Source organism: Vibrio sp. 10N.247.311.49 (assembly GCF_041467655.1).
GTDB lineage: Bacteria > Pseudomonadota > Gammaproteobacteria > Enterobacterales > Vibrionaceae > Vibrio > Vibrio crassostreae_C.
In genome coordinates, this window is the sequence record NZ_JBFSVA010000003.1 from 1 (window position 1) to 115,343 (window position 115,343).

Annotated in this window: 95 protein-coding genes and 3 pseudogenes (1 of these 98 running past the window's edge); 42 read left to right on the forward strand and 56 right to left on the reverse strand. The window is 45.7% G+C overall.

Annotation, left to right across the window (positions count from 1 at the left end; all coding sequences use genetic code 11):
* Window positions 1–88: 88 nt before the first annotated feature.
* The 3 genes from AB6E54_RS04365 to AB6E54_RS04375 all read right to left on the reverse strand — a co-directional run bounded on the left by AB6E54_RS04365 (window position 89) and on the right by AB6E54_RS04375 (window position 3,877).
* A complete protein-coding gene (locus AB6E54_RS04365; protein WP_065584843.1) occupies window positions 89–433 on the reverse strand; it encodes a multidrug efflux SMR transporter in 345 nt (114 codons plus the stop codon).
* A 370-nt stretch (window positions 434–803) separates the two neighbouring features.
* Window positions 804–1,712 carry an IS5 family transposase gene (locus AB6E54_RS04370; RefSeq protein WP_372106770.1) on the reverse strand — a complete coding sequence of 303 codons (909 nt, stop codon included), beginning with the start codon at window positions 1,710–1,712 and terminating at the stop codon, window positions 804–806.
* Between the two features lie 29 nt (window positions 1,713–1,741).
* Window positions 1,742–3,877, reverse strand: coding sequence for a metallophosphoesterase (locus AB6E54_RS04375; protein WP_372106768.1), 2,136 nt, complete (start codon window positions 3,875–3,877; stop codon window positions 1,742–1,744).
* Window positions 3,878–4,387: 510 nt separating this feature from the next.
* Here AB6E54_RS04375 and AB6E54_RS04380 point away from each other — a divergent pair.
* Together AB6E54_RS04380 and fghA are read left to right on the forward strand one after the other, a co-directional pair.
* A complete protein-coding gene (locus AB6E54_RS04380; RefSeq protein WP_102575971.1) occupies window positions 4,388–5,536 on the forward strand; it encodes an S-(hydroxymethyl)glutathione dehydrogenase/class III alcohol dehydrogenase in 1,149 nt (382 codons plus the stop codon).
* Window positions 5,537–5,690: 154 nt separating this feature from the next.
* Entirely contained in the window at window positions 5,691–6,530 is an 840-nt protein-coding gene (gene fghA / locus AB6E54_RS04385) for an S-formylglutathione hydrolase (RefSeq protein ID WP_017061633.1), read from the forward strand.
* 77 nt (window positions 6,531–6,607) lie between these two features.
* Here fghA and AB6E54_RS04390 read toward each other — a convergent pair whose 3' ends face one another.
* Window positions 6,608–7,576 carry an aminotransferase class I/II-fold pyridoxal phosphate-dependent enzyme gene (locus AB6E54_RS04390; RefSeq protein ID WP_372168760.1) on the reverse strand — a complete coding sequence of 323 codons (969 nt, stop codon included), beginning with the start codon at window positions 7,574–7,576 and terminating at the stop codon, window positions 6,608–6,610.
* Between the two features lie 420 nt (window positions 7,577–7,996).
* Here AB6E54_RS04390 and AB6E54_RS04395 point away from each other — a divergent pair, with 420 nt between their 5' ends.
* Window positions 7,997–8,398 (forward strand): hypothetical protein, encoded by a 402-nt coding sequence (locus tag AB6E54_RS04395; protein WP_017061631.1) that lies wholly within the window; start codon window positions 7,997–7,999, stop codon window positions 8,396–8,398.
* A gap of 224 nt (window positions 8,399–8,622) precedes the next feature.
* Window positions 8,623–9,360 (forward strand): NUDIX domain-containing protein, encoded by a 738-nt coding sequence (locus AB6E54_RS04400; RefSeq protein ID WP_372106767.1) that lies wholly within the window; start codon window positions 8,623–8,625, stop codon window positions 9,358–9,360.
* Between the two features lie 124 nt (window positions 9,361–9,484).
* Here the strand turns inward: AB6E54_RS04400 and AB6E54_RS04405 are convergent, their stop codons facing one another.
* The gene (locus AB6E54_RS04405) at window positions 9,485–11,005 is read right to left on the reverse strand and encodes an aldehyde dehydrogenase family protein (RefSeq protein WP_137002175.1); all 1,521 of its coding nucleotides are present in this window, start codon (window positions 11,003–11,005) and stop codon (window positions 9,485–9,487) included.
* Window positions 11,006–11,332: 327 nt separating this feature from the next.
* Between AB6E54_RS04405 and AB6E54_RS04410 the strand changes: the two genes are divergently transcribed.
* Entirely contained in the window at window positions 11,333–13,123 is a 1,791-nt protein-coding gene (locus AB6E54_RS04410; protein ID WP_104216023.1) for a sigma-54-dependent Fis family transcriptional regulator, read from the forward strand.
* Between the two features lie 15 nt (window positions 13,124–13,138).
* Here the strand turns inward: AB6E54_RS04410 and AB6E54_RS04415 are convergent, their stop codons facing one another.
* The gene (locus AB6E54_RS04415; RefSeq protein WP_372106766.1) at window positions 13,139–13,990 is read right to left on the reverse strand and encodes a LysR family transcriptional regulator; all 852 of its coding nucleotides are present in this window, start codon (window positions 13,988–13,990) and stop codon (window positions 13,139–13,141) included.
* Window positions 13,991–14,088: 98 nt separating this feature from the next.
* On the opposite strand from AB6E54_RS04415, the gene AB6E54_RS04420 reads away from it, so the two are divergent.
* Both AB6E54_RS04420 and AB6E54_RS04425 read left to right on the forward strand, forming a co-directional pair.
* Complete coding sequence (locus AB6E54_RS04420; protein ID WP_372106765.1) at window positions 14,089–14,736, forward strand: glutathione S-transferase family protein; 648 nt, start codon at window positions 14,089–14,091, stop codon at window positions 14,734–14,736.
* Between the two features lie 143 nt (window positions 14,737–14,879).
* Window positions 14,880–16,322 (forward strand): annotated as a pseudogene (locus AB6E54_RS04425) (N-acylglucosamine 2-epimerase).
* A 124-nt stretch (window positions 16,323–16,446) separates the two neighbouring features.
* On the opposite strand, the gene AB6E54_RS04430 reads toward AB6E54_RS04425, so the two are convergent.
* The 3 genes from AB6E54_RS04430 to AB6E54_RS04440 form a co-directional block, all read right to left on the reverse strand.
* The gene (locus AB6E54_RS04430) at window positions 16,447–17,892 is read right to left on the reverse strand and encodes a sucrose-6-phosphate hydrolase (protein WP_017076935.1); all 1,446 of its coding nucleotides are present in this window, start codon (window positions 17,890–17,892) and stop codon (window positions 16,447–16,449) included.
* Complete coding sequence (locus AB6E54_RS04435; RefSeq protein WP_017076936.1) at window positions 17,889–18,848, reverse strand: aminoimidazole riboside kinase; 960 nt, start codon at window positions 18,846–18,848, stop codon at window positions 17,889–17,891. Before AB6E54_RS04435 ends, AB6E54_RS04430 begins: the two co-directional genes overlap by 4 nt.
* A gap of 163 nt (window positions 18,849–19,011) precedes the next feature.
* Window positions 19,012–20,451, reverse strand: coding sequence for a sucrose-specific PTS transporter subunit IIBC (locus tag AB6E54_RS04440; RefSeq protein ID WP_372106763.1), 1,440 nt, complete (start codon window positions 20,449–20,451; stop codon window positions 19,012–19,014).
* 234 nt (window positions 20,452–20,685) lie between these two features.
* On the opposite strand from AB6E54_RS04440, the gene AB6E54_RS04445 reads away from it, so the two are divergent.
* Window positions 20,686–21,672 carry a LacI family DNA-binding transcriptional regulator gene (locus tag AB6E54_RS04445; RefSeq protein ID WP_017067468.1) on the forward strand — a complete coding sequence of 329 codons (987 nt, stop codon included), beginning with the start codon at window positions 20,686–20,688 and terminating at the stop codon, window positions 21,670–21,672.
* A gap of 134 nt (window positions 21,673–21,806) precedes the next feature.
* Here the strand turns inward: AB6E54_RS04445 and AB6E54_RS04450 are convergent, their stop codons facing one another.
* The 6 genes from AB6E54_RS04450 to AB6E54_RS04475 form a co-directional block, all read right to left on the reverse strand.
* Complete coding sequence (locus AB6E54_RS04450; protein ID WP_102320859.1) at window positions 21,807–23,180, reverse strand: carbohydrate porin; 1,374 nt, start codon at window positions 23,178–23,180, stop codon at window positions 21,807–21,809.
* Window positions 23,181–23,731: 551 nt separating this feature from the next.
* On the reverse strand, window positions 23,732–24,646 hold the full coding sequence (locus AB6E54_RS04455; protein WP_372057755.1) for an alpha/beta hydrolase fold domain-containing protein: 915 nt from the start codon (window positions 24,644–24,646) through the stop codon (window positions 23,732–23,734).
* Between the two features lie 14 nt (window positions 24,647–24,660).
* The gene (locus AB6E54_RS04460) at window positions 24,661–26,541 is read right to left on the reverse strand and encodes a TonB-dependent receptor domain-containing protein (RefSeq protein WP_372106806.1); all 1,881 of its coding nucleotides are present in this window, start codon (window positions 26,539–26,541) and stop codon (window positions 24,661–24,663) included.
* 298 nt (window positions 26,542–26,839) lie between these two features.
* Window positions 26,840–27,778 carry a LysR family transcriptional regulator gene (locus AB6E54_RS04465; protein WP_372106761.1) on the reverse strand — a complete coding sequence of 313 codons (939 nt, stop codon included), beginning with the start codon at window positions 27,776–27,778 and terminating at the stop codon, window positions 26,840–26,842.
* Window positions 27,779–27,946: 168 nt separating this feature from the next.
* Window positions 27,947–28,354, reverse strand: coding sequence for a hypothetical protein (locus AB6E54_RS04470; RefSeq protein ID WP_017054885.1), 408 nt, complete (start codon window positions 28,352–28,354; stop codon window positions 27,947–27,949).
* 139 nt (window positions 28,355–28,493) lie between these two features.
* A complete protein-coding gene (locus AB6E54_RS04475; protein WP_017061619.1) occupies window positions 28,494–29,825 on the reverse strand; it encodes a ferric reductase-like transmembrane domain-containing protein in 1,332 nt (443 codons plus the stop codon).
* Between the two features lie 233 nt (window positions 29,826–30,058).
* On the opposite strand from AB6E54_RS04475, the gene AB6E54_RS04480 reads away from it, so the two are divergent.
* From AB6E54_RS04480 to AB6E54_RS04500, 5 genes are all read left to right on the forward strand, one after another.
* The gene (locus AB6E54_RS04480) at window positions 30,059–30,748 is read left to right on the forward strand and encodes a flavin reductase family protein (protein WP_372106760.1); all 690 of its coding nucleotides are present in this window, start codon (window positions 30,059–30,061) and stop codon (window positions 30,746–30,748) included.
* 120 nt (window positions 30,749–30,868) lie between these two features.
* Window positions 30,869–31,660 (forward strand): CLCA_X family protein, encoded by a 792-nt coding sequence (locus AB6E54_RS04485; RefSeq protein ID WP_032546884.1) that lies wholly within the window; start codon window positions 30,869–30,871, stop codon window positions 31,658–31,660.
* A gap of 186 nt (window positions 31,661–31,846) precedes the next feature.
* Window positions 31,847–32,104: a type II toxin-antitoxin system Phd/YefM family antitoxin gene (locus AB6E54_RS04490; protein ID WP_017061616.1), complete on the forward strand. Its 258-nt coding sequence runs from the start codon at window positions 31,847–31,849 to the stop codon at window positions 32,102–32,104.
* Window positions 32,094–32,360 carry a Txe/YoeB family addiction module toxin gene (locus AB6E54_RS04495; RefSeq protein WP_017069754.1) on the forward strand — a complete coding sequence of 89 codons (267 nt, stop codon included), beginning with the start codon at window positions 32,094–32,096 and terminating at the stop codon, window positions 32,358–32,360. Before AB6E54_RS04490 ends, AB6E54_RS04495 begins: the two co-directional genes overlap by 11 nt.
* A gap of 31 nt (window positions 32,361–32,391) precedes the next feature.
* Window positions 32,392–32,715: a DUF4144 domain-containing protein gene (locus tag AB6E54_RS04500; protein WP_372106758.1), complete on the forward strand. Its 324-nt coding sequence runs from the start codon at window positions 32,392–32,394 to the stop codon at window positions 32,713–32,715.
* 102 nt (window positions 32,716–32,817) lie between these two features.
* On the opposite strand, the gene AB6E54_RS04505 is transcribed toward AB6E54_RS04500, so the two are convergent.
* Window positions 32,818–34,146: an anaerobic C4-dicarboxylate transporter gene (locus AB6E54_RS04505; RefSeq protein ID WP_010432780.1), complete on the reverse strand. Its 1,329-nt coding sequence runs from the start codon at window positions 34,144–34,146 to the stop codon at window positions 32,818–32,820.
* A 411-nt stretch (window positions 34,147–34,557) separates the two neighbouring features.
* Between AB6E54_RS04505 and AB6E54_RS04510 the strand changes: the two genes are divergently transcribed.
* From AB6E54_RS04510 to AB6E54_RS04550, 9 genes are all read left to right on the forward strand, one after another.
* Entirely contained in the window at window positions 34,558–35,217 is a 660-nt protein-coding gene (locus AB6E54_RS04510) for an HAD family phosphatase (protein WP_010432777.1), read from the forward strand.
* Window positions 35,218–35,380: 163 nt separating this feature from the next.
* Window positions 35,381–36,007 (forward strand): HD domain-containing protein, encoded by a 627-nt coding sequence (locus AB6E54_RS04515; protein ID WP_372057753.1) that lies wholly within the window; start codon window positions 35,381–35,383, stop codon window positions 36,005–36,007.
* 63 nt (window positions 36,008–36,070) lie between these two features.
* Window positions 36,071–36,757, forward strand: a complete 687-nt coding sequence (locus AB6E54_RS04520) for a DNA-3-methyladenine glycosylase I (protein ID WP_016766965.1) — start codon at window positions 36,071–36,073, stop codon at window positions 36,755–36,757.
* Window positions 36,758–37,031: 274 nt separating this feature from the next.
* Window positions 37,032–37,766, forward strand: coding sequence for a GntR family transcriptional regulator (locus tag AB6E54_RS04525; RefSeq protein WP_372057752.1), 735 nt, complete (start codon window positions 37,032–37,034; stop codon window positions 37,764–37,766).
* Window positions 37,767–38,217: 451 nt separating this feature from the next.
* Window positions 38,218–39,663: a xanthine dehydrogenase small subunit gene (xdhA, locus tag AB6E54_RS04530; RefSeq protein ID WP_050632513.1), complete on the forward strand. Its 1,446-nt coding sequence runs from the start codon at window positions 38,218–38,220 to the stop codon at window positions 39,661–39,663.
* The gene (gene xdhB, locus AB6E54_RS04535) at window positions 39,656–42,061 is read left to right on the forward strand and encodes a xanthine dehydrogenase molybdopterin binding subunit (protein ID WP_372106756.1); all 2,406 of its coding nucleotides are present in this window, start codon (window positions 39,656–39,658) and stop codon (window positions 42,059–42,061) included. The genes xdhA and xdhB overlap by 8 nt, the downstream gene beginning before the upstream one ends.
* 67 nt (window positions 42,062–42,128) lie before the next feature.
* Window positions 42,129–43,010, forward strand: coding sequence for a xanthine dehydrogenase accessory protein XdhC (gene xdhC / locus AB6E54_RS04540; protein ID WP_102428171.1), 882 nt, complete (start codon window positions 42,129–42,131; stop codon window positions 43,008–43,010).
* A 59-nt stretch (window positions 43,011–43,069) separates the two neighbouring features.
* On the forward strand, window positions 43,070–44,404 hold the full coding sequence (gene guaD / locus AB6E54_RS04545; RefSeq protein WP_372106754.1) for a guanine deaminase: 1,335 nt from the start codon (window positions 43,070–43,072) through the stop codon (window positions 44,402–44,404).
* A 251-nt stretch (window positions 44,405–44,655) separates the two neighbouring features.
* Window positions 44,656–45,537, forward strand: coding sequence for an AEC family transporter (locus tag AB6E54_RS04550; RefSeq protein WP_004732869.1), 882 nt, complete (start codon window positions 44,656–44,658; stop codon window positions 45,535–45,537).
* Here the strand turns inward: AB6E54_RS04550 and AB6E54_RS04555 are convergent.
* Window positions 45,534–46,058, reverse strand: a complete 525-nt coding sequence (locus tag AB6E54_RS04555) for a hypothetical protein (protein WP_102428168.1) — start codon at window positions 46,056–46,058, stop codon at window positions 45,534–45,536. The two genes, AB6E54_RS04550 and AB6E54_RS04555, sit on opposite strands and share 4 nt — an antisense overlap.
* 438 nt (window positions 46,059–46,496) lie before the next feature.
* Here AB6E54_RS04555 and AB6E54_RS04560 point away from each other — a divergent pair, with 438 nt between their 5' ends.
* Window positions 46,497–46,775, forward strand: a complete 279-nt coding sequence (locus tag AB6E54_RS04560) for a hypothetical protein (protein WP_102351827.1) — start codon at window positions 46,497–46,499, stop codon at window positions 46,773–46,775.
* 109 nt (window positions 46,776–46,884) lie between these two features.
* Here the strand turns inward: AB6E54_RS04560 and AB6E54_RS04565 are convergent.
* From AB6E54_RS04565 to puuE, 8 genes and pseudogenes are all read right to left on the reverse strand, one after another.
* A pseudogene (locus tag AB6E54_RS04565) lies at window positions 46,885–47,067 on the reverse strand (GrpB family protein); the annotation flags it as partial.
* 16 nt (window positions 47,068–47,083) lie between these two features.
* The gene (locus tag AB6E54_RS04570) at window positions 47,084–47,323 is read right to left on the reverse strand and encodes a hypothetical protein (protein WP_371705475.1); all 240 of its coding nucleotides are present in this window, start codon (window positions 47,321–47,323) and stop codon (window positions 47,084–47,086) included.
* A 142-nt stretch (window positions 47,324–47,465) separates the two neighbouring features.
* Window positions 47,466–48,239, reverse strand: a complete 774-nt coding sequence (locus tag AB6E54_RS04575) for a TIR domain-containing protein (protein ID WP_017061600.1) — start codon at window positions 48,237–48,239, stop codon at window positions 47,466–47,468.
* Window positions 48,240–48,503: 264 nt separating this feature from the next.
* Entirely contained in the window at window positions 48,504–49,820 is a 1,317-nt protein-coding gene (locus AB6E54_RS04580) for a urate hydroxylase PuuD (protein WP_280532594.1), read from the reverse strand.
* Window positions 49,821–49,834: 14 nt separating this feature from the next.
* On the reverse strand, window positions 49,835–50,395 hold the full coding sequence (locus AB6E54_RS04585; protein ID WP_004732859.1) for an ureidoglycolate lyase: 561 nt from the start codon (window positions 50,393–50,395) through the stop codon (window positions 49,835–49,837).
* A 14-nt stretch (window positions 50,396–50,409) separates the two neighbouring features.
* A complete protein-coding gene (alc, locus tag AB6E54_RS04590; RefSeq protein ID WP_017083065.1) occupies window positions 50,410–51,396 on the reverse strand; it encodes an allantoicase in 987 nt (328 codons plus the stop codon).
* 123 nt (window positions 51,397–51,519) lie between these two features.
* Window positions 51,520–52,035, reverse strand: coding sequence for a 2-oxo-4-hydroxy-4-carboxy-5-ureidoimidazoline decarboxylase (gene uraD / locus AB6E54_RS04595; protein WP_102448143.1), 516 nt, complete (start codon window positions 52,033–52,035; stop codon window positions 51,520–51,522).
* Window positions 52,036–52,057: 22 nt separating this feature from the next.
* Entirely contained in the window at window positions 52,058–52,996 is a 939-nt protein-coding gene (puuE, locus tag AB6E54_RS04600; protein WP_102448142.1) for an allantoinase PuuE, read from the reverse strand.
* 425 nt (window positions 52,997–53,421) lie between these two features.
* Between puuE and uraH the strand changes: the two genes are divergently transcribed.
* The 4 genes from uraH to AB6E54_RS04620 all read left to right on the forward strand — a co-directional run bounded on the left by uraH (window position 53,422) and on the right by AB6E54_RS04620 (window position 58,555).
* Window positions 53,422–53,775, forward strand: coding sequence for a hydroxyisourate hydrolase (uraH, locus tag AB6E54_RS04605; RefSeq protein WP_372106751.1), 354 nt, complete (start codon window positions 53,422–53,424; stop codon window positions 53,773–53,775).
* A 247-nt stretch (window positions 53,776–54,022) separates the two neighbouring features.
* Entirely contained in the window at window positions 54,023–55,366 is a 1,344-nt protein-coding gene (locus AB6E54_RS04610) for an NCS2 family permease (RefSeq protein ID WP_371966575.1), read from the forward strand.
* 217 nt (window positions 55,367–55,583) lie between these two features.
* Window positions 55,584–57,035, forward strand: a complete 1,452-nt coding sequence (locus AB6E54_RS04615; RefSeq protein WP_372106749.1) for a nucleobase:cation symporter-2 family protein — start codon at window positions 55,584–55,586, stop codon at window positions 57,033–57,035.
* Window positions 57,036–57,193: 158 nt separating this feature from the next.
* The gene (locus tag AB6E54_RS04620; protein WP_372106748.1) at window positions 57,194–58,555 is read left to right on the forward strand and encodes an 8-oxoguanine deaminase; all 1,362 of its coding nucleotides are present in this window, start codon (window positions 57,194–57,196) and stop codon (window positions 58,553–58,555) included.
* Window positions 58,556–58,641: 86 nt separating this feature from the next.
* On the opposite strand, the gene AB6E54_RS04625 is transcribed toward AB6E54_RS04620, so the two are convergent.
* The 6 genes from AB6E54_RS04625 to gcl form a co-directional block, all read right to left on the reverse strand.
* Complete coding sequence (locus AB6E54_RS04625; protein ID WP_136982323.1) at window positions 58,642–60,078, reverse strand: amidohydrolase; 1,437 nt, start codon at window positions 60,076–60,078, stop codon at window positions 58,642–58,644.
* A gap of 239 nt (window positions 60,079–60,317) precedes the next feature.
* Window positions 60,318–60,926 (reverse strand): TetR/AcrR family transcriptional regulator, encoded by a 609-nt coding sequence (locus AB6E54_RS04630; protein ID WP_102332259.1) that lies wholly within the window; start codon window positions 60,924–60,926, stop codon window positions 60,318–60,320.
* A 163-nt stretch (window positions 60,927–61,089) separates the two neighbouring features.
* Entirely contained in the window at window positions 61,090–62,400 is a 1,311-nt protein-coding gene (locus AB6E54_RS04635) for a glycerate kinase (RefSeq protein WP_372106746.1), read from the reverse strand.
* 242 nt (window positions 62,401–62,642) lie between these two features.
* Window positions 62,643–63,539: a 2-hydroxy-3-oxopropionate reductase gene (locus AB6E54_RS04640; RefSeq protein ID WP_017105663.1), complete on the reverse strand. Its 897-nt coding sequence runs from the start codon at window positions 63,537–63,539 to the stop codon at window positions 62,643–62,645.
* A 37-nt stretch (window positions 63,540–63,576) separates the two neighbouring features.
* Window positions 63,577–64,353: a hydroxypyruvate isomerase gene (hyi, locus tag AB6E54_RS04645; RefSeq protein WP_017065018.1), complete on the reverse strand. Its 777-nt coding sequence runs from the start codon at window positions 64,351–64,353 to the stop codon at window positions 63,577–63,579.
* A 153-nt stretch (window positions 64,354–64,506) separates the two neighbouring features.
* Window positions 64,507–66,279, reverse strand: a complete 1,773-nt coding sequence (gene gcl, locus AB6E54_RS04650) for a glyoxylate carboligase (protein ID WP_372057740.1) — start codon at window positions 66,277–66,279, stop codon at window positions 64,507–64,509.
* Window positions 66,280–66,592: 313 nt separating this feature from the next.
* Between gcl and aceB the strand changes: the two genes are divergently transcribed.
* Window positions 66,593–68,218 (forward strand): malate synthase A, encoded by a 1,626-nt coding sequence (aceB, locus tag AB6E54_RS04655; protein WP_017067102.1) that lies wholly within the window; start codon window positions 66,593–66,595, stop codon window positions 68,216–68,218.
* Between the two features lie 101 nt (window positions 68,219–68,319).
* On the forward strand, window positions 68,320–68,760 hold the full coding sequence (locus AB6E54_RS04660) for a heme-binding protein (RefSeq protein ID WP_008220964.1): 441 nt from the start codon (window positions 68,320–68,322) through the stop codon (window positions 68,758–68,760).
* Window positions 68,761–68,859: 99 nt separating this feature from the next.
* On the opposite strand, the gene AB6E54_RS04665 is transcribed toward AB6E54_RS04660, so the two are convergent.
* The gene (locus AB6E54_RS04665; protein ID WP_136982344.1) at window positions 68,860–69,342 is read right to left on the reverse strand and encodes a MarR family winged helix-turn-helix transcriptional regulator; all 483 of its coding nucleotides are present in this window, start codon (window positions 69,340–69,342) and stop codon (window positions 68,860–68,862) included.
* A 123-nt stretch (window positions 69,343–69,465) separates the two neighbouring features.
* Here AB6E54_RS04665 and AB6E54_RS04670 point away from each other — a divergent pair, with 123 nt between their 5' ends.
* Window positions 69,466–70,359, forward strand: a complete 894-nt coding sequence (locus AB6E54_RS04670) for a DMT family transporter (protein ID WP_017065021.1) — start codon at window positions 69,466–69,468, stop codon at window positions 70,357–70,359.
* Between the two features lie 331 nt (window positions 70,360–70,690).
* Complete coding sequence (locus tag AB6E54_RS04675; RefSeq protein ID WP_372057738.1) at window positions 70,691–71,605, forward strand: DMT family transporter; 915 nt, start codon at window positions 70,691–70,693, stop codon at window positions 71,603–71,605.
* A 108-nt stretch (window positions 71,606–71,713) separates the two neighbouring features.
* Here the strand turns inward: AB6E54_RS04675 and AB6E54_RS04680 are convergent, their stop codons facing one another.
* From AB6E54_RS04680 to AB6E54_RS04690, 3 genes are read right to left on the reverse strand one after another with little or no spacing between them, the layout of a single operon-like run.
* Window positions 71,714–72,895 carry an MFS transporter gene (locus tag AB6E54_RS04680; protein WP_065584807.1) on the reverse strand — a complete coding sequence of 394 codons (1,182 nt, stop codon included), beginning with the start codon at window positions 72,893–72,895 and terminating at the stop codon, window positions 71,714–71,716.
* Window positions 72,885–74,033, reverse strand: coding sequence for a phosphotransferase (locus AB6E54_RS04685; protein ID WP_372106745.1), 1,149 nt, complete (start codon window positions 74,031–74,033; stop codon window positions 72,885–72,887). Before AB6E54_RS04685 ends, AB6E54_RS04680 begins: the two co-directional genes overlap by 11 nt.
* 11 nt (window positions 74,034–74,044) lie before the next feature.
* Window positions 74,045–74,329 (reverse strand): GNAT family N-acetyltransferase, encoded by a 285-nt coding sequence (locus AB6E54_RS04690; protein ID WP_004732803.1) that lies wholly within the window; start codon window positions 74,327–74,329, stop codon window positions 74,045–74,047.
* A gap of 274 nt (window positions 74,330–74,603) precedes the next feature.
* Between AB6E54_RS04690 and AB6E54_RS04695 the strand changes: the two genes are divergently transcribed.
* Window positions 74,604–75,350 carry a flagellar brake protein gene (locus tag AB6E54_RS04695; RefSeq protein ID WP_017067648.1) on the forward strand — a complete coding sequence of 249 codons (747 nt, stop codon included), beginning with the start codon at window positions 74,604–74,606 and terminating at the stop codon, window positions 75,348–75,350.
* Between the two features lie 163 nt (window positions 75,351–75,513).
* Here the strand turns inward: AB6E54_RS04695 and AB6E54_RS04700 are convergent, their stop codons facing one another.
* Window positions 75,514–77,874, reverse strand: a complete 2,361-nt coding sequence (locus AB6E54_RS04700; RefSeq protein ID WP_137001363.1) for a Lon protease family protein — start codon at window positions 77,872–77,874, stop codon at window positions 75,514–75,516.
* A gap of 240 nt (window positions 77,875–78,114) precedes the next feature.
* Here AB6E54_RS04700 and AB6E54_RS04705 point away from each other — a divergent pair.
* Window positions 78,115–78,613: pseudogene (locus AB6E54_RS04705) on the forward strand (hypothetical protein).
* A gap of 12 nt (window positions 78,614–78,625) precedes the next feature.
* Window positions 78,626–80,254, forward strand: coding sequence for an ABC transporter ATP-binding protein (locus AB6E54_RS04710; RefSeq protein ID WP_372057737.1), 1,629 nt, complete (start codon window positions 78,626–78,628; stop codon window positions 80,252–80,254).
* A gap of 601 nt (window positions 80,255–80,855) precedes the next feature.
* On the opposite strand, the gene AB6E54_RS04715 is transcribed toward AB6E54_RS04710, so the two are convergent.
* From AB6E54_RS04715 to AB6E54_RS04735, 5 genes are all read right to left on the reverse strand, one after another.
* The gene (locus AB6E54_RS04715) at window positions 80,856–82,277 is read right to left on the reverse strand and encodes a glycoside hydrolase family 1 protein (RefSeq protein WP_102332271.1); all 1,422 of its coding nucleotides are present in this window, start codon (window positions 82,275–82,277) and stop codon (window positions 80,856–80,858) included.
* 57 nt (window positions 82,278–82,334) lie between these two features.
* A complete protein-coding gene (locus AB6E54_RS04720) occupies window positions 82,335–83,738 on the reverse strand; it encodes a glycoside hydrolase family 1 protein (RefSeq protein WP_102332272.1) in 1,404 nt (467 codons plus the stop codon).
* Window positions 83,739–83,769: 31 nt separating this feature from the next.
* Window positions 83,770–84,075 (reverse strand): PTS lactose/cellobiose transporter subunit IIA, encoded by a 306-nt coding sequence (locus AB6E54_RS04725; RefSeq protein WP_102332273.1) that lies wholly within the window; start codon window positions 84,073–84,075, stop codon window positions 83,770–83,772.
* Window positions 84,076–84,140: 65 nt separating this feature from the next.
* The gene (locus tag AB6E54_RS04730; protein ID WP_102332274.1) at window positions 84,141–85,463 is read right to left on the reverse strand and encodes a PTS sugar transporter subunit IIC; all 1,323 of its coding nucleotides are present in this window, start codon (window positions 85,461–85,463) and stop codon (window positions 84,141–84,143) included.
* Between the two features lie 13 nt (window positions 85,464–85,476).
* The gene (locus tag AB6E54_RS04735; RefSeq protein ID WP_102332275.1) at window positions 85,477–85,785 is read right to left on the reverse strand and encodes a PTS sugar transporter subunit IIB; all 309 of its coding nucleotides are present in this window, start codon (window positions 85,783–85,785) and stop codon (window positions 85,477–85,479) included.
* A 312-nt stretch (window positions 85,786–86,097) separates the two neighbouring features.
* Here AB6E54_RS04735 and AB6E54_RS04740 point away from each other — a divergent pair, with 312 nt between their 5' ends.
* Window positions 86,098–87,120, forward strand: coding sequence for a LacI family DNA-binding transcriptional regulator (locus AB6E54_RS04740; protein ID WP_102332276.1), 1,023 nt, complete (start codon window positions 86,098–86,100; stop codon window positions 87,118–87,120).
* Between the two features lie 274 nt (window positions 87,121–87,394).
* On the opposite strand, the gene AB6E54_RS04745 is transcribed toward AB6E54_RS04740, so the two are convergent.
* From AB6E54_RS04745 to AB6E54_RS04755, 3 genes are all read right to left on the reverse strand, one after another.
* The gene (locus tag AB6E54_RS04745) at window positions 87,395–87,814 is read right to left on the reverse strand and encodes a substrate-binding domain-containing protein (protein WP_102332277.1); all 420 of its coding nucleotides are present in this window, start codon (window positions 87,812–87,814) and stop codon (window positions 87,395–87,397) included.
* 373 nt (window positions 87,815–88,187) lie between these two features.
* Window positions 88,188–90,248, reverse strand: a complete 2,061-nt coding sequence (locus AB6E54_RS04750; protein ID WP_372100699.1) for a prolyl oligopeptidase family protein — start codon at window positions 90,246–90,248, stop codon at window positions 88,188–88,190.
* An 11-nt stretch (window positions 90,249–90,259) separates the two neighbouring features.
* Window positions 90,260–91,177 (reverse strand): LysR family transcriptional regulator, encoded by a 918-nt coding sequence (locus AB6E54_RS04755; RefSeq protein ID WP_009846145.1) that lies wholly within the window; start codon window positions 91,175–91,177, stop codon window positions 90,260–90,262.
* A 234-nt stretch (window positions 91,178–91,411) separates the two neighbouring features.
* Between AB6E54_RS04755 and AB6E54_RS04760 the strand changes: the two genes are divergently transcribed.
* The 3 genes from AB6E54_RS04760 (at window position 91,412) to AB6E54_RS04770 (ending at window position 97,453) form a co-directional block, all read left to right on the forward strand.
* Window positions 91,412–93,106: an L-lactate permease gene (locus AB6E54_RS04760; RefSeq protein WP_065583580.1), complete on the forward strand. Its 1,695-nt coding sequence runs from the start codon at window positions 91,412–91,414 to the stop codon at window positions 93,104–93,106.
* A 201-nt stretch (window positions 93,107–93,307) separates the two neighbouring features.
* On the forward strand, window positions 93,308–94,447 hold the full coding sequence (lldD, locus tag AB6E54_RS04765) for an FMN-dependent L-lactate dehydrogenase LldD (RefSeq protein ID WP_229647885.1): 1,140 nt from the start codon (window positions 93,308–93,310) through the stop codon (window positions 94,445–94,447).
* Window positions 94,448–94,597: 150 nt separating this feature from the next.
* Entirely contained in the window at window positions 94,598–97,453 is a 2,856-nt protein-coding gene (locus AB6E54_RS04770; RefSeq protein WP_372106743.1) for an FAD-binding and (Fe-S)-binding domain-containing protein, read from the forward strand.
* 121 nt (window positions 97,454–97,574) lie between these two features.
* On the opposite strand, the gene AB6E54_RS04775 is transcribed toward AB6E54_RS04770, so the two are convergent.
* From AB6E54_RS04775 to AB6E54_RS04805, 7 genes are all read right to left on the reverse strand, one after another.
* Complete coding sequence (locus AB6E54_RS04775; RefSeq protein WP_017061558.1) at window positions 97,575–97,817, reverse strand: hypothetical protein; 243 nt, start codon at window positions 97,815–97,817, stop codon at window positions 97,575–97,577.
* A 152-nt stretch (window positions 97,818–97,969) separates the two neighbouring features.
* Window positions 97,970–99,706, reverse strand: a complete 1,737-nt coding sequence (locus AB6E54_RS04780) for an ABC transporter permease subunit (protein ID WP_372106741.1) — start codon at window positions 99,704–99,706, stop codon at window positions 97,970–97,972.
* Window positions 99,707–99,710: 4 nt separating this feature from the next.
* Entirely contained in the window at window positions 99,711–101,222 is a 1,512-nt protein-coding gene (locus AB6E54_RS04785) for an ABC transporter substrate-binding protein (RefSeq protein ID WP_102454070.1), read from the reverse strand.
* Between the two features lie 82 nt (window positions 101,223–101,304).
* Window positions 101,305–102,156, reverse strand: coding sequence for an ABC transporter ATP-binding protein (locus AB6E54_RS04790; protein ID WP_372106738.1), 852 nt, complete (start codon window positions 102,154–102,156; stop codon window positions 101,305–101,307).
* Window positions 102,153–102,911, reverse strand: coding sequence for an ATP-binding cassette domain-containing protein (locus tag AB6E54_RS04795; RefSeq protein WP_102533981.1), 759 nt, complete (start codon window positions 102,909–102,911; stop codon window positions 102,153–102,155). The genes AB6E54_RS04790 and AB6E54_RS04795 overlap by 4 nt, the downstream gene beginning before the upstream one ends.
* A gap of 201 nt (window positions 102,912–103,112) precedes the next feature.
* The gene (locus AB6E54_RS04800) at window positions 103,113–104,447 is read right to left on the reverse strand and encodes an MATE family efflux transporter (protein ID WP_372106736.1); all 1,335 of its coding nucleotides are present in this window, start codon (window positions 104,445–104,447) and stop codon (window positions 103,113–103,115) included.
* Between the two features lie 162 nt (window positions 104,448–104,609).
* Window positions 104,610–105,479, reverse strand: coding sequence for a GyrI-like domain-containing protein (locus AB6E54_RS04805; RefSeq protein ID WP_137002080.1), 870 nt, complete (start codon window positions 105,477–105,479; stop codon window positions 104,610–104,612).
* A 115-nt stretch (window positions 105,480–105,594) separates the two neighbouring features.
* Between AB6E54_RS04805 and AB6E54_RS04810 the strand changes: the two genes are divergently transcribed.
* The 4 genes from AB6E54_RS04810 (at window position 105,595) to AB6E54_RS04825 (ending at window position 109,127) form a co-directional block, all read left to right on the forward strand.
* Window positions 105,595–106,743 carry a PLP-dependent aminotransferase family protein gene (locus tag AB6E54_RS04810; protein ID WP_372106733.1) on the forward strand — a complete coding sequence of 383 codons (1,149 nt, stop codon included), beginning with the start codon at window positions 105,595–105,597 and terminating at the stop codon, window positions 106,741–106,743.
* 314 nt (window positions 106,744–107,057) lie between these two features.
* Window positions 107,058–108,047, forward strand: a complete 990-nt coding sequence (locus AB6E54_RS04815; protein WP_372106731.1) for a rhodanese-related sulfurtransferase — start codon at window positions 107,058–107,060, stop codon at window positions 108,045–108,047.
* A gap of 201 nt (window positions 108,048–108,248) precedes the next feature.
* Window positions 108,249–108,506 carry a YdcH family protein gene (locus AB6E54_RS04820; RefSeq protein WP_009846137.1) on the forward strand — a complete coding sequence of 86 codons (258 nt, stop codon included), beginning with the start codon at window positions 108,249–108,251 and terminating at the stop codon, window positions 108,504–108,506.
* A 96-nt stretch (window positions 108,507–108,602) separates the two neighbouring features.
* Window positions 108,603–109,127: a GNAT family N-acetyltransferase gene (locus tag AB6E54_RS04825; RefSeq protein ID WP_372106729.1), complete on the forward strand. Its 525-nt coding sequence runs from the start codon at window positions 108,603–108,605 to the stop codon at window positions 109,125–109,127.
* Here the strand turns inward: AB6E54_RS04825 and manA are convergent.
* The 5 genes from manA to uhpT form a co-directional block, all read right to left on the reverse strand.
* On the reverse strand, window positions 109,124–110,329 hold the full coding sequence (gene manA / locus AB6E54_RS04830; protein WP_102428140.1) for a mannose-6-phosphate isomerase, class I: 1,206 nt from the start codon (window positions 110,327–110,329) through the stop codon (window positions 109,124–109,126). The genes AB6E54_RS04825 and manA overlap by 4 nt on opposite strands.
* A gap of 295 nt (window positions 110,330–110,624) precedes the next feature.
* On the reverse strand, window positions 110,625–111,965 hold the full coding sequence (locus AB6E54_RS04835; protein WP_136977837.1) for an MFS transporter: 1,341 nt from the start codon (window positions 111,963–111,965) through the stop codon (window positions 110,625–110,627).
* A gap of 8 nt (window positions 111,966–111,973) precedes the next feature.
* Complete coding sequence (gene uhpB / locus AB6E54_RS04840; protein WP_372100715.1) at window positions 111,974–113,470, reverse strand: signal transduction histidine-protein kinase/phosphatase UhpB; 1,497 nt, start codon at window positions 113,468–113,470, stop codon at window positions 111,974–111,976.
* The gene (gene uhpA, locus AB6E54_RS04845; RefSeq protein WP_372106727.1) at window positions 113,470–114,078 is read right to left on the reverse strand and encodes a transcriptional regulator UhpA; all 609 of its coding nucleotides are present in this window, start codon (window positions 114,076–114,078) and stop codon (window positions 113,470–113,472) included. Before uhpA ends, uhpB begins: the two co-directional genes overlap by 1 nt.
* Window positions 114,079–114,225: 147 nt before the next feature.
* A protein-coding gene (uhpT, locus tag AB6E54_RS04850) for a hexose-6-phosphate:phosphate antiporter (RefSeq protein WP_102398465.1) crosses the window boundary here: on the reverse strand, window positions 114,226–115,343 show its 3' portion. 277 nt of this gene lie beyond the right edge of the window; 1,118 of the gene's 1,395 nt are visible here — the last part of the coding sequence; the start codon falls outside the window, past its right edge; it ends in the stop codon at window positions 114,226–114,228.

Genomic DNA, 115,343 nt, shown 5'->3' on the forward strand with positions numbered 1-115,343 from the left:
CAGATTAGTTCTATTAGGCCAAAAACCACTCGACTGTGAATGCAGACTTTTTGGCTAAACCAATTTAGGGGCAAAAGCGAGTTAGCCCCTAATGACTCACCGACGTCGAAAACAAGTTAATAATCACGACGCCCACCAAAATCAAAGCGATACCGATGATCGCAAAGATATCGAGTTTTTGCCCGTAGACCAGCCAAGACAGCGCTGCGACTAGCACTATCCCTGCCCCACACCAAACCGCATATGCCACACCTAAAGACATAGTTTGAACCGTGAGAGACAACAGATAGAAAGCAAAGCCATAACCGACTAGCACTGCGGCAGTCGCGGGCAAAGAAGTAAATTGCTGCGTTTTAGGCAATAGAGAAGTCGCGACAACTTCAAATACAATGGCAAGTGACAGCATCACAGGAGGCGAGAGAGATAAAAGCATGTTTAAGTCCACAACAATAAAATACGGCGCTCAGAATATTGTAGTTTTATTTCCGATTCATGCGATTTTCAGCAAGTAATTATTATGATGCACCTTAAAAATTCTTAGGTGTAATTCTCGATTAAACCTACGCTTAGACAAAAAAAGAGCCCACTAATTCGTGGCTAGCAGACCCTTCATCAATCTAATCATCTAATCATCTAATCATCTAATCGGCAAAAGCGCTTAATTTGCAGACGTTGAGCCTCTTAGGATATCGCGCTTCACTTCACCTTTAAGATCGGTCAGGGTTTGCTGGTCGATATCAATCAAGAAGGGCGTTGTTCATCAAATCAGCTTGAAGATCAACGACACCATATGTAGCTAGCCGTTAGCTTCTAACGGGCATAGCTAGTCCTATGACTTTGTTAATCGCTTTGACATTCGCCATGATTTCGCCCACTTGAGCGTTGTAACATCTCAAGCTCAATTTATCGCTTGTTAGTCCTTTATATCGGGACATAGCAGTCTCAGATATTGAACGATAGTGATAACCAGACTCTGTTTTCCATTCCGATATTGTTCCATCTCTCAGAGCTATTACCGCTTTGTTTCTGGGATGACCGTCTTCCCAAAGAGCTGCATTCTTTCGAGGCGGTATTAACGGAGTACAGCCTTTATTTTTCAGAGTCTCGTGGCAATTTTTTGTGTCATATGCTCCATCGGCGGATACGGCAGCGACCTTTCTACGTAGTGGGTTGAGTAACGTCGGTAACACTTCACTATCGCCTACATTTACAAGACTGACTTCCGCACTAATCGCTTCGTGAGTATCCACATCCACAGCTAAGTGCAGTTTGCGCCATGTCCTACGTTTTTCTGTACCATGCTTTTTCACTTTCCACTCCCCCTCACCAAAGACTTTGAGGCCAGTAGAATCAATGGCTATATGGCGAATAGCCCCTCTCGATTTATTGCGATATTTGACCTGAACTGTCTTCGAGCGTTTACTGATACAGGTGTAGTCAGGGGACGTTAGTGGAACATCTAATAGCTCAAAGATAGAGTCGATAAAGCCTTGAAGAGCACGTAAAGGAAGAGAGAAGATGCCCTTAATCATCAAGGCGGTTTCAATCGCTGTATCAGAGTACTGAAAGCCTCTCCCACGCTTACCATGATGAGTTTTGCATCGCCATGCATCTACGGCTGAATCATCTATCCAGAATGTAACCGAACCACGTTTACAAAGAGCCTTATTGTACTCCGTCCAGTTAGTTATCTTCTTGTTTGCTTTACCCATATCACCACCATTCCAATCGTTTCAAATGATCAGATCACAGGACTTGGAAAAGGTTCAACTAATTTAGGCAACAACGCCATCAAGAAGTGGTCACTTGCTTGGCCTGTTGCGAATTTTTCAAGAATCACGAACAAGCTACCGAAACGAGAGCGGAATACCTCTCCCACTGTATATTGGCCAAGATCACCTAGCTCTGAATCCACTGTGCCATCAAACTCGGCAAGCTCGCGGCTTAGCAGTTCGTATTGGCGTAGTTGTGTTTCACCGATATCACGGAACGCCAGTTCGTCTGCATTACGTAGTCGGTAGAAATCGGTTGCTAGTAGCTCACCACTCCACTCTGCAAAGTCAGCTAAGCTTAACCCCTCAGTAGTTGCCAAAACCTCAGCTTCTACTTTGGCTGCCTGCCAATCTTTCTGGAACTGTTCCTCATCAACGACACCATTTGCAGTGCAGCCTTCAACTGGATAACCCAACTTGTCAGCTAATTGACAAACCGTGAACTGCGTTTCTAGTTGAGACATGATCATCATCTCTTCACCGTTCATGTGCATGATCATTTCACGCATTTCGATTGGCCAATCACTAGGAAGGAAACGCAAGCGCGTTAATTCACGGATATGCCAGTCGGTGAGTTCATAGTAACTCTTTGAATCAAGAATATTGATATCCCATATCTTAGCTTCTTCTTCCTCATTACTTGCGTTTGCTGTTAAGTACTCATGCTCTTCTTCGTAGTGACTAAATAGTTCGTTGTAACGTTCAACTTGATCGATAACCACAGTTTCAACTTCGATTTGGTTATCAGGGCGAATGTTCAGCAGCTTGTAAGCTGGGATGTAACCCGCTAACGATGGCGCTTGGATATTAAAGAGCGTGTGCTGAACACCATCGATATTGAAGCTTTTCTTACCAGTATCGTTAAAGTGCATATGACCGCCAACGTGGATATTCAATCCTGTTGCAGCAAGTGTACGACTAGTATTGTCATCTGGTTCACGAGCCAGTTGATGGCTTCCTTCACCAAACAGATCTTCAATCTCTTCAGAGGCACCGTTGTAGAAATCTGTCATTGGGAAGTGCGAGAAGGAAACAAGCGTCTTATTCTGCTCTTTGGCTGCTTTTACTACATCAGAGATCCAATCGATCACATGTTCTTTGTGAGTCAGCATCATGTTGTAGCCAGCGCTGCTTGATCCATCAAACGTGTTTCCGTCTACAGAGCTATCAGACGAATTTTCTTTAGGGCGATAAACATTCGCGTCAATGGCCAACAGCCACAAGCCTTTGACTGGCTCGACTAAGTAACTGGTATCCGGCACTTCAGAACAACTTGAGTAGCCATTCTCTTTATAACTACCACCTGTTCCTTCATAACAGATCTCGTACATGCGCTTATCAAAAGCTGCTTCTTCTTTCGCTAATTCATAGCTGTAGTTGGTACGAGCTTGCGCACTGCTATAAGGGGTTTCAAAGTAGAGATAATCTTGCTGAGGGTAGAAGCCGTGAGTACCAAGGATACTCATGATCTCTTCATAGCCCCACTCACGCACTTCTTCAGTACAGATGGTTGCTAGGTTATCGCCGTCACCGGGAATGGTTGTCCACTCATCTTCATAGCCAACACACTCTTCCTTACCCCGACTATAAATACGTTGGTTCTTACCCCCTTCTCCCAAAAAGTCCGACTTACCCGCAGGTATAGTAAATGGCCTCACTGGATCGTGGTTGCCAGGCGCTGCAAAAAACTCAAGGCCGTACGTGTCACGATAGTGGTCAAAAATGCTCACTAATCCACGCATATGTACTGGCTGACCGTCGTCACTGAAGTCCCCCGGCAGTGCTACGTACTTCACTCCGCGCTCAACCACATCATCAAGCGCTGCGATCATCGCGAAATAGTTTTCGTTGAATAGACGGGTAGAGTTCATCTGAGACTCCATCGTTCTGATCGTTGCATTCTTACCACTGATTGCATTCGGCAACCCTGCGAACGAGCCATCCTGAAAATCACCGTAAACATCATGGAAATGGATATCAGGCATGAACGCCACTTGCACTGCGCTATCCATATTGCCGCTGTCATCACTTGGCGAACTTGAATTGCAACCGACCAAAGCTGTTGCTATCAAGCCTGACAGTACGGTCAATGTACTCTTTTTCATTTTCTCTTCCCAAAAAGTTAGAACTCAAAATTTGGCGAGGAGATTAGGTGAGAAAAATGACACTATTGTTTCTGATATCTTACAAAACGTCGCATACAGAGTGCTTATGCGACATTGCTTCAATCCTTAAAATTCAATTAGTTAGTAATGATCATGAGTATTGATGACTCTATCGTACGAATCAGTTATTAATATATAAGCCGCCATAAGACAACCCCTCAAACATCAATGACAACTATGCATTCCGACTATTTGAATAAGTAGCCCTTCATCAAAAACCGGCTCGATCCGAATAAAGTAATCACAGGGAAAACAGATCAGCTCTCCATACTTATTATTACAAATAAGTAATAATCATTTTCTATTTAAGGGGATTATCAAAACATGCACTCACACCTATACTAGCTCCAACAAAACGAGAGAGCGGAAACAATTAAGCTCAACTACGCTTAACGGGTTGAATTTAATTGCACAGTTATCCGCTGTACTGACATATATAGGAAACATCCAATGACAATCGAAATTAAACTTGGTCAAACGCATATCAAATCAAAAGCAATGGTTGCATGGGCAGCTGGCGAGCCACTAAAAATGGAAGAAGTTGATGTACAACTTCCTAAAGCTGGTGAGGTTCTAGTTCGCATCGTTGCTACTGGTGTTTGTCACACTGACGCATTCACATTATCAGGTGACGATCCAGAAGGTATCTTCCCTTCAATTCTTGGTCACGAAGGTGGTGGTATCGTTGAGATGATCGGCGAAGGCGTTACAAGTGTTGAGATTGGCGACCACGTTATCCCACTTTACACAGCTGAATGTGGCGAATGTAAGTTCTGTAAATCTGGTAAAACTAACCTATGCCAAGCGGTTCGTGAAACGCAAGGTAAAGGCCTAATGCCAGACGGTACAAGCCGCTTCTCTATCAATGGCGAAACAATTTTCCATTACATGGGTTGCTCGACTTTCTCTGAGTACACAGTACTTCCAGAAATATCTCTAGCGAAAGTAAGCAAAGAAGCACCACTTGAAGAAGTTTGTCTTCTAGGTTGTGGTGTAACTACGGGTATGGGCGCGGTACTTAACACAGCTAAAGTTGAAAAAGGCGACAACGTTGCTGTATTCGGCCTAGGTGGTATCGGTCTTTCTGCAATCATTGGTGCTCGCATGGCTGGTGCTGACCGCATCATCGGTGTTGATATTAACGAGAGCAAATTCGAGCTAGCAAAACAGCTTGGCGCGACTGACTGCATCAACCCAACTAAATTCGACAAGCCAATCCAAGACGTTATCGTTGAGATGACAGACGGTGGTGTTGAGTACTCTTTCGAGTGTATCGGTAACGTAAACGTGATGCGTCAAGCACTTGAGTGCTGTCACAAAGGTTGGGGCGAATCAGTCATCATTGGTGTCGCAGGTGCTGGCCAAGAGATCGCAACTCGTCCATTCCAACTAGTGACTGGTCGTGTATGGCGTGGCTCTGCTTTCGGTGGTGTTAAAGGCCGCTCTGAGCTTCCAGAAATCGTAAACCGTTACATGGCGGGTGAGTTTGGTCTTCAAGAGTTCATCACTCATACAATGGGTCTGCAAGACGTAAACGAAGCATTCGACCTAATGCACAAAGGTGAATCTATCCGTACTGTTCTACACATGGATAAGTAACACATCTTGGCCTCGATTCTTTCGAGCATCGAGGCCACAGCTACAAATGAATAGCAACAAACTGTCTTCACCACCTCCTGCCCTGTGGGTGGTGAAACTTTATGTAATATAGACAAATTTACTCCCAAACCATCAACCTAACGGAGCACAATAGATGACAATCGAAAACATTAGCCAAGCAAAGGTTGCTGGTGGTTGGCACAAACAATACACCCACTTTTCTGCAACGCTTGACTGCAACATGCGTTTTGCGATTTTCTTGCCACCTAACGCAAGCAAAGAAAACCCAGTTCCTGTTTTGTATTGGTTGTCAGGCTTAACCTGTACCGATGAAAACTTCATGCAAAAAGCCGGCGCTTTCAAAGCCGCGGCTGAGCAAGGCATCGCGATTGTTGCACCAGACACTAGCCCACGTGGCGAAGGTGTTGCCGACGATGAAAATTACGATCTCGGCCAAGGTGCAGGCTTCTATGTGAATGCCACTCAAGCGCCATGGGACAGCCATTACCACATGTACGATTACGTGGTAACAGAGCTCCCTGCATTAATTGAGTCGTTCTTCCCTGTTACATCCGTAAAATCGATTTCTGGTCACAGCATGGGCGGACATGGTGCCCTAACGATTGGCATTAAAAACGAAGATAGCTACCGTTCTATCTCTGCATTCAGCCCAATCACCAACCCAATGCAATGCCCTTGGGGACAAAAAGCCTTCAACCAATACCTAGGCTTGGATATTGAAGAGTGGAAACACTACGATGCCTCTGAGCTTCTAAAAACCAAAGGCACTAAACTGCCAATGTTGGTCGACCAAGGTGAAGCCGATAACTTCCTGATTGAACAGCTTAAACCTGAGCAATTAGTCGAAGCCGCTAAGGTAACCAATGCCGATTTAGATCTACGTATGCAGCCTGGTTACGACCACAGCTACTACTTCATCTCTAGCTTTATTGATGAACACATTGAGTTCCACGCTGCTTACTTAAACAAGTAGCCAGATGAATTTAGCCCGCACTTTGTAAACGCAAGGTGCGGGCTTTTTTATGCCTACTGATTTTATAACGGTTGCTTTTATAACTGCTTAATACGCTGCTTTAACGCTTCTAAATCTATATCATTGCCAACAATTCGTAATCGAACATACTCTTCAGTCATCGCGTCGCACGTAATAGCAAAATCGACACCCGAACATGTCTTAATACCGATACTCTCAAATAGCTTTGAAAGGTGAGTTCCTCTCTTTTTCAACAACATAATGGGCGTCGATATTGACGTGCCAACCACCTCAATATTGTTCTCAGACAACAAGCCGATCATTTGCTGCTTAAAGTATTCAGTTTTGCTGCGGTTCATTTCTAAGAAGTGTTTTGCATTGGGTAAGGTCGCCGATGCGATTTTTATTGAGGGGTAAGTCGGCGTAAACACACTCACCGCAGCTTCGATTGCAGAAGTCAGGTTTTCACTGCTGGCTAAGTAACCGAGTCGAATCCCAGCGAGCCCTAAACCTTTAGAAAAGGTTCGTAAAACTATTAAGTTGTCCAAGACTAAGGTCTGATCGAGCATAGACTGCTCAGGGGTCAGGTATTCACCATATGCCTCGTCGACAATCAAAATAGCGCCAGAACGCTCACATACTCTCGCTATCTCGACCAGATAAGCTCTGTCGTAGATTCGACCCGTTGGGTTGTTGGGATTATCGATATACACCAAGGCAGGATTTTGACTGCTTATTTTTGATGCCAACACACCGAACAGATCCGACTCGTTTTGATAATCAAACATGTTGATGGACTGGTACTTCCCGCCCACCAAAGTGAACTCTGATACTGCTTCAACAAACTGAGGGCCAATGCCTATCATGGTGCGATTGTTGTGATCGATAAGTTTATTGAAGATAAGTTCTAGCGCCCCAAGAGAGCCCGTGGTGTACGTAATACGACAATCTTCAATCCCAATAAACTGGCGAGTCAGATAAGTCAGCTCCGAAAGCTCCCTGTGGCAATAGTACTTATCAATACCGTAGATAATATCTTTGATCACATGTTCAGGAATTTCTGGTGCGCCAAATGGATTGGAGCCAAGTGAACAATCGATACGAAATGAGTGATCGACATAAGAATGGTATTCGCCACTTAACCGTGGATTTAAATGTATAAGAAAACGCTCAAAAAATATTCATGCGCTATTCTTATCGTACTGAATTTTATCTATATAGGTCATTTCGCGACAGTTCTTCGCCTTGTTTCGAGAGACTGGTTAAAAACCAAGATTGGTTCAAATAACGAATTCTCTTAAGCCATAATCAAGAGTTAAGCACTCGTGTTTACATTTCGAGTTAACCGAACCGCTTTCTTTGCGCTAGATTAAGCTGAGATAAGATAGGGTAATAACAGAGCTTGCATCTTTACTCTCCCTAGTTACCATAGCCCCATTAACATCCCCCATATTTTGAAGGTTGCTATGAAAGCAATTAAGACTCTTTTCTTCCTGATGGTTTTATTGAGCGGTCTGTTTACCGCTTGGCTGTTTATTCCAATTCCAGCGACCATGGACAAGCAAACGCTCGACGTTCCATTAACGGAACCATTCAAGCTTGTTGCGTATCGCAGCAACCCGAATGATGCGAGCAAGCCGCTGACTTACCACTACTATGTGATTTCAGATGTGGTTGGTGTAGACGACATGGACCCATTCCTGATTACCACGGACCAGTTCGTGAAGCTTGGCGAATTCGACGAGAACACATTCAACCTTACGGTTAACGGCAAGATTGATAGCTACACCAACGATTTGTGGATCAAGAAATCTGATGGCAAGCTTCAACACTGGTACGTGAGTATTAACGCGAACTATATTCGTTAAAATCGAACTGCAATAAACCTCATTTTAAAACTGCGCTTTGGCTTCCAAGCGCAGTTTTTGTTTCTAGCAACACCCTCCACTTATCCCGACCCGTTCGACATAAACTGCATTGCCTACTTTTGATTCACTGCTGCCCTTGCTCTCAAGGTGTTATAAGCTCTTTAGATACGATAAGCTCAGACCATGCTCGACGCCCAATAAATCAAAATAATAAAGGATCACCCGTGGAATTTACGCTCGACAAATTTAACGGCATCATCATTGACCCAGCAACAGCCCCTCACGATGTTGACTCATTCAATGCCGAACTCAGCGAGATCACCGAATTTTCAAAGCAGAATAGCAAAGGCATTATTTGGATTAGCTTACCTATTTCACTCTCGCACCTTATTCCGGTGGCGACTGAGCTTGGCTTTGTGTTTCACAACTGCTTAGAAGACGAGATTACGCTGATCCACAAATCCGAGATTGTAGAGTTTGTGCCTTTCATTCCGACCCACACCTTGGGTGCTGGTGCGTTAATCACTAACGAACACAATCAAGTTCTGATGATCAAAGAGCACGGCATGACGGGTTACAAATTACCGGGCGGTCATATTGAGTTGGGTGAAGGCATTGAAGAATCGGTGGTTCGTGAAACCTTGGAAGAAACCGGTATCGAGGCAACGTTCGTTTCTGTGGTTGGCATGGCGACAAGACACCCGTATCAATTCGGTAAATCAAACCTCTACTTTATTTGTCACCTTATCGCTCAAACTCAAGAAATTGCGATTCAAGACACTGATGAAATTGCAGAAGCTAAATGGATAGATGTTGAAGAATATATTAACAACCCCGACAGCTACCCGTTTAACCGCCAATTGGTCGGCTCTTTGATAGGCAAACAAGGATTAGAACTTACCCAACTAGAAGGCAACTATGGTCCAGTCCACAAGCCAGAGGTCTTCTTTTCGAATAACTAGATCACTTCAAACATAAAAACGCCAAGCTCATAAGAACTTGGCGTTTTGCTTTTCGTTTATGTTTTTATTTAAACCAACTCGCTGTTAGTGACTTCCTAATACACTGCTCTAGAACCTATCTATTTTAGAAAAATCCTAGTGGGTTAGTATCGTAGCTGATCAACAGGTTCTTAGTATTTTGGTAGTGATCGAGCATCATCTTATGTGTCTCACGGCCGATACCCGACTTCTTGTAACCACCAAACGCGGCATGAGCTGGGTAAGCGTGGTAGCAGTTCACCCAGATACGGCCGGCTTCAATGTTGCGACCCATTCGATACGCGAGGTTTGCATCACGCGTCCACACGCCTGCACCCAAGCCATATTCGGTATCATTGGCTATCTCGAGTGCTTCTGCTTCATCTTTAAACGTCGTCACCGCGATAACAGGACCGAAGATCTCCTCTTGGAATACTCGCATCTTGTTGTGCCCTTCCAGCATGGTTGGCTGGATGTAATAACCATTACCGAGATCATCAGATTGCTGCGCAACTTCGCCACCTGTCAGCACTTTCGCACCCTCTTGACGACCGATTTCAAGGTAACTCAGAATCTTATCGAACTGCTCTTTTGAAGCTTGTGCGCCAACCTGAGTATCAGTATCTAGCGGGTTACCTTGTTTAATAGTTTGAGCACGCTCGACCACCTTGGCGATGAACTTGTCGTACACCGATTCATGGATCAGCACACGTGATGGACAGGTACACACTTCACCTTGGTTGAAGAACGCCAGCAACATGCCTTCGACACACTTATCAAGGTATTCGTCTTCATGGTTAAAGATGTCTGGGAAATAGATATTTGGAGACTTACCGCCAAGCTCAACCGTTGATGGAATCAAGCTTTCAGCCGCACATTTCAAGATGTGGTGACCGACTTCTGTCGAACCGGTAAAGGCCAATTTCGCTAAACGATCGCTGGTTGCTAACGCTTGACCCGCTTCGTTACCAAAACCATTGACGATGTTGACTACGCCTGCAGGTAGAAGATCAGCGATCTTCTCCATCATCACTAAGATCGATGTCGGTGTTTGCTCCGCTGGCTTCATCACAACACAGCAACCCGCAGCCAGTGCTGGCGCCAATTTCCAAGCCGCCATTAAAATCGGGAAGTTCCAAGGAATGATCTGCCCCACCACACCGATGGGTTCTGGGAAGTGGTAGCTCGCGGTGTTTGAATCTAGCTCGGCTGCGCTGCCTTCTTGCGCCCGAATACAGCCTGCAAAGTAACGGAAGTGGTCAACAACTAACGGGATGTCTGCCGCTAGAGTTTCACGCACAGGCTTGCCGTTTTCCCACGTCTCCGCCACCGCGATTTCTTCTAGGTGCGCTTCAATGCGATCGGAAATTTTAAGTAGGATATTGGAACGTTCTGTCACACTGGTCGCAGCCCAACTAGCACGAGCCGCATGCGCCGCATCGAGTGCCAAGCTAATGTCTGCCTCGGTTGAGCGTGCCACTTGGCAATACACCTGACCATTCACTGGGGAAGTGTTATCAAAATACTCGCCGCTGACAGGCTTCACCCACTCGCCACCGATAAAGTTATCGTATTGAGCTTTAAAGTTCACCACTGCGTTGTCACTACCCGGCTGTGCGTAAATCATAGTTAGATCCTTCTTCGATTTGATATTCGTTATTGAGCTAGAGCTGTCTTATTTTTGTGGCGGCTCCCCTTGAGAAAAGAACTCATGGCGAGACGCCCATGTTTATGCTTTCTGTTTAAAACACTGATACTTCGTGTTTTCTTCACAACAGTAACAACGCAAATCACACGCCAGAACTTCAAAACTTGTTGTTAATAAATTGTAAAACTATGATTGCCAAACGTTTACAACCCAAAGTGAGTTGGCATTGAACGGACGTATGGAAACCACTCCAGTGTTCAACTGTTCCAAATTGGTACACCCTCACTGTTACGACATGGAACAGTCATGCACCTTCAACAAGCAAACACCTCAGATTGGCTTTCGTCCTCTTGGCACCGCAGCACAGAAGCGGGTCTAAAACAGAGACGACTTCCTGAAGACATTCGCCTACCACAATCGATTCTTAAGCAGCGACGTCATCAATCGGCTGACTTGATCCACATCGTCGAACGCAATGCGCTGCCTTTGTTTAATCAGATGTTTGCTCGTACCGACAGTCGTTTGATTCTGACCGATATTGAAGGGGTGATTCTGGCGAGTTGGGGACAGGAGCGGTTTAAGGAGAAGCTGACATCAATTGCACTCAGCTCAGGAGCGTGTTGGCAGGAACAACTTAAGGGCACCAACGCGATTGGCACCGCGATTGTTGAAGCTAAACCCGTGACCATCATTGGTGAGCAGCACTTCATCCACCAGCATCGATTTATCAGCTGTTCAGCAAGCCCTGTGTTTGATCACCAAGGGAACATGGTTGGCGTATTGGACATTACCAGTGAGCAGCAACAGCACGACAGTTCGGTGCAGCTACTGGTTCAAAATATGGTTCAGCTTGTTGAAAACCAGCTACTGAGCCACATCCCACAAGGCACCACTCGCATCGACCTCGCATGTGAGAAATCGTTATTACACAGTGGTTGGCAAGGGATTGTAATAGCCAATGAAGCTGGGGAGGTGGTGGCACACAATCAGGTCGCCTCTCAACTATTGGATCAAACCTCGATCGTCGGTGAGAGTATCGATACCCTCTTCAACCGAACCTCATTAGACACGCCTTTTGTATTTGAGAAACAACACCTCAAACAACCAACCACCAAACGCACGCGCTCCATTTCAGCATCGTGTGATTTGCACCATGGCGAGCAACAAATCGAACACGCTTGGCAGCAAGCCAACAAGGTAATCGATAAAGGGATCAGTTTGTTGATCTTAGGAGAAACAGGAGTTGGCAAAGGCGAGTTTGTTAAAGCGCTGCACAAGCAAAGCCAGCGTAAGTCTTCGCCCTTGGTAGCGGTAAATTGTGGCGCGCTGCCTAAAGACCTTATCGAATCTGAACTGTTTGGTTACGCGCCGGGCGCCTTTACGGGAGCAAGCCACAAGGGCTTCCAAGGTAAGATCCGTCAAGCAGATAAAGGGATTCTATTTCTAGATGAGATCGCCGACATGCCTTTAGAAGCTCAGTGCCGACTACTGCATGTTCTGCAAGACAAATCCGTGGTGCCAGTTGGTTCTAATCAAAGCTATCAAGTCGATTGTCAGATCATCGCTGCAACTCACAAAAACCTCGAGCAGTTAGTCGCAACAGGTGAGTTTAGGCAAGACCTGTATTACAGACTCAATGGCTTAGCCTTCACCTTGCCAAGCCTACAACACCGACAAGACAAGCACGCTTTAATCGAGCACATTCATCGTAAATACGCCGAAGACGAACAGACAATCTGCCCGCACTTGATGAGCTTACTGTGCGCCTATTCTTGGCCGGGTAATATCCGCGAATTAGACAACTTACTTAAGGTTGCTGCTCTATTAGCAAGTGATGAACCCCAACTCACACTCGAGCATGTGCCCAGCCACCTTGCTCAACATCTCACGTCATTAGCACACGATAATCAGCATCAGCTAATGACTTCTAATGCCATAAAAGGTACAGCGAGTAACGATTTAAGAAGCACCGTTGAAGAAACCTTGTTGCAAACTTATCAAGCCAACCAAGGCAACATAAGTAAGACTTCGAGAATACTCGGTATCAGCCGCAATACCATTTATCGAAAATTGAAAAGCTTGGGAATCCTCCAATAGGAAGATGAACCTAAGCTACTCAGAACCCAGCTCCACAAGTTGATAGAGCACTTCTTTATCCAATACCGGGTGATGCTTACTCGCTAGGATCAGCACAATATCGACCGAAGGCAACGGCGGCATATCATCAAGAATTTTCAAATCTGAAGTCACGCTTAGCTTACCCATCGCACCAATCGCTAATCCTGCTTTCACGATTGCACGCTGCGCTGAAGCGGTATTGCTACACGCCAATAACTGATAAGGCGTGCCCTGCTTGGTTAAGCCATTCACTGCCGCTGCGTGGTACTTACAATCGGTCTGAAACAAGGCTAGTGGGACTGGTTTAGACTCATCGAATGCATAGTCAGGGCTGCTTATCCAAACACCCACATCATGTGTAAGCCAGTAACCCTCTTCACTATCAGGCGCTCTGGTGACAATCGCCGCATCTAAACGGCCATCATCTAACCACTCTCTGAGGTTAATACTTGGTAGGCTAAATATTTGAATGGAACAGGTAGGTTCTGCTTGCTGTAACAGGCGAATCACTTTTGGAAGAATGGTGTCGTTGTAGTCTTCAGGGCAGCCGAGTCGCAGAGGTTGTTTGTCTTCATAACGCTTTACTTGCTTGAGGGCGGTGTTGTGGAGGGCGACCAACTGTTCGGCATGAGAACGCAGCGCTAAGCCAGCTTCAGTCAGTATTAAATTACGTCCTTCTTTCTGGAAAAGAGTGACGTTGAGTTCTTCTTCCAACTTACGCATCTGAGCACTGAATGCCGATTGGGTACGATTTATCTGTTTCGCTGCACGAGTGAAACTACTGGTTTCCACAAACGCGAGAAAGCCTCGCAAAGCATCAATATCCATATTGAAATCACCACCCATCGTTTTTATTAATGTATTGCATCAAAATTATCCGTTAGTGCTCCGCAATACAATCCCCTAAGCTCAAAAGCATACTCACCAAACGCAAGGAAGCAACGATGCAGCTTTATATTGGAAACCAGAACTACTCAACTTGGTCACTGCGCGCATGGCTAATATTCGACAACTACAACCTGAGTACAGAAGTCATCAAGCTCAAGCTATTCACCTCTGATTTTTACGACACTCTGGCGAAAGTGACGCCAACGGCCAAGGTTCCAACCCTAGTTGATGGTAATGTTGCGGTGTGGGATTCATTGGCGATTCTCGAATACGTTAACGATGCCTATTTGGACGGTGCAGCGTGGCCTAGCTCAGTGAAAGAACGCGCCCATGCCCGAGCAATTTCCGCCGAGATGCACTCTGGGTTCTTTGCCGTCAGAAATGAAATGCCGATGAACTGCCGCGCACAACGAAAGCTCACACTGAGTGAAGACGCACTGAAAGACATCGCTCGTATTGATGCAATATGGTCTGCACAAATGGAACAATACCCAGAGGGATGGTTATTTGGTGAATGGTCGATTGCCGACGCGATGTTTGCACCTGTGGCTTTACGTGTAGAAACCTATGGCATCCAACTTTCCGAAAAGGCATCACAGTATCAACAACGCGTGCTCAGCAGCCCATCAATACAAAAATGGCTGGCAGAGGCAAGCTTAGAAACCGATGTGGTTGAAGAGGACGAGGCAGGCAAGCCTGTATAAAATACAAAACACCCTTTCAAGGCTCACTAGTCTGTGAGCCTTTATTTAAACCTTAATAATTTGGTCGATTGTGATCACCGAATCACAATGTGCAGATGCGATTGTTTATATTCAACTAAATTCAAATCATTAAGATAAACATCATGTTACGAGCAACGATCGCATTACTCAGCGTGGCCAGTTTCACTGTATCTGCCAATGTCACTCTTCCCACTGGAGAAGAGTGGATCAATCATGCTTCTGAAGGGCTTGCACCTTATTGGCTGATGCCTAGTGCTCAGGGAGAACCGGTAGGCAACTTCCCTACTTTCCGCTGTGATGATGGCACCTTGCTCGATGTTTCTGATGTGTGTCCTGAACTGAACAAAGGCTGGATCACACCGCACTTTGGCAAGGAATTTACGCGGATGAAGTCACGTCAAACCTATGCCTACGGCGTGCTCTATCACCTTACTGGAGACAAACAAGCTTTAGCTCTTGCCAAACAAGGTGCCTACTACATCATTGATCAGCTAGAAGATAAGCAAAATGGTGGCTTTATTGGCTACACAAAAGAGGGCAAAGTAGGCCAAGATTGGCAGCAGCGTACCTCTCAAGATCAAGCCTATGCATTAGTTGGCCTTGCCATGTACTACTACCTGACCCAAGACAAAAAGGTAGAAGAGGCTCTCATCGCACAACAAGCTTTTATCTTTGATAAATATCGACTTAGCGACAACAGCGGTCTTGCTTGGGTACTTGCTGACGGTGAAGATGGCAGTGCAAAACGACGCGAACTGGTCGCGCAACTTGATCAGATAAACGGCTACATGTTGCTCGTCGCACCTCTGCTCAAAGAGCCCGTAAAATCCAAATGGCTTGATGACTTAAACTGGCTCACGCAAGCCATGATTGACCAATACCATTCTGAAGATCAACAACGCTTCTACGGGGCTATTCACGATAAAGCTGCGATGATACCGAATGCCAATCACAACGATTTTGGGCACACCATCAAAGCATATTGGATGACCTATCTAACCGGTCATGCATTAGATAATTCCGATTGGTCGGAGTTTGGTTTAGACGGCATGAAACACACTCTGGATCAGGCGCAATATCAGAAAGACTTTGCCAATGTATCTAACTACTTTGGTGAGCGACTTCAGAAAATGTGGCAAGGGCAAGATATCACGGGCTGGCAAAGCAGACCGCACAGTCAGTGGGCGTCATCATGGGAGTAGGCTGAACTTGATCAAGCGGCCATGACGGTTTCGCTGGTCGATGGCTCAATGAAAGACGTCCTGCAATATACCCTACCGACCTTTCATGATGTTTGGGTCGACCACAAATACGGTGGCGTTGGGCTTGATCCTAAGCGTACTAAAGCTTTCCATTGGGGTAATGGTTATCACCAATTTGAACATGCGCTGATTGGCTATTTATATGCTCAGCAAGTTGACGCTAAACTAGCTGTATTGCACTACGCAAGACCGACCAACAGCAATATGCCAATGGAACCGTATTACTATCAAGGGGATGTGGTTGAGTTAGAGAACCTAGACGACGGAACCCAGAAGGTCAGCTTCAATAACATTCGACCTTAGCGCTGGTATTGGTTCTGAATTGCTTGGAGCAACAGATAAGCTCAGAAAGCCTGCACAACACGATGCAACAGACTCAAACAAAAGCCGCTGTTGGGCAGCGGCTTTTTGGTGAAACAAAGATGGCTTAATCATCTAGCCCTTCAATTGGGCTCATTGAACGATAAACGGTTTTTACGTCACCTTTGATGGACAGCATGCTTAAATCATCAATGAAGAAGCGGCTAGTCATTGTGTGCTTACCACAATTGATGAATATTTCGATGACCGACTTGTCGACATAGACCTCGATGGTTTGCTTGGCGCTCAACCTCGGCGCTTTTCTAACACACCCAAACTCTTCAGCGTAGAGTTGAGACATATTGCTGCGATCAAGAATGAACTCATTATCTGCCGCACTGAACACGATGTTATCACCCGCAACGTTGGCAAGTGTAAACTCAAACTCGTCAGTATCCGTTTCGAGCTCAACCATGAAGCTGGTTGTATCCAATTCAAGAGCATTTTCAATCGTAACAGCTTCCCCCTGTAGCGCTTTCAATTCAGGTAAAGCAGACTGAACAAGATAGCCATCTTGGATTTGAAGTTCGCGTGGTAACGACAACATGCCCGCCCACTGATGCGCATTAGAAGGTGTATCAATCTCAGGCAGACCAATCCAAGCAATCAAAATGCGACGACCTTTATCATCTAAGTAAGTCTGTGGTGCGTAGAAATCAAAGCCGTAATCTGGCTGCGCAATGTCTTGATGATTTTCCAGTTTCGCCGTATCTAGGTTCAAGCGGTCACCCAAAATGTAAGCCACAGAATAGATATTTTTGAAGTCGTATGGGTTTTCACTAGACACGCCTTGCGGAGAAAATAGCATCACCGACTGATTATCTATTTCAAAGAAATCAGGGCACTCCCACATATAGCCAAGGTTGTTGTAACGAGTCTGAATTGGGCCTTTGTGTTGCCAACTCATCAGGTCACGGCTGCAATACAACGCCATTGAACCTGTCTCCTGAGGTGTTTGTGCCCCTACAACCATCAGGTAATCATCACCCTGCTTCCACACTTTTGGGTCACGGAAATGTTCGGTGTAGTGATCGTTTTCGATAACCACGCCGTGCTTTTCTATTTTGCCGTCGGCAGACATCTTGGCAAAACATTGAGTTGGGACTCGTTGCCAGTTTTCATCACGTTTATTACCCGTAAAGAACAGCAGTGCATTGCCGTTTTCAACCAATGCGCCACCAGAATAAACACCGTGAGAATCGTAATCTTGGTCCGGGTGTAGGCCTATGCCGTGGTCTTCGAAATGAACGAAGTCTTTGGTTGAAAGGTGGTACCAATACTTCATGCCATGGACAGGACCAACCGGCGTCCACTGATAAAATAAGTGGTGCTCTCCATTAAAGAAACACAAGCCATTTGGGTCATTGAGCAGGCCAAACTTAGGCGCAACATGGTAGCTTGGATAGCCAGAGTCTTGTTTGCGAAGCTCTACCATCGCATCAATACTCTCTTGAGAAATATCTTCTATACGACGATATCTTTGCTCTACTGTCCAGTTCGAGTTCAAACTCATACACTCTCCTCTACGGCATTCGTATTTGAAGAGTTTTTTTGAATAAACTGAGTTAGAGCTTCTTGCGTTGGAAGTGCGGTCATTGCGCCTTTTTGCGTTGTCGCCAGTGCACCACAACCATTCGCCCACTGAATTGCAGAGTCGACGACTTGTTGATTGTTCCACTCATCATGTTGAGAAAGCTTTGCAAGCAAGCCGCCAACAAAAGCATCGCCTGCCCCTGTAGTATCCACTGGCGTCACTGAACTACCTGACATCAACACACCTTGCTTTTCAAATACTCGCCAAACACCTTTCGCACCCTGTGTAACCAGAACAAGCGTGTTGTTAAGATCTGCAATATGAGCCAAACCTTGCTCCATCGAAGTTGAACCGGTTAAGAAATCCAACTCTTCTTCAGAGAATTTAACCACATCCGCCAACTCAACCGCTTTCATTACCACAGGCTTGATTTCAGATGGATCTTGCCACACTTCATCGCGAAGGTTTGGATCGAAGCTGATGTAACCACCAGCTGCTTTCATGCGTCGGATGGCTTCAAAGGTACTGCTTCGACTTGGCTCATTAGCCAGAGAGATTGAACAGACGTGTAGCCATTCGTTTTTCTTAAATTCAGGAATGTCATCCACAGACATAAACTGGTCTGCACTTGGCTTCACCATAAACGTAAAACTGCGTTCGCCTTGGTCATCAAGGTCCACCACCACAGTTGACGTACGCTGCTCAGGATCTTTCACCAAACGTTCGGCATTCACACCTTCGTTTTGCAAAGTCACTTCCATAAATGTGCCAAACGGGTCGTTACCCACTCGGCCGAAAAAGGCGCTTTTGCCTAAAAGACGAGAAATCGCTACCGCGACATTAGCAGGCGCACCGCCCGGACATTTCAACAATGTCTTATCTGTCTCCGGAATGAGGTCGACAACAGCGTCTCCAGTTACCCAAACTTGATTCATCTTTCTTACCTTAAAACTGAAAATCATGACAACCGAAAGCAAGGTGACACTTCACGCTGTCATGTAAAAATATAAAAAGGCTAGCTAAGCCAAATCACCTAGCTAGCACCCCAAAGCTTAGGAAATGAAGTGAAAAGGGGGACTTCACTTCTAGGGAGAAACGTTAAGCCGTTGCTTTAATGTTTTGTTTATTACGCTCGCGCAGGCCTAAAACAACGGTCAATGCAAAGGCAGTCACGAACGCGATAATCATGCCGACCACGTAGTAACCGATTTTTTCTGGTGATATTGAGATGATACCTGGAATACCAGCAGCACCGAGCGCTTGTGCTTTCACATTAAACATGGTGATGAATGCGCTTGAAACCGCAGCGGCACAAACCGCAGCAATGAATGGATAGCGAAGCTTCAAGTTCACACCGAACATTGCAGGCTCTGTAATACCAAGTAGTCCCGTCACACCAGAAGGAATAGCGATACTCTTCATTTTCTTATCTTTACTCATGAAACCAACCGCCAATGCCGCTGCACCTTGTGACACGTTAGACATCGCCGCGATAGGAAAGATGAACGTACCACCAGTTGTTGCGATATCCGCAAGCAACTGAGTTTCAATCGCGATAAAACTATGGTGCATACCAGTAATAACAAACGGCGCATAAATCAAACCAAACACCGCACCACCAATGAAGCCAGCACTGTTGTATAGCCAGTTAAGACCGTCACCCAGTAGGAAGCCGATATCACGTGTAAATGGACCCACAACCGTGAATGTCAGAAGGCCCGTCACGAAAATAGCCAATAGTGGCGTTAACAAGTTATCCAAAACCGAAGGAATAACTTTACGTAGGCCAAGCTCAACTTTCGCTAGAATAAACGCAGAGACAAGAACGGGTAGTACTGAACCTTGATAGCCTACTTTCTCGATTTCGAAACCTAAAATGTTCCAAACCGGAATGCTGCCCGACACTGATGCGCCACCGAAGCCCCAGCCGTTAAGCAAGTCTGGGTGAACCATCAACATACCTAAAGCCGCGCCAAGGTATGGGTTACCACCAAACTTCTTACTCGCTGAAAATGCTAATAAAATAGGTAAGTACACAAAAGGAGCATTAGCAAATGTATTGATCATGTTTGCTAAGTCGGTCAAACCCGGATTAGCGTCGATTAAAGATTTGCCATCAATGAATAAGCCTTGAGCCGTCAATAGGTTGTAGATACCCATCAACAAACCACCAGCAACAATCGCCGGAATGATTGGTACAAAAATATCAGACAGGCCTTTCACCGCGCGTTGCAGGATATTTTGGTTGTCAGCACCTGCAGACGCCACATCGTTGGTCGACATTTCCGTCATTTCAGTCAGCTTAGCCAACTCAGCATAAACTTGGTTTACGATGCCTGAGCCAAAGATGATCTGATATTGACCTGCCACTTTAAACTGGCCCTTAACCCCTTCTAGGTTATCAATCGCCTGTTCATCAATTTTATCTTGGTCTGCAACCGCAAGACGCAGACGAGTCGCGCAGTGTGCGAGTGCGGTGATATTACTTTTACCACCTAATAGAGAAAGCAGCTCTTTTGCTAATTTTGGATAATTCATTACATACCCCATTGGATTATCATTTGAGCTTTTGAATTTTCGGGAACGTTTGCAAGACAAATTTTTGCCTAGAAATAACAAATGATCAAAGATAACTGCTCAATAGTGTGAGAATGATCTTCAAATTATCTCCCTAGGATAAGAAGACAGGGTTAAAATCCCCTAATAACAGGTAAATTTGATGCTCTGTTTGCAAACAATCCCAAAACTAAAATTACAATTGGATAATGAATAATGGCTAGTCTTCATGATGTCGCTCGTCTCGCTGGAGTTTCCAAGTCGACGGTTTCAAGAGTAATCAATGATGAGTATGGCGTAAAAGACGCGACCAAGGTGAAGGTGCGTAAAGCGGTTGAAGAGTGTGGCTATCTCCCAAACCAAGTCGCTAAAGACTTAAAGTCCCAAAAAACCAACCTGGTTGGCGTGATTGTTCCTAGGGTTTCTTCCCATGCCACCTCTCAGGGTGTCGATGGTTTAACCGCCGTCTTAGAGCAAGCGGGCAAGCATGTATTATTAGCGAGCACACACCAAACACACCATAAAGAACTTGAATATATTCAGATATTTAACCAGAAGCGTGTTGAAGGCATCATCCTGTACGCGACCCACCTCGACAACCAATTAGTCAAAGCGATTCAAAGCTCTGCCGTACCCGTGGTATTGGTTGGTCAAGACGGGTCAATGTTTAACATCCCAAGCATTGTGCACGACGACACTCGCGTAGGGTTTGAAGCGGGTAATCGCCTCATAGCGAAAGCTTGTAAGCATATGGGATTCATCGGTGTGCAAGGTGATGATATTGCGGTTGATAAGATGAGATCGGAAGGCTTCGCTCAATCGCTTCAATTTAACGACCTCACACTGCAATTTCACGCCCGTGGCGACTTCACCATAGAATCAGGTTACCAACTGGCGAAGCAGTATCTCAAGGAGCACACCAAGCTAGACGGCCTATTCTGCGCCACTGACCGTATCGCAATCGGTGCGATCAGAGCAATTCAAGAAGCGGGCCTCGTTCCAGGAAAGGATGTCTTGGTACTCGGCGTGGGTGATGATGAACTTGCTTCAGTATGCACACCAACGCTGTCTACGTTTAACTATGCGTTTGATAAAGCGGGAGAAAATGGAGCCAAGCTGCTACTCGACCGTATTGAGAAAAAAGGCTTTGAAATGAGCAAGATGGTGTTGACCTTCACCACTATTGACCGAGAGTCTTGCTAGCGATTTATTTCAGAGATCAGGTTATCCCAAGATAAAAAATGCCAACCTTCGAGTTGAAACGATAAGGTTGGCATTTGGTGATGCGACTATCACATCATGAGTAACACTCTCTATCTAAACGATATATCAAGCAATTAGAACCAAGTTTCCATCTGCAGTGCAAACAGAACCTCGCCGCCCTCTCCCATCGTTGCAGCATCTGCTTCAGTGCTGATCGAGTAACCATTTAGGTCTTCACTCCAATCCACATAGCTCACAGCGAAACGCAGTTCTGGTCGGTCAAAGAAACCAGTGCTAGTTGAAAGCTTGAGTGTTGGTGCAACTGTCGCTTTGTAGAAACCGCCGCTCGCTTGCTCTGTCGAGTTGTCTAAATCCATGTATTGCAATGAACCTTCGTAAACCATCTCAAAGTTCTCTGTGAACTCTTGAGCTAATCGAACGTTTAAAGAAGCCCATGTGAACTCGTCATTCTTCTTCAAACGGTCTTGGCTATGCTCTGCCATTAATGCAGGTGCTAAGCGCCAGTTGTCGCCAATGCGAGTGACACCGTAGCTAAACAGGCGAACGGCTTTCGCGTCATCCAGTAGATCACCATTTGAACCGATGCCTTTTAGCTCTGCACCTAGGCCACTACCCACTAACATACCCGTTTTAGAGAAGCCTTCGCTCAGACCAAAGAAGTTGTCTCCATGGTACGCAAACATTGCGTGTACACCGCTTTCAGCTGCGCCATTTAGGCGGCTATCGTTGTCTGCTGAGGTCATACCGCTCAACATCACTTGCCATTGGCCAATACGGTTATTCATGGTTGCAATGTAGTTTTCTACATCTGTTGACGAGCTATCAATCTCACCAAAATCTCGGCCATAAATAGAGAAATTCGCTTTCCAGTTGTCGCTCATCTGAACGTCATAAACGCCCGCACCAGTACCTGATAAGAAGACAATATCCGAATCGAAAAAGTGAATATCAAAGTTGTCGCGATCGAATCGTTTACCCGCCCAAAACGTTGCTTCAGAAAACGCTTCAGATTCAGAGAACATGCTCAGACGGTTCAGTTCTGAATACACTTGTCGCACATTCAACTGGCTTTCGCTGGCAGTCCACTCGTTATTTGTCTCAGTACTGTCGGCCAACATGATGCGAAACAAAGCACTAGAGCCATCGTCTGCAAATCGCTTATGAATCAAGTTCGCTTCAACGTAATGATCATCTTCAACACCAAGACGTCCAATTGGAGCTCCAATGGCACCCGCCGCTGTCATGTAAGGACCAGTACCTGTCGCGCCGTTTAGGTCGTCGTTGATCAATAACCCAGAGCGAGCATAGCCGTGAAACTCAAACGAAGAAGCCTTTTCATTGGCCTCGGTAGAGACCTGCTCTGTTTGTGCAACCCTTTGTTCTAATTCATTAATACGTTGCTCTAATGCTGCAACGTCTTCACTTGCTAATACCGATGTAGTCATTAGCCCCATTGTTACAGCAACCGCTAAAATGTGTCGTTTCATTCTGATGTTCTCACGTTAATTGTTTTGGATTATTTGCAAACGTTCCCAAAACAATTCGTAAGCACATTTCGGCTTATACTTTTGATGTATAAGCTCTATATCGAAGAAGAAATAGAAATCAGTCGTGTTGATTACTTCACTTTTGTATCTGAGTGGATGATAGATCGATAATTTCGGGAACGTTACCGAAAATGCATAATTCTGATAACTTTGTCACAAGTGAAATTGATTAATGGGCGAAAAATAGTGTATCGCGCACATTGAAGCCTTTATCAAGGTCGTCGATAAGCTAGAGTCAGTTATGAACAAAGCGTGATGAAACATACAATAACCACCACCTTTAACTGATAAATAACTCAATTATCGAAGGTGAACACGGTTTTGTTCGATCTAATAAATGACGATCGAATCATAAAAGGGAAGTTAGAAATGAATCCAGATACTTATGAAAGCTTCCAATAAAAAAGCCAAGTTGAACCTTAGTGATCAACTTGGCTTTAAATGGCTCAATGAATGCTTTCTAGCGCGTTGTAACGTCACAAAAGTAGAGATTATTTAATTGGATAATGTCGCTTTAAAAACGCAATCACATGCGGTACATACTTATCGGTATCAAAAATTGGAGCACTATGACCAACACCCTCCTCGATAAACAGCTGATTCTCAATGCCGTACTTGTCCAAAGCATGTTTGAGGATCTGGCTTTGCGCTAAAGGCACTCGCTTATCCAGTGTTCCATGGAACTGAATGTAAGGCGGAGCATCACTGTTTATATAACTGGTCGTTGAAGCTTGTGCCGCTAGCTCTGGTACTTCACTCGGGATATCACCTAAAAAGCGTGACACCGACGACTTTTTACTGGTTGGTCTGTTCCCTTTATTACCTAGTTCCAGCAGGTCCGTCGGGCCAAAAAAGCTTACAACTCCAGCCACTCGATACTTAGGTTCTGAGTAAAAGCTAATGTCACCGTGCGTATTACTTGCGCCGACCAATCCCGCTAAATGACCACCAGCTGAACGCCCCATCATAACCACGTTATCGGCGGCAAGATTGTACTTGTTAGCATGGTCATGAAGATAGTTAATAGCATCATTAATATCCGCGACTGGTTTTGGGAAAGTTGCTTCGCCACTTAAACGATAATCGACCGCAGCCAACGCATAACCTTCATCCAAAACAGAATTAAGCAACAACGGGTTTTTAGTCGGAATATCGTCTTTAGTGCCACGCTTCCACGCACCGCCATGTACCCAAACGAGCAACGGATATTTTCCATCAACCTTTGCTTCTGTTTTGGGAAGGTAGAGATCAAGCTTGATCTCTCGTGCTTCTACCGTCTTAAACAAGATGTCCTTTTCTACTGTGTATACCGCATTAGCATTAGCATTAGCATTAGCATTAGCATTAGCATTAGCAGCCGATAATCCAACAAATGAAAGCATCAGTAATTTTGTTATCTTTTTCATTATGAACCTCTTATCTAGAATGACGCTTCTGCTGCTAACCAGTAACGACGACCATCTTCAACGTAGCCAAACTCTTCGTAATCGGTTTGTTCATCAAATAGGTTGTAGATACCAGCCATCACCTTAAGGTTCTTTTGCACATACCAGTTGGCACCTAAGTCAACATAAGTAATTGATGGCGCTTCGTATTGTGTTCTTGAACTACTCGTTGTCGGTTCTGACTCTTTGCCACGGTATGTCACTCGCATCCAAGATTGGACATCATCACGTACTTGCCAATCTGCATTTACGGTAACTAAATGCTCAGGAACTTGTGTTAGTGGCTTACCCTCATCTTCACCAGACTGCTTCTCAGTATGTGTATAGGTATACGTCGAACCGACAGAAATCGCCTCAGTAATGCCTTTGTTTATCGTGTATTCAGCACCGTAAGTAATCGCGTCTTCAATGTTCACGTAGGTAGAATCACAACCACGTCGGCCACAGTTAGTGCTCAGCTCTTTCTTGTCGATCTTGTCTTTAAAGTCACTGTAGAATACGGTGATGTTCGAGCTTAAATCGGCATCGCCAACAAAGTACACGCCCATTTCACTGTTCACTGACGTCTCGGCTTTTAGATCAGGATTACCGTAAACCGAGCAGTCGCCACCACAACTGTCTTGCGCCCAACCCGCTTCCATCTCAGTTAAGCCTGGTGCTCGATATCCCGTTGAAACACCGCCTTTCACTGTCCAATATGAGTCGACACTCCACACACCATAAACGCGAGGGCTCAGATGAGACTCGAACACGTCATTTTGATCAAATCTGAGGCCAGTTGTTAGAGCAAAAGAATCGGTGATGTACCATTCATCTTCCGCAAACAGTGACCATTGGTTATTTTTGAAGACATGATCTTCTGCAGAATCTGTCAGCTCCTGACGTGTATAGTTGAAGCCGATAGTTAGGTAGTGCGCCTCAAGCACAGGCATAGACCATTGTGAGTTCAGAGTCAGGTTTTCCACTTCCATTTCTCCGCCTTCATTCTCAACCGTTTCATTGTTGATGTATGAAGTGCCCGAGCCCCAGTCGTAGTTGCCTGAGTGAGATAGGCCCAATGATTGACGATTGTTCACACGCTCAGAATCTGTGGTTTTCGATTTTCCATCCGTCGTCACTCGTTCTTGATCGTGATAGGTGTAATCAAACGAGAAAGTATCGTCATCCGTAGGCGTCAAGTGTAGTGCGCCACGGTAACTCTCTAATGTTTTGCCTCCGTATCCGTAAAGAATCTCATCTTCCTTACGCTCTTGATATAAACCAGAGAAAGAAGCACTCAACAAGCCATCAATAAGAGGGCCCGCTAGATGCACTTGGCTTTGATATGAATTGCCCGAGTCTGAGTTCTCTTGCAATGTTGTTTCACCACGTACGCTGCCATACCACTCTTGATAATCTTTACGAGTGATAATGTTGATCACACCGCCAATCGCGTCTGAACCGTAAAGCGTCGACATTGGGCCACGCACGACTTCAACTCGCTCAATCGCGCTTAGAGGTGGTAGCCAATCTTGCTCAAAGCCACCACTGCTGTTTTGTTGTGTTTCACGGCCAGACTGCTTGCGTCCATCGACCAAAATCGCCGTGTATTCTGCAGGCATACCACGTATTGAAATGTCTTGGCTCGAACCACCACCTGTCACTATCACACCAGGTACATCACGCAGCGCGTCTGTCAGATCTTTATACGATCGGTTTTCCAGCTGCTCACGAGTAATCACGCTGATCGACGCTGGCGCTTCAGTGACAACCTGCTCATAACCAGCTGCTGTCACAACCATGGTTTCCATAGTCGTCGCTTCAATGGTCAAAGCTTCGGTATCAACTTGATTTACTTGTTCGTTAGCAAAGCCCATCACAGGGAATACAAAACACGCAGCAGCTATAGACTTAGAAAGGGGGGAACGAGTAAACGTTTGAATAGTGTTCATCTTGGCTCTACTTAAATTGAGATTGCATTTAATAATCATTCTCAATTAGAGCGGCGTAAATCATTCGCTTCAAGCATAATGCTATCGCCAAAATAGAATATCGCTATCCGCCAGACGGATAGTTACCTTCATCTTATGCTTGATATGAAACTGATGATGTTGCGAATAACGGCTCTCAAATCACTCAGACTTCGGTGCTTACTTTACTAGAAGTCACTCTCTTTTAAGAGTACGTATCTTTGCCTACATAGAGGTCTTTGAATATTTCACGTACCCATTCACACATCGGGTCATCATGAAATCGCTTGTGCCAGTACAAATAAACTTCTTGAAAGCTCAAGTGGAGTTCTTCTGGGACTTCTCTGGTGATCAGGCGGGGATCATGACACGCTGCTTCTGCAAAAGGTGTTGGAAGGTGAAAGATGATGTCGGTTTCAGCAGCAATACTTGGCGCCGAGCTGAAGTTACTCAACTGCACAGGTGCAGACAGGCGCTGCTTTTTATTGGCTAAACCGAGTTCTTGGTATTTGTGTTCGAAAGAAAGCCTTTTCTCACCTTGTAGAGAGACTTGGCCAAAATCATATTCCGCCAGCTTTTGTGGGGTCAGAGTTTCATTCGCCAATGGGTGCTCTCGGCTCATCAACAAACGGAACGTGCGCTTCGCCACTGTCATACGATAGATATTTTGCTCAGCAGAAGGCGGCTGATGCGAAGATAAGGCAAAGTGCACATCACCTGCGACCAAGGCTTCGAAATGACGCTTGGGCGCAGAATCTAAACTCACGATCATGTTCGGCGCTTCTTTGCGGATCTTAGCGATCACCTTGGGCATTAAGGTATTAATTTGAGGCAGTAAGCCATAAAATTTCACAGTACTATCAACCTTGCTTGGGTCAAACGACTGCTTATGAACCAACTTTTCCAGGTTAGTAATAACGGTGTTGATATCGTTTTTAATCGACTCTGCTTTTGGGGTCAGCTCATAGCCATACTTCTTACGTACCAGCAGCTCATCATCAAAGAAGGTACGCATTTTTTGTAGCGTACGACTTACCGAAGACTGGCTCATGTTCAGAGACATTGCGGTATTAGAGACGTGTTTTTCTTCGAGTAAATGCTTAAGAACGAAAAGAAGATTCAGGTCAATCTGGGAGAGGTTCATGAGTGCGTCACCAAAATAATGAGGGCATCGTTGAGACAATACGCCGCGCTCAAACCACGGCAATGCATATCAATGATTGGGGTTCAAGATACCGAGTTAACGGCTCTGCGAGCATGATTTAAAGTTCAATAGAAAAACGACTAAATCAAAAAATAGAAATAGAGATCGCTACTTTCTCTTACCCTGCTCCACCAACTTTTCATTCCATGCCGTATTGCCGTCACGCTTAGAGACATCGTACTCCGCACAGAACTGAGATATGGTCATATTGTTATCGCCAGTGGCAAGCTTGAGAGCCAACTGAACTTGTTGAAGCTTGCTTTGCAGTCGCAAGATTTGACCAGCATTTGGGCTTTTCTCTTTGGCGTATTTTAAAGCCGCATGCTTACGTTCTGCCGCGCCCGCTCGGCGATCTGCTTCTGATAACAGATACTTGAGTTGAGCAACACTCTTGCCTTTCTTGAAGGCAGGATCAAGCAACTCAACGCATTCATCAAACGATGGATCGATAACGTATGGGTCAACTTTATGAGCTTGTTGGCGCATCCATTCGAGTGCGAGTTTTTCATCTGACATAATTACATCTTTACCAAAGAAACAGCCCTATATGGTATCGCTCAATAGCAAACCGCTGCAATAACAAATTGAGTGACTTTACGCCTTTTTACACTGTGCCGATTGACTAATTTAACAATCACAGCTCCAATAGTTGGCTTTAACGCATCACAAACAGCTCTTCGTGGTAGTGCTTTTCAATATCAAATTGATAGGTGTCTAATTCTTTTTTCAGTGATGTAGAGAACAACTCCGGCCCGCAGAAATACATCTCGTACTCGTTGAGGTCGCCACATTGATTGACAATTCTTCCGGCGTTTAGCCGCGGTGAGTGCAAGGTATCTATCACGGTCAACTTCACACCAACCGCGTGCGCTAGGTGCCACAACTCATCGATTAATTGCTTATCAACACCGCGAGTACAATAAAACAGTTGAATACGAGGATGATCTCGTTCTGTTTTGAGCGCTTCAAGTGTTGCAAAAAACGACGCTATCCCGACACCACCAGCAATCCAAATTTGTGGCTTGCTTAGGTCAAAATAAAGTCGACCATAGGGTCCTTCAACCGTAACCGCATCGCCCGCTTTCACTCGTTCATAAAGGCCATTAGTAAAATCACCCAGCTCTTTGATCAAAAAGCGCAGCTCTGGATCATCACTGCCAGAAACAATGGTAAACGGATGCGGGTCTTCATTACCGAAACGCAAGTACGCAAACTGCCCAGCTTTGTGACCTTGCCAAGATGCCTCCGGTTTTAACACCAGCTCCATCACTTCAGCTTGTGGAAAATAGCGAGTCGAGATAATCTTCGCTGAGTGACGATTACGACGCCCAACCAAGCCCAACAAACTGTAAATCGCTGCGATAGACCCAGCCAAAGCAAATGCCACAGTTAGATAATAAATAGGTTCTCCCCAATACGCTCGTTTAAGCAGGATTACTGAGTGGAAAGCGATAAACAGGTACGCAACCGACATCAGACGGTGCGACAATTTAAACGGTTTGTACTTCACTGCCGCCCATAGTGACGCCACCAGTAAAATGAGCAACAAGTAGAAGCCCCACTCGCCAATACTCTGAGCAATACCGCGTAATTCATTGACCCATAACTCCCATCCAGTCAAAACAGCTTGTGGCCCTGAACCATCGTGTCGAACAGGCTTATCTAACACACCAGACACCACCAATGACTTAGGTATTTGGTACCACAACCAGTGTGTCACACCCAGTGCAACACCACCGATACCGAGCCATTTATGGACTCGATATGCTTTATCCATACCTTTCAGCCAATTCTCAACCATAGGCAAACGCATCGCCAAGATCATTGTGATGGACATTAACACCAGAGACAAAATACCTGAGTACTGAATCATGGCTGAGCGCCATTCAAAGACATCGCTTGAAGCGAATAATTGCGGTTCCATCGCAAACCAAAAGGCTGACATTGTGGCAATCATTGCCCAAATGATATTGCGGACTGTTTTCATTTGTTAACACTCATAAAGACGACATCATTACTTTAGCTCCTGTGATGTAAAGGGACGTCAACGTACGTAAATCTATGCAAAGGATCTCGTTCATTGTGCTGTAGCAGAGATAAAAGAGACAAACTGCCCACGGCCAATAAGCGCTCTTTGATCGATAAAAGCGGATTCTTCGTACATATAAGTCCGTTAGTGAGCATGCTCGAAGATAACAATAAATGAGAAGAAGAGAAGATATGAAGGACATGACCCTTTCTAAACAAGATATCCAAACAATGGACCCGCGCCACCGCATTCGTTTGGTTAACTCCCTATCTGGATTTAAAAGCGCCAACCTAATTGGTACTTGTGATAAACAGGGGCTTGAAAACCTTGCGATAGTGAGCTCTGTCATTCACCTAGGGTCTGATCCCGCGCTGCTTGGTTTTATTGTTCGCCCAGATAAAAGCCGACGTCATACGCTAGAAAACATCCTAGAAACTAAGTACTTCACCGTTAACAGCATTGGTGCTGGCTTTGTTAAAAAGGCCCATCAAACCTCGGCTCGCTACCCTAAACCAGTCTCAGAATTCAACGCGGTCGGCTTAACGGCCTATTATGACGACACATTCCCCGCTCCCTTCGTCTTGGAGAGCAGTTTAAAGATAGGGTTAGCGTTCAAAGAACAGATAACAATCGAAAGCAATCAAACGCAAATGTTGATCGGTGAAGTTATAACGATTCACGCACCCAAACGCGCCGTGATGCCGGATGGCTACCTTGATTTAGAAGCGTTGGATTTGGTCACGGTATCAGGGCTTGATAGCTACCACGTAACTCAAAGACTGCACCGATTAAGCTATGCAAAACCACAACAGCCACTCTTTCCACTCACTCGTGAAGGTAACCCAACTTCATGGGAAGCTTTCGAACTCAATCTAAACTAATTTTGTTCGGCAATTTGCTATCAAAAGTGCTAACGTCCTTTAATTCCAAGAGATGCATCTCACACAGGCGCATCTCACTGAGCACACTATTCATTCTTACGTCTGTTTCCAAGGACCCTTTTGAAGTTAACTCACTTTAAATACAAAACGCGCGAAGGCCCAGACTACCGACATGGCGATCAGGTGTCATTCATGGACATCAAACAAACCTTCGGTATGGGCAGCATTCGTGTGGGTGCTTGGGTGACGAAAGAAGAAAAAGAGTTGGCCGCAAATCTGATATTCGATTCGCTAGCCGACTTGGCTTACATCTTGGCTTTGCCACCAGAAGCGATTGGCCTTCGCGGCACATTAGGCTTAGCGTTCGGCAGTGGCGGCAGAAAAGGCGTACAAGCACACTATGCCCCGAACCAACGAGAATTAGCCCTCGCGAAGAATGCCGGAGCTGGCGCGCTCGCTCACGAGTTTTGGCATGCATTTGACCACTATATCGCTGAGAAAGCGTTTGAAATCGGCGATACCTCTGGCCCTCGCAAGCAGATCCTGTTCGCCAGCGACTGTTGGTTGCACGATAGAACGGTGCGACCTCATCCATTAAACGAAAGTTTGATGTCTCTGTTTGATGCCACACTGCTTAGCGACAATAACTTGGACAAACACGATTACGTGGCTCGCAGTGTTATTGCCGACAAGGCGATGTCTGCCCGTTACTTCTCACTACCCACAGAGATGATGGCGCGCGCTTTTGAATCCGTGATTGAATCGTGTTCCGATATCAAGAACGCTTATCTAGTGGATGGCACAACCAAGCCTGATATGTACCCCGTGTATCCGGATATGGCGCATCGAGAAGAGATATACCAAGCCCTGCAAGGTTACTTCGCACCATTAGGGCGATCTTTGAGTAAATAGCATTTTGAGTCAGTAACTCTCTGCATATTTACAATGAATGACATGTACCATAAGTTGATCATGTGTAAGCTCTGATATAACATGTACAACAAGCGGAACATGTAGAATAGTTAATTCATGAATGATTAACTATTCTGTGTATATAGAAAGATTAAATATATCCAAAAACAACAGGGTAAATAAGTGATGAATATTGTTTCTTTTACTGAGGCCAGAAATAGCCTTAAGTCTGTGCTCGATAGAGTGGTAGACGATTCTGATGTTACGGTAATAACCAGACGAGATTCAGAAGATGCAGTGGTCATGTCTCTTGATCATTTTAATTCAATGCAAGAAACCTTGTACCTAATGAGCTCGCCTAAAAACGCTGAAAGATTGGCTGAATCTATTGCTCAACTCGAAGCCGGAAATACAACCGTTCGAGAATTGAATAATGACGAATGATCGAAAGATTGTATTTACAGATAATGCTTGGGAAGATTACCTATACTGGCAAACCCAAGACAAGAAAACGCTCAAGAAACTAAATAAGTTGATTGAAGCTGCCAAAAGAACGCCCTTTGAAGGGATTGGAAAGCCGGAGCCACTAGTCGGCAACCTGTCTGGATTTTGGTCAAGACGAATCGATGACAAGAATCGATTAGTGTATAAAGCAGATGACGATAACTTTTACATAATTGCTTGTCGTCACCACTATTAAAAGCAGTAAGCAGCACATAGAAAGGGCAGTAATGATCAGTTGGCCATCTTTGGTAAAACTCGACGGTGATGATGAGCTTATTTACGTCGCGTCCGAACACGAATTTCAATCAGAATGCTCAGACATGATCTTGGGCGAAGATGATTACCTCATTGATTCAGTGGGCGACAGCTATTCACTGCAATCGGGCTCAAACCAACTGTCTCTAGCGAAACGAGCAGACCAGTATTCGGTTGAAAGCGTGACCAAACTGATTCGAAACCACGAGTTCCAGAAAGCAGAAGTGTGCCTAATGAAAATCCACTTCCTAACGATAGAAGAAGCGATTCAGTCTTTGGCTTTTGAGGCTCGCTAATACTGCTTAAGAGCTCGTATCAAAGCTAATCCCCAAGACAGATTAAACAAAAACAGCGCCAATTCAGGCGCTGTTTTTGTTTGTTATCTCGCTATCGCTTAATTAAGCGATAAAAATCTGTGCCAGTGCGTAGCCTAAGCAACATGCACCGACCACACCGATTAAACCAACCGACATGAATGAGTGATTGAAGTACCACTTACCAATCTTGGTAGTGCCAGACACATCGAAGTTCACCGTTGCGATATCTGATGGGTAGTTCGGGATGAAGAAGTAGCCGTAAACTGCTGGCATTAAGCCGATCAACAGTGCTGGGTCGAGTCCTAAACCAAGGCCAACCGGTAGCATCATACGTGCAGTAGCGGCTTGAGAGTTCACCACAACTGATACGATGAATAGCGCTAGCGCAAACGTCCATGGGTAGTTAGTCACCATTTCCACGATGCCCGACTTGAACTGAGGCATTGCGTATTGGAAATAGGTATCCGACATCCAAGCGATACCGAAGATAGCAATCGCTGCCACCATACCCGATTTGAATACCACACCGTTTGGCACATCACGCGGGTCAGTTTTAGTTGCCAGCAAGATGATACCGCCGAAGCAGAGCATCATCATTTGGATGATCACCGACATCTTGATTGGCTTGTCGCCGTCTACGATCGTTCTGATCTCAGGCACCATCGCCACGATAACAATCACGACAATTGAAAGTAGGAAAATCAATACCGCATTACGAGCCGAAGTTGGCAACACTTCATCCAAAGACGTCGCTGTGGTGCTTTCGATACGCTTTTTCCACTCTGGATCCTTTAGACGAGCTTGATATTCAGGATCGTCGTTCAGTTCTTTGCCGCGTTTCAAGCTGTACAAAGAAAGTAAAAACGTACCAAACAGCGTTGCAGGAACCGTCACCATCAAAATAGAAAGCAGAGTAATAGAGTGTTGGATATCAGAAAGTTGCGCGAGGTAATAGACCACAGCAGCAGAAATTGGTGATGCAGTGATAGCCAGTTGAGACGCAACAGACGCAGCCGCCATCGGGCGCTCAGGACGAATACCATTCTTCAACGCAACATCGCCGATGATTGGCATAATTGAGTAAACCGCGTGGCCAGTACCCAATAGGAAAGTCATCGAGTAAGTCACGAACGGTGCTATCAAGGTAACGCGTTTCGGGTTCTTTCTCAGTACCCTTTCCGCCACTTGCAGCATGTATTTCAAACCACCTGCCGCTTCGAGAATCGAAGCACAAGTAACAACGGCGAGGATGATCAGCATCACGGTGACAGGTGGAGACGTTGGTGGCATCTTGAAGACAAACACCTCGATAACCAAACCAATACCAGAAACAACACCTAAGCCAATACCGCCATACCGAGATCCGATATAAAGGACGACTAATAAAAATAGAAACTCAAAATACAACATAAGCAACCCTGCTAAAAATGTGGACTAATGTTATTTTCTCCCTAAGCTCAGCCATTTACTTATTGCTTGGTCACACTATGATTGCAGGCTCCCGGTAATTGTTTTTTATAAGATTATGGTCACGTAAACAGACCTGTAAGTTTATGAAATGTAATAATAAGCCAGACGCACAAGCTAGATTTGTTATGTATAACAGTCATAATTGTTTCTGTTAGATCTGGATGGCCTATAAAACACAAGGCTCATAACTGAACGATATTATTTCAACCACAACCAATCACATTTAAAGTCATGCAGAAGCATATTGCCGAGCCGATTGGATATATTCTTACTGAACGTTGACTCGCCTATCACTAGACACTATGTCAAAATACCCGCCCTCACGATGACAACACATTAAGAACCACGGATATGAATTTTCAAGCTGCTATTTTTGATATGGATGGGCTACTGCTCGACACCGAGCGACTTTGTATGCAGGTTTTTGAAGAAGCATGTCACGCGCAAGGTGTTCCGTTTTTGCAAGATGTCTACCTAGGCATCATTGGTTGTAACGCAAAAACCATCGAACAGATTTTTCGAAATGGTTACGGTGAAGGGTTAGATTACCCAGCGCTGAATAATGAATGGCGCACGCGCTACAGTGCAATTGTTAAAAACCAAGCAATCCCAGTAAAAGACGGCGTGATTGAGCTTCTTGAGTGGCTGAAATCAAACGACATTCCAATCGCGGTGGCGACCTCCACTCAGCTTGATATCGCAAAGAAGAAGCTTGAGCTGGCTGGCCTAGATTCGTACTTCACTTCATTAAGCACAGGCTGCGAAGTGACTCACGGCAAGCCTCACCCAGAGATTTACTTGCTGGCGGCTGAACGCCTAGGTGTTGCGCCTGAAACCTGCCTAGCGTTCGAAGATTCGAACAACGGAATTCGCGCTTCTATGGCAGCGAACATGATCAGCTTCCAAATTCCAGATTTGGTTGAGCCTTGCGAAGAAGTAAAAGCGCTTGGCCACACGATCAGCCCATCGCTGCATCATGTATTGGCGCAGCTGCAACAAGCCGCAGCTTAAAAGCCAATACAACAAATAAAGACCAATATTAAGCCGACTCACAGAGTCGGTTTTTTTGTTGATATACTTTTTATAAAAGATAAAAACTCGCGCTTGAAACTGTTACAGTCGATGTGAATAAATGCTAGATAATAAGCAACATCATTAACGGAGACAGAGACGCGTGAAGGAAAAGTTTGAAGACCAACTGCTTGAGTTTGCACAGCAAGAAATGACACAAGATGCAGCACACGACATCAGCCATATTAAGCGTGTCGTCAAAACCGCAAAAGCTTTGTGCGATCAAGAACAAGCTAAGCTTGAAGTCGTGTTACCTGCTGCTTATCTTCATGATTGCTTCACCTTTCCTAAGAACCACCCAGACAGGGCCCAAAGCTCAACAATGGCAGCAGATAAGGCGATCTCTTTCCTCAAATCTATCGAATACCCTGCGTCCTATCTTGATGAGATCCATCATGCGATTGTCACGCATAGTTACAGCGCTAACATCACACCAGAAACCTTGGAAGCTCAAATCGTCCAAGATGCTGATCGCCTAGATTCTCTCGGTGCAATTGGTATTGCTCGTTGCCTATACGTTGGTCAAAGCTTCGATGCCGAACTCTATAACCACGAAGACCCGTTCGCCAAGCAGCGTGATTTGGATGACAAGCATTACAGTGTCGACCATTTCTACGTGAAACTGTTCAAGCTCGCTGAAACCATGAATACAGAATCCGCCAAATTAGAAGCCAACAAGCGAACCGACTACATGCGCGGTTTTCTTGTTCAATTGGCGACAGAAGCTTAAGCTCCTTTTCATATAGAAATTAGTCCCCATATCATAAAGAATCGCTTTAGTTTGGAACCTTCAATGACCCAAGAAAAATTCGACACCATTTATCAACGTGCGGCTCACCGTAAAGGCGGAGCGGCCGAACTCGAAAAGATTGTCCGTGCGCCCCTTTCACAAGCCGAGTTATCACAAATCACTGATGACCGTTGGCTGGCCGCTTTTACCGAAAAGGTCTTCCAGTGTGGTATTTCGTGGAATGTGGTGAGAAAGAAGTGGCCACAATTTGAAGAAGTATTCTTTGAGTTCGATATTGAAAAGATGCTGATGCTGCCGAATGAGATGTGGGAACAGAAAGCGCAAGACCCGCGCATTATTCGCCACCTCACCAAGGTAATGACCATCCCTGCCAACGCCATGATGATCCACAATGCCAAGCGTGAAGCGGATTCCTTCTCGCAAATGGTTGCCGACTGGCCATCAGAACGTATCACCGAGCTGTGGGATTACCTGAAAAAACACGGCAAGCGATTAGGTGGTAATACTGGAGCCTACACTCTGCGCCAAATGGGTAAAGATACCTTCATCTTGTCATCAGATGTTGAAGCACACCTACGCAGCACAGACGTGGTTGATAGCGGTCGTAACACCAAGCGAGCACAACTGGCAGCGAGTAAAGCCTTCAACGAATGGCAGCAACAGTCAGGTCGTAGCCTGAGCGAAATCAGTCAGATCGTGGCATACAGTTGCGGCGATAATCGAGTATAGCTTTAAACAGAACGCGCATTTAGCTTTAATTACATACACACTTAGCTTCGACCAGATGCGCACTAAGCTTTAAACCAAAACTCACTTTTTAAAAAGTACATAGTTCAATATTGCACCGATTTGTACGAAGCTGAATGTTATAAGTCGTTAACAAATAAGCGTACATCGCACTTTCAGCCAGTGGCATTGTATAGATAAGTGTATACAATGTAAGGTAACACTCACGAATCATGCTCAACCCACCCTACTCGACTAAACAAGGGCCCTTATCTCTATGACAGCTCTCAAAAACTCTGTCTCCAAAGGTATAAATACAAAAGTATCAGGCCAGACTCAAGACGATGTTGTTTACTGCCATATCTTCGACGCGATACTAGAACAAAGGCTGCCACCAGCCACCAAATTAAGCGAAGAAGCCCTCGCAGAAATCTTTGGCGTTAGCCGTACTATTATCCGTCGTGCCTTACTACGACTCTCTTTGGAGCAAGTTGTGGTGATCCGCCCTAACCGAGGAGCTGTGATTGCGGCTCCAACAGTAGACGAAGCCAAACAGATATTTAAAGCACGTGAAGTAATGGAAATTGCTATCACCGAGCTAGCCGTTAAAAACGCGACCAAAGCTCAAATCGAAGAGTGCAGAAAATTGGTCGCGAAAGAGAACAGTGCTTTCGACCAAGGCGATTACGGCTCTGGCCTACGTTTGTCTGGTGAGTTCCACATCAAATTGGCTGAAATGGCAGAGAACGCGCCACTGCTGGCTTTCCAACGCAGCTTGGTATCGCAAACTTCACTGCTGATCGCTCAGTACGAAACGGGCAACCACTCGAACTGTTCTCTAGACGAACACTCAGGCTTACTGGATGCGATAGAGTCAGGCAATGAACAACAAGCCGTAGAGTTGATGCAAGAACACCTAAGCCATATTCGTTCGAAGCTCAACCTAGACAGCAGCACAGCTTCTAGTGATCTGCATGTCGTGTTCTCAGATCTGCTTAAGAGCAAATCATAGTTCTGCTAACTAGATAGCCCAACCTTTTGTTAACAACTTTTCGTTAACAAACAAGAGAGAAGTAAGCCTCAGCGTTTACTTCTCTTTTTTATGCGTAAAGCCCTCTTCCATCGTTAGAAAATCACCACGACTTCCCCTGTTCGCCTTGTTATTACTTGCCTGAATGAGGCTATAAAACTGAATAACACCGATGTACTCGCTTCCTTAAAATCCTACAATTTTTGTATACATCGTTAAAAACGCATTCACACCATTAAACTCATCAAAATTCCATCAACTCTTTATAAAACAAACAAATAGATAATCAAGTAAATTGTATACAATCAAACGCAGAACCTTATTGTTGCATTTTTGTAAATAAATAGTTGACCACAGGGTCAGGATGGATAATTATTGACCTAGAAGTCAAAAAGAATACACATGGAAATATGTCGATTTACAAGGAGGTCTCTTGATTACTTTTTTGCTCAATCAGGAAATAAGACGTGAAGATAATCTGTCGCCAAATATGACAGTGCTCAACTACCTTCGTACCAAGGTTAATAAAACCGGTACCAAAGAAGGTTGTGGGTCGGGTGACTGTGGTGCATGTACGGTAGTTCTGGGTGAAGTGGTTGATGGACAGCTGCAATACCGCTCGGTGAACTCTTGCCTGACGTTCGTTTCAGCGCTGCATGGAAAGCAACTGATCACAGTAGAAGATCTACAAAACCGAGATCGCTCTTTGCACCCCGTCCAGAAAGCGGTGGTTGATTTTCACGGTTCACAGTGTGGTTACTGCACGCCGGGCTTCATCATGTCGATGTTTGCGCTAGGCAAAAACAAACCCGATGCGAGCAAAGAAGACGTCATGGAATCACTGGCGGGTAACCTATGTCGTTGTACAGGCTACCGACCAATTGTTGATGCTGCGATGTCACTTTCAACAGACCAACCTTTGATCGACCAATTTGCTGAACTTGAACGCAACACCATCAAGAAGCTAGAAAGCATTCAAGACACTGAGGCCAACTTACGCCTTGGTCACCTCACCGCTTTTTCCCCAAAAAGCACCGATGAGTTGGCCAAGCTTTTTCAAGCCCACCCGAACGCTAAGCTGGTTGCTGGCGGTACGGATTTAGCGCTGGAAGTGACGCAATTCCATCGTGAGATTGAAACACTGATCAGCGTGAACCTTGTTGAAGACATGAAGGTATGTGAAGAGACCGACACCGATCTAATCATTGGTGCCAACCTGCCTATCAGTGATTCTTACTCACTATTGAAAAAACACTACCCAGATTTTGGTGAACTGCTGCATCGCTTTGCTTCACTGCAAGTGCGTAACCAAGGCACCATCGGCGGTAATGTAGCGAATGCTTCGCCTATCGGTGACACCCCTCCTCTGCTGATTGCCCTTAACGCAAAGATCAAACTTCGTTGCGGTGACGAGTCACGCACCATGCCGATTGAAGATTACTTCATCAGCTACAAAGTGACGGCGCAAAAAGAGAGTGAGTTCATTGAACAGATCATCATTCCTAAGCCAACTAACGACAGCTTCCGAGCTTACAAACTGTCTAAACGTTTAGACGACGACATCTCTGCGGTGTGTGGTGCGTTTGATATTCAAATCGAAGACGGCAAGGTTTCTTACGCTCGTATCGCTTTCGGCGGTATGGCTGCAACACCTAAGCGCGCGGCGCGTTGTGAAAATACGTTATTAGGCAAACCATGGACAGACGCTAATATTAAGTTAGCGATGCAGGAACTGTATAACGACTTTGAGCCGCTATCTGATTTCCGTGCCAGCCAAGAATACCGTTCATTGTCGGCAGCCAATATGTTGCGTCGTTACTTCATTGAACAGCAGAACAAAAACAACCAAATCGAAACAAGGGTAACGTCTTATGTCTAAATCAAATTCCTCTGTTCACAAGAGCAATGCGATGACCCACGAAGAGATGGTTACCATTGCAAAACAAGACCTAAAAACTGGCGTAGGTAAAAGCGTAAAACACGACAGTGCAGCCAAGCAAGTCACGGGCGAAGCGGTATACATTGACGACCGCCTAGAGTTCCCAAATCAGCTGCACGTCTACGCACGCCTGAGCACTCAAGCACACGCGAACATTACCAATATAGATTTATCACCGTGTTACGAATTTGAAGGCGTGGCGATTGCCATTCAAGCCAAAGACGTACCAGGTGAATTGGACATTGGTGCAATCCTACCGGGCGACCCACTGCTTGCCGATGGCAAAGTAGAATACTACGGCCAACCTGTGATTGCTGTGGCAGCTAACGATCTAGAAACCGCACGCAAAGCCGCGCACGCAGCCGTTATTGAATACGAAGAGCTACCAGCCATTCTTGATGTGAAAGAAGCGCTGGCAAAAGAGCACTTCGTAACAGAAAGCCACACTCAACAGCGTGGTGACTCAAAAGCAGCACTGAAAAAAGCGAAACACGTGATCTCTGGTGACCTAGAGATCGGTGGCCAAGAACACTTCTACCTAGAAACGCAAATCAGTAGCGTAATGCCAACCGAAGACGGCGGCATGATCGTTTACACCTCGACACAAAACCCGACCGAAGTTCAAAAATTGGTTGCGGAAGTGATTGGCGTACCGATGCACAAAGTCGTGATTGATATGCGTCGTATGGGCGGTGGTTTCGGTGGTAAAGAGACTCAAGCAGCCTCTCCAGCGTGTATGGCCGCGGTTATTGCCCACCTTACAGGCCGACCTACAAAAATGCGTTTGCTACGCAGTGAAGACATGCAGCAAACCGGTAAACGCCACCCATTCTACAATCAATATACGGTCGGTTTTGACGACAATGGTGTGATTCAAGGTGCCCATATTACCGTTTCAGGTAACTGTGGTTACTCGCCAGACTTATCAAGTTCTATCGTCGACCGAGCGATGTTCCACTCAGACAACGCTTATTACTTAGGCGATGCAACTGTGGTTGGTCACCGATGCAAAACCAACACCGCATCGAATACCGCTTACCGTGGCTTTGGTGGCCCGCAAGGCATGATGACCATCGAACACATCATGGACGAGATTGCGCGTTACCTGAAAAAAGATCCTTTGGAAGTACGTAAGGCGAACTACTACGGCGAAGAAGGCCGTAACGTGACCCATTACTACCAAACCGTTGAAGACAACTTTTTACCTGAGATAACCGAACAGCTTGAACGCAGCAGTGACTATCACGCACGTCGTAAAGAAATCGCTGAGTTCAACAAGCAAAGCCCTATCTTGAAGAAAGGCCTTGCGATCACACCCGTGAAATTCGGCATCTCGTTTACTGCGACTTTCTTGAACCAAGCAGGTGCGCTCATCCATATCTACACCGATGGCAGTATTCATTTGAATCACGGTGGTACGGAAATGGGGCAAGGCTTGAACATCAAAGTGGCACAAATCGTTGCACAGGAGTTCCAAGTCGATGTCGAACGTATCCAGATCACCGCTACAAACACAGACAAAGTTCCGAACACATCACCAACCGCAGCCTCATCGGGCACCGACCTCAACGGTAAGGCCGCGCAAAACGCCGCAATGACCATTAAGCAGCGCCTGATCGACTTCGCTTCTTCGCACTTCAAAGTGTGGCCTGAAGAGGTGGTGTTTAAGAACGGCATGGTGCAGATCCGCGATGAGCTCATGACCTTCAACTCATTTGTTGAACTGGCTTGGTTTAACCAAATCTCGCTATCGAGCACTGGTTTCTACCGCACTCCGAAGATCTATTACGATCACGAGAAAGCACGCGGTCGCCCGTTCTACTACTACGCATACGGAGCATCTTGTTCAGAAGTTATCGTCGATACCCTAACCGGCGAGAACAAGATCCTGCGTGTCGATATTTTGCATGACGTGGGCGCTTCATTGAACCCAGCAATTGATATCGGCCAAGTCGAAGGTGGCTTTGTGCAAGGTGTCGGTTGGTTAACAACGGAAGAGTTGGTGTGGAACCAGCAAGGCCGCTTAATGACCAACGGCCCTGCAAGCTACAAAATCCCTGCGATTGCTGATATGCCAATTGATTTCAGAACGCACCTTTTGGAAAACCGCAGCAACCCAGAAGACACAGTATTCAACTCGAAAGCCGTGGGTGAGCCACCTTTCATGTTGGGTATGTCGGTATGGAGTGCATTGAAAGATGCCATTAGCTATGTCGCCGTCGATGGCGCGATTCCTAAGCTCAACACACCTGCAACGCCAGAACGTATTCTGATGGCGATTCAGGAAGTCACTGAAACGACTCCGACCTCGGTCGATGCTCAATCAGAAACGGCTTAGAGCTGACAGATATGGCATAGGGCGTAATAAACAGCTTAGGAAGCACAGAAGGGATTTAGGAGGACATATGTTTAAGGATAATTGGATTCACGAACTGGCAAAGCTGGAAGAGAGCTACGAACCATGTGTCATGGTGACAGTGCTTGAAGACAGAGGCTCAGTGCCACGTGATGCGGGTACCAAGATGCTTGTCACTCGTGACCGAATCATCGCTACGATTGGTGGTGGTCACCTTGAACATGTGGCCACCAAAATGGCGCGTGAAATGCTGATTGCCAGTGAAAAGTCGCTCAAAGTGGAACGTTTTAACCTAGGCGCTCGTTTGGGCCAGTGTTGTGGCGGAATGGCAACATTAAGCTTTGAACCGATTGGCACTCAGCAGAATCACCTTGTGCTGTTTGGCGCTGGGCACGTTGCCAAAGCGCTGCTGCACATTGTCGCGACTCTGCCCTTCCGTGTGACCTGGATTGATGAACGTGAAGAAGTGTTCCCTGAAACGCTGCCACACGGTGTTAAAAAGCTTGTCTCAGACGACCCAGTCGGTGAAGTGAAACACATGCAACCAAACAGTTATTACCTTGTGATGACCCACAACCACCAGCTCGATTTTGACCTAACCAAAGCCATTATTGACCGTGAAGACAGCCGTTACTTTGGCATGATCGGCTCGCTTACCAAGCGTAAGAAGTTCGACTTCCGCTTAGAGCAGCGCGGCTACAGCCAAGAACAAATCGAAACCATGCTTTGCCCGATTGGCATTAGCGCCGTGAATGGCAAACATCCTGCCGAAATTGCGGTATCGGTTGCGGGTGAACTGATCGCACACTATCAAGGCCAAGCGCTTGAACAAAAGCGCCCAACCAAACAATATCGAAATCAGGGTTTGACCGATCAACACAGTCAACCAAGCGACGTAGGCGAACCACCATTGGAAGAGAAGATCGCCTAACACAAGTCGCAAAGCTTCAGTGGCCATAACGTCGCTGAAGTCATTAAAAGGAAGTAAACATGACAACGCAACGCAAAGCTTATCGCGCCAGTATTTTACACAGCGTCGCCGACCCAAAAGACGTCGGCATCGATGAGTCTTACGACTATTTTGAAGACGGTGTTTTAGTGGTTGAGAACGGCCATGTCGTCGACTTGGGCCATGTCGACGAGGTATTGGCTCGCCAACCTAAAACACTCGAAGTCAAAGAATACAAAGACAAGCTGATCACCTCTGGCTTTATTGATACGCACATCCACTACCCTCAAACAGGGATGATCGCGTCTTACGGTGAGCAACTTCTTGATTGGTTAGAGAACTACACCTTCCCAGAAGAAAAGCGCTTCAAAAACCCAGTCTACGCACACAAAGTGGCGAAGCTATTCCTAGACGAACTAGCAAGCAACGGCACAACCACGGCACTCGTGTTCGGCACGGTACACAAAGAGTCGGTTAACGTTTTCTTTGAAGAAGCTGAGAAGCGCAACCTACGTATGATTGCGGGTAAGGTTTTGATGGATCGCAATGCGCCTGATTACCTCACCGACACGCCAGAATCTGGCTACGCCGACTCCAAAGAACTGATTGAGAAATGGCACAACCGCAGCCGTTTGCTTTATGCCGTGACACCTCGTTTCGCGCCAACCAGTACACCAGAACAATTGGCTACCGTTGGTAAATTGCTAGAAGAGTACCCAGATGTGTATATGCACACGCACCTTTCTGAAAACGAGAAAGAGATTGAATGGGTAAAAGAACTGTTCCCAGAGCGCGACAGCTATTTGGATGTGTATGACCACTATGGCCTACTGCACAAACGTTCGGTTTTCGCCCATGGCATTCACTTGTCTGATTGCGAATGTAAACGCCTTGCTGATACTGAATCTGCCATCGCCTTTTGCCCAACTTCGAACTTATTCTTAGGCTCTGGCCTATTCCGATTACCAGAGATGGAAGAACACGGCATTCGTGTTGGTATGGGGACTGATGTCGGCGCAGGCACCAGCTTCTCGATTCTGCAAACCATGAGCGAAGCGTACAAAATCATGCAACTTCAACAAGAGAAACTTCACCCTGCTAAATCGCTGTTCTTGGCAACTTTAGGTGGCGCACGTTCTCTGCATTTAGAAGATAAAATCGGTAACTTAGAAGTAGGCAAAGAAGCGGATTTCGTGGTGCTCGACTTGCACGCTACACAGCTGATGCGCTTCCGAATGGAACAAGCGACCAAGCTCGAAGAGAAGCTATTTGTACTAATGAGCCTGGGTGACGACAGAACCGTCAGCGAGACTTACATCTATGGCGAAAAGGCCTACGATGTGAACTTCAAAGATTACAAGAAGCTCGTTAGTTAGTTCGCTAATAAACACACGCTAGGTAACCTTTGTTGTTAAGAACCCGTCCAGATTCGCCTAGCTTTTAAAGACCAGCCGTTAACGCCGCTGGTCTTTTTTTGTCCCTAATTCAAAGAAATACAAATAATTGCTCGTGGTGTGCTCCACACCCATGACGCGGCTGCCTTATGTTGATAGGTTAGGTTTAATGGCATTAGGTTGTAATTTGTCCGTTTAAAACAAATCATCACTCTCGCTTAGAAAGGAATTCTATGTTCGAACAGGTCGTCAGCATTCTGTTTCCCGTTTTTGCTTTAGCCAGTGCTGGCTTTGCGGTGGGTCGTTGGCTCAAGCCCGATTTCAAACCGATCAATCGCATCAACATGGATGTTTGTATTCCTGCTTTGGTTTTTGCATCGCTGACCACCATGCCCCTCGACACCGAACAACTGCCACTCATCACCGCTTCTTTGGTCGCGGTGTTGGTGCCCGCTTTATTGATGATACCAATCTGTAAGATCTTTAAGCTCAACTTCAAAGCTTGGGCGCCGCCACACATGTTCCGCAACAGTGGCAACCTGGCGATTCCTCTGTTCACGTATACCTTTGGTGAGAGCGCATTAGCCCCTGCAGTACTGCTGTTTGTGGTGTCGGCTTGCGTGCACATTAGTGTTGGCTTGGCGCTGTTGAGTGAAGGTAATCCGATCAAACAGATCCTCAAGATGCCGATATTCTTAGCCGCAGCATTAGCGATGACGCTCAACCTGTCTGGAATTGCAGTATGGAATCCAATCTACGAAGCAACATCGCTACTCGGCCAAGCAGCCGTGCCCATCATGCTGTTGTCGTTGGGTTCGCAAATGGTGAACTTGAAGCTAAGCGGACTCAAAGTTGGCTTGCTGTGTACGGCTCAATCGCTATTCACAGGAGCCATCGCCTTTGCCATCATCTATTTCTTTATCCCGCTGCCTACGCTGCATCTTCAGATGATGGTGCTGTTCACCATGCTGCCACCCGCCGTGATGAACTACCTGTTCGCAGAAAGGTTCAATGTCGAGCCGCCTAAAGTCGCGTCTATGGTGTTGTTCGGCAACTTCCTAAGTGTGGTTACCTTGCCTATTTTACTGTCGTTCGCGCTGTCTATGTCGAGTTAATTGTTTACGCACTTATCCAGTTTAAGCTCTGCCGTCACTTTAGTAAGGCGCAGAGCAATAGCGAAACAGACTAAGTAAGGACTCACATACCAGAAGAGGCTTTCTAATGGCTGCTTCACCTGCGCTTCTCTGGTTTTTATGTATTGGTTTTTCTGCATCTCATACTGACTCAGCATACCATCCACCCACACGGCATCACTTTCCACCAGCGATACGTTAGGCGCAGGAACCGTAAAATCCGATGCGTTGGGTAACAAGGTGAAATCGACATCTTTGAACGTGATCGCCGTATTCAAATACCACAAACACGCTTCATGGTGCTGAGCGTGATTATCTAAAGATGGTTGACCGGTGCAGGTATCACTTCTCAGCTTATCCAAAGAAAACTGCTGAACCGATTCTAAAATCGCCACCGCTCTGGTTTGTTCGGTTTCAACCCAATCACCCGCTACTTTCGCACGAATCTCAGACACTGCACCCAGCATCCCGATACCCGCTAGAAACGGCCATAAATAATCCATGAGCTTCCACTTTCGTCGGCTCAAGTTGAACCCACACCAAATCGGAAGATGAAAAAGGAGCGTTAGCCCAAGCGATAGCAAAACGAAATTCAAGGAGCTAGAGAGCATGAGTTCGCTATCAAAGAAGTTCTTCATAATGAGAGACTTGCCTGTATAACAAAGAGAAATTTGATACTAGGTTCGATACTTGAAAAGAGTGTAAGGGGAAAGTAAAAACAGCACAAAAAGTAGTGTAATAAACAATAGAGCGATATTCCTCCCTATATATCTCAGATCAAACCATAAACCAAACACAATAAAACCGGAAGACTCATTAACCCAGCAAATATCAGATCACAAAACAATCAATCAAATCAAATATTTAACTAAATTCTTGACTAAAAATAAGATAGATGTAGAGTGCGCGAATAACAACTAAATGCATAAGGAAGCATAATTATGAATGACGCAATTCAACAAGCTCGCATACAAAACAAAATGAAAAACCCTATGATAGCGCTACTGTTAGGTTTTGTAATACCAGGAGGCGCTCAGATGTATGCAGGGAGCGTCATGTGGGGAGTTGTTAACTTAATTCTCATCGTAGTTTGCGCGATCACCGTTATTGCTTCTCCAGTATCATTTATTTTATGGATAGTTTCGCTTTTCCTAGGTTACAAGGGCACCAAAGCTTATAACGATTCAGTTCTTGATAAAGCAGAATCTGCAGAATCATAATCAATAAATGTTGATAGTCTAACTTCACTAGGCTATCAACATTTAAGTTCCACTCATAGTCAATAACACTGACCACTTGCAAGGCCACATCATCAGCAGATGTGGATTACAACATACCAAGTTCAATACCTACGAAAATATCTAGATCGCCCTTAGACACGGCAAAAGGAATAGAAGATGCGCCTACGTGCTCAACTCTCGCGTTAGGGATTAGCTTTTTGATGTCACGTTCGTATCGGATAAACAGCTCGTTGCAAGCCGCTTGGTATTGTTCCGCGGGGTAAAATTTCATATATCCTCACTCCGAATCACAAACTATTGAACACACCAATTGCTAACAGAAGCAACACGATGCTAATAGCTCCGATATAAGAGATTCTGGTTCGCTCTTTTTCAGTTGGAATCAATGGGGGGAAGCGCCCTAGTGTGAATGCTTTACAGACTATCCAGTCAGATCCGTAACCAATGAACTCAATCAATATCGACTGAAACAGATACCTAAAGAATGAGCTCAATGCCCTAAAATACGCGACTATCAAGTCTTCCATTTTTTGTCCTAACTAAAGTCAATTTGGACTAAAAATGCCATGGGTAGAGATTCATATCAAATTTATTTACTATGCCTATAACGGTAAAATCCCCTTCAAAGCGGTTATATTGGGTGTTTTATACGATGACTTAACTAAAACATCATGACGCTAAATCTGAACCCAATAACAAATCAATCCCTGCTTCATTGATTGAGTACTGATACACGCCGTTCCCCCAACTATCATGCTCGATGGTTTTTTCAATATAACCAAGACGTTCCAATTTAATTGCAGCCAAACTGATTAAACTATCTGACTCGTGAACATCATTACAAATTTGAAAAAAATCCAAGCCATCAGGGCGAGATGTGTGTGATGAAAGAACAACCGATAAGAACTTTAGATCTACTGTAGAAATAGGATAATTTTTAGAGTTAACTTCCAACACCGTGTTAGCTTTCAAAGATTCTCTATTCAATAAACCTAACCTTTTAACTTCAGCCTTAACTAATGAGCAAGCTCTATTTGTTGCAGAAACAAGATCACCATCACTTCGATTAGCTTCATAATCTGCTGGCATTAAGCCAAGAAGATCTGTGGGTAAGTGCATTTCTTGATTTCGAGGTTTAATAAAAAATGTACGCTCTTTCCCGATAGCTCCTACAAATAACCCCATCTCAAAAAGCACATTATCTCGCACGACATGTTGCTCTCGGCTTCTTATCATAGCAATGTCATCTGGAGCAAAAATAAACAACGCGAAATCAACAGAAGATGACTTTGCAACCAAGTCATCAACACTAGTGGAAGAAAGCTTAAAAGTTCCATTTTTCCAAATAGTAACCTCAAACTCATGATCTAGATTGACATTAATAGCTTCTGCCACATCCAAACTTTCTACTGAAGACGCTATAAATATTCTTGGTTTTCTCATTGAAAACACACCTTAAAAAAGCAATTAACTGCATATAATATAGCTTGGCATATTATTACTCAAACACTGAAAACACTCTAAGTGACATATATACACATATGCCATTAACTAAATAGTATTTCTGCATTACCTTTGTCCAAAAACAAAAAGCCCCGGTTATAGGAACCGGGGAAACAGGGTGGGATGAGTTTGGCGCGTGCCCGAAACCAAACTCTCCCCAAGCCTCACCTAAGACTCATGCTCTTAGGTAAAGGATTCACATCATTATTGAAGCGTAGCGCCTTGCTCTACCCAAGTGCCGATCAGTGCGCGTTCTTCGTCAGTCATTTGAGTCATGTTGCCGAGCGGCATCACCTTAGTTGTTACGGTTTGAGCAACAATCCTTGGGACGTTGGCTTTGATCTCTTCTGGCGTATCAAACATCACACCACCTGGCGCAGCAGCAAAAGCGGCGTGGCTCGGGGTTGATGAGTGACACACAGAACAGCGCTCTTGAATGACTTTGTTGATGGTTTCAAAGCTGACGCCTGCGCTAGCAGTTTGCATTGCGTGGTCTGCTGGTGCGGCCTGAGAACTAGTCGTTGAAGCGGTGTCGTTTGCAGCAAGTTCTTCTGTCGCTGATTCAGTCGCGCTTACTTGCACTTCTTGAACCACTGGTGCTTGTACAACCGGAGTCATCTGTTTTTTCGCGTAAGGTGAGGTAACAAACGCGAGCGTGATCATACCCAATGCCGCTACAGGTACTGTCCAGGCAAACTTCTGGCTACCATGACGGGTGTTGAAGTAGTGACGCACCAAGATACTGAAGATCGCTAAGCCAGCAAGGATCAGCCAGTTGTATTCCGAGCCATAAGTGCTTGGGAAGTGGTTACTGATCATGATGAACAGCACTGGCAGTGTCATGTAGTTGTTGTGACGAGAACGCAGTAAGCCCTTCGCTGGTAATGCCGGATCCGGTTCGCGCTTCTCTTCAATCGCTTTCACCAAGTTACGCTGCGCAGGCATGATAACGCGGAATACGTTACCCACCATGATGGTACCAATGATCGCACCAACATGGATGTAAGCGCCACGACCACTGAACACTTGAGTTAGGCCATATGTTGCAGCAACGAGCAACACAAACAGCACAACACCAAGCAACACGGGGGTTTTACCTAATGGTGAGTCACACAGTAGATCGTAGATAAACCAGCCGGCAACGAATGAACCAATACCAATCGCGATTGCGGTTGTTGAATCAAGGCCAGAGCCCGGTGCAATCAGGTAAATCTCCGCGTTGAGGTAGTAAACCACACCCAGTAGACACACACCGGTGATCCACGTGAAGTAGGCTTCCCATTTGAACCAGTGTAGGTGCTCTGGCATCTCGGGTGGCGCAAGTTTGTATTTTTCTAGGTGATAAATACCACCGCCGTGAATTGCCCATAAGTCGCCTGAAAGGCCCGTTTTTGGGTTTACTCGGTTAAGGTTGTTCTCTAACCAAACAAAGTAAAATGATGCGCCTATCCACGCAACACCAACAATCATGTGAGCCCAGCGTATTGCTAGATTCAACCATTCTGTAATATGCGGATCCATAATAAACTCCTGTATCACAACGCTTTAGCTAAGCGTTGCTCTTCCTTATTGTCGTCCGTTGGCAAGTCGTCCAAATGCAATGCCACTCGGTCGCTGTCGAAATAAACTTCGTCACAGTTATGCCCTTCGCCGCCTCTATCGACGATCAAGAACTGGTCTTGATCGGTGAGGGCGAGAACTGGGTGATGCCACACCCCTTTGTGATAGTTCACTCCTTGACGGCCGTTGCTCAAGAAAGCTCGGCTATTGGCTAATGTTGGATCGTCGCCTTTTGGCGCAACAACAATTAAATAGGGTTGACCAAGTAATGGAATGAATGCCTGAGAGCCAAGTGGATGACGCTCTAACATTTTGATGGTCAGTGGGTAGCTCAACGGTGTGGCTTGGAAGATGCTGATGATCGCTTCTCCGTCTTGGTCTTGCACATCCGTTGTCGCTAGCTTGTGGTAGCGACGTGTTGATCCACTGTTGATCATGAAGAAATCACTATTATCGGACTCGATAACATCGCCAAACTCTGCAAAAGCTTGCTTGGTTAACGGTTCGATGGATAAACGACGTATTCCATTACTCATACTCATTTCCTTACCTATTTCGCTTTCGTACCAAACAGACGCAAACGGCTGATACCACCATCTGGGAATATGTTTGCACGTACGTGGGTAATCGCACCAAGGTCGTTTACCTCAGAAATGAATTCGTGAATTTCGTGCGCTTGCAGCTTTTGTGCAGGCAACAGTTCACGCCAGAATAGGCTTTGTGTTTCTACTTGGTCGTCGGTACCACCTTTCACGTAAGCAGCTTGAATTGAGCAGCTGTCAGGGTAGTTACCTTTGAAGTGGGCCGTATCAACAACGATACGTTCGATGTTACCTGGGTGGCCTAATGCCACAATTACCCAGTCGTTACCCGGTGTACGACGACGCGCTGTTTCCCAACCGTCACCCATGTTTTCACCGCGGCCTGGGCCTAAGATGTTGGCTTTGTTGCCGTAGTGCTCATCGCTACATGCCAATGCTCGGCCACCGTGTTCAACCGATGCTAGGTCAACTTGTTGCTGAGAATCTATTGCTTCCCAATCCACACTTGGTCGGCCATAAACACGTAGGCGAGCGACACCGCCGTCTGGATAGATGTTCAAACGTAGGTGCGTAAATACTTGGTCGCTTTCAATCGCTTCAAGATGATGATGATCACCTTGTAGTGCCATTGAAGGCAGAATTTCTTGCCACTCTGTTGAGTCAGTTGGCTCACCTTGTGGTGAATAACACGCGTCAATTGATGCCGAAGGTGGGAAGTTACCTGTGAAGAATGAGGTATCAATATCAACGCCAGCAATGGTGCCAGCTAGGCCAAGGCGAACGACACAGTAGTCGTAACCTTCACCGCGTTTGCGTCTGCTTTCCCAGCCGTCCATCCACTTGCCGTTATCGTCGTATAAGTCGTCTTTCCACTCTGGGGCTGCGTGGCTGAGAAGACGGCTTTTATCCGCGAAAAAATCGTCGGTAGCAAAGGTAGCTTCTGCACCGAGTTTTTCGTCTGCAAGGTTTATGTATTGTTCAAATGTTTGGGTCATGTCCGTGTAATCCTATCCAATTAATCAAGTAATAATAAAATGAGAACTTAGTGGTTTATTCGCTTATAAAGCGTGCTCTTAGCGCACTAAGACTGGGCTGAGATAGCTGTTAACTCCGTTAACTTACATATCCCAGAGACGAAACATCGCTATCTTGTTGATCTCTTGAATCGCCGTAGCAAACTCAGTTTCACTATCATTTCCTAATCGCATCTCGAACGACTCAAGAATTTGGTAACGATTGGCTCCCTTCACCGCCATGATAAAAGGGAAATTGAAGCGACTTTTGTAGCTGTTGTTGTAAGAAGTGAATTTTTCAAATTCTTCGGCGTTGCACTGGTCGATGCCCGCCCCCGCTTGTTCTTTGGTCGACGACTCGGTGAGTTCGCCGTTTACTGCTGCTCGACCAGCTAAATCCGGGTGAGCGTTGATCAAAGCCAACTGTTTGCCTTGGTCTGCACTTAACAAGGTCGATGCCATTTTCAGATGAAGACTCTCGATATGGTCGTCTTCGGCATTCAAACCTTGGTCATACACCACTTCTGCAACCCACGGGCTGTGTTCGTAGACATCAGCAAAGTGAGCGACAAAGGTATCGCGGTCCATGGTTGTTGGTTGGCATGATCGAAATTCAGTCACGTTAAGCCTCCTTGCTTCACTGCTACTTTTGCTGTTGATGAATAGCGTTATTTGGTTGATATGGATGATGTTGGTGCCAGTGGTTGGCGATATCGATTCGACGACATAACCACACGCTGTCGTGCTGTTTTACGTAGTCTAAGAAACGTCTTAACGCAGCAATACGACCGGGGCGACCAATCAGACGACAATGCAACCCAACCGACATCATTTTCGGTGCGGTTTCGCCTTCCATATAAAGGGTGTCAAACGTGTCTTTCAGATATTGGAAGAACTGCTCACCCGAGTTGAAGCCTTGCGCGGTTGAAAAACGCATGTCGTTCACATCGAGTGTGTAAGGGATCACCAATTGTGGATGACCGGTTTCGGTGTGCCAATAAGGCAGGTCATCATCGTAGGCATCCGAGTCATAAAGAAAACCGCCCTCTTCTGCAACCAAGCGACGCGTATTTGGACCCGTTCGACCTGTATACCAACCTTGTGGGCGTTGACCCGTCACTTGTTGGATGATCTCAATCGCTTTGGTCATGTGGTCGCGCTCTTCAGACTCATCAATGTATTGATAGTCTATCCAGCGATAACCGTGGCTACAGATTTCGTGCCCCGCTTCGACCATGGCTTTAGCAACGTCTGGGTGACGCTCAATCGCCATTGCAACCGCAAAGACGGTCAGTGGGATTTCATATTCATCGAACAAGCGAAGAACACGCCATACACCCGCACGGCTACCATATTCATAGATGGATTCCATGCTCATGTGACGTTCGCCTTTGATCGGCTGTGCTGACGGGATCTCTGAAAGAAAAGCTTCAGACTCGTCGTCTCCATGTAACAAACAACGCTCACCGCCCTCTTCATAGTTCAATACAAAAGAAACCGCGACGCGCGCATTACCTGGCCATTGAGGGTTTGGAGGGTTAGCTCCGTAACCGATCAAATTTCTTGAATAATCCTTATTCATCCAAGTACTCCTAACATAAGTGGTTGGCTTAGCCGCTCTTTAGCTGGTTCATCAATATGATTCTTCTATTGGTGATTCCGCTATTGGTTATTTCAAAACCGAGTAACCTTACCCCTGTACATTTATTGTATACAATTATTTATCTCAATGTAAAGATTTTGTTATTCAAGTTAAATTTTGTTACTTTTGTAATTTAAAAACAATAACTTAACAAATCACAACCTCACCAAAAAACGATAATCAGGATCTATAAATTCAGAAAAAACGACACAATGGTTAACATTTTTCCAACAATTAGCTTTACTAATTGTGTACAGTTCGTACATAGTTAGTGATAACAAAGTGACCAGTTGCATTCTTTGCAAGGTCGAAACAGACAGATAAACCACGGAACAGAGGAGCGCCAAAAGCGCTATTAAAGGACTATGGGAAGACTAACAACACACGTATTAGACACCACGCACGGCTTACCGGGTGCAGAGATCAAGGTAGAGCTTTATAAGGTCAATGACGGCTCAACAGAAAAGCTGGCGACGGTGATCACCAACTCCGATGGCCGAACCGATGCGCCGATTCTGGCAGGGAATGATTTCCGACCGGGGAAATATCAATTGGTGTTCTACGTTGCGGATTATTACAAAAGCAAAGGTGTGGAATTGGATGGCGTGCCTTTCCTAGATGATGTGGTCATTCGTTTCGGCTTAGATGATCCAGACGCGCATTATCACGTTCCTCTTCTCGTCTCGCCTTACAGTTTCTCAACCTATCGGGGCAGTTAGTCCCGTGTCCTAGCACTTAGAACTAGGCTCAACCATCGAATAATAAACAGATTCGTGCGTGCATCTAAAATGATGCGCGCTCACTAAACACGCTCATATAAAAATACTAACAACGTTATTAGTTAGAGAGTTGATGACTAATCAACTGATAGCTAAAGAAATAGCGGCTAGGAAAAAACCTTAAAACTTAATATTGAAATCTCGCTGTATTCAATAAATGGATCACAACATAAAAGGACTTGCTGACATGAGTGAGAGTAAAACAGAAATACTCAACCAAGACGCGAATAACGGAATTTTAGAGAAACTCTTTAAAATTAAGGCCCACGGAAGCAGCGTGAAAGATGAATTAATGGGGGGTGTGACTACCTTCGCCACTATGGCTTACATCATCTTCGTTAACCCACAAATTATGGCCGCATCGGGTATGGATGCAGGGGCGGTATTCGTCGCAACCTGTATTGGTGCTGCGATCGGTTGTTTGTTAATGGGACTATTTGCGAACTGGCCTGTCGGCCTTGCACCGGGCATGGGCTTGAATGCCTTCTTCTCATTCACGGTAGTAAGCGAAATGGGCTACACCTGGGAAGTGGCGTTAGGTGCAGTGTTTATCTCCGGCATCTTGTTCGTCGGGATGAGTTTCTACAAGGTTCGCCAATGGATAATCGAAAGTATTCCGGTGAGTCTGCGTTATGCCATGACAGCGGGTGTTGGCCTATTTTTAGGTCTAATTGGCCTTAAAACAGCGGGCATCGTCGTCGAAAATCCAGCGACTTTGGTTTCTTTAGGGGATTTTACTAAACCTGAAGCTCTACTGGCCGCTATCGCCTTCTTGATCATCGCGGTACTCAGTGAGCGTAAAGTATTTGGTGCGGTGTTAATCGGTATTTTGAGTGTAACGCTCGTCGGCATGATGCTTGGCTTAGTGCATTACAACGGCTTCTTCGCGGCGCCACCAAGCTTAGCGCCTACGTTCCTAAAAATGGACATTATGGGCGCTCTCGATGTTTCAATGATCAGCGTTATCTTGGCTTTCCTTTTTGTAAACATGTTCGATACCGCGGGTACTTTGATGGGCGTGGCTGAGCGTGCAAACCTAACTAACCCTGAAACGGGAAAAATTGAAGGCCTAAGCAAAGCGCTCAAAGCCGACAGTATCTCAAGTGTGGCAGGTGCGTGTGTGGGTTGTCCGCCAGTAACCAGTTACGTAGAAAGTGCAGCGGGCGTTGCAGCCGGCGCACGAACTGGCCTATCTGCAATTGTGGTTGGTGTGTTGTTCTTAGCGGCAATTTTCCTATCGCCACTTGCAGGCATGATCCCAGCTTACGCAACCTCTGGCGCGTTAATTTACGTAGCGTTCGTGATGATGAGCAGCATGCAACACGTTGACTGGAAAGACTTCACCAACGGTGCTCCCGCAGCCATTACAGCGTTAATGATGCCTCTGACCTTCTCTATCGCGAATGGTATCGCACTGGGTTTCATTACCTACACCGTGTTGAAACTGGCGACAGGTAAAACAAAAGACGTCTCAATTTCGATGTACTTCTTAGCCGCCATTTTTGTCGCGAAGCTCGTGTTCATCGGTTAATCACCCAACGTAACTATCGCTTGGCCTGTTCGCAGGCCGAGCTATCAAGACACATGCTAGAACAACATTTTTAAGAAAAAGCTAGTTGTGCTAAACAGCGGAACACACACATATCCGCACGGTTAGCGCACCTTTTTTATGACCCTACGCAGTTTGTAGAAGTCATTATTTGACCGCCAATCGCCTGTAAACGGAAACACAGGCAGAGGAATATCAAATGAAACTTCTGTACACCCTAAATGAAAGACCGCCTCACGGCTTAACCTTCCTACTCGCATTACAGCACATGCTCGCCTCGATTGGTGGCATCGTCGCTGTTCCCCTTATTGTCGGCGCGTCAATTGGCTTGCCTAACACCGAGATCGTTTCGCTGATCAATGCTGCGCTGCTGGCGTCAGGTATTGTGACCGTCGCTCAATGTCTTGGTTTCGGCCCTGTCGGTATTCGATTGCCCGTGGTGATGGGTTCGAGCTTTGCCTTTTTGGGCGTCGCCATTTCAATCGGCAACGAAGGCGGTGTCGCCGCAATCATGGGCTCAGCGCTTATCGGCTCGTTCGTGGTGATTGGTGCCAGCTTCTATATGGACAAGGTTCGGAAACTGTTCCCAACCGTGGTAAGTGGTGTAGTGGTTACCTTAATCGGCTTAACCATTTTACCGGTTGCCATGAACTGGGTCGGAGACTCTCCTGCCAACACAGAACAATTCGCCACGCTGCCAAAGCTGTTTCTAGCACTGATCTCTTTGGGGATTGTGGTTGGCGTATCGGTTTACTGTAAAGGCGCGGTTGCCGCTTCGGCCATCGTGATTGGTTTAGCGGGCGGTTACATTGTGGCGCTATCACTCGGCATGGTCGACCTTGAGCAAATCAGCTCTGCCGCTTGGGTTGGTGGTCCTGAGCCCTTCAAATATGGCTTTACCTTTTCTGCGAGTGCCATCATCAGTATGAGCTTGGTGTACATCGTGGTTATCGCCGAAGCAACGGGGGACTTCATGGCATTAGGCAACAACTGCCAAACCCAAGTCAGCGGTAAAGACTTAAAACGTGGTCTTCTAGGCGATGGCCTTGGCAGTACCTTATCTTCAATTTTAACGGCAATGCCACTGGCATCATTCAGTCAAAACGTCGGTATTGTGGGTATCACAGGTGTAGCAAGTCGCTATGTTGTGGCTGCAACCGGTGGTTTTCTGATTTTAGGCGGCTTATTCCCGAAATTAGCCGCCATTGCCGTCACGATTCCGAAACCTGTTTTGGGTGGTGTGGGTTTCGTGATGTTCGGTATGATTGCCTACGCGGGTATCCGCATGTTGATCAAAGCCGCAGACACCAAGCGAAATGCCTTGGTAATCTGTGTTGGTTTAGCGTCTGGCTTAGCCGTCACTTTCGAACCAAGATTGCTGCAACACTTGCCGCATGACCTTGCGAACTTTCTTCACTCTGGCATCACTACCGGTACTATCATGACGGTTCTTCTAAACCTTGTGTTGCCGAAATCTTCACGAGCAGAAGAGCAAGAAGCGCTGGCCGAAAGCCAAGCGCAAGTTGAATTAGAAATGAAAGAACAAGCTGAAGAAGAGTTACAGTCAAACGACCAATTAGAGATTCAGCAAGCAAGCACAGAAGCAGATGTTCAAGCGGCATCAGAAAACCCTGAGCCAAAAACGAACTAACTGGTTCACTGACTAACGTAAGCCGATTTTCACAGAATCAGGGAATGATTAGAACATTGAACGTTTTAACGCCCCTGATTCGAATTTATCTATCAACAGCAAATACCAACAAAGACCCTCTTCCCTGAAAAGGCTGAGATGGCTAAGGACTACTATGAATGGAAACCATCTGGATTAAGAATCCTCTCGCAATCTACACTGGCTCACTAGCTGATGCAGAAGGCGGTATTGTCATTAAAGGTAATAAAATCATTGAGCTGGTTAGCAAACACAAAGAGCCAACCTTACCCGTAGATTACAGCGTCGACGCCTCTCGTCATGTTGTGACTCCTGGGCTTATCAATGCGCACCACCACTTCTATCAAACCCTAACGCGTGCCTACCCCCGCGCACTGAATAAAGAACTCTTCCATTGGCTACAAAGCCTCTATCCAGTTTGGGCCAATCTCGACTCAGAGATGATGAGCCTAGCTACAGAGCTGGCGCTAGTTGAGTTAATGATGTCGGGCTGCACCACAGCGTCAGATCATCATTACTTGCTACCTAACGGGCTAGAGAACGCCATCGATTTACAAGTCGAGGCGGCAGAGAAGCTTGGCGTGAGAGCGATATTTACGCGCGGCTCCATGAGCCTAGGGGAAGATGAAGGTGGGCTACCTCCACGACACACCATTCAAACCGAACAAACCATTATAGATGACAGCCAACGCTTGATTCGCGATTACCACCAGCGCGATGAAGGGGCGATGATTCAAATCGCACTCGCGCCTTGTTCGCCGTTCTCGGTCACCACCGATCTAATGAAAGAGACCGCCAAGATCAGTGAGCGTGAGAACGTGATGATGCACACTCACCTATGCGAAACGCTCGATGAAGAGGACTTCTGTATCGAGAAGTTCGGTCTACGCCCTGTCGATTACCTAGAAGATGTGGGCTGGCTGAATGAACGCACTTGGCTTGCACACGGCATTCACTTCAACCCAGAAGAGATCAAGCGCTTGGGTAAAGCAGGCATTGGCATCAGCCACTGCCCGACGTCCAACATGATGCTGGCTTCCGGTATTTGTAAGAACAACGACCTTGAAGCCGCTGGCGTAAAAGTCGGGCTAGGTGTTGATGGTTCGGCCTCCAATGACGGTTCGAACATGATTGCCGAAGTACGTATGGCGATGTATCTACAACGCCTGCAATATGGCTCTGCCAATGTTTCACACTTCGACGCGCTGCGCTGGGCAACGTCAGGATCGGCACGCGCAATGGGTAGAACGGATATCGGTACACTAGAGGTCGGTAAACAAGCCGACATCGCGATGTTCAAACTTGACGATATTCGTTTCTCTGGCAGCCACGATCCACTGGCTGCACTACTACTTTGTGGAGCTCAACAAGCGGATAAAGTGATGGTAGCCGGAAAATGGCGAGTTAACGATGGAGCAGTAATTGGAGTAGACATGGAGCAACTGATGCACCGCCACCATGCAGCTGCAATGAAGCTAGGTAAACTGGCGATGAATAATTAAATACTCTCTAACTAGAAAAGCGAAAAAAGGCCGACGTGATGTCGGCCTTGTTCATTCAGTTCGATTTTTAGAAACCGATTTACATCTTAATCCATCAAGCTCTTCGACTTAATCGCCTTCTTAGAAAGCTCTTTGGCAAAGGCTTTGATATCTGTTTCAAACTCATCGACGCTTTGGCGGATTTCATCCAGTTGAACGGTTTGCATTACACGGTTTTCCATTACGATTTGGCCGTTCACAATCGTCGTGTCGATGTTGCTTGGGTTCGCTTGGTAAACCAAGGTCGCGTAAGGGTCGTAATTTGGCATCATGTTCGCTGATGTTGTCTCTACAATCACGATGTCTGCCTTCTTACCTGCTTCAAGAGAACCGATTTGATCTTCCATGTGTAGGGCTTTCGCGCCACCTAATGTCGCCATCTCGATAACTTGCTCAGGAATCATGATAGTGCGGTCAGAATGCTTTAAACGTTGCATGTTCGCTGCGTAGCTTAATGTGCGCATGATATCGACTTGGTTAGAGCTCATTGGGCCATCTGTTCCTAAGCCTACTCGCATGTCAGCACGGTACATATCCCATGCTGGTGCGATGCCAGTTGCACCTTTAGCGTTCGCCATTGGGTTGTATGAGATCCCTGCGTCAGCTTGCTTTAGAAGCTTTTGATCGTTCTCCGAAAGATGGATACCGTGAGCAATGACTACGCGCTCGTCCAGCACACCAATTTCATCCATGTATTCGACTGGCGATGTTGCCTTAGTTTCATCTTTGATGCGTTTCTCTTCATTTGGGAATTCAGCAACGTGAATCAGCACCGGCACATCGTATTGAGCAGACAGCTTGTTGATTTCTTGCAGCTTATCTTTGCTCACGGTGTACACCGCATGTGGCGCATAAGCAGGCGTGATTAGCTCATCGTTTTTGTATTGTTCGATAAAGCCTTTGGCGTATTCAATGCCGCCGTAAGGTTCTTTGGCATCGACCACTGGGAACTTAATCACGGTTTCGCCGAGCACAGCGCGTAAGCCGACTTCTTTGGTCGCCTTGGCCATTTCATCCATGTGGTAATACATATCGGCATAAGTGGTTACACCGCTTTGTGCTAGTTCGATAGAGCCAAGCTTGGTTGCGTTGTAAATCAGTTCACGGCTTAGCTTTTCGGCTTCTAGAGGGAAGAAGTAAGCGAACAGACGATTCGAAATACCCTCTTCCCCTAAGCCACGAAACGCGATCATCGGTAAATGGTTGTGCGCGTTCACCATACCCGGCATGACGATTCCATCTTGAGCATCAATCACTTTTTCTGCGCGATATTGAGTCATTAAATCCTCGGTACCGACTGCGATGATCTGGTCGTTTTTCACTACAACAACACCATCTTCAATCACATCCATTTCTGAATTGATGGTGAGAACCTGTCCGTTGGTGATGATCAGATCAGCGTTGTATGTTTGCGTCGCGACCGTTGAACCGCAACCTGCAAGCAGAACTGCGCTGATGGTGCATGCCAAGCTTTTAAGCGTCATTGCTAAACCTTAATGTTGTGCGTGTAATATTGTTAGCGGCTTCATCTATAAGTTTCCAGCTTTTCGCTTTTCAGAAGAGTAAGTGCCGCCAATTTTCGCGATACTATAACCTGTCATTTAAATAAAATGGCATACCTAATCGAACCGAATTCAAGATAAATGAGTTATTGCACAACAGGTCACAAAAGAGGTTCTGTGCTTATAGTCACTCACACACCTAGATAAACGTTCAAACAACATTAGCTTTTCACACCACAGCCTTTAATCACTAACTGTGTGATGAACTGAGCGGCATCGGCATAGTCTTTATCATCGAGTTGGTCCTTCTGCATCACGCTGCAAATCTGCCAGCCAAAATCGGCGTAGGTTTGAGTTGCCGCCCAGATGGTAAACATCAGGTGATGAGCGGGAACATCGTCCATTAGGCCCTGCGCCGACCATGTCGAGAACTTATCAAGAATCATCTGGGATTGCTTATACAGCTCGTCACCAATCTCTTTCGGCAATACTTTAGCGCCAGACATCACTTCATTGGCAAATACCTTAGAGGCATGTGGATGATCGCGAGAAATGATCAGCTTGGTTTGAATATATTGAGACAAGGCTTCAACAGGATCGCTCAACTCTTCAATCGGACGAGACGCTTCTAGTAAAGGCTGAGTGACGGTTTCAAGCACAGCGTTGTAGAGCTTATCTTTTGAGCTGAAATAGTAGAAGACGTTGGGTTTGGGAATGTCGGCCGCTTTTGCGATATCAGCCATTTTTGTTGCGGCATAACCATGAGTGGCGAATTGTTCACACGCGACTTCGATGATTAAATCTTGATTCTTTTGTCTGATCCTAGACATATTGCATCCTTTACAGCTCGTTACTAAAATCATAGTAATCAACGTGCTTCATTAGTCCAGAAGATAATCTCAGAACTCAAGGTCACCGCATTGATAACAATAAAATGGCCGCTCTATTTGTTAAGAAGCGACCATTCCATACCGTGTTTTTGAACTGTTCAAGTTAAAGAATCAATATCGCGCGGAAGTCATTCACATTGGTCAGCGTTGGCCCCGTGGTTAGAAGCACATCGACTTGCTTGAAAAAATCGTAGCTGTTGTTCGCATCGAGATAGTCTTGCGCTTTAAGCGACAGGCTCGAACCTAGTTGCCATGTTTGAGGCGCGATCCATGCTCCCGCATTGTCTTCAACACCATCAATCCCGTCGGTATCAGCAGCCAATGCAAATATGTTGTCTTGGCCTTTAAGCTCGTTATACAAGCTCAACAAGAACTCACAGTTACGCCCACCGCGACCATTCCCTTTAACGGTTACCGTGGTTTCCCCGCCGGAAAGTATCACGCAAGGCGTCTCAAATGGGTGCTTGTTATTAGCCACTTGTTTGACTAGCGCAGCATGCACCTTCGCGACATCTCGCGCTTCTCCCTCTATGCAATCACTCAACACATAAGCGGGAATACCCAAGCCTTCAGCTTCTGCAGCAGCGGATTCCAATGCCGACATTGGTGTCGCGATAATATGGTGCTCCGCGTTCTTCCAACATACGTCATCTGGCTTTACGGTTTCTGACTCTGGATTATTTAACCATTCAAATGCCGTGCGTGGTGTTTCTATTTGGTAACGCTCTAAAATTGCCATCGCATCAAAACGCGTGGTGGTGTCGGGTACGGTTGGGCCAGAGGCAATCACACTGATGTCATCGCCCGGCACATCTGAAATCGCCAGTGACACAACCCTTGCAGGATACGCGGCTTTTGCTAGTCGCCCCCCTTTTATCGAAGATAGATGTTTGCGAACACAATTCATCTCATCAATAGCGGCGCCTGATTTGAGCAGCGCTTTATTTATTTGTTGCTTCTCCGCCAAGCTGATGTCGCCACCGGGCAGACTTAGCAAAGCGGAACCGCCACCCGACAGTAGGCAAATAACCGTGTCATCTGCGCTCAAGCTACTCACCAATTGCAGCATACGTTGGCTCACTTCTAAGCCCATCGCATCTGGCACGGGGTGCGCTGCTTCAATCACCTCAATGTGTTCGCAAGGGGCGGTGTGCTCATAACGAGTCACCACCAAGCCTTCAAGGTCACGCAGTGCAAGGTCTTGTTGTTTCTTTGCCTGCCAAACCGCTTCCAGCTCGGCGGCCATCGACGCGGCTGCTTTTCCTGCCCCGATAACGACAGTTCGCCCAGCTTGGTTAGCAGAGCGATAAAAAATGTCTTGAGGAAGAAAAGGTTCGATGTGATTTTTAGGTAGCGCCTGATTAACAGCACTTGAGAAAAGGGTTTGCAGAAACTGCTTAGCATCAATGTCCATCAGCCACTCCTTAGTTGACGGAGAAAAAAAGAACCCCAATACAAGGCCAAAGGGTGCCTGCTAAGATCAAGTTGGAAAGGAACAACTTCAACCTCTGCCCTGTATCAGGAACGCGTATAAAAGGAGACGAAACTACGCGATTTATAAACAAACTGTTGGGCTACGCATCGATAGCAGCCCTAATTAATTAACGGATAATCGGTTGATTGACTAACCACTAAACGGACAAACCGTTAACTAGATTAACGAATCGAGTGATCAGAACGTTTCTCAATCGCCTGGATAAGCGCAGAGTGATCCCAACCTTCGCCGCCCATTTCGGCACACTCGCCAAATAGCTCTTGTGCATTTGCCGTATTCGGCAGTGCAACCCCTAGCTCTTGTGCGCCCGTTAGCGCAAGATTCAGGTCTTTCTGGTGAAGTGAGATTCTAAAGCCAGGATCAAATGTGCCTTCAACCATACGCTCGCCATGCACTTCCAAGATCTTAGAGTTAGCAAAGCCACCTAATAGCGCCTGACGTACGCGTGCTGGATCAGCACCTGCTTTCGAAGCAAAGACTAACGCCTCAGACACGGCTTCGATATTCAGAGCAACAATGATCTGGTTCGCCACCTTACAGGTTTGACCCGCACCGTTGTCGCCCACCAGCGTAATATTCTTACCCATGATTTCAAATAGCGGACGTGCTTTGTCAAAGGCGTCTTGCTCACCGCCCACCATGATAGTCAGCGCTGCATTAATAGCGCCTACTTCGCCACCTGATACCGGTGCATCAAGGTATGAAGCACCACCTTCATTGATTCGCGCTGCAATCGCTTTGGTTGCGATTGGTGAGATTGAACTCATATCGATAACCAGTTTTCCAGCAGCGCCACCGGCGGTAAGGCCTTGCTCGACGCCATTGTCACCAAACAGGACGTCTTCTACTTGAGGGGTATTCGGCACCATTAAGATAATGATATCTGCTGCTTCAGCCGCTTCCGCGGGTGAATGACAGACCGTTGCGCCCGCTGCCACAAGATCAGCAGGTGCTGCATTAAAGTGATCAGACAGAATCAAATCGTGACCTGCTTTTTGAAGGTTACTCGCCATAGGTTTACCCATGATGCCAGTTCCGATAAATGCAATTTTAGACATGTTGTTCTCCTTAACGTTTGAGGGTTACCAGACGCAATTAACGGTACTGGTGCAGCCAACCAAGGCCTTCTGTCGTTGTCGTTTTAGGTTTATATTCGCAGCCCACCCAGCCTTGATAACCAAGCTCATCAAGATAGTTGAGCACGAATGGGTAGTTGATTTCGCCAGTACCCGGTTCGTGTCGGCCTGGGTTATCCGCCAGTTGCACGTGTGCAATTTGACCAATGTTCTGTTGCATGGTCGGCGTAAGATCGCCTTCCATAATTTGCATATGATAAATATCGTATTGGATAGAAAGGTTATCGCTCCCTACCTCTTTGATGATCGCTTTAGCTTGCTCTGTGGTATTCAAGAAGAAGCCCGGAATATCGCGGGTATTGATCGCTTCTATCACTAAGCTGATGCCTTCTGCTGCTAGCGCGTTCGCCGCGTAATGCAGGTTAATCACAAACGCTGATTGCGCGTCTTGTTGGGTCACACCTTGTGGAACAATCCCGGCCAAGCAATTCACTTGAGCACAGCCGAGCGATTTTGCGTAAGCGATGGCTTTAGGTACACCCGCTTGAAACTCTTCAACTCTTGCTGGGTCTACCGCGATACCGCGGTCGCCAGCGTCCCAATCACCCGCAGGCAAGTTAAATAGCACTTGCTCTAGGTTGTTAGCCTCGAGCTTTTGTTTAATCTCATCCGCATCAAAGGCATATGGGAAAAGGTATTCGACACCTTGAAAGCCCGCTTCTGCGGCAGCTTCAAAGCGATCCATAAAATCAACTTCCGTGAATAACATTGACAAGTTTGCTGCAAATTTTGCCATGACTCTGTCCTTATTCTTTATTTGGTGAAACTATGACTGTTTAGTGAAGCAACGGTTATTTGATGGAGCTACGGTTGCTTAGTAAGGCTCCGATTTCTTGGAGACTTTCCGTAGAGCTAAACCTCAGCTCTACGTATACACATGACTTAATGATTACTTGTACGCTAACGCTGTTGGGGCATCGCCACGGCTTTCGGCAAGTGGCTCAAATTCGTTGATGGCATTGATCTCTACGCCCATCGCAATGTTGGTTACTCGCTCAAGAATCAGCTCAACGACCACTGGCACCTTGTGCTTGTTCATCAGCTCTTTGGCTTGCTCAAACGCTGCCGCAATTTGCTCTGGTTCACGAACTCGAATTGCCTTACAACCTAGGCCTTCAACAACGGCAACATGGTCAACACCGTAGCCTTCAAGCTCTGGTGCATTCTGGTTATCGAACGCCAGTTGTACACAATAGTCGATATCAAATTGGCGCTGTGCTTGGCGAATCAAACCTAGATACGAGTTGTTCACCAACACATGAATGTATGGCAGATTGAATTGCGCGCCGACGGCCAGTTCTTCAATCATGAATTGGAAATCATAGTCACCAGAGATAGCGACAATGTCGCGATTTGGATCGGCCGCTCGTACACCCAATGCGGCTGGTGTTGTCCAACCCAATGGGCCAGCTTGACCACAGTTGATCCAATTACGCGGCTTATAAACATGTAGGAACTGAGCGGCAGCAATTTGCGACAAACCAATGGTGCTCACATAACAAGTGTCACGACCAAATGCCTTGTTCATCTCTTCATAAACACGCATCGGTTTCATTGGCGCTTCATCGAAATTGGTTTTACGCAGCATGGTCGACTTGCGTTCCTGACACTCACTTGCCCATGCATTTCGGTTCAGCAGTTTGCCAGCGTCACGCCACTCTTGTGCCACTTCAACCATTAGCTCTAGCGCTGCCTTGGCATCAGAGACTATGCCTAAATCTGGGCAGAACACGCGGCCGATTTGGGTTGGTTCAATATCAACGTGAACAAACTTTCGGCCTTCAGTGTAAACATCGACAGAGCCGGTATGACGGTTTGCCCATCGGTTACCGACACCAAACACAAAGTCAGAGTTGAGCATGGTTTCGTTGCCGTAACGGTGAGACGTTTGTAGCCCTACCATGCCTGCCATTAATTCATGATCATCTGGGATCGAGCCCCAACCCATCAAGGTTGGAATCACAGGAACTCCAGTGATCTCGGCAAACTGTTGCAACAATTCAGACGCACCAGCATTAATCACGCCACCGCCCGATACAATCAGCGGTTTCTCCGATTGAGACATCATGGTTAATGCTTTCTCAACCTGCGCGCGAGTTGCTTGCGGTTTGTAAGGTTCTAGCGGTTCATAGGTATCGATATCAAACTCAATCTCAGCCAGCTGAACATCAATCGGTAGATCTATCAGGATTGGCCCCGGGCGACCCGAACGCATCAAATGAAAGGCTTTTTGAAATGCGCGTGGCACTTGTGCAGGTTCCAGCACCGTGGTTGCCCATTTAGTGACTGGTTTAGCGATAGATTCAATGTCGACCGCTTGGAAATCTTCTTTATGAAGACGAGCACGGGGCGCTTGGCCTGTGATACATAGAATTGGAATCGAATCAGCAGACGCAGAATAAAGACCCGTGATCATGTCCGTTCCCGCAGGACCAGAAGTACCAATACACACACCTATATTGCCTTGATTGGTACGTGTGTACCCTTCAGCCATATGGGATGCACCCTCTACGTGACGAGCTAAGACGTGGTCGATTCCTCCGAGCTTTTTCATAGCCGCATACATAGGGTTTATTGCTGCGCCGGGAACACCAAATGCGATGTCTACACCTTCACGTTTAAGCACTTCTACCGCTGCATCAATCGCTTTCATAATTGCCATTCGAACCTCCAGTTCAGATTGTATACAATTAAACTAACTTTTGTGTACTATGAACCATCCTCGCTATTTATCAACCCCAGAATGAAACAATTTTGTTACATCAACCCATCACATTAAGTACGCACTCATCCTGAAAAGCTTACAATTCATTGCTTTACATAAAATATCTTTACGTAAAAATAAATTACAAAAAGACCAAATGATAAATAAATGTTAAATACCGTTTGCTTGTTTACAATTTCTACAATATAAATATCCTTAAAAAGAGCATTTTGTATACAAAGTTACATCGTATTGTTCAAAGGAGACAACAATGATGAATGACGTAAAAGAGAGAGAAGAAGTACAGTGTATGCAGGTACTCGGGAATATGGACAACTCCGAGTACAAAGAGATCTTGTCTAAAGATGCATTAAAGTTCTTAGAAGCCCTTGTTAATAAGTTTGGAGATCGCCGTCATACCCTGCTAAATGACCGCGACATAAAACAAGCTCAATATGACAACGGCGAGTTACCCAATTTCAGAAAGGACACCATCTCCATTCGTCAGAATAAAGAGTGGAAGGTAGCAACACCGCCACCAGAGCTACTGGATCGCCGCGTAGAGATCACCGGCCCTATCGAAAGAAAAATGGTGATCAACGCGCTAAACTCAGGCGCGAAAGTCTTCATGTGTTGTTTTGAAGATGCGTCTTCCCCGACTTGGGCCAATATGGTCGAAGGGCAAATCAACCTAAGAGACGCCAACCTTGGCACCATTAGCTACTTCGATGAGAAGAAGCAGAAGCGTTACCAATTAAACGACGATCCTGCACTGCTGATCGCACGCCCACGAGGGATCCACCTTCCTGAGCAATCCATCCAATTCAACAATCAGCCTATCGGCGGTTGCTTGATGGACTTCGCCTTGTACTTTTTCCATAACTATCAATCACGAGCACAACAAGGTTTAGGGGTTTACTACTACATTCCCAAGCTTGAGAGCATGGAAGAAGCACAGTGGTGGGACGATATTTTCAGCTTCACCGAAAACTATTTCCACGTACCCAAAGGCACCATTCGTGCGACGGTTTTGATTGAGACGCTTCCAGCCGTATTCCAAATGGAAGAGATCTTGTACGCAATGCGTGATCATATCGTGGCAATGAACTGTGGCCGTTGGGATTACATCTTCAGCTACATCAAAACGCTGAAAAACCATAAAGACCGCATCCTGCCTGACCGCCACGGGATCGGCATGGATCAAGAGTTTCTAAATGCCTATAGCCAACTGTTGGTGCGTACTTGTCATGCTCGCGGCGCACTGGCGATGGGTGGTATGTCGGCCTTTATTCCAGCGAAAGATCCGCAAGAAATGGCGCGTGTAACCGCCAAGGTTATCGAAGATAAGCAAAGAGAATCTCAGAACGGACACGACGGCACATGGGTCGCGCACCCTGCACTGGTTGATTTGGCAATGTCGATCTTTGATAAGCACTTAGATGGCAAAGTAAACCAAATGGATTTTCAAAGCCCGGAGCATGTGATCAATGCAGACTCGTTGCTAAAGCCTTGTGAGGGCAGTCGCGACGAAGTAGGAGTACGTAAGAATATACGCATCGCGCTGTATTACATCGAAGCTTGGATTCAAGGCTACGGTTGTGTGCCTATCTACGGGCTAATGGAAGATGCCGCCACCGCAGAGATCTCAAGAGCCAATATTTGGCAATGGATCCACCACGGCGTCACGCTTGATGACGGCCAAACCTTTACCAAGCAACTATTCCACTCTTGGCTTTACCAGGAGTTAGACACGATAAAACATGAAGTCGGAGACTCGCGCTATTCAGCTGGTCGATTTGAAGAGACAGCTGATCTTTTCTATCAACTTTCTACAGCCGAAGAGTTCGCCGCCTTCCTAACTTTACCCAGCTATGGGCTATTACAAGAGTCCAGTTAGGACTCTTGTACCGAGCTGAATCAGTCGATGATATTCACAACAAGCGTAATGATTGGCTGACTTAGCTTGGTACACGGCCCCTTGAAAAACTAGGAGATAACATGGGAAGTTTGACTCTACAACAAGCGTTAACCATCATTGATGGCACCTTAAAAGCAGGAAACAAGATCCACACAGAACCTTTGACGGTCGCCGTCTTAGACAGCGGTGGCAAGCTGATTTCTCTGCAACGTCAAGACGGCTCTAGCATGATGCGACCAGACATCGCGATTGCTAAAGCGTGGGGAGCACTCGCACTGGGTTGTTCCTCTAGAAAACTCGCCCAAGATGCTGATAATCGACCAGCATTTATCTCCGCCGTAAACGTGCTCGCACACGGAAACATGGTACCAGTACCAGGGGGGCTACTGATTCGAGATAAGGACAAAACGGTACTTGGCGCGATTGGGGTCAGCGGTGACATTTCAGACATTGATGAAAGCTGCGCCATTAATGGTATTGGCTGCGCAGAACTGTTCAGTGATGAGATGCTGCAAGCTTAACTCGCTAACTCTCTGTACTTGAAATTCTTAGACAGGAACAAAAAAACCGAAGCGATTAGGCTTCGGTTTTTTATTGAATCTAAAGGAAGATCAGAAAAACTACTCGTACGCACTCAACCATGTTTTCAGCAGCTGGTTAGTATTTTTCTTCTGGCTCGCAGACAGAGATTTCACAAGCTTCTTCTGCGTTTCAACATGCTCAGTCATCATTTGGTCAATCAGAATAAGACCATCTTTAGTTAACTGGACACTCACGCTGCGTCTGTCTTCTTTGCTGTGTTCACGACTGATCAGCCCTTTGGCTTCTAGCTTATCAAGGCGATTGGTCATCGCGCCAGATGTCAGCATCATGGATCCAATCAGTTCAGATGGCGTCAGTCGGTAAGGCTTCCCAGAACGTCGCAACGTCGCCAGCACATCAAACTCACCCAGCTTCATGTCGTATTTTTTATGAAGCTCGGCAACTTGCGTCTCCATATACTTGGCAATACGCATAATCCGACCCATCATTGCCATAGGCTCAGTATCTAGTTCGGGCTTTTCCTTTGCCCATTGCTCTACTACGCGGTCGATAGCATCCATTTGCAATCTCGCTCCGTTGTTAGTCTGATTACTTCAAACTAGTTTAACATAAAGATACTTTACAACCACTAGTTCTCAGTATACAGTTCACACAATAGTTATCTTAACGTAAAGATATTTTAAATGAACATATTATTAGCAATGATCCCCGCGTTCTTTTGGGGAACAACCTATGCAGTGACGCAATTTACGCTACAGGAGTGGCCACCATTATTATTGGGTGCTTTGCGTGCGTTACCTGCTGGTTTGTTATTGCTAGCAGTAAAACCAACACTGCCTAAAAAAGGCGAGTGGCAAATCATTTTCACACTGGGCCTTATCAATATCGCGACCTTCTTTGGCTTGATCTTCGTGATGGCGCTAACGCTGCCTTCGGCAATCTCTGGCGTGGGTATGATCTCTGTGCCAGTGTTCGCGATGATCTTCCACTGGGTAGTGAAAAAACAGCGCCCGCATCTGATTCAGGCCCTTTCGGGTATTGGCTTGATCACCTTAGCGTGGATACTGTTTAACCCAAGCCAAATTGCTCTGAACCCAATCGGTTTAGGCGCAATGTTCGCCGCAATAATGTGTATTGTCATCGGCAGCAGCATTACCAAGTCACTGGGTAACCGCATGCACTGGTGGAAGGTATTAACGTGGCAGTTGATTCTGGGTGGTACGATTTTGTCTGTCGCGTCTGGCGTTCATGCATTCATCGACCCGCAGCCTTATGTTAATGCCGTGACTCATTTCGATACTCGTAATGCTATGGGACTCGTGTGGGTGATTGGCCTAAACACAGCGCTGGGTTACGGCATGTATGTGTGGTTGCTACAACGTATGTCGGTGGTTGATTTCACCTTCGGTGGAATCGCAAACCCAGTGGCTGGCATCGTGACAGGCATGGTGTTAATGGGTGAATCATTCACTGCAGTACAATACTCACTAATGACCGGCATGATAGTGATGTCACTGCTACCACAACTTATCCTTGCGGTAAGACAACCCAAACAAGTTAAGCCTGTTACGCAGTAGACGCAGCCTCTTAAACGTATTGCTCAAAAACGCGCCTCATTAAGGGCGCGTTTTTTGTTGCTACGCTAACAGCAATAACCCAACAGCCATACTCGTTGAGTTGACCATTCCTTAAGTTAAATTAAACCTCACAAAGAACAATGACTTTACTTTAACTATCTAAAGCGAATTTATTTTCTATAAAATAATCATACTAGAGATTTAATTTCCACAAAAACTCAAATTAGAGATAAAAAGACAAAACTTTTCTCCGACTACCTTTCTATACTGTGCCACGTCATTAAGGCGCGACAAGCCTATGATTTAAAATAATTATTAATGAGTAGTCACCATGAATTCGAAGTCGCTAACTATTTTGCTTTTTGTCTCTGTTTGCTTAATTTGGGGAACCACTTGGTTCGCGATGGAAGTAGCATTGCATTCTATCCCACCTATTTTTGCTACTGCGTTGCGCTTTTTACTTGCAGCACCTCTGCTTGCAGTATTGGCGAAAGTCTTCAACCAACCACTGCTGTTCCCTAAAGGTAAGCGCCAATGGCTGCTTATTGTTGCGTTGATGTATTTCGCGATTCCGTTTACGTTGATGATCTATGGCGAGCAATACATCTCTTCAGGTTTAGCGTCGATCATCTTCGCCAACATGCCTGTGGCTGTGATGTTGATGTCTGGCTTATTCTTAGGTCTACGACTAGCGAAGCACCAGATATTCGGGTTGATCGCTGCTGTTGTGAGCCTATGTCTAATCCTTGGTAATGAAATGCAGATGGGTGGCGATGACTACCTAATTGGCACGGTTTGCTTAGGCCTTGCTGTTGCGATTCACGCAGTGATGTATGTGCTGGTTCAAAAGCACTGCAAAGGCATTGAAGTACTAACCTACAACGCCGTACCGAGCCTAATTGCAGCTCTATTCTTGTTCGCTGTTTCAGCTATAGGTGAAAACGTGAATATTGAATCTTTCACTTGGGATTCAATCTCTGCTGTGGTTTACCTAGGCTTTGTGGCGAGTGTTGGCGGCATTGTTGCTTACTTTAAATTAGGTCAGGTTTCGACACCTTTCCAAGCATCTATCGGCTTCCTAATTTTCCCTGTGGTTGCACTACTGATCTCTTGTTACATCAATGGTGAGGTTCTATCTGAACAGTCACTTGTAATGATGATTCCTCTACTTTGCGGCATCCTGCTAACCAAAGCACCAAAGGGAATCTTCAAGCTGCGTACCGAATTAAAAACCGTAAGAAACTGATCCGCGTGAAACCTATTTTGCGGATTAGATATACATATCCCACATAAACAAAAAGCTCCAATATCACTATTGGAGCTTTTTGCTTATTTCATAATATCGAGACCAACATTAGCGCCAGCTAAACATTCGCACTTCGTTGCCCTCTTCAGGTTTCTTCGGAATGTTTAAAGATAGCGCTAGAGAAACCACGGCCATCACTGCACCAATATAGAAAACCGTTGCAGGAGAAGACAACCAAATCACACCAAACACCACTGGAATAACGACCGCTGCAATATGATTGATGGTGAAAGAGACACCAGCGGTTGATGCCATGTCAGCCGGATCTGCAATTTTCTGAAAGTAAGTTTTGATCGCTAGTGCCAATGCAAAGAACAAATGATCGACCACGTAAAGTGCTGCCGCCCACTCTGCGTTTTGCACTAAGCCATAACCGACAAATACACCAATCAAACCGACATACTCGAAAATCAGCGCCTTACGCTCACCCACCACACCAATAAATCGACCAATACGTTTTGCGAACAAGAAGTTAAATAGGTAGTTGATTAAGAACAATAGCGTTATGTCAGCTGCCGAGTAACCGAATTTCTCTACCATCAGAAAGCCTGCAAACACGGTGAAGATTTGTCTTCTCGCACCGCTCATAAACGTTAGCGCGTAGTAGAGCCAGTAACGCTTCCGCAGTACCAACTTCTTATTCTGTGGCGTCTTGGTTTGAAACTCAGGGAAGCCAAAGGTCATCACCAAAACTAAAACAAAACCAATTCCGCCAGTGATGCCATACACCCAAGCAAAGTCGAGTTTGAGTTGCTCTAACATCACCCAAATAGAGCCATAAGTGATTAAAGATGCCAACGCGCCAACGGAGATCATCTTACCTAACATCTCTGGTGCTTCTTCTTTACTCAACCATTGTAGTGACAAAGACTGCTTCAGCGTTTCAAAATAGTGGAAGCCCGTCGACATCAAAATCGTAGTCAGCAACAGACCAGTGAGTGAAGGGAACAGACCCGTAATCGCGGTGCCTACAGTGAGCATCGCTAGCGATATCAACATAAAGCGTTGTTCACGTATGAAGGCCAGCACAAACACTACGGTAAACGCTAAGAAACCAGGTATTTCACGAACACTTTGCAGTAAACCAATATCCGCACCATCAAAGTTCGCTTTTTCAATCACGAAGTTATTAAGCAGTGCCATCCAGCTCGAAAACGCGATAGGGACAACAATCGAAATCAGTAATAAAAAGTTTTGCGGCGTTTTCCAGCTCGCAGTTCTATCGAACATTGACGGACTCCTGTTCGTCTAATTGAGTAAGCACTCGTAAGGTCAACTGCTCAGTATACGGGTTAATCTTCCAATGCTCTGGGCTCCAGCCTTTTACGAAACGTTGGAAATCGGCCCACGCCACGTAAAACATTGGTCGCCATGCTGCTTCTACCTCATCAAATGAAAGGTGTGGCTGATAGTACGCCAATGCCTCTTTCAAGTAGTGGAAGTAAGCATCTAGTACTTCTGATTCAAGCTCTGCGCAATCTTGTGGCCTAATCGCGCTGCTCATGAACAAGGCGACGTCTTTCATCGCACAGCCGTAACCCACATATTGGAAATCGACCGCAGCTGCTCGCTCGCTTTCAGAATCAAAACAAAAATTGGCGAGCTTGGCATCGCCATGGACTAAGGTTTGATATGGACACTCTTTGAGTAAACGGTCGATGTGCTTGGCTTGATTCTTCAATGGTAAATCAGCCAAGGCATTGAGCTCATCAGGACGTGTATCTAGATGCCAATAAGTACCGACTTGCCACAATGATGACAACTGCTCTTGATTGATATTGATATGCTTTGCGTGAAAGTTAGCGAGCCATTTAAGGCAAGCATCGCGTTGTTTTTGCTCTTCTCGTGTGTAACTAGGTGCCTGATAGTCAGAAGCAGCAAGAACATCAAAATGAGAGGTTAACGGAAAACCTATATCCGCTAAGTCTTGCATCACAATCAGCCACTCATTCTCTTCTAGTTCACATTGCAGCCCAACAGGTACAAGGCAGCGCTCATCCCATTGTTGGGTGAATGACTGATACCAAGCTGTTTCCACTTGGTAAGAGTGTACCTTTCGTTGGTGAGAGAGTTTGGTATTCCAACCCTTTGGGTGTTCAGCTTTATCTGGCAACGCGACATGTTTAACAATCACACTCTTGAGTTCCGCACTGCTTTCTTGAGAAAAGACTAAGCGAACTAACTCGCCATATCCACCCCATAGGCGTTGAATCACTTGGACATCAAACCCTTCATGACAACCCAGCGAGGTCGCTATTTTTTGATAAAGCTCATTTTGATAAAACTCTTGTTGATAAAGCTCTGGCTGATTTTGACTTGAACCCGCTTCAGGTTGAGCTCGATTATTCGACGATATTGATTGAGACATATTACTCGTTGTTATGCTTTATCGGATAGAAGGTGTGACCACTGTGGCTGCCTATTCATGTAGTGAACCACATAGCTACAAACCGGCACAATTTTGAAGCCCGCTTGTTCAATTTCAGGCAATACCGACTCCATCATCACCTTCCCAAAGCCCTTGCCTTGCAGTTCATCAGGAATGCGTGTCGACGTGATATGTAGTACATCTCCGTCCTTTTGATACTTAACGACCGCGAACTGGTTGGGTTCTAACTCTACCGTGATCTGGTTCACTTCTTGATCCCATTTTACTGCCTGCATTCTCAACTCCTGCAAATAATTGATACGACAAACAATAAAAGTTTGAAGTATGAGTTCCTTGTAATAGACTAGCGCAAGTGCATATAAATAAAACTAAGTACTTACAAACACAGCAAATAATTCAGTGCAATCGGCTTAATATAAAATCAGCAATGATAAAAGGCACTCTATAAATCTATGTGAGTACGTCCACTAAATCTAGCACGTAATAACCCCTTGTTAGCAAGTTACCAATATAACTAACAGACGCATGTTGGCGCATGGAGAACATATAATGAACGCACCCCTGAAGAAGCCTTTGGAGCATAATCAGGCACTTCAAGACCCTCGTAATCGCACCGTTTCCACTATCAATAGCACTGATGCACTGGCCATGATTGAGCACGGCAGTGAGCTGACATTAAATGTCTCGACTCCCGTTGGCACGAAGTTTCTCGCCACCACCAGGTTTATCGGAACGCACAGTGATAACTGTATTGTGGTTGAGGTTCCCGAGGTATCCAATGAAGATCTGAACTTTTTCTTTCAAGAAGGTTTTTGGATGACCGCTCGTGCGTATTCTCTACGAGGTGAAGGCGCGCTTATCCACTTTAGAAGCCAAATTCACCATAAGATTGGTGAACCCTTCCCTATTCTTGTACTTTCAACACCAAGCACGATGCAAGTGACTCAGCTGCGTAAAGAAACACGCTATGAAGTGAATCTGGCTTCAAGAATCATCTTCAACGACCAGCGAGCAAACTGTGAGATAAGAGACTTATCGAAAAGTGGTTGTCGTTTCGTTACCTCACCAACCTCTCGTGCGATTCAGATTGCCGATCGCGTGTCTATTGAGATAACCCCTGAGAACTACAACGGCCCACTGATTCCGCCATTGCGAGGCATCGTCTGCAATCTACAGAAATCGACACACTACGCTCGATACGGTGTCGAATTTGATGATATTGGCCGAGCTAACGCCAAACACTTGTTGGCAAAACTGAAGTTCGATGGCACCAAGCTTTGCTTACGAAATGGGTAACGCCTTTTAACACGCGACTTTCACCGAATACAGCAAGCTGACCAAATACAAATAGCTCACTGGCAAACTAAACCTCAACCAACAAAAAAGCCATCGACTCTAGAATCGATGGCTTTTGCGTTTTAGCTGTTTGTTTATTTGTTTAGCTATCTAGATATTCAAACTATTTGCGCAGTGCGTTCAGTTTAGCTTGGGCGATACCAAAGATAGTATCAATTGGATAGCTACCCTCATCACTTGCTTCACCAGCGGCTTTGCCTGTGAACAGCTCAATCGCCTCTGTTACATGGTCAATCGCCCAGATATTAAACTCGCCCTTTTCAACCGCTTTCACGATATCGCTACGCAGCATCAGGTTGTGAACATTTGAACGCGGGATGATCACCCCTTGTTCGTTTGAACGCCCTTTGATTTCACACACATCAAAGAAACCTTCAATTTTCTCGTTCACACCACCAATAGGCTGAGACTCACCAAACTGGTTCATCGAGCCTGTAATCGCGATGTCTTGACGGTTTGGCTGCTTAGAAAACGCTGACACCACCGCACAGAACTCAGCCATACTCGCACTGTCACCATCGACGCCACCATACGATTGTTCGAAGGTGATGTTAGTGGTGAGCGGGACTTTGGCTGTCTTGCCAAATACGGAAGAAAGGTAAGCCGACAAGATCATCACGCCTTTTGAGTGAATGCTGCCACCTAAGTCTACGTTTCTTTCGATATCAATCACTTCACCATCGCCGTAAGCCGTGGTGGCAGTAATTCGGTTTGGCGCACCGAACATGTGATCGGTGGTGCTTAATACAGACAGAGCATTCACTTGCCCAACCGCCTGACCATCAACATGGATCAGTGTTGTGCCGTTGGTAAACGTCTCCATTACGCTGTCTTGCAATCGTCCTACACGCATCTGTTGGTTCGACAGTGCTTGGTCGACGTGGGTAGAACGAATCAGGTTCGATTTCGCCCCTCTCGCGACGTAGTTAGACTCACGAAGCAGGTTCGCAATATGTGCCGAATGCAGCGATAGCTTGCCTTGGTCACCGGCCTGACGTGAGCTGTGCTCAATGATGCGAGCAATCGCTTTGCGATCACAATGCAGCATATTGTTGTCGTGCACGATACTCGAAATAAAGCGCGCGTAGTGCATTTCAGAATCGGGAGTACGCTTCATCTCATCTTCAAAATCGGCCGTCACACGGAACAATTCACCAAACTCTGCATCGTAGTGTTGCAGCAGTTGGTAAGTTCGGTAGTCGCCAAACAGGATGATCTTGACGTCCAATGGAATCGGCTCTGGATCAAGCGATACCGCGCCCGTTAAGGTCACCTCTTTCTCTAATGAAGTGAAGCTCAATTGACGTGAACGCAGCGCTCGTTTCAAGCCTTCCCAAACGTACGGCTGCTCAAGTACCTTCACCGCATCCATCAGCAATACGCCACCGTTAGCTCTGTGTAAGCTACCTGCACGAATCAATGAGAAGTCTGTAAAGACAGTGCCCTTGAACGTTGCCGTTTCTACATAGCCAAACAGAGAGTGATAATTTGGATTCTCTTCCACCACGATCGGCAGAGTCTCCTCCTTTTGGCTCACAATCACGTTAACCTTGTAGCGACGCGGCATTTTCTTATCCAAAGAAGCGGTTGCAACTTCGGCTTGCTCAGTGCTCTCTTCTAAGAAGATGTCAGCGTTGTCGACAATGTCTTTACGCAGTGCCGTTAGGTACTTTTTAATGTCTGGATATTGGCTGTAATCCTTCTTCAATTGCTTGATGAAGTGCGTGATCACGTCTCGCGCCGTATCATCATTCAGTTTTTGAATTTTCTCAGTGTACGTTTCTTCAAGTTCCGTCAACTCACGAGAAATGGTTCGCAGACCGACTTCCAATCCATCAATGGTTTTATCGAACTGGTCTTGCTCTTCTGGCGAAAGCAGATCGAAGCTCTCTTCGGTATGAAGATCATCCCCATTCATGGCCACAAACTGGTAATCACCCTGAGTGGTGATCGTCAGGTTAATGCCCTTGTCTTTCGCTTCTTGGCTAATGCTTTCTAACGCGGCTTGTTGCTTAGCTGCTAATTGGTTTTTAAGCCTATCAGCACGGCTAAAGTACATCTCGTTATCAAACGCTAGAGGCATACCTTTCAGCAATTTACGCATTAGCTTTTCAATATCTTGCTTTAAGCTGCTGCCAACGCCACGAGGTAATTTCAGTACCTTAGGTGTACGAATATCTTCAAAGTTCGCGATATAACACCAATCAAAAAGCTCCTGCACTTCTTGAGGGTGACGGTTCAGATAGCGCAAGATCATGGTGCGTTTACCCAGACCATTTCGCCCTATCGCATAAATGTTGTAACCCTTTTCCTTGATTGACATCGCGAACTCAACGGCTTTTTGTGCCCGTTCCTGCCCGACGATTTCGTCAATTGGAGCCAGTTCTTTGGTCGACTTACATGGTAGCTTATCTAAATCCGCTACCTGATACAGCTGTTCTGTATTGAGTCTTTGCATCGCCATCGCCGCCTCCTTAGTCCTTCATTACTTGGGTGTAGATAAAATCAGTGTAGATGTAATTTCCCACAAATTTAGTGACTTACGCTACACAGCTGTTCAACTGAACAAATAACACACAATTTAAGCCATTTTTAGGAATAGCTCGTCATTTAATTCACCAACTTAACATGTGAATGATTTTAATTTGCAATTGATAATAAATATCATTAACATTTTCTGATATTATAAATTGAGGATGTGGATATGGAAATTGAACGATGCTGGATGCACTACCTAAAAGCTGAACAGTTAATGGAACAAGGTCACTGGCCAGAAGCACAACGCCTTTATGGTGATGTTCTAACCTCACTTCCTCATCACATCCAAGATGCAGCATACCAAAGCGATATCAAGCCTTGCCAATTTGCCTGCTTGCTTGCTTGCCGGGTTAAGAGACGCGAGCGTCGCTCAATCAGAGATACTCAACCGATTAGGTCAGCACCAACAAGCCTTCGATACCTTGAATCAATCTTACGCTCTGATGCAATTTATCTCTCTGGAGAACACTGAGCTGATTCAACGTACCTTTGGATTATTGGAAAAGCAGAGCGAAGGTTTGCTCAATCACCTGATCGCTTTTTGCAGCGCTCAGCGCAGTTCGCATTGGATGCTCGAACTAGAACAAATTCAACGTGCTCATCACCATTTTGGGCAACTTAAAACAACGTCAGAAGTTCAATCTTCACCTAATGTCTTAAATTGATAAGGATATATCATGTCGGACCGGGCTCTTCTTAAAGTCAATAACCTCTCCGTTAGCTTCAAAACCAACGATGGAATCGTTGATGCGGTGAAAAAGGTTAACTTTACCCTTAAATCCAGCGAAACCTTGGCCATTGTTGGTGAATCAGGTTCAGGTAAATCAGTCTCTTCTAACGCACTCATGCGTTTGCTCCCTGATAACGCCATCATTGATGCTCAATCTGAAATAGAATTTGAGGGGCAATCAATACTTGGCAAGACTGAACGAGAAATGCAGTCGATTCGTGGCGACAGAATCGGCATGATCTTTCAAGAGCCGATGACATCTTTGAACCCATACCTGCGCGTCGGCATTCAAGTGGCAGAAGCTATTATGTGGCATCGTAAAGTGTCAAAGTCTCAAGCCAAACAGCGAGTGATTGAGCTGTTTAATCTTGTGCACTTGCCAATGCCAGAAAAGTCGTACACCAAGTACCCTCACGAATTTTCGGGTGGTCAGCTGCAACGCATCATGATCGCAATGGCGCTGATTAATGAACCGGATATCCTGATTGCTGACGAGCCTACAACTGCATTAGATGTAACGGTTCAAGCTGAAGTGCTTGCTCTTATCAAAGAGATCCAAGGCAAGATGGGAATGGCAATTTTGTTCATCACCCATGACTTAGGTGTGGTGAAACACTTTGCAGACCGCGTGCTAGTGATGTGTAAAGGTGAGCTCGTAGAAGAAGGGATGACTCAATCTTTGTTCGATAGTCCTAAACATGATTACACAAGAATGCTCATTAACTCGATTCCGAAAGGCGCTAAGGTTCCTGTTGAGGCGACAGCCCCAGAACTATTGTGTGCTGACGACATCCGAGTTCAGTTCTTGGTGAAATCACACTTTATCAAGAGTAAAAGCCAGTACTTCGAAGCCGTAAAAGGCATTTCGTTGAATCTTAAGCAAGGCGAAACGCTAGGCATTGTTGGTGAATCTGGTTCAGGTAAATCAACCCTTGGACGTGCATTAATCGGCTTGCTGCCGAGTACCGGACGTATTGTTTACAAAGGCCAAGACGTTAGCTTATTAAATGATAAAGAGCGTCACAAGCTCAAGAAAGATGTCCAAATGGTGTTCCAAGATCCTTATGGTTCTTTATCACCACGCATGACAGTTGGGGAAATCATCACCGAAGGCTTAACGGTGCATCAACCTCATCTATCCAAGCAAGAACGTTTAGAAAGAGCGCGCAAAGCATTGATTGAAGTTCGCTTAGAGCCGAATTCAATAAACCGTTATCCACATGAGTTCTCTGGCGGGCAAAGACAACGTATCGCGATTGCTCGCGCACTGATTCTAGAGCCCTCTTTCATTTTGCTGGATGAACCGACTTCAGCACTCGATCGCTCAGTACAACTGACCGTGATTGACCTGCTGAAAGACATTCAAGCCAAGCACAATATCGGCTTCCTGTTCATCAGCCACGATCTCTCGGTAGTGAAAGCACTGTCGGATCGCGTACTGGTGATGCAGAAGGGCGAAGTAATGGAAGAAGGGTCTGCAGAAGAGATTTTCAATGCGCCGAAAAACAACTACACCAAGAAATTAATCGCTGCGTCATTCGACTTAGAAGATAAATCGAAAAAAAATGCCGCATAAAGGGAACTAATCAACATTAACAGCGTCTTATAATTACATTCTGAATAATCTCCTAATGGATTGAAATCTAGAATGGATATAGCAAAACTGGTTTGGCCGCCAAAAGAGAAATGTCGCATGGATGCGACATTTTTCGTTTCTGGCGTATATGAAAAATCAACTCAGTGATTCGCGCCAGTGATTATGAAGGTTTGCTAAAATTAACGGACTTTAAACAGAGTTCGCTGGTAGTCGTCGTAGTCGAAGAGCGGCTTAGTTCAACTCGTTTTTGGACAAAAGTGTTTTAGTAACATTGTTAACCTAGCAATCAATAAGTTAGCTAAAAAGCCACAAAGATGACTAAGTTCATCAATTGAATTCCTCTACTCTGGAGCACCTATCATTGTGTTGTTAAGTTGACGTTCTATTTTTCTGCACCTACGACGTCTTTTTACTTAACTCATCATCTACCGGGTTATAGAGTTCACCGGCCAACACTTTCTCACGTTCAGTCTTTTTTTATTCTTTGCTTTTATGAAAGCGCTCGAAGTCATAATATTAATGATTTTACTTTTTGGTCAAAAACGAGCTATTGACATTTTTTGCAATAGCTCGCTTGATTTTAAGCGGGGTATTTAAGGCTTTCCCCTCGACTCGCTATAATGTCCTTATACCAATGGAAAGAAGCTTTTTTCTTTCTGTCTAGGTTGTTTTGATGGTCTACATAAATGAAGCCATATTGCTTTTTATAGCCATTCAGCCAACTGAGTAAGTCAATTGCAGACCATGCATAATAACCTTGAATGTTCACACCTTCATCAATGGCTTTTTTTACAGCCACTAAATGGTCATTAATGAAGTTAATTCGAGGAATGTCGCATATCTCTCCCTCAATGATTGGGTCTTCATCACCGAGGCCATTTTCAGTGATGTACATAGTGACATCACCATAATAGTCTTTGAGTAGTCTCAAACCATCAACAAAGCCTTCCGGTGAAATCTCCCAACCCCACTTGGTGTAACGCTTATCTTTCATTGATACGCTGCGGTATTCACCATCAAAGCTTGGGTTGCCAGGAGCACCTGTGGCATTTTCTCGTGAATGCTCAACGTGTTCTGCTTGGCCTAGAATTCTTTCTACTCGTACGGGTTGATAGTAGTTCAAACCAATAAAATCGTTGAGTGGAGCAGCTTGGGTTAATGCGAGTCTTTCTTCCTCAAGTATTTCAGGCATCCAGCCACGCTCTTCAAGAATCTTCAAAACATAGTCAGGGTAGTGACCTTTCAAGATAGGGTCATAGTACCAGTTGATGCCGAATTGATTTGCGTGACGCTCTGCCCATTTGTTGTCGATGCTATCGTCCACTGAAAAAGCAGGAGAGAATACGTGGCTTAAGCCGATATCACCATATTGATTTAGCTCTTTGTATGCGAGTACTGCTTTCGCATGTGCTGAAAATACATTATGAGTGGCTTGAAAGTAGAGCTTAGGCTCATCCTTAATACCTGGTGGATGGGCGCCAGCAAGGTAACCATGACCACAGAAAACAACGGTTTCATTGAAGGTTATGAAGTGTTTAACACGGTCCCCAAATGCTTCAAAACAAACTTTGGCATAGTTAACAAACGCATCAATGGTTGCTTTATTCGTCCAGCCGCCTTGTTTCTCTAGCTCCAATGGTAAATCCCAATGGTATAAAGTCACAAATGGTACAATGCCGTAATGTAAGCATTCATCAATAATGTTGTTGTAGAAATCGATGCCTTTTTGATTCACCTCACCAGTACCGTTAGGAATAATTCGAGGCCAAGCGATAGAAAAACGGTATGACTCTAGCCCCATTTCTGCCATGAGTCTAATGTCTTCTTTATAACGGTGGTAGTGATCTACAGCTAATTCACCCGTTGTATTTTCAAAGGTTTTGCCTGAGATTTTAACGAATTCATCCCAGTTACTCGGGCCCTTACCGTCTTTATCGATTGCGCCTTCTATTTGATAAGCGGCAGTGGCTGCGCCAAACAGAAAACTGTTGGAGAATTTCATAGTCTTTTCCTAGTTTAATTGAATGCTTGGAGCGTAGGCTCCAAGCATTCAGACTGGTTATGCAGTGTGTTTAGAGATAAGAGCGTTGTACCAATGGAAGCTTGCCTTTTTAGAACGTTTCATCTCTTTTAGGTCAAACTCTTCACGGTCAACATGAATAAAACCATAACGTTTAGCACAACCTTGGTGAGTACTGACTAGGTCAATTGCAGACCAAGGACTGTAACCGAAGACCTCAACACCATCAGTGATAGCAAGCTGAACTTGGTCAATATGTTGCTGTAGATATTCGATGCGGTAGCTATCATCAATTGAACCGTCAGCTTCGACGGTATCAAAAGCACCTAGACCGTTCTCAGTCACAATAAGAGGTAGAGCATAACGCTCGTAAATTTCACGCATTGTGGTACGGAAACCAACAGGGTCAATCTCCCAACCAAACTCGTTTTTCACTAGGTTCGGGTTCTCAGTACCACGGTAAGCACCGACTTCACCAATCGTGATTTGTTGGTCGCCAGTTGAGTTGATGTCGCTCTCATCACCAGTACTTTCAGCAACGGTTTGCGAGTTGTAGTAGTTAAAGGCGATAAAGTCAGGCTTAGCTTGAGCCATAATGTCCATATCGCCGTCTGCAATCTCTGGTGTTGCATCACGTTCTTTTAAGAATCGCATCGCTGTTGGGTTGTAGCGACCATAAACTGCCATATCTAGGTATAGCCAGTTACGAATTGCCGAGAACGTGTTCGCTGCAAGAACATCTTCTGGTTTTGAAGATGCAGGGTAAATCGTTGAAATATTTGGCGCAGGACCAATTTTAGCTTGAGGAAGCATATCGTGACAAAGTACCATTGCTTTGGCTTGTGCTAGCAACATGTGGTGGTTTTGTTGGTATAGATCTTTCACCGGGTTCTCACCGCTAACACTCTTGGTACCAATGGCATCACCGTGCAAGATCATCATATTTTGTTCATTAATTGTTAGCCAGTACTTAACACGGTCACCGTACAGCTCGAATAGTGTTTTAGAGTACAGTGCAAACGCATCAACAGTGTCACGATTTGACCACCCGCCTTTTTGTTGTAAAGCATATGGTAAATCAAAGTGATAAATCGTTAGGATAGGCTCAATATTGTGCTTGATCAGTTCGTCGATTAAGTTGCTGTAAAACTCCACGCCTTTCTGGTTAATTTCACCGTCACCATTAGGGAAGATACGCGTCCAAGCCACAGAGAAGCGGTATGCTTTCAAGCCTAGCTCTGCAAATAGTGCTACGTCTTCTTTGTAGTGGTGGTAGTGGTCACTGGTAACTTTAAAATCTGTTGTACCCTCGACAATTGGAGCCATATCGATAACTGATGGTCCTTTACCGTCTTCGTTCCAAGCGCCTTCAACTTGGTAAGCTGAGGTTGACGCGCCCCAAAAGAAATCGGTAGGGAAAGGAGTTAGATTCTTAGGTTTCATGTTTATCTCTTTATTTTAATCTGTTGTTATTTTATTGAATTTTACGGTGTAGGTTGATTAGCTCTTCAATCAACTCACGAGCAAGCATTGCAGTCATAATGTGGTCTTGAGCGTGAACCATGATTAGGTTCACTGGCACTTTTCCTTCACCTTCATCCATTCCAATGAGCTCAGTTTGAACCTTGTGAGCACGCTTTGATGCCTCAGTAGATTGTGTTAGTAATGAGTCAACTTCTGCCCATTCACCTTTCTTTGCATTCTGTAGCGCTTGCATTGCTAGGCTTTTTGACTCGCCAGCATTGATGATCAATTCCATTACGGTTGATTCTAGTTCCATGTGGATATCCTCAATATTTTTGATGAATAGAGTGGTAGTACCCACTCTATTGAGTTAGATGAATGTTACGCGAAGCTTTGTTCACTAGATTTGTTATCTTGAGTAGAATTTGTGTCTTGAGGCTGCTCTTCTGCAAGCAACTGTTTTTCGTAAATTTTGAAGAATGGGTAGTAAACAACCAGATTTACACCAATTAGAATGAACACCAGTACAGCATTGTTTAGCTGCCATCCAGCTCCCCAAGCTGCACCTATTGGTGCTGGTGCCGTCCAAGGAACCAGTGAAACCATTTTGCCAATCCAGTCCATACTCGTCGCGAAGTAAGCGATGATAGCGTTGATCATTGGAGCGCCGACAAATGGAATGAACATAATAGGGTTCATAACGATTGGTGAACCAAAGATTACAGGTTCATTGATGTTGAACATTGCAGGAACTACACCAAGACGACCGATTGTTTTAAGGTGAGCAGATTTACTTCTCAGGTAAAGTAGAACTAATGAGAATGTTGCACCAGAGCCGCCTAATACAATAAAGAACGACCAGAATGGTTCAATAAACACTTGAGGCAGTTCCATTCCTGCAGCAAGAGCTTCTTGGTTTACACCTAGGTTGTAAAGCCAGAAGGGTGCCATGATGCCAGAAACGATTGCTGAACCATGAATACCAGCAAACCATAGAGTATGTGCAACAAGTACAGCAAGTAAAATCGCCGGCAATGTGTCAGATGCTGATACCAATGGCTGGAATAGAGCCATAATTGCACCTGGAATTAGCATATCGAAATTGTTTTGAATTAGAAGGTTTAGTGGATAAATCGTAACTATCACGATCATTGTTGGGATCAGCAGGTTAAATGACTGACGAATTTTATCAGGCACCTGCTCCGGCATTTTAATGCCAATATTATGAACTTTTAAGAAACGAGTCAGTTCAGTAACAAAGATCGCAACAATGATTGCAGTAAAGATACCAGTGCCACCAAGGTACGTTGCAGACAGAGCACCATCTTTCATCGGTGCTGCTATCAAAAGAAATGACATCAATGAAAGCATTGCCGTTGGTAGGGCATCTAACTTGTAGCTATTTGCTAGGTTATACGCGATACAAGCAGAGATATAACATGACATAATCCCCATACTCATATTAAAAGGGGTCATGATTTCATCAAAATAGGTGGATGACATTGAAATCCACCATTGACCTAAGGCAAACGCGGTATCTTCCGAAAAAGGAGGAAAAGCAAACACAAGCAAGAAAGAACCCACGATCATGAAGGGCATTGCGCCAATGAAGCCGTCACGAATTGCACACACGTGCTTTTGAGTTGCCAGTCGGCCTGCTATCGGTGTTAAGGTGTTTTCTAGAAAATCGAATAATGCTTTCATCGTGATATCCCTCTTATTGATTTAGCATTGTGATTGCATCGTTAAGGATTTTTTCGCCTTTCATCATGCCGTAATCCATTTGATTCATTACAGAAATTGGTTTGTTAGCAGCATCAGCAATCTCTTTGAAATCATTGAGTTTGTATTTAATTTGTGGACCTAGTAAAACGCAATCGAAGTTTGGAAGGTTCGACTCGAATTCATCTAATCCCACAGCTTCAATATGCGCTTCAATCCCTTTCGCTGCCGCAGATTGCTTCATTTTGTTTACGACCATGCTAGTAGACATACCAGCAGCACAGCACAATAAAATGTTGATCATGATTTAGTTCCTTTTCTTATTAATTTATCACTTAATCTAGTAAGCGTTGTAGAGTACGAGAAAAATGTAACCGGTTACAGAAACCGGTTACAGAAACCGGTTTCACTTGTGTGAGAAATGTCATAAAATATCGTTACTCAATGCTACAATTGATGACGGGCATCACATTAGGTAAGAAATCGGGTTCGAATTTAGGGGTTACTATGTTCTAGTAGACAGTAAGATAACTTTATTTTTTGATAATTGGTCCATATAAACAATAACTTATAATAATATCCAAACGTAACGTGGGTAAGTGATGAAAGGAATAGAATGAGTACCATTGTTGATGTCAGCAAACTTGCTGGAGTCTCCAAAGCAACAGTCTCGCGTGTGATCAACGGCACAGGTCAGGTTAAACAATCGACAAAAGATAGTGTCTTCGCCGCGATGGAACAGTTGGGTTACCGTCCAAACCGGACCGCTCAAGCTTTAGCGACAAATAAAACTGATACAGTGGCATTGGTACTGTCTAACTATGACAGTACTAGGTGGGGGGTACTATTACAGCAAATCTCAATTCAACTTCAATCAGAAGGCAAAACACTAACAGTAATCGATGGTAAGAATGACCCTCAACATGAATATGAAGTAATTAGACAACTAGAAGGGCAATTTGATGCCATTTTGCTTTATAGCCGAACCCTATCTGATGAGCATATACAAACGTTAGAATCACAACTGTCCGTGCCTTTTGTTGTGTTAAACCGTGCCTCTATGGCAGGGAATTACCATTCAGTATCCATTGATCAATCTAGTCTTATCGTGACCGCAATGGAACATTTGATTTCATGCGGTCATAAGAGCATCGCATGCATAACTGGTCCAATAGACAACCCAACAGGAAAAGCTCGTATCGAAGGTTATAAGCGAGCTTTAGAATCATCTAGATTGCCTTATAATCCATCTTTAGTGTTATCCGGTGATTACCATATAAGAAGTGGATATGATCTGTGTACCAACCTCTTGAAGTTAAATGTGAAGTTTACGGCGATTCTCGCATTTAACGATAATATGGCTTTAGGAGCGATTAAAGCTTTGTCAGAAGAAGGGGTTCACGTTCCAAGTCAAGTATCTGTTATTGGTATAGATAATGATCCTTTTGGTGAGTTTTCAACCCCAGAATTAACGACCATAGACTTACCGATTGAACTCATGGCACAGAATGCTGTTAAGTTAGCGTTAAAGCTACGTGATGAAGCTGTTCCATATGAACCGAAAATCTTAAATGGAAATTTAATAAGTCGAAATTCAGTGACCCCATTCCATGCGAATAAGTCTTGGTTAAGTTTCTAAAACCCTGAGGTGTGTGATTCATACAAAGCTCTCCTCGGAAAACAGCCCCAAAACGAACCATTAAAGATGGCTGACTCGTCAGTCCTTTTTCCATTGTTGTAGCAAACTTTGGGGCAAAAGTGTTTTAGCTTACCTGCCCCGTATTGAACAATATGAACGCGCAAATATAAGCGGTGAGATCGATAGCTTTACTCAGCGGTATTCCTGCACCATGGTTCGCATTGACATCAGTACGAATCATCACAGGCGCACCACCTTGATGCTTGTCTTGAAATTAACGATACAAAGATTTGGTCGACTCTCTCACAATTAAATCAATCTGAGGCAACCTTGCTTCATGTCGCTCGCCAGATAACAAGTTCAAGATCGACTGAGCACACACTTCACCAATCTCTTCAATTGGCTGCCTTAATGTTGTTAACGCGGGTGTGAAATACTTCGACGTTGGTAAGTCATCAAACCCAATCAATGACACATCTTCTGGCACTTTATAACCGTGATCGTGTAGCGCCTTAATCGCCCCGTAAGCGGTTTGGTCGTTAGCAGTAAACAAGGCGGAGAAGTGAACCCTAGATTCTAACTCTTGGATTCGTTTTTCTAATGCTTCGATATTAGTATCAGCAGCAAAAGAAGAGAGTGAAGCAAGCGATGCCGCCACTGCGACCGTTATTGGCAAAAGCTTAAATTTTTGCATTGTATTTCCCTATTATTTTTTTGAGTTTTCATCGAACAGGGAAATATTAAGCAATGAAAGAGTTGAAAAGTTGGTCGCTGTTCACACTGATAAATCAGCTTAAATGCCATGAAACTTTTAGAAAATCCATGACGAAAACTACTGATTTTAGATCAACAGGTTATAGTGAAAAATGCGTAAAATATCAGCTTGAAATCGCTTTCATTTCATCAGTAATGGTGGCGGCTATCACGTAAAAGGGTGCCGAAAAGCAAAGAGAACGAGGTGTGAATTTGATTGGTTTTCATATATATGAAAAACCTCAAAATCTAAGGTAGATTTTGAGGCTTCTTGGTCTGAGTAAAATACCCAGTTATCTAGAATCAAGCATTCGTTAAAGTGAATCTAGAGACGCAACCCCCATATTGAACAGAGTAAATGCGTAGATATCGGCGGTGAGATCGATCGCTTTGCTGAGCGGCATTCCGGCGCCATGGCCCGCATTAACATCAATACGAATCATCACGGGCGCACTACCTTCATGCTTATCTTGCAGCTCTGAGATGAACTTATAAGAGTGAGCAGGCACTACGCGGTCATCGTGATCAGCGGTCGTCACCAATGTTGCTGGATAATCCGTGCCACGCACCACATTATGAACCGGAGAATAGCCAAGCAGATATTCGAACATCTCTCTGTTCTGCGCGGATGTGCCATAGTCGTACGCCCACCCTTCGCCAGACGTGAATGTGTGGTAACGCAACATGTCCAACACCCCAACAGCAGGCAGAGCCACTTGGAACAGCTCAGGCTTTTGTGTCATACAAGCTCCTACCAGCAAGCCTCCGTTAGAACCGCCGCGAATCGCCAACTTATCGCTACTGGTGTAGTTTTCTTCAATTAAGAACTCGGCAGCAGCAATGAAGTCGTCAAAGACATTCTGCTTTTTCTGCTGAGTTCCCGCTTTGTGCCACGCCTTACCATACTCACCACCGCCACGCAGGTTCGGCACCGCATATACGCCACCCAGTTCTAGCCAACTGCCAACCGTGCCCGAGAAAGAAGGCGTTAGGCTAACGTTAAAGCCACCATAGGCGTACAACATGGTTGGATTATTGCCATCTAACACTAATCCCTTCTTATAAGAGATAAGCATCGGAACCTTGGTGCCATCCTTCGAGGTATAGAAGACTTGTTTAGACTCAAATTGATCCGACTCAAACGGAGACTCAGAGCGTTGGTAGATTTCAGAATTGCCTGATTCGACATCGAAAGAGAAAATCGTTGGCGGCGTTACATAGTTGGTAAAGGTGTAATAAAGCTGAGTTTGCTCGTTTTTTCCACCTAAGCCACTGGCCGTTCCCAGCCCAGGCAAATGAATTTCACGAACTAGGTTACCTTGGTAATCCAACTGCTCAATCTTAGACACCACATCCACCATGTAGTGAGCAAACAAGTGGCCACCACCCGTGCTGATATCCAATGGCTGTGGCTTTTCAGGGATGATTTCGAGCCATTTCCCATCGCGAGTACCAAAGCTCACCACCTTGCCATTAGGCGCATCAAGATTCGTATATAGAATGAAGGTCTCATCTTGGTTATCGATGAGATAAATGTCGCTATCCACATGATCAATCAGCGTGTTCAGCTGTTGTTCTGGTGAGTTTAAATCGATATAGAACAGTCTATTACCCGATGTCGACTCTCGCCCTAGAATGATCAAGTAACGGTCGTCTTCGGTGGTATAGCCTGATACATAGCGGTGCTGCTCAGCGTTGTTCTCACCAAAGATAACTTTGTCGCTAGCTTGCTCTGTACCCAACTCATGGAAGTACAGCTTGTGTTGCTCAGTACGAGCAGAGAGTTCACTGCCGTCTGGCTTGTCGTAACTAGAGTAATAAAAGCCGCGATTACCCAACCAAGAAATACCAGTAAATTTGGCGTCAGTGATTTCGGCTTCAAGCTGCTGTTTAGTCTCGGTATCAATCACGAAGATCTTGCGCCAGTCGCTACCACCTTCAGAAATGCTGTACGCCACTAAGCTGTAGTCTTTAGAAAACGACACCGAGCCTAGAGATGTGGTGCCGTCTTCCGAGAAGGTATTCGGATCTAGGAATACTTCAATCGACTGACCTTCTTTCTGACGATAAAGAATACTGTGATTCTGCAGTCCATCATTCTTATAGAAATAGGTGTAATCACCTCGCACAAACGGCTGTGAGCTCTTTTTGTAGTCTTGCGCTTTCGCTAATCGCTCTCGCAGTTCTGCGCGATACGGGATTTGAGCGAGGTAATCAAACGTCACTTCATTCTGGCTCGCCACCCACTGCGCGGTTTCGTCACTTCTGTCGTCTTCTAACCAGCGATATGGGTCTTCGACTATCTGACCAAAATAGTCATCGCTGACGATCTGTTTGTTGGTGACTGGATATTGATACTCTTTTAAATAGCTCATCGTGATCCTTATTAAAAATAATGTGAAATCGTCAGATAACGCGTTCTGATGTGTTCAATCAATAACTTAATCTTGTTCGGTGGCTGACGAGTGAACGGGTACACCGCATAAATACCCAGCTTTTTACCGACTAAATCAGGGAAGATATCCACCAACTGGCCGTTACGAATATCGTGATACACCAGACAACGTGGCACGTACGCCACACCATGACCGCCCAAAGCGGCTTTTCGTAATGCCGTCGCGTTATCGGTAGAGAAAGAGCCAGAGACGCGCACGATGTATTTGTCGTTGTCGGTACAGCCATCCTTACTGTGTAAGAACTGCCACTCACTAGCGCCTGTCGTTTGATAAGCGTATTGCAAGCAATTGTGCTCAACCAAATCCTTGGGCTGCATCGGCTTACCGTTCTTAGCAATATAAGACGGCGAAGCGCACACCACCCATTGTGAATCCAATATATGACGAGCAATGAGGCTTGAATCTTCCAAGTAGCCGGTTCGAATCACCAAATCGAGACCATCCTCAACCAAGTCGACAAAGCGATTATTCAGAGACATATCGACCGTTAAACCTGGGTGCATATTACAAAACTCGGCCACAGCGTCTGCGAGAATCAAATCTCCGGAGATAGTAGGCACTGACATTTTGATATGACCACTGACATTTTCACCAAAGCCTGAAACTGCGTCCATAGCCTCTTGAGCTGCCTGCTTCACATTTTTGGCCCCGTGTAACATTGCCTTGCCCGCCTCAGTCAAGGTCAATTTACGCGTGGTTCGATATAATAATTGCACGCCAATCTCTTCCTCTAAACGCGCAATTCTTTTACTAACTACCGAATTTGTAAGGTTATTTTGCTCTGCCACCTTACTGAAGCTGCCTAGTTCTACCACCTGTGAAAACAGGATCAAATCGTCTGCTCGCATCTGATTATGCCAATTTTGGAATTAATTATTTTCATTATTTCCCTATATCAATAAAAAATAAAGGGGTAAATTCACGCCAAATTAACAAAACAATTACAAAAACAGTCATTCCAATTACAAGATTCGCCTAAAGAAGGTTCCCGTTTAGAGGCCAAAGCGATTCAAATAATGACAAACCATAACGTGATCTTTACTTCAAACATGAACGTTTGAAAACAGTACGAGGAAGTACCCATGAGTGAAACTCTACTAGCCCTATTGGCATTTTCACCAATAGTTGTTGCAGCGATTCTGCTGGTTGGCCTTAACTGGCCTGCAAAAAAAGCGATGCCTGTGGCATTTGCCTTAACCGTTGCTATCGCCCTACTTGCTTGGGACATGTCTGGCACTCGCGTGCTGGCTTCTGTATTCCAAGGCTTCGGCATTACAGTGTCGGTTCTCTGGATTGTGTTCGGCGCCATCTTCTTATTAAACACTTTGAAACACACCGGAGCTATCACCACCATCCGCAACGGATTCACTGATATATCCGCTGACCGTCGTGTTCAAGCAATCATCATTGCTTGGTGTTTCGGTTCATTCATTGAGGGCGCATCTGGCTTCGGCACACCAGCTGCCATCGCTGCACCACTGCTGGTTGCTATCGGCTTCCCTGCGCTGGCTGCGGTACTGATGGGCATGATGATTCAATCTACGCCGGTATCGTTTGGCGCGGTTGGTACACCTATCATTGTTGGCGTAAACAAAGGTTTGGATACGCACAACATCGGTGAAAGCCTGATTGCCAATGGTTCAACATGGGATGCTTACCTACAACAGATCACATCAAGTGTTGCGATCATCCACGCCTGCGTTGGTGTGATGATTCCTGTATTGATGGCGATGATGCTGACTCGCTTCTTCGGTAAGAACAAAAGCTGGACTGAAGGTCTTGATATCCTGCCATTCGCACTGTTCGCAGGTGCCGCTTTCACCATTCCTTACGCACTAACGGGTGTTTTCCTAGGTGCTGAGTTCCCATCACTGATTGGTGGTTTGGTTGGCCTTGCGATTGTTGTAACAGCAGCAAAACGCGGCTTCCTAGTACCTAAATCAAAATGGGATTTTGAGAGCGAAGACAAGTGGCCTGCAGAATGGCTAGGTTCTCTGAAAATCGACCTTGACGACAACAATCAAGGCCATAAGAAGATGAGCATGGCGATGGCATGGGCACCATACGTGCTGCTAGCGGTGACCTTGGTTGCGAGCCGCGTGAGCCCTGAATTCAAAGGCCTACTGAAGAGCGTTAGCCTATCGTTCAGCAACATCCTTGGTGAAACCGGTGTGAGCACTGCGATTCAGCCTCTGTATCTACCGGGCGGTATCTTGGTCTTCGTCGCGCTGGTTGCTGTTCTGATGCAATCTCGCAGCGCAACGCCACTGGCTAAAGCCTTCGGTGAATCGAGCAAGACTCTGATTGGCGCAGGCTTTGTGTTGGTGTTCACCATCCCAATGGTTCGTATCTTCATTAACTCTGGTGTGAACGGCGCAGATTTAGCAAGTATGCCCGTAACCACGGCAAACTTCGCAGCTGACCTCGTTGGTAGCGCATTCCCAGCATTGAGTGCAACGGTTGGTGCGTTAGGTGCCTTCATTGCAGGTTCGAACACAGTTTCAAACATGATGTTCAGCCAGTTCCAATTCGAAGTAGCGCAGACTCTGACTATCTCTAGTGCGGTGGTTGTTGCTCTACAAGCCGTTGGTGCAGCAGCAGGTAACATGATTGCGATTCACAACGTGGTAGCGGCATCAGCAACTGTTGGCTTGCTAGGACGCGAAGGTGCAACCCTACGTAAGACAATCATTCCAACGTTCTACTACTTGGTGATGACAGGCATCATCGGCCTAGTGGTTATCTACGGATTCAAAATGACCGACGCACTTATGTAAACCATAAGTCGTTCAAAAGCACTTGGCGTTAATACTCAATTCCCCGACAGCGACACCGTCTAATAAGACAGTTGATGAGTTCCGGGATGGATACTAGAGCACATCAACACCCATGGGTATTAATGCCATTTTCCCGAATTAAAGCAGCCCAAACCAAGCTCTCAAAGAAGAGCAACATCCCAAGAATTTAGGACTGAAATTATGATCATATCCGCATCGACTGATTACCGCGCCGCAGCAAAAGCGAAATTACCACCGTTTCTTTTCCACTACATTGATGGTGGCTCTTACGGAGAACATACCCTACGTCGCAACACGGCTGACCTAGCTGAGATTGCGCTAAAACAACGCGTACTCAACGACATGTCGGACCTAAATTTGGAAACCGAACTATTTGGCGAGAAGCTAGCGATGCCAATCGCACTGGCGCCTGTTGGTTTAACGGGTATGTACGCAAGACGCGGTGAAGTACAAGCAGCAAAAGCCGCCGACAACAAAGGCATCCCTTTTACCATGTCGACCGTGTCGGTATGTCCGATTGAAGAAGTTGCACCTAAGATTGAACGCCCAATGTGGTTCCAACTTTACGTGTTAAAAGACCGTGGCTTCATGAAGAACGTTCTTGAACGCGCTAAAGCCGCTGGCGTCACAACACTGGTCTTCACCGTGGATATGCCCGTACCCGGCGCTCGCTACCGTGACATGCACTCAGGAATGAGTGGTCCAAATGCAGCAGTACGCCGCGTATTCCAATCTATGCGTCATCCTAGCTGGGCAGTTGATGTTGGCTTGTTAGGTAAGCCACATGACCTAGGCAATATCTCAACTTATCGTGGTTCTCCTACCAAACTGGAAGACTACATCGGTTGGTTGGGCGACAACTTTGACCCATCAATTTCATGGAAAGATCTAGAGTGGATCCGTGATTTCTGGGACGGCCCTATGGTCATCAAAGGCATTCTTGATGAAGAAGATGCAAAAGACGCCGTGAGATTTGGCGCAGACGGTATCGTCGTTTCAAACCACGGCGGTCGTCAGCTTGATGGTGTTCTATCAAGCGCTAAAGCATTACCTGCAATTGCAGATGCAGTAAAAGGCGACACTAAGATTCTGGTCGACTCTGGCATTCGTACTGGCTTAGATGTAGTGCGCATGATGGCGATGGGCGCAGATTGCACCTTACTTGGCCGCTCATTCGTCTACGCGTTAGCGGCTCAAGGACAAGCAGGCGTTGAGAACCTACTCGACCTGTACGACAAAGAGATGCGCGTTGCGATGACTCTAACTGGCGCGAGGACAATCAAAGACTTAACTCGTGAATCTTTGGTGGGGTTAGATTAAATCTCCACGATTCAGACTCATGCTTTGGTCTACTTAGGCTGAAGTTCAATCGGTGTCACAGCAATTCCACTACCGTTGTGACACCGTTTAAGCACTGGAAAATAATATAAAAACAAATCAGTGCCAAATAAGAAGCACAAGGAAGCAAAGATGGAGACAAACACATCCCATGAGCGAGTAATAGACGCACAAGCTTATCAGCAGCTTGAAGCGATACTGGCTCAAAAAATAGAAACAGAACGCATTGTCACGCAAGAGGCAAAGCGATTGGCTTACGGCACCGATGCGAGTTTCTATCGCTTGGTGCCGAAAATGGTTCTAAGGCTCAAGAACTTAGACGAAGTGATATTCACCATTCAAAGCTGTCGCGAACTCGGTATTCATTTTACCTTTCGCGCTGCGGGTACCAGCCTTTCAGGCCAAGCCGTTTCAGACTCGGTACTTATTACTCTGACCGACGACTGGCGTGGCCATGAAATCGTCGACAACGGCAATCAGATTATCCTTCAACCGGGTGTGATTGGTGCTGATGCTAACAAATACCTCGCCCCTTTCCAACGTAAAATCGGCCCAGACCCAGCCTCTATCAACACCTGTAAAATTGGCGGTATTGCCGCGAACAACGCCAGCGGTATGTGTTGTGGTACTGCGCAAAACTCCTATCGCACCGTCGAGAGCATGAAAATCGTATTGAGTGATGGTTCCCTGCTTGATACGGCAGATAACGCCAGCGTTGAAGCTTTCAAGCAATCACACAAAACGTTGTTTGAAGGCATTATTGATTTACACAGACAGACTAGCTCAAATCAAGAACTGGCAGACAGAATCCGCCACAAGTACCGTCTTAAAAACACCACCGGCTACGCGCTCAATGCATTGGTCGATTACCACGACCCAATTGAGATCATAAAACACCTGATGATTGGCTCAGAAGGCACACTAGGCTTCATAGCCGAGATCACTTACAACACGGTGATTGAACACCCGAACAAAGCTTCAGCGCTATTGGTGTTTGCCGACATCGAGCAAGCAAGTAAAGCCGTAACTACATTATCCAAAACTCCGGTTGCAGCCGTTGAGTTGATGGACGGCAGGGCGCTACGTTCTGTCGCGGATAAACCGGGTATGCCTGCGTTTATGCCAAACCTAGATTTAGAAGCGGCGGCTATTTTGGTGGAATCACACGCCAGCTCCCAGCAGGACTTAGATTTACAATGTAAATCAATTTTGGATGCATTGGCTGATTACACGATTGTTGAATCGGTCCCTTTTACGTCCGATCCAAAGACTGTTGCAACCCTGTGGGGCATTCGAAAAGGCATGTTCCCAGCAGTTGGGGCCGTTCGTGAAGTTGGCACAACCGTTATCATCGAAGACGTGGCTTTCCCTGTCGAAAACCTCGCTAACGGTATTCGAGAGCTACAAGAGCTGTTCGACAAATACGACTACAGCGAAGCGATCATTTTTGGTCACGCCCTCGAAGGCAACCTGCACTTTGTATTTACTCAAGGCTTCGACAGTCAAACAGAAATCGATCGATACGGCGGTTTCATGGATGACGTTGCCGAGCTAGTTGCAGTGAAGTATCAAGGTTCACTGAAAGCGGAACACGGCACGGGCCGAAACATGGCACCTTATGTGGAATTGGAATGGGGCAAAGATGGCTATGCCTTGATGCAACAGATCAAAGCGCTGTTTGACCCAGAAAGGCTGCTCAACCCCGGCGTTATCATCAACGACAATCCAAATTCCCACATCACCGACCTAAAACCAATGCCTGCTGCCGACGACCTTGTTGACCGCTGTATTGAGTGTGGATTCTGTGAGCCTGTTTGCCCGTCTCGCACACTGACCTTGTCACCTCGCCAACGTATTGTGTTGTACCGAGAACTGCAACGCCGCCGAGAAGCAGGTGAAGAGATAGAAGCCAGTGAACTAGAGAAAACCTTCGAATACCAAGGCATTGATACCTGCGCGGCAACAGGCCTGTGTGCTGAGCGCTGTCCGGTAGGCATTAATACGGGTGACTTAGTGAAGAAGCTTCGTGTTGCCAAGTATGAGAAGTTCACACCAATCGCTAAGTGGACAGCGGATCATTTCTCGACCACCACTAAGCTGACCAAGGCTGGCCTCAAAACCAACCAAGTGGCGAGTAAGGTTCTGGGCGCCAACACGGTCGGCAAGCTTACCAATGGCCTACGCTCAGTGACCAAAGGCGCGACACCGATTTGGATGCCAGAGATGCCGCAATCCAACAATCACTCCCTCACGGCTTCACCAATGACAGCCGAAACATCGAACAACGCGAAGAAAGTAGTTTACCTCCCTTCGTGTGCCAGTCGAACCATGGGGCAACAAAGTGATGCGGGCGACCAACGTCCTCTAACTGAAGTGACCATGTCTTTGCTTAACAAAGCCGGATTTGAGGTTATTCTTCCGAAGAAGCTAGACGACCAATGTTGTGGCATGCCTTACGACAGCAAAGGGATGACCGATTTAGCCCAATCTAAAGCGCAACAACTCGAAGAAGTGTTATGGCAAGCCAGTCGTCAGGGTGAATACCCGGTACTGATGGACACCAGTCCGTGCGCCAAACGCAGTATTGAGCAGTTCACCAAGCCATTAGAGGTGCTAGAGCCGACAGGGTTTGTGAATCAATACTTGCTAGAGCACCTGACGCTTGAGCCACTGAAAGAAACCGTAATGCTGCATGTCACGTGTAGCTCTCGTCGAATGGGCTTAGAAGGCGCGATGTTAAACCTTGCTAAAGCGTGTACCGAAGAGGTGATTGTTCCAGAGCATATTCAATGTTGTGGTTGGGCAGGTGACAAAGGCTTCACTACACCAGAGCTGAATGAGGCGGCGGTACACCCACTCAAGGAACAAGTGCCGAGCAACTGCACTCGTGGCTTTAGTAACAGCCGAACCTGTGAGATCGGTTTATCACACCACAGTGGCATTCCGTATCAATCAATCTTGTACTTGGTGGACGAAGTGGCGCAGTAGCTTCACTCATACTGCGAGCAATGTGCTCTAGCTTAAAACGAAAAATGGCAGCCCAATCAGGCTGCCATTTGTTTATTCGATTTAAAACGTATTACCGAGCTAGATATTGCTGAGCTAGCGGCTACTGAGCTAAGCGCACCAACTCTTCTGGCGAGTAGTGTTCTGCTTCTGCGCCTTTGGCGATTAAGTCGATCACTTGGAACTCGTTCATGTCACCAAACTCTTTGGTTAAGTAATCACGGAACGCTTTCTCGTTCGGCCATTTGCCTCGCACGATATAGCCATCTTCCTTATCGAAATCTTCCGTCTCAAAGAAAGAAAAGTCGGTCATACCAATATTGTGGCAATACAAAACGAGATACATGTTGAATCCTTTACACTTAACTAGGGCCTGTTTAACTTTCGAGCCGATCAAAAAGCGTCTCTAAAAAGCAGGGCTAAGGTTACAACATAAATGCTAAATCGAATACCCAATCGGATCGTCAATTTAGAAACCTCAGCGACCGGATCTTTACGTTAGTCATCAAACATCAAGTTAATGGCTGCACCTAACAAGATCAGCCCAACAATTGGCCACATGACTGCTAATGGCGCGCGCTCAATGTATGGAAGGTTCTCTGAGATCATCAAACCCCATTCAGGTGTTGGTGGCTTTGCCCCTAATCCGATGAAGCTCAGCGAGGTCAGACTTAGAGTGATAACCGGTAGCCTCAACATCGCGTGTCTTAACAACGGTGGCAACACATACGGAAGCAAGTAGAAACGGAAGATTCTAAGCTTACTGGTGCCCCATAGTGGCGCGAGGTGTGTATAAGGTTGAGCCTTCGCTTCTACGATCAAGCTTGAGCAGTGTGCAGCTAGCGGCGCCCACGACACCAATACAATCGCGATTAATGCGCTGTTCGGATTCATCCCCGTTAAGCCTGCAACAAGCAAGCCTGCAATGATGTATGGGATACCCTTAGTGATCTCGATAAGGCCTTGGCTAAAGCGGGTGTTGAAACCCATGATGATGCCCGTCACCAAGCTCAAGAACGTTGCCAATATGCCGGCTTGGAAGGTCGCAATCATACCAGAACCAATTCTCGCCAGTAGGTCTCGACCAATGCCATCTGCGCCCAAAGGTGCTTGCCAACTCGGTGATGCCAGGCGTGCGAATTGGCTAGTGTATGGGTCTCGGAATGCAACCCATACAACGATAGCAATTAGGAAAGAGAAGATCGCAAAAGCAGTGACACGCTTTGCGCGGTTCTGGGTAAAACGAAACGAAGAGTGGCTACTTATGAGCTTGCCGCTTTTCAGGCTGTGGCCAAGAATCAATTGCTGAACAAACAAGCTCATGCTGCTCACGGCAATTGAAAATAGCAGCAACACCAATAAGCCGCCCTGCAACATTGGTAAATCTTGCGCCTTAGCTGCGCCTAGAATCATGCGCCCTATACCCGGAATCGAGAAGATAAGCTCAACCGCGACCGCGCCACCAGTCAAACCAATCACGATCATCGCGATTTGTGGGATCAGGCTGCTCAGCGCTCTTTTGAGCGCAAAGCGAATAATTTGGTTAGAGTGAACGTTGGCACTGAGCCAAGTGATCACCCAAGGTTCATTTAAAACGCGTTGTAAACTGTCTCTAAGTAGGCGACTAAATAGGCCACTGGCGGGCAATGCGAGCGCTAAACTCGGTAGCCATATGTCTTGCCAACTTTGCCAACCATACGGCGGCAGCCAACCTAACCAGATAGAGAACACCAGTATTAATACCGAGGCCACCACGTACTCTGGCAACGATATTAATACCGTACTTAAACTGCTGTAACTCTGCCCCAGCTTGCCCTTCTTCCAACTACGCAAGGTGGCAAGTAAGCCTGCACCGCACAGTGCGAAAGTCATCACAAGTGCACTCGACATCAGAAACAGAGATGTCGACGCTGTCTTTTGAATGCCTAATGCAACCGAAGAGCCATCAATCCATGACTTACCTAGGTCGCCTGAAAAAGCATTTCCTACCCAGTCGATCAGGCGCTCGCTTGCCGAACGGTCAAGCTGAAGATCAGCTCGCACCGCTGCTAGAGCTTCAGGCGTAAGCAAATGTTGTTGCCCCGCCCTCGCACGCAGAATGGATTGGCTTGGGTCGATGCCTGCAATGTCAGGCATCAAGCCAACAAGAATCACCACCACAATCAATGAGGCGATTCTTGATAACCAAGGCGTCAAGAGAAATAAGGTTCGACGCAGAGTCTCAGCAGATAGCATTTATTTAGTTAGCCTGTTTCGCTTGTTTGATCTGTGTAGTTTGGTCAACTAAACGGCGCTCACTTGGGTCACGAACCACATTGCTCACGCGCTCGCTTTCACCTTGAATCACACGTTCGTGAAGCAGTGGAATAGCCGCGAAATCGTTAAGGATTTTTTGCTCGGCTTCGATGATCGCTTGCTGACGCAGTGCACCTAATGGTTGCAGATCAGCGTGAGTCAGTGCTTGGTCTACTTCTTGAGAACAGAATTGACCAAGATTGAATGAACCCTTACAACCAAAGTCACTCATCATGTAAGCCACTGGGTCACCAGAATCTAGAACCGTTGCACGAGAAAGGATAAACGCGTCGAACTTACCAGATAGCGCATCGTTCTCGATCTGAGCGTATTCACGAATATCCAGCTCAACCTTGAAACCAGCCGCTTCAAGTTGTTGCTTCAGTAGCGCTGCCACTTCTGGAAGCTCTGCACGGTCGGTAAAGGTACCGATAACAATACTTTCACCGTTCGCTTTTAGAGTTTTGTCTACTGCCTGACCTTCAGGTCGAATTGGTTCAGCCCAAGCAAGAGCAGGACCTAATAGACCTTGTGCGATATCCGCGTGGTTTTCATAAACAGTGCTAACGATCTGTTCTCTGTCTACCGCACCTGCTGCAACCTTACGTAAGTTGATATCGCTGAACACACCAGACTTGTTGTTCAGGTAAAGCGTATTGGTACGAGGCATTGCCACTTCATAAAGTAGGTTCGGATCAATGGTCGCGATTTGTGAAACGGGTACTGCTTCAACGATGTCTGCTGTGCCTGTTCTTAGAGCTGCAGCGCGAGCAAAACCGTTAGGAACGTATTCTGCAATCACAGATTCAACTTGCGCTTTTTCACCCCAGTAGCCATCGAAACGTTTTAGCTTCGCGCTGGTTGTACCGTTAATTTCAGTCAACTCAAACGGGCCCGTACCAGCACCCATTGGGCTAACACGGCCATCTTCTTGGTAAGCACTTGCTGCAAGAATCGCTAATTGAGGGCTTGATAAACGGCTTGGTAAAAGAGGGTCATCAAAGCTGGTCTTGATCTCTACGCGGTAGTTGTCCATCGCTTTCACTTCGAGATCGACACCATCTAGAATGCGTGGCTTAGGTGCAGCCTCAAGCGCTTTCTGCAAAGAGTTCACTACGGATTCTGCGGTTAATGTAGAGCCATCGTGGAATTTAACGCCTTGGCGAATTGTGAACTGCCAAGTCAGTGGATCAAGATGTTTCCAATCAGTCGCTAGCATTGGTTCTGCTTCTGAGGTTGGGCTCAGGTTAACCAGAGTTTCAGCTGTGCTCCAACGAGATAACTTAAAAGCATCATCAGAAAGTGGTGACAAACCCGTTCTTGGTGGTTGCATCATCGCAACACGAATTTCAGATTTGACTGCAGCATCGCTAGACTCTGGTTGAGAGTCAAAGCAGCCCGTCAAAGGCAGAGCCAACGCAAGCGCGCAAGCCAGTTTGATTGAATTAAAACGCATAGTTATTTTTCTCTGTAAGCTGTATTTCGTTAATAAGCAGTCTTTCGTTAATAAGCAGTATTTCGTAATAAATAAGGTTGTGTTAACAAGTAGATTTCGAAAGTGGCTGAGATTCGATCAGCAACTGAGTCGCAAGGTGAGCAGGTGTGCTCATCACTTGAGGTGTCGGTCCATGCTCCACCATCTCGCCATGGTCAAGAACCAGAATTTCTTCACAAAGCGCCTTTGCCGCACCAAGATCATGCGTCACCAAAACGATTCGCATGTCGCGCTTATTCTTCAGTGAGTTAAGTAAATCCAGCAACCTTTGACGGTTCACAGGGTCAAGGCTAGCAGTCGGCTCATCGGCCACCAACACTGCGGGTCTAACGACAAGAGCCCGAGCGATAGCCACACGTTGAGCTTGGCCTGTAGAAAGTTGATTCGGTTTCAGTGATAACAAAGTGGCAGGTAAGCCCACGTCCAATAGCGTCTCTTCAATAATGCTTTCATGATTACCAGAAACGTCTAAGTTGCTTAACGGTTCGGCTAAGATCTGTCGAACGGTATAGTAAGGATTGAGGCTTGTGTGCGGTTCTTGTGGCACTAACTGGATCAAGCGACACACCCTTGCTTGCGTTTTGCTATTGCGAATCGGCAGCGAATGGCCAAATAGGCTGATTCGGCCAACAGTCGGTGATTTTAGGCCAAATAACAGCTCAATCAGTGTCGATTTTCCGGCACCAGAACGGCCAACAATGGCTAAGCTTTTGTCTTCAACATTGAGGTCGATGTTCTGTAGCGCTTTGAACGCCTTACCCCCCAACCAACTCGGGATTGAGTAATAGTGCACACCGACATTCTCGAACTTAATCTCGATCGGTGTTTGTGTTTCTGAATCTATCACTGGCATTAACGGCGAGACTTCTGAATTTAATGGTAAGGTCGGGCTCATTCGATTAAGTCTCTCAATGAACAACAGAAAGCGTGAGAGCTTGATTCAAGCGCATGTTTTGGTGCGCCGTAAGCCACCACTCCACCATCATCGATGACCAACAACTTGTCACACGCCAATGCGCTTTGCAGGTCATGCGTAATCAGCAAGCCACCAATTTGTCGTTGCTTAACATTGTCTCGAATCAGCTTAAGTATCTCTTGCTCTGTCACCGGATCTAACGCGCTGGTTGGTTCATCGGCGATGATGAGATCGGCGTTACTCAGCAAGCCAATCGCAATACAAATCCGTTGACGTTGCCCTCCCGAAATTTGGCTCGGATATAACGGCAATATGGTTTCAGGGTTAGGAAATCCAAGCTGCACTAACAATTCAATGAGTTTGATCTTGTCTTGTGATTTAAGCTTAGTGCGCGTCCCCGTCAATGCCAAACTGAGTTGACCTTCAATGGAAACCAGAGGATTTAATGCTTGAAGCGCATCTTGAAAGATAACTGCGGGGCGCTGTGCTGCGGTTCTTTGCAACATAGGCAAGCCACACACGGCATCGCCAGAAAGAGAAATATGGCCTTCAACCTCAACCGTATCTGGCAGAAAACCCGCAATCGCGCGTGAAAGCATCGACTTACCAATGCCTGATGGACCCATGATCGCCAACAGCTCACCTCGATATACATCGAAATGAATATCTTGAAAAAGTGTTCTCGAAGAGGTTTTGATCGTTAATTGGTCAACAGACAGAAGTGGGGCGTTCACGCAGATACTCATAAATGGATGTTATAACATAACAACTCTATCATTAAGCCTACATGATGAAAAGCGAACATTGAACCGTATCGCATTTTATTGGCTGTTTGATTGACCATTTTTACTAGGTCATTAGATAAAAAAAGCGCCCTTAGCATAATGCTGTCTGGCGCTTTCAAAAGTACTGGCAATAACGATTGTGTTTCTAACCTAATGACACGCCGCGGATGCACCTTCTATTGGAAGGCACTTCTGCTTAACTTGTGCGATAAACGGATACAAGAAGGCAATACGTCCAAGATAAAACAAGGTAAACGCCAACCACAAACCATGATTGCCCCACATATCGATTGATAATGCCTGTACCGCTAAGAAAACCAACAAAGTAGCGATGCTAGAGTCTCTAACCGGACGCGTGGTACCCGTTCCGGTAAAGATGCCGTAAACCGTTAAGCCAAAGCCAGACACCAGCGGGAACACAATCAACCACGGAGCCATCTCTTGATATAGAGCGACAAGCGTTGGGATATCGGTAAACAAGAAAACAATACTGTCTTTGAACACCAAGGTGAGCAAGGTTAGTACGGCAATAAAGCTCGCCGTCCATTGGAAGTTAAGTCTTAATACACGATCCAACATTGAAGGGTTTTTCTGACCTACCGCTTTACCCGCGAACACACTCGATGCATTGGCAATGCCGTCAAACATGTAACTGACAATGAAGGTCACCTGCATCAAGATCGCGTTAGCAGCCAGAACATCGGCACCCAGTTTAGAACCAGTACGCGCCATCATGTTGAAGAAAACTAAAATACAGATGGTACGAAGTAAGAGATCGGTATTTGAAGAGATGATTGTCGATAGGTCTTTCTTGGTCATCTTCGAACCTTGTAGGAACTCAGAGATCGAGATATTGCTGGTCTTAATCACCAGTGTCATACCAATAGCGAAAGTAGTGACTTGTGCAATCAAACTTGCGTAGGCCACACCCGCAACACCCAAGTCGAAATAAAGTACAAACACCGCATCCAATACAATGTTCAACGCGTTACCAAACACTTGTGTGTAAAGAACTTCTTTGGCTTTCGCCTGCCCCATTAACCAACCAATAATGGTGTAGTTAAGCAACACGAAAGGCGCGCCATAAATCAAAATACTGAAGTAGATATGCGCGTGCTCGGCTACATTGGCTTCAGGCTCTATCACCCACATTGCGCCTTGCCAGATGAGGGGTTGTATCAAGATAAAGATCAAACCCACTAAACCAGACAGCACAAACGGACGCATCAAGCTACCCGCCAAATCAGTGCGGTTTCCCTTACCCAGTGCCATCGCACTTTGGCCCGTGGTACTGACACGGAAAAAACCAAACAACCAATACATGGTGTTCATAATGATGGTGCCGATCGCTACGCCACCAATCAATTCAGCAATACCAAGTTGGCCAATAACAGCGGTATCCACAGCACCTAACAGAGGTTGTGTCACCGTTGAGATGATGAAAGGGAAAGCGATTTTCAGATAATCTTTGTGGGTAATGGTCATATTCTATCGAGTGATATTAAGAACTATTTGCAATTAGAACGAAATGCTATCGTTTAATCCGTACGTTGTCATCATTTACTTAGAGTAGATTATCAACAAAACAGCACAACGATCGATTAAGTGATTTTGCGCTAGCGAGCCAAATGAGTAGCTTTAGATCGGTTAGTAAAAACTCACGGGAAGGTAAAAATCGAGTTCGAATATTTCATCACTATTAAGAAAGTGATTCTGATGATAATGCACATACGCGGGAGTCGAGCGCTGTTTGAAACCAGATGTGGGTAGCCACTTTTCTAACACCATACTGATCTGTGGTAGCAGCTCACCATAGCGGCCATTCAGTCGAAACACCGCATGCAAGCCTCCTGGGATCACCATCTGGTTCACGATACTGCGATACTTAATCGGTTCATCAATCGCGATACACGCGACATAACGACACTGATCCATCTCAACCCAAGCAGGGTTTGAGTGATGCAAACCAAATTGACTTGAAAAATCACGCTGTTCTGAATTCGCCCACGCTTTCAATATCAACCACGCATTGCGAATGGATCGGTTATATCCCGTATGTCGAACATAGGCCGCCATGCGTTCAGGCACTTCAACGATCTTGGGTTCGGGCAATACTCGCTGCGCCACATTCAAATAGCCCGCCGCCACTTCGGGATCTTTCAAATAGGGCTTTTCTGCTACTTGTAAATCATGCTTACGCCATTCTCCGGGCGACATATTGAAGGTCGCTTTAAATGCTCGACTAAACGAAGATACAGAACTAAAGCCACATTTATGAGCGATCTCAACCACAGACGAGCTGGTATCAAACATCAGTTGGTTGGCTGCATACTCCATTCGAGTTCGACGGATATATTGATGCAACGACTCCCCGACCACGCTTTTAAAGGTGCGATGAAAGTGCTGTTCTGAATAGGCCGCTATCTCAGATAACTCTTTGGCAGACAAAGGTTGACTGATGTCTTGGTGAATATGGAACAAGACATCATTGATTCGCGATATGTGTTGACGTGACATCGTTTAAATAGCATAAATGGACATATTTAAGAGCATAAACGGACACGCTAGTTTTTACAATTGCCGTGTAATATCAAGCGATAGAATAAAAACGATAAACGACGAGACACAACACATGGAAATCGCACAGTCATTACAACAGATTCAATCTTCATACATTCGAGAGATCCTCGCAGCCGCAAGTGATCCAAATGTCATCTCATTGGCCGGCGGTTTACCGGACGAGAAAACATTCCCAATCGATTTAATGAAGCCAACGCTAGAAAACCTAGCGAACATGCCTGAAGTTTTCCAATACGGCTCTACTGCCGGTTACGGCCCGTTGCTTGACCACCTAACACAAAGCTACCAATTGCCAGAGTCACACACGGTAATGATTTGTACTGGCTCTCAGCAAGGTTTGGATTTGATTGCGCGTGCGTATGTCGATCCAGGTGATGTGGTTGTGATGGAAGCGCCAAGCTACTTAGGTGCGATGCAGGTGTTTGGCCTAGTTCAAGCAAACATTGCGACCGTGTCTCAAACCGAATTTGGGCCGAATCTAGATGAATTGGAAACATGCTTTGCACAGCAAGCGCCAAAAATGTTCTACGCGGTGCCTGATTTTCACAACCCAACCGGTGTGTGCTGGGCAACAGAAACTCGTCAAAAAGTGGCTGAGCTGTGTATCAAATACAACGTGGCATTCATTGAAGATGCGCCATACCGTGAGCTACGTTTCACAGGCACAGAGCTGCCGTTGGTTTCTTCGTTCTGCCCTGATAACTCTATCGTTCTTCGTTCATTCTCTAAGATTGCATCGCCAGGTCTACGTATTGGCGCGGTAACAGGCAAACGCAGCTACCTTGAGCCACTGATCAAAGTGAAGCAAGGCGCGGATTTACACTCAAGTGTACCTATGCAAGCACTGCTTGTTGGTCTTCTAAAACATGAAGACTTCAACGTACACATGGAAAACATTCGCACACTGTACAAGTCTCGTTATGAAGTGTTGTTCTCAGAGCTAAAAAAACAACTGCCTGCAGATTGCGTGTTAAAAGCCGTAGATGGCGGGATGTTCATTTGGGTAGAAATCCCAGAGTGCGATACCTTCGAATTAGCTAAGACTTTGCTATCGAATGGTGTGGCGGTTGTACCAAGCCCAGTATTTTATCCAAAGGCCGATGAAGCAAAAGCCGCACTGCGCTTAAACTTCACTAACGCCAACCCAGAAGAATTAACAAAAGCGGTGAAACGCTTAGCGGAAGTACTTAACCAAGCGTAATCGCTGATTAAGTCAGACAGATTCAATACCAAGGCCCTGATGTATTTTTACAGCAGGGCCTTTTTGGTTTAGGAATACGTGTTGTAATTCGAACCAGATAAAACGGTTTCATTGCATTTCTTAGTCCAAAAGCCACACTAATAACAATGCTAAATAGCCCTACTTTTGGTTGGTTTTTGTCCTTCCTTGGCTTGGTTATACTGCGGCGGATTTTAATAAGCCAATATGGGCAAACCTGAGTAAATCAAACTCAGTATGTATCATAAAAGGCAACCGCTCTGGATTTACGTTCCAGCTCGCAGAAAGGAAAAACCATGTCTCAATATGTTGTATGTGCTCTGTATAAATTCGTTGCACTTGATGATTACCAAGAAATTCGCCAGCCACTAACTGAAGTGCTAGAAGCCAACAAAATTCGCGGTACTTTGCTACTTGCGAGTGAAGGCATCAACGGTACTGTTGCAGGTAAACGCGAATCTATCGATGCACTTCTTCAATGGTTCAAGCAAGACACTCGCTTGGCTGATGTTGTTTACAAAGAATCATTCAACGAAGAACAGCCATTCAACCGTACCAAGGTGAAACTCAAGAAAGAGATCGTAACCATGGGCGTTGAAGGTATCGACCCTCGCCATGTTGTCGGTACTTACGTTAAGCCAAACGAATGGAACGCTCTGATTTCTGATCCAGATGTAATCTTGGTTGATACTCGTAACGACTACGAAGTCGATATCGGTACATTCAAAAATGCTGTAAACCCAAACACAGAAACCTTCCGTGAATTCCCTCAATACGTTGAAGACAACCTTGATCCTAAGAAGCACAAGAAAGTTGCGATGTTCTGTACTGGCGGTATTCGTTGCGAAAAATCAACAGCCTACATGAAAGAGCAAGGCTTTGATGAGGTTTATCACCTTGAAGGCGGCATTCTTAAGTACCTAGAAGAGGTACCTGAAGAAGAGAGTATGTGGGAAGGCGACTGCTACGTATTTGATGGTCGAGTTGCAGTAAACCACCAGCTAGAAAAGAGCGGTTACGATGTGTGTAACGCGTGTCGCCTGCCAATCACTGACGAAGACAAAGCCTCTAAACACTTCGAGAAAGGCGTAAGCTGCCCTAAGTGTATTGATAAGCACAGCGACGAGCAGAAAGCCCGTTTCCGTGAACGTGAAAAGCAAGTTCAACTGTCGAATGCTCGTGGCGAAACCCACGTAGGCGGCGAAGCTGCTCACCTTATCGAGCAACGCAAAAAAGAGAAGCTTGCACACAAAGAGCAGCAACGCTCTGGTAAGAAAGCAAAGTAAACTTTCTGCTTTAAACTCTTATAGTTCTAAACATATAACTATAAATAGTTAGCTATATACATACAAAAGGGCGCAATTTCGAGGATAATCCCACGAGTTTGCGCCCTTTTTTGATCGCTTTACGGCTTTGTGTTTTGAACCACATTTCTTTCGAAAAATTACTTCTATACTGTTAATAATTCGACTAGAGAGGAAGTGCCAATGCTCAATGAAAACCATGCCTTTATCTTAGATTTCCCAGATCTTAAATTAGACATTGTTCAGCTCAACCACGACGACGAAAAATTCAAAGCAGACATGCAGAAATACCACCAACTCGACTACGACATCCGTCAGCTAGAAATCTCTGGCAGCCCTATCGATGACGACAGCATGCACAACCTCAAAGTAGAACGCATGGAGCTAAAAGACTCGCTACACAAACAGCTCACGCGCCACCACGCACTTAAGATCGTATAGAAAAATCAATCCAATACTTTATTCTAAGCCATGCACCACGCATGGCTTTTTGGTTTCATCACTTCGCAAATCTAAGCTAATTCGGCTTCTTCAATTATGTTACTGTTTGCTTATTCAAAGGCGTTTGATAAGGAAGCGGTAAAAGTGGCAATGAAAGAAGAGAATATACAACTCCAGCTCGTTTCAAATTCTGAATTCGAAGAACTGTTTGCGTGTGTTAAACAAGGTATCTTCATACACGTAGATAGCGTTTTCGGCTGGGATGACGACTTTCAACGTCAACGACTTTTAAACGAATACCATCCATCTTGGTTTCATTGGGTATATCGCGAAAATAAAAGAGTGGGGCTCGCCTGCTTTAAACCTTATGACAACGCATACCATATTCATTTGCTGATCATTTTCCCCCAGTACCAAGGTCGTTCGCTTGGCAAGCAAGTCATGACTCTCATACATAAAAAAGCTATGGCAGAGCAACTTAGTCAAGTCACTCTATCGAGTTTTAAAAGTAATGCTCGTGCTATTAACTTTTATCAATCGCTTGGCTATCACGTTGTTGATGAAGGAGATGATGATTTTGTGGGGATGGAGCTCAATCTATACCACAAACACCATCTCTAATTAAACGCCCTAGCCACTCGCCCATTACTGCTCAGTACATAATGACCAATATAAGCTGGGATAAATACCGATTGCCCTTTGGTGAGTGTTAGGTGTTCACCTTTCTGACTCATTAACGTTAAATCATCATCTATCGCCATTAAAATTTCAGCACCGCTTGTGATCACTTCTTCTTGCTGAGGGCGATGAAAGATATTGAAATCAAAATCACTGACAGGAATATCATAACTATCACATTGACCCAGTTTTGAGGGCGCTAACAACAAGCGTTCAAACGGGATCGGTTTGAACTCTGTACAGGCAACCAACTCGGCGACATCAATGTGCTTTGGCGTTAAACCTGCTCGCAAAACGTTGTCTGAATTTGCCATGATCTCGAGCCCAGTTCCCTTAATGTAAGCATGCGGAGTATTCGCATTCAAATACATCGCTTCACCCGGGTTCAATGTGATCAAGTTAAGAAGCAGAACACAAAATAGACCAATATCGTTTGGATACTGATGACTAAGCTCAATAACCAAAGCAAACTCCGCTTGGTCTTGATGAGCAGCCGCGTAAGTCAGAAGTTGCTCTAATGCTTGATGTTTACGTTGTTCATTCAACGTTAATAAATCACGGAAAAACGCCTCTAAACCTAGAGAATCAAGGTGGTTGCCAAACTCTTCAACTAAACCAGCCAGCTCGCTCGAATTCAACTTTCTGAACAACCCTAATATTTCATCGAATTCTCGAAAGCCATTCATTGCTTGATATTCAGTGATCGCGTAAACCAATTCAGGTTTGTGGTTAGAGTCTTTGTAATTACGATGTCCTGCGGTCAGAGGAATGCTTGCTTGCTCTTCTCTCGCAAAGCCAATTTCGGCTTGACGCTTGTTTGGATGAACCTGAACCGATAGTGCCTTTTCTGCTGCCAAGATCTTAAACAAGAACGGCAATTCACCGAACTCCTGCGCAATATCGCTTGATAGATAGGCCGGTTTATTCTTGTTAATCAGCTCAGAGAGAGGCACCAAGTGCTGGTCAAGCTTAACCATTGAGCAACCTTTTGGATGCGCTCCCATCCAAACTTCCGCTTGCGGCTCTTGTGACTCATTCTGAAAGCCAAACAGTTCACGTATCGAAGAAATGCTCCCCCATGCATAATTTTGGATGGTGTTTTCCATTGGGAAAAATGAGTGTTCTGAGAAGTGGCTGAGTGACATGGCGTTTTCCGTAGTGAGCCCTTTGAACACAATTCAGAGAGCTGATTTCTAATAACGTAAATAATTAGAAAGACTACAGAGAGCAGCTAGAACCCACATGAGATGAGGTCTTAGACGCAATAGGAAAAATTCTTAGAAACAGGTGAGATCGATGAAAAGCGTGAAAAGAGTCACATTTGAATATTACGTGTAGAAAGCGCTGAGAATAAGATAGCGGCTTGTATCGCACTGGTTGCAATAGCGAAGCAAGCAACAATACAAACACCAGCGACTATCTTGTTATCGGGAAGAGTCCTTAAAAACCAGAGCGAACCTCTGCACTTTTCTGAGGTGATTGAGCTTGTAGGAAAGGCAGTAGCAGCAAGCCAATAACGGCCGCACAAGTCGAGATGGTAATGAAGAATCCACTCCAGCCATAAGTTTCTAGAACGAGCGCTAATGGGTAACCAGAAAGTGCTGCACCCATGTAAGCAAACAAGCCAACAAAACCTGTCGCCGCCCCAGCAGAGTCTTTGTGCGAGCATTCTGCCGCCGCCATGCCAATAAGCATTTGAGGACCAAAAACAAAAAAGCCTACACAAAACAGCCCAGCCGCTTGAAACACAAAGTTGGTTAAAGGCATCAACCACAATGCAGAAACTGAAAGAAATATGCCGATGGCAAACAAAATATTCATTGGACCGCGGTTGCCACCAAACAACCTATCCGATCCCCACCCAGCAACAAGTGAACCAACAAAACCTCCTATCTCGAACAGAGACAAGGCAGCGTTGGCGTTGATCAAACTGTAATCGTGTTCTTCGGTGAGGTATAAATTGCCCCAGTCGTTAACTGCCGTTCTTACGATGTAAACCAACACATAACTAAAGGCGAGCAACCAAATGTACTTATTGCTGAACACATAGGTTTTCAGGATCTCTCGATAGCTTAACCCTTGCCCATGGCTCTCTTGCGCTAATTCCAGGTGATCACTGCGCCACTTCCCTACCGTCGGAAGTCCCATGGTGGTGGGCTTGTCACGTAAGCGCCAGCAGACAATAAGACCGATAAAAACACCAATCACACCCGGCCAGATAAACCCAGCTCGCCAACTGAACTGCAGCGTTAGATAACCCACAAGAATAGGGATAAGCGCTCCACCAACGTTGTGCGCTGTATTCCAGATTGCCCAGCGAAAGCCTCTTTCGGAGCGAGAATACCAAGTCGTCAATAACTTGGAACACGATGGCCAGCCCCAACCTTGGAACCATGCATTCAGTACCCATAGCGAGATAAAAGCCGCTAACGAACTCGAAAAGCCAAACGCGATGTTTATCAGACCAGTCGCGATTAGGCCAAGCCCCATGAAGTAACGAGGGTTCGACCGATCCGATATCGTGCCTGAGATAAATTTCGATAAGCCATAAGAAAGATAAAAGAGCGTGCCAATTAAGCCGATATCGCCTTTGTCCAAACCTAGATCGGTGATCATTGCAGGCGCGGCGTAATTAAAGGTTTTACGAGTGAAGTAAAAACCCGCATAGCCGACATACATTCCTATCATGATGTGAAGGCGCCAATAGCGATAACTCTGATTGACCTCATCATCAGTTAGAGCATCACTCTCTGACGTTGTTGAGCGCAGAAATCCAAACATATTCGTTCTCACACTTTAGGTAATGTAACGCTGATATTGGTACCCGAAGATGAGCCATTAGCGTTGATTGTCATCTTGCCGCCGAGCGCCTGAACACGCTCTTGCATACCACGAACACCCATTCCTTTGAGAAGATCTTGCGCTGTAAAACCAATGCCATTATCTGTGATCTGAAGGTAAGCCTGGTCACCTAAAAGCAGTTCAATTCTGATTTCGCTCGCGTTGGCGTATTTAGAGGCATTGTTTAGAGATTCTTGGCACAGCCTGAAGATAGTGACCTTAAGCGTGTCACTCAAACACGAGTAATCACCTTGCCAATTTAACTGAATATCAACGCCGTGATCCGAAAACTCCATCTCTCGAATAAGCTGTTCCACGGAATCTTTTAGGTCCAGATCGTCCAGCATCTTAGGTCTTAATTTTGTAAGTAGACGTTTGGTGGTGTCATAAACATTCAAAGATAATGATTCAATGGTACCCGCACAGCGAACGCTCATCTCAGCCGCGTCGACACGTTTAATAATGCTTGCCTGAGTACGAATTGCCGTGATGTTTTGGCCGATTTCATCATGCAGTTCACGCGCAATATCACGACGAACCGACTCTTCAGCGGTAACTAACTGACGTGAAAGGTTTTGATTTCTGGAGAGTTCACTTCGCAATTTGGAGTTGAGATCTTTCTGCTTTTGAACCGCTAAACCAAGCAGTATACCTGTGATGGTTTGAGCAGATAGAGACAAGAGTAAGTCGGTAATTTCGAGTTTGGATGTTCCGCTGTGGGCTGCAATCAACGCGACACTATTTAACATTGTTGCAAGCAGAGCACCTTGCCATCCATAACGAACGGCCAGCAAGATAATAGGGATCGCCATACAGAACGGGGCAAAGCGCCTTAGCTCATCAGGCAAACTGGTTTGTATCAGAATACTGGCGACCAACAACACGCTATATAAAGCAATATGACGGATTTTGAACTCAACGACATTATTGATTAAGTAAGAGCTCAATGGTGCCCACTTGTTTTGGAATAGATAGTTCCAGACCAGATAACACATCGGCACCAGCATCAGTCCGCCAGTAATACTCACCAACCACACCATGTAAACAGCAGAAACATGAGAACCCACCACGGCAACGTTAATAAATGCTGTGACCATGATTAAGCTCGCCATCACTAACAAGTGACGATTCTGGTCACCAGAATAATAACGCTTGGCAATTAGCGTGGCAGGAATACTCAATCCACTGGCGATGAGTATCGTCAGCCATTGGGGTTCATCAAGCAGCAGAGCTAAAGCGATCGCAAGTCCCCACTCTGCAATATAGATGGCAGGCCAATAGTGGGTACGAGTGTGCAGCGTCATTCCCAGTCGAAGTGAAAACGGGAAAAGCAGAATGGCTAACTCAGGGTCATTAATAAAATAGAAGGCAATAACCCACAAACAGAACCATGCACAACCAGCCATAAAAACCCCACACAGGGAGGTGGCTAGGTAAGAACGCATTAATACTGGTCTTGTGTAAACAATTTAGCTAACTCGACGTTGTTCTTAACATTGAGTTTGTCCATAGCATTGGCTCGATGTACATGCACCGTTTTATGGCTAACCCCTAGCTCTACGGCGATAGATTTTACATCGAGCCCTGTTGCCAATAACTGGCACACTTCGCTTTCTCTGCGGGTGAGCTGATTTAAAGTGGCTTTGTTCTTCATGGGTGTCGCAAGCTTTATGGCGATATCGGGCGTGAGATAACAGCCACCATTTGCGCTCGTGTGTACGGCTTGAATTAACTCATCAGGGCTACAGCGCTTGCTGAGATAACCTTTGGCTCCTAACTCTAATGACTTCTCAACCATCGCCGGAGAGTCATGAACGCTCAACATGATGCTGGCAATGCCAGATGGAATCTCTTCCAATAAGCTCAGGCCACTTTCATCTTGCATTGAGATATCCAAGATCACGACATCAGGGTGACAGCTTGGCAATCCTAGGCGCGCTTCTGCCGCAGAGTTAAATTCACCCACGACCGTAATATCAGTTTCAAGACTGAGTAATTGAGCAAAGCCCGAACGAACAATGACGTGGTCATCAACAAGCGCAACATTAATCATGATATTAACCAGAATTAAGAGTAAGAAAGAAAAATAGCCCCGACAGGAGCTATTTAATATTAAGTTTATTGATAGAGATGATACTGAATCGAACTAGCGATTGGTATGATCTCACGTGCTTTAATCAAATAAAGCACGTGATAATAATTACGCGTTTTGAGCCGCTAGGTGCATCTTCTTCGCGTGACGAATTTTCTTCTCTTCCGCAACCGCAACGAATAGCAGTAACACGATACAAATGGCAGCTGACGTATCAAGCGCTGCGAACGTGCCTTTCCAACCCGTTAAGCCAAAAATAGGTGTGCCGTCTGCAATCATACCTAGGCCAAGTTTGGCAAAGCTGTCACCAATTAGGTAAGCAAATGTACCTTTCACGCCATCCGCAACACTGATTGCTTTCTTAGGCACGAAACCTACTGCAGCAACACCAATCAGCAACTGAGGACCAAATACTAGGAAACCAAGCACAAACAGTGATGCTAGGTACATGAACTCACTGGTTGCATGCTGGTAGAACTCTAGCGAAACGATAATCAGGCCAAGCGATACACAAGCAACCAAAGCACGGCGTCCGTTCGCAAGGTCTGACAGATAACCCCACATTAACGTACCGACCAGTGCACCAACCTCAAACAGAGTGAAGCCTGAAATCGCGGTTTCTTTTGATAGACCTAGCTCTTGATACGCATAAACGGTAGACCATTGATCGATACCGATACGAACAATGTATAAGAAGATATTCGCGAAGCAGAGCAACCAGATCACTTTGTTTTTCAGGATGTATTCAACAAAGATCTCTTTCTTAGTCATTTGATTTTCTTCAGCAGCCGTATCTTCTTCGCTGACTTCTTCATCAAACAACTCTTCAACCGTACCTAGACCATAGGCTTCTGGAGAGTCATTACCAAAGCGCATACCAATAAAGCCAACCACAATCGCAATGATTGATGGGAACACGAACATACCGATCACGTTGCCATCAAATAGGTAGTTAGCTCCAAACAGAGCAACACCAGCGGCACCTGCGCCACCCACGTTGTGCGACATATTCCAAAGGCCTAAATAAGAACCACGCTTGTTACGAGGCGTCCATTTAGTGATGGTCGAGTAGCTTGAAGGACCGCCGGTACTTTGGAAGAAACCACTCAACGCATAGAAGGCAACCATCAAGAATAAGCTAGCACTGCCACCGCCCATACTGAAGCTGAAGCCCAACATAGCGATACCAGAAAGGACAAGCATGAATGGCAGGAACTGCTTGGTGT

Excerpts from the sequence above, each read along its gene's own strand:
- AB6E54_RS04490 (WP_017061616.1), top strand. The coding sequence starts at position 31,847 with ATGAATATTGTTTCTTTTACTGAGGCCAGAAATAGCCTTAAGTCTGTG.
- AB6E54_RS04380 (WP_102575971.1), top strand. The coding sequence starts at position 4,388 with ATGACAATCGAAATTAAACTTGGTCAAACGCATATCAAATCAAAAGCA.
- AB6E54_RS04670 (WP_017065021.1), top strand. The coding sequence starts at position 69,466 with ATGAACATATTATTAGCAATGATCCCCGCGTTCTTTTGGGGAACAACC.
- AB6E54_RS04405 (WP_137002175.1), bottom strand. The coding sequence starts at position 11,005 with ATGATTTACGCACAGCCGGGTAGTGACAACGCAGTGGTGAACTTTAAA.
- AB6E54_RS04435 (WP_017076936.1), bottom strand. The coding sequence starts at position 18,848 with ATGAATCAAGTTTGGGTAACTGGAGACGCTGTTGTCGACCTCATTCCG.
- AB6E54_RS04510 (WP_010432777.1), top strand. The coding sequence starts at position 34,558 with ATGAATTTTCAAGCTGCTATTTTTGATATGGATGGGCTACTGCTCGAC.
- puuE (WP_102448142.1), bottom strand. The coding sequence starts at position 52,996 with ATGAATAAGGATTATTCAAGAAATTTGATCGGTTACGGAGCTAACCCT.
- AB6E54_RS04790 (WP_372106738.1), bottom strand. The coding sequence starts at position 102,156 with ATGAGCCCGACCTTACCATTAAATTCAGAAGTCTCGCCGTTAATGCCA.
- AB6E54_RS04715 (WP_102332271.1), bottom strand. The coding sequence starts at position 82,277 with ATGAAATTCTCCAACAGTTTTCTGTTTGGCGCAGCCACTGCCGCTTAT.
- AB6E54_RS04690 (WP_004732803.1), bottom strand. The coding sequence starts at position 74,329 with ATGCAGGCAGTAAAATGGGATCAAGAAGTGAACCAGATCACGGTAGAG.
- AB6E54_RS04665 (WP_136982344.1), bottom strand. The coding sequence starts at position 69,342 with ATGGATGCTATCGACCGCGTAGTAGAGCAATGGGCAAAGGAAAAGCCC.
- AB6E54_RS04740 (WP_102332276.1), top strand. The coding sequence starts at position 86,098 with ATGAGTACCATTGTTGATGTCAGCAAACTTGCTGGAGTCTCCAAAGCA.
- AB6E54_RS04800 (WP_372106736.1), bottom strand. The coding sequence starts at position 104,447 with ATGACCATTACCCACAAAGATTATCTGAAAATCGCTTTCCCTTTCATC.
- AB6E54_RS04695 (WP_017067648.1), top strand. The coding sequence starts at position 74,604 with ATGAACGCACCCCTGAAGAAGCCTTTGGAGCATAATCAGGCACTTCAA.
- AB6E54_RS04710 (WP_372057737.1), top strand. The coding sequence starts at position 78,626 with ATGTCGGACCGGGCTCTTCTTAAAGTCAATAACCTCTCCGTTAGCTTC.
- xdhC (WP_102428171.1), top strand. The coding sequence starts at position 42,129 with ATGTTTAAGGATAATTGGATTCACGAACTGGCAAAGCTGGAAGAGAGC.
- AB6E54_RS04675 (WP_372057738.1), top strand. The coding sequence starts at position 70,691 with ATGAATTCGAAGTCGCTAACTATTTTGCTTTTTGTCTCTGTTTGCTTA.
- AB6E54_RS04785 (WP_102454070.1), bottom strand. The coding sequence starts at position 101,222 with ATGCGTTTTAATTCAATCAAACTGGCTTGCGCGCTTGCGTTGGCTCTG.
- uraH (WP_372106751.1), top strand. The coding sequence starts at position 53,422 with ATGGGAAGACTAACAACACACGTATTAGACACCACGCACGGCTTACCG.
- AB6E54_RS04620 (WP_372106748.1), top strand. The coding sequence starts at position 57,194 with ATGGAAACCATCTGGATTAAGAATCCTCTCGCAATCTACACTGGCTCA.
- uhpA (WP_372106727.1), bottom strand. The coding sequence starts at position 114,078 with ATGATTAATGTTGCGCTTGTTGATGACCACGTCATTGTTCGTTCGGGC.
- AB6E54_RS04625 (WP_136982323.1), bottom strand. The coding sequence starts at position 60,078 with ATGACGCTTAAAAGCTTGGCATGCACCATCAGCGCAGTTCTGCTTGCA.
- AB6E54_RS04495 (WP_017069754.1), top strand. The coding sequence starts at position 32,094 with ATGACGAATGATCGAAAGATTGTATTTACAGATAATGCTTGGGAAGAT.
- AB6E54_RS04700 (WP_137001363.1), bottom strand. The coding sequence starts at position 77,874 with ATGGCGATGCAAAGACTCAATACAGAACAGCTGTATCAGGTAGCGGAT.
- AB6E54_RS04735 (WP_102332275.1), bottom strand. The coding sequence starts at position 85,785 with ATGATCAACATTTTATTGTGCTGTGCTGCTGGTATGTCTACTAGCATG.
- guaD (WP_372106754.1), top strand. The coding sequence starts at position 43,070 with ATGACAACGCAACGCAAAGCTTATCGCGCCAGTATTTTACACAGCGTC.
- AB6E54_RS04630 (WP_102332259.1), bottom strand. The coding sequence starts at position 60,926 with ATGTCTAGGATCAGACAAAAGAATCAAGATTTAATCATCGAAGTCGCG.
- AB6E54_RS04580 (WP_280532594.1), bottom strand. The coding sequence starts at position 49,820 with ATGGATCCGCATATTACAGAATGGTTGAATCTAGCAATACGCTGGGCT.
- AB6E54_RS04610 (WP_371966575.1), top strand. The coding sequence starts at position 54,023 with ATGAGTGAGAGTAAAACAGAAATACTCAACCAAGACGCGAATAACGGA.
- AB6E54_RS04780 (WP_372106741.1), bottom strand. The coding sequence starts at position 99,706 with ATGCTATCTGCTGAGACTCTGCGTCGAACCTTATTTCTCTTGACGCCT.
- AB6E54_RS04440 (WP_372106763.1), bottom strand. The coding sequence starts at position 20,451 with ATGAATTATCCAAAATTAGCAAAAGAGCTGCTTTCTCTATTAGGTGGT.
- AB6E54_RS04475 (WP_017061619.1), bottom strand. The coding sequence starts at position 29,825 with ATGAAAACAGTCCGCAATATCATTTGGGCAATGATTGCCACAATGTCA.
- AB6E54_RS04450 (WP_102320859.1), bottom strand. The coding sequence starts at position 23,180 with ATGAAACGACACATTTTAGCGGTTGCTGTAACAATGGGGCTAATGACT.
- AB6E54_RS04505 (WP_010432780.1), bottom strand. The coding sequence starts at position 34,146 with ATGTTGTATTTTGAGTTTCTATTTTTATTAGTCGTCCTTTATATCGGA.
- AB6E54_RS04825 (WP_372106729.1), top strand. The coding sequence starts at position 108,603 with ATGTTACTGTTTGCTTATTCAAAGGCGTTTGATAAGGAAGCGGTAAAA.
- AB6E54_RS04415 (WP_372106766.1), bottom strand. The coding sequence starts at position 13,990 with ATGGGTGGTGATTTCAATATGGATATTGATGCTTTGCGAGGCTTTCTC.
- hyi (WP_017065018.1), bottom strand. The coding sequence starts at position 64,353 with ATGGCAAAATTTGCAGCAAACTTGTCAATGTTATTCACGGAAGTTGAT.
- manA (WP_102428140.1), bottom strand. The coding sequence starts at position 110,329 with ATGTCACTCAGCCACTTCTCAGAACACTCATTTTTCCCAATGGAAAAC.
- AB6E54_RS04560 (WP_102351827.1), top strand. The coding sequence starts at position 46,497 with ATGAATGACGCAATTCAACAAGCTCGCATACAAAACAAAATGAAAAAC.
- AB6E54_RS04365 (WP_065584843.1), bottom strand. The coding sequence starts at position 433 with ATGCTTTTATCTCTCTCGCCTCCTGTGATGCTGTCACTTGCCATTGTA.
- AB6E54_RS04455 (WP_372057755.1), bottom strand. The coding sequence starts at position 24,646 with ATGAAAAAGATAACAAAATTACTGATGCTTTCATTTGTTGGATTATCG.
- AB6E54_RS04465 (WP_372106761.1), bottom strand. The coding sequence starts at position 27,778 with ATGAACCTCTCCCAGATTGACCTGAATCTTCTTTTCGTTCTTAAGCAT.
- AB6E54_RS04720 (WP_102332272.1), bottom strand. The coding sequence starts at position 83,738 with ATGAAACCTAAGAATCTAACTCCTTTCCCTACCGATTTCTTTTGGGGC.
- AB6E54_RS04640 (WP_017105663.1), bottom strand. The coding sequence starts at position 63,539 with ATGTCTAAAATTGCATTTATCGGAACTGGCATCATGGGTAAACCTATG.
- AB6E54_RS04410 (WP_104216023.1), top strand. The coding sequence starts at position 11,333 with ATGCACCTTCAACAAGCAAACACCTCAGATTGGCTTTCGTCCTCTTGG.
- AB6E54_RS04820 (WP_009846137.1), top strand. The coding sequence starts at position 108,249 with ATGCTCAATGAAAACCATGCCTTTATCTTAGATTTCCCAGATCTTAAA.
- AB6E54_RS04570 (WP_371705475.1), bottom strand. The coding sequence starts at position 47,323 with ATGGAAGACTTGATAGTCGCGTATTTTAGGGCATTGAGCTCATTCTTT.
- AB6E54_RS04445 (WP_017067468.1), top strand. The coding sequence starts at position 20,686 with ATGGCTAGTCTTCATGATGTCGCTCGTCTCGCTGGAGTTTCCAAGTCG.
- AB6E54_RS04755 (WP_009846145.1), bottom strand. The coding sequence starts at position 91,177 with ATGCGAGCAGACGATTTGATCCTGTTTTCACAGGTGGTAGAACTAGGC.
- xdhB (WP_372106756.1), top strand. The coding sequence starts at position 39,656 with ATGTCTAAATCAAATTCCTCTGTTCACAAGAGCAATGCGATGACCCAC.
- AB6E54_RS04500 (WP_372106758.1), top strand. The coding sequence starts at position 32,392 with ATGATCAGTTGGCCATCTTTGGTAAAACTCGACGGTGATGATGAGCTT.
- AB6E54_RS04745 (WP_102332277.1), bottom strand. The coding sequence starts at position 87,814 with ATGCAAAAATTTAAGCTTTTGCCAATAACGGTCGCAGTGGCGGCATCG.
- AB6E54_RS04835 (WP_136977837.1), bottom strand. The coding sequence starts at position 111,965 with ATGTTTGGATTTCTGCGCTCAACAACGTCAGAGAGTGATGCTCTAACT.
- AB6E54_RS04805 (WP_137002080.1), bottom strand. The coding sequence starts at position 105,479 with ATGTCACGTCAACACATATCGCGAATCAATGATGTCTTGTTCCATATT.
- AB6E54_RS04525 (WP_372057752.1), top strand. The coding sequence starts at position 37,032 with ATGACAGCTCTCAAAAACTCTGTCTCCAAAGGTATAAATACAAAAGTA.
- AB6E54_RS04420 (WP_372106765.1), top strand. The coding sequence starts at position 14,089 with ATGCAGCTTTATATTGGAAACCAGAACTACTCAACTTGGTCACTGCGC.
- AB6E54_RS04430 (WP_017076935.1), bottom strand. The coding sequence starts at position 17,892 with ATGAGTTTGAACTCGAACTGGACAGTAGAGCAAAGATATCGTCGTATA.
- AB6E54_RS04730 (WP_102332274.1), bottom strand. The coding sequence starts at position 85,463 with ATGAAAGCATTATTCGATTTTCTAGAAAACACCTTAACACCGATAGCA.
- AB6E54_RS04375 (WP_372106768.1), bottom strand. The coding sequence starts at position 3,877 with ATGAAAAAGAGTACATTGACCGTACTGTCAGGCTTGATAGCAACAGCT.
- AB6E54_RS04370 (WP_372106770.1), bottom strand. The coding sequence starts at position 1,712 with ATGGGTAAAGCAAACAAGAAGATAACTAACTGGACGGAGTACAATAAG.
- AB6E54_RS04520 (WP_016766965.1), top strand. The coding sequence starts at position 36,071 with ATGACCCAAGAAAAATTCGACACCATTTATCAACGTGCGGCTCACCGT.
- AB6E54_RS04770 (WP_372106743.1), top strand. The coding sequence starts at position 94,598 with ATGGAGACAAACACATCCCATGAGCGAGTAATAGACGCACAAGCTTAT.
- fghA (WP_017061633.1), top strand. The coding sequence starts at position 5,691 with ATGACAATCGAAAACATTAGCCAAGCAAAGGTTGCTGGTGGTTGGCAC.
- AB6E54_RS04395 (WP_017061631.1), top strand. The coding sequence starts at position 7,997 with ATGAAAGCAATTAAGACTCTTTTCTTCCTGATGGTTTTATTGAGCGGT.
- AB6E54_RS04585 (WP_004732859.1), bottom strand. The coding sequence starts at position 50,395 with ATGAGTAATGGAATACGTCGTTTATCCATCGAACCGTTAACCAAGCAA.
- AB6E54_RS04760 (WP_065583580.1), top strand. The coding sequence starts at position 91,412 with ATGAGTGAAACTCTACTAGCCCTATTGGCATTTTCACCAATAGTTGTT.
- AB6E54_RS04480 (WP_372106760.1), top strand. The coding sequence starts at position 30,059 with ATGAAGGACATGACCCTTTCTAAACAAGATATCCAAACAATGGACCCG.
- alc (WP_017083065.1), bottom strand. The coding sequence starts at position 51,396 with ATGACCCAAACATTTGAACAATACATAAACCTTGCAGACGAAAAACTC.
- AB6E54_RS04680 (WP_065584807.1), bottom strand. The coding sequence starts at position 72,895 with ATGTTCGATAGAACTGCGAGCTGGAAAACGCCGCAAAACTTTTTATTA.
- aceB (WP_017067102.1), top strand. The coding sequence starts at position 66,593 with ATGATGAATGACGTAAAAGAGAGAGAAGAAGTACAGTGTATGCAGGTA.
- AB6E54_RS04725 (WP_102332273.1), bottom strand. The coding sequence starts at position 84,075 with ATGGAACTAGAATCAACCGTAATGGAATTGATCATCAATGCTGGCGAG.
- AB6E54_RS04750 (WP_372100699.1), bottom strand. The coding sequence starts at position 90,248 with ATGAGCTATTTAAAAGAGTATCAATATCCAGTCACCAACAAACAGATC.
- AB6E54_RS04615 (WP_372106749.1), top strand. The coding sequence starts at position 55,584 with ATGAAACTTCTGTACACCCTAAATGAAAGACCGCCTCACGGCTTAACC.
- AB6E54_RS04555 (WP_102428168.1), bottom strand. The coding sequence starts at position 46,058 with ATGGATTATTTATGGCCGTTTCTAGCGGGTATCGGGATGCTGGGTGCA.
- AB6E54_RS04460 (WP_372106806.1), bottom strand. The coding sequence starts at position 26,541 with ATGGGCTTTGCTAACGAACAAGTAAATCAAGTTGATACCGAAGCTTTG.
- AB6E54_RS04470 (WP_017054885.1), bottom strand. The coding sequence starts at position 28,354 with ATGTCAGATGAAAAACTCGCACTCGAATGGATGCGCCAACAAGCTCAT.
- AB6E54_RS04685 (WP_372106745.1), bottom strand. The coding sequence starts at position 74,033 with ATGTCTCAATCAATATCGTCGAATAATCGAGCTCAACCTGAAGCGGGT.
- AB6E54_RS04575 (WP_017061600.1), bottom strand. The coding sequence starts at position 48,239 with ATGAGAAAACCAAGAATATTTATAGCGTCTTCAGTAGAAAGTTTGGAT.
- uhpB (WP_372100715.1), bottom strand. The coding sequence starts at position 113,470 with ATGCGTTCTTACCTAGCCACCTCCCTGTGTGGGGTTTTTATGGCTGGT.
- lldD (WP_229647885.1), top strand. The coding sequence starts at position 93,308 with ATGATCATATCCGCATCGACTGATTACCGCGCCGCAGCAAAAGCGAAA.
- AB6E54_RS04775 (WP_017061558.1), bottom strand. The coding sequence starts at position 97,817 with ATGTATCTCGTTTTGTATTGCCACAATATTGGTATGACCGACTTTTCT.
- AB6E54_RS04810 (WP_372106733.1), top strand. The coding sequence starts at position 105,595 with ATGGAAATCGCACAGTCATTACAACAGATTCAATCTTCATACATTCGA.
- AB6E54_RS04660 (WP_008220964.1), top strand. The coding sequence starts at position 68,320 with ATGGGAAGTTTGACTCTACAACAAGCGTTAACCATCATTGATGGCACC.
- AB6E54_RS04815 (WP_372106731.1), top strand. The coding sequence starts at position 107,058 with ATGTCTCAATATGTTGTATGTGCTCTGTATAAATTCGTTGCACTTGAT.
- AB6E54_RS04635 (WP_372106746.1), bottom strand. The coding sequence starts at position 62,400 with ATGGACATTGATGCTAAGCAGTTTCTGCAAACCCTTTTCTCAAGTGCT.
- AB6E54_RS04550 (WP_004732869.1), top strand. The coding sequence starts at position 44,656 with ATGTTCGAACAGGTCGTCAGCATTCTGTTTCCCGTTTTTGCTTTAGCC.
- gcl (WP_372057740.1), bottom strand. The coding sequence starts at position 66,279 with ATGGCAATTATGAAAGCGATTGATGCAGCGGTAGAAGTGCTTAAACGT.